This window comes from Mammaliicoccus lentus (assembly GCF_947036595.1).
Classification (GTDB): domain Bacteria; phylum Bacillota; class Bacilli; order Staphylococcales; family Staphylococcaceae; genus Mammaliicoccus; species Mammaliicoccus lentus.
Genome location: NZ_OX344834.1, coordinates 1 through 115,343, shown reverse-complemented (window position 1 = coordinate 115,343; position 115,343 = coordinate 1). Strand labels below are relative to the sequence as shown.

Below are 115,343 nucleotides of genomic sequence, written 5' to 3'. Positions count from 1 at the left end.
GATTAAGTTTTTGTGCAAATAAATAGATCAATATCGTCCCTAAGAAGAATGATGGGATACTCACAGTCAATGAAGTGACTGATCGAATAAAAGTATCTACCCATGTGTGATAGTATTTAGCTGCCACTATTCCTGAAGGAACGGCAACTATAAACACTATAATGATTGTTAATATCGCTATAAATGCAGTTGGAGGCGTATAAAAAATCAATTCATTGATTACTGGCTCTCCTGTTTGGTAACTCGTTCCAAAATTTAATTGTACGATTTGGCCCAGCCACTGAAAGTATTGAACTACAGGAGACTGATCTAATCCTAATCTTGCTTTTGTTTCTTCTATTTGTTCACTTGATACGTTCGCTACATCTAAATGTAAGACTTTATCAATAGGGTCGCCTGGCGTGAATTTCATTAATATAAAAGTGATAGTAGAAAGGACAAATAATACGATGATCATTTGTCCAATTCTAGAAAGTATATTTTTTAATATCATTGTTTGATATCTACCTTATAATCAATAAGATATATGCCTTCAGGCGTAGCTTTTAAGTTTTCTACATCTTTATTCATACCAACAATGTTGTCATTGTATGAAATATAACTGTTTGCTATGTCACCACTTGTAATATCAATGATTTCATTTGTAATACGATTACGCTCATCTCTATCTACCGTTTTATTTAATTCATCGATTAAAGAAGTTACTTTTTTATTGTTATAACCGCCATCATTGATTGCGCCTTCAGGTTTATAAGCTTGATTAAAGAAGTAACCAGTATCACCTCTTGGAATAGTGCCAAAACTATAAAGTGAGGCGTCCCATTGACTTTGATCTTTTAAATAACCTAGAATGTCGTCCACGTTACGTATTGTAATATCAATATTCGCTTTTTTAGCATCTGATTGAATAACTTGTGCTAATTTAGGTAGTTCAGGTCGCCCGTTGTAAGTAGAAACTGTCAGTTTCAATGGATTTTCTTTCGTATATCCTTCTTTTTCCATTAATTTCTTAGCTGCTTCTACATCTTGCTTTTGTACGCTCTTATCTTTAATAAAGTCTAACTTAGTATTGAAAGGTCCAGTAGCTGGTTTTGCATGGCCTTTTGATACGCTATCCGTGATACCTTTACGATCTATCACTTTATCTAACGCTTCACGTACAGGTTTTGTCATTTTATCGCTTGTATGGTTATACAACACTAACCCAGTTCTAAAACCAGATACAGCTGAAACTTTTGTTTTATCATTGTTTTTCAACGATTTTACTTTTTCAACTGGCACATCTGTAATCACATCAGCTTTACCTGAATCTAAGTCACTTGTTCGTACGTTACCATCTTCTTGGTATGTAACATTGATATGATCCAGTTTAGGTTTACCTTGCCAATAATCTTTATTTCGATCTAATTGAATTTTTTGCGATTGTTTATAAGATTTTATTTGATACGGCCCAGTGCCGACAGGTGTTTTATTTATATCACCTTCAGCTTTTGTATCGTAAATTGCTGAGAAAGGACTAGCCAATTCTGATATTAATTCAGGGTAAGCATCTTTCGTCGTAATCGATACTTTTTGACCATCAGCTTTTATATTTTTAATAGGTAGTGATCCTTTTACTAAATCACTTTTTTTCATACTTTCTTCCAAGCTTGCTTTGACTGCTTCTCCAGTCACTTTCTTGCCATTTTGGAATTTAATATCGTCCTTTAATGTTAAATCTAATTGTGTTGATGATGTTTGTTTATAAGATTTAACTAATAATTTCTGAACTTCTCCATCAGCTGTAGCTTTAAATAATGATTCTGCTGCTCCGATTTTAACTGGAACATCTGTTTCATATGGTGCAATTGATGTTGTCTTTAATGGTAACTCTACATCTAATGTCTTTCCTTTAGACTGGCTTCCAGAACCGCCACAACCCGCTAATATAACTGCTGTAGAAGCCAATACCGCGATGAATTTCTTCATGTACATACCTCATTTCAAAATTAATATAAAATTATAATTTATAATCTATTCCTTAATACGTTATTAATCATTTTCCATTCTCTCATACTTTTAGTGATAAATATTCTTATTAATATTAAAGTTCTTAGACATATTTTTCAATCAGAACACTCCACAAAACACCGAAGAGAAAGTAATATAATGACTATTTTAACTTTAAAAATTTATCTTTTCATTTATAAATCTGAAATGACTTCTTTATGTATTTAAACCTTTATATCCCCAATATAAGTAATGATAAATTAAAGAATCTAGAATTTAAAGCATATAATTATTTAAAAAGTAAATTTCTTCTAAATTTTTATTGTTTCCAATGTGTAACTCTTGTAGTTATGCACCTTTACCTTTATTATTGAGTTGTAATAGCACTTATGTGTTAGACTGACAATTATTATGTGGAAAGGTAGTGAAAATCGTGCATTTTACACAACGTGAGCAAGATAAATTAATGCTAGTCATTGCCGCCGATTTAGCACGTAAACGCCAAAAAAGAGGATTAAAATTAAATTATCCTGAAGCAGTAGCAATTATTAGTTTCGAATTGCTAGAAGGCGCAAGAGACGGAAAATCCGTTGCAGAATTAATGAGCTACGGAAGACAAATATTAAGTGAAGATGATGTGATGGAAGGTGTTGCTGACATGATAAAAGACTTAGAAATTGAAGCAACCTTCCCGGACGGTACTAAATTGATTACAGTACATCATCCAATCGTTTAAAGGAGGATTCATGATGAAACCAGGAGAAATTATTGTTAAACGTACAGAAATTGATGTTAACAAAGGCTTAGATGCCACAATAATTACGGTTAAAAATACAGGGGATCGTCCTGTGCAAGTTGGTTCTCATTATCATTTTTATGAAGCAAACCCTGCATTAGACTTCGATCGTAAATTATCATATGGGAAACGTTTAGATATTCCTGCAGGTGCTGCCGTTCGTTTTGAACCAGGAGATGAAAAAGAAATACAATTAGTAGAATATCGTGGTAAACGTCAAATTTATGGCTTCCATGGCAAAGTCAATGGACCTATAGACGAATCTCGTGTATTCAAACCAAAACACGATACAGAAGACACACAAATTATCGACGCTTCTGAATTACCAGAAGAAAATGCTAATAAAGAAAGTGGGTATAACAGATGAGTTTTAAAATGACGCAATCTCAATATACGAGTCTTTATGGTCCAACTGTCGGTGATTCAGTAAGACTCGGTGATACAAATTTATTCGCAAGAGTTGAAAAAGATTATGCCGCTTATGGCGATGAAGCTTCATTTGGTGGAGGTAAGTCAATCAGAGATGGTATGGCTCAAAACCCAAATGTAACAAGAGATGACAAGAAAGTAGCCGATTTAGTTATTACAAACGCCCTTATCCTTGATTATGACAAAGTAATCAAAGGAGACGTGGGGATTAAAAACGGTTATATTATGAAAATTGGAAAAGCCGGTAACCCTGACATTATGGATAATGTCGATATTATTATCGGTGCATCAACGGATGTTATTGCAGCAGAAGGTAAAATTATAACTGCTGGTGCAATTGATACACACGTTCACTTCGTAAACCCCGAGCAGTCTCACGTAGCACTAGAAAGTGGTACTACTACATTAATCGGTGGAGGTGCTGGTCCTTCTGAAGGTTCAAAAGCGACAACTGTAACTGCTGGACCTTGGTATATTCACCGCATGCTTGAAGCAGCAGAATCTATTCCTTTAAACGTTGGGTTCACTGGTAAAGGTCAAGCAGTAAATCATACAGCATTAGTTGAACAAATACATGCTGGTGTAATCGGTCTTAAAGTCCATGAAGACTGGGGTGCAACACCTTCAGCTTTAGATCATTCTTTACGTGTAGCAGATGAATATGATGTTCAAGTTGCGTTACACGCAGATACATTAAATGAAGCTGGCTTTATGGAAGAAACAATGGATGCAGTTAAAGATCGAGTACTACACATGTATCACACTGAAGGTGCTGGTGGTGGTCACGCGCCTGACTTAATCAAATCAGCTGCATTCTCAAACATCTTACCATCATCTACAAACCCAACATTACCATATACACATAACACAATAGACGAGCATTTAGACATGGTTATGATTACTCATCACCTTAATGCTGCTATCCCAGAAGACATTGCTTTTGCTGACTCTCGTATTCGTAAAGAAACAATTGCAGCAGAAGACGTTTTACATGACTTGGGTGTATTCAGTATGGTAAGTTCCGACTCTCAAGCAATGGGTCGTGTCGGCGAAGTTGTTTCTCGTACATGGCAAGTTGCTCACCGCATGAAAGAACAACGCGGTCCTCTAGAAGGAGATAGCGAATATAACGATAATAACCGTATTAAACGTTATATTGCTAAATATACAATTAACCCAGCAATCACACATGGTCTTTCTGAATACGTTGGTTCAATCGATGAAGGTAAACTTGCAGATATCATTATGTGGGAACCTGCATTCTTCGGTGTTAAACCAGATGTCGTGATTAAAGGTGGTATGATTAGTACTGCAATTAACGGTGATGCTAATGGATCTATTCCAACATCTGAACCACTTAAATACCGTAATATGTATGCTCAATTAGGCGGTAACTTGCAAAGTACATCAATCACTTTCGTTTCTTCAATCGCTTATGAAAACGACATCGGTAGAACATTGGGCTTAAAACGTAAATTAAGACCAGTTAAAAATATTAGAAATCTAACTAAAGCAGATATGAAAAATAATAGCGCTACACCTAAATTAGATGTAGATCCGCAAACTTATGAAGTATTTGTTGATGGTGAAAAAATAACAAGCGAACCAGCTACTGAATTACCATTAACACAACGTTACTTCTTATTCTAGGAGGATAAAGTATGATCATCGAAGAAATTAAAGGTAATATCGCAAATCTTTCAGAAGCTGAAAGAAACAAACATGTTGAAAAAGTTTACCTTGAAAATTCTGATTTAGTTAAACGTATTCAACGCGTAACTACAGATCATGGTAATGAAATTGGTATTCGCTTGAAACAACCAATTGATTTACAGTACGGAGATATTTTATATCAAGACGATACAAACATGATTATCGTAGATGTAAATTCAGAAGATTTATTAGTAATCAAGCCACGTACGTTACAAGAAATGGGCGATATTGCGCATCAACTAGGTAATAGACATTTACCTGCACAATTTACAGAGAATGAAATGCTTGTTCAATATGACTATTTAGTAGAGGCTTTACTTAAAGACTTAGGTATTCCTTATAGTCATGAAGACCGTAAAGTCAATCAAGCATTCAGACATATAGGACATTCACATGATTGATCATGCACATTTACGCCTGTTTCAATTTTGTGATTCACAATTTCCAACTGGTGCGTTCAGCCACTCATTTGGACTTGAAACGTATATACAGCGTGACACGGTTCACGATGAAGAAACGTTTAAACAATGGCTTGTGTTGTTTTTAAATGAACAATTAACTTATGCTGACGGCTTAACGATGCGTCTTGTTTATGAGGCGCTTAACGAAAATGATACTGAAAAGATTTTATACTTAGATAAAGTGCTTTTCGTTCAAACTCTGCCTAAAGAAACAAGAGTTGGCTCAAAACAAATGGGCAATCGCATGGTCAAGCTTGCAGCTGAACTATATGATAGTGAATGGATTAAGTGGTACCAAACTCAAAATAAAAATAAAAAAGCAAAATTGCATCCAGCAATTGGCTTTACTATGCTCGGTCACCATTTAGGTGTCGATATAGAAACGATAATAGATTATTACCTATATCAAAACGTATCGAGTTTAACACAAAACGCAGTACGTGCAATTCCTTTAGGACAAACTGCCGGTCAAAGAATTGTCCATGGTATGATTCCTTTCATGAAAGATACTAGAAATCATATTATGACACTAGATGAGTCGCAATTAGGTATCACTGCACCTGGTTTAGAAATTAACCAGATGGAACATGAAAATGTAAATGTAAGAATTTTCATATCTTAGGAGGGTATTATATGACAGAGACAGTTAAAATAGGTATCGGCGGCCCTGTTGGTGCAGGGAAAACGCAACTTATTGAAAAAATAGTAAAACAATTGGCAAAAGACATGAGCATTGGTGTTATTACCAATGATATTTATACAAAAGAAGACGAAAAAATCTTAGTTAACTCAGGTGTATTACCTGCAGACCGTATTATCGGTGTTGAAACTGGTGGTTGTCCACATACAGCGATTCGTGAAGACGCATCTATGAACTTTGCTGCAATCGATGAATTAAAAGAACGTCACGATGACATTGAACTTCTTTTCATCGAATCAGGCGGAGACAATCTAGCTGCAACTTTCAGTCCAGAGCTTGTTGATTTTTCAATTTACATTATCGACGTTGCTCAAGGGGAAAAAATCCCTCGTAAAGGTGGACAAGGCATGATTAAATCAGACTTCTTTGTTATCAACAAAACAGATTTAGCTCCATATGTTGGTGCATCTTTAGACCGCATGGCAGAAGATACAAAAACATTCCGTGGCGATCGTCCATTCGTATTTACTAACCTGAAAACTGATGAAGGCCTAGATAAAGTTCTTGAATGGATAGACAAAGATGTCTTACTTAAAGGTTTAGCTTAATGCCTGATTCAAAACAAAAATGGACTGGTCAATTAGATTTAACCGTTTTTAAAAGCGGTGAAAAATCAGTCGCGCGTGACATCTTTTTTGAAAAAGCTTTAAAAGTCATACGACCAGTCTACTTAAATGGTTCGAATATCCCTACTTTCTATATTGTGAATGTGGGTGGCGGTTATTTAGATGGTGACCGCTATAAGATGGATTTTACTGTAGAAAAAGATGCTAGCGTTATTTTAACGTCACAAGGCGCAACAAAAATCTACAAAACTTTAAACGATCATGTCGAACAATATCAGAACTTTACAGTTAAAGATAATGGTTATATAGAATACGTAGGCGATCCAATTATTGCGTTTGAAAACTCTAAGTTCTTCCAACATAATAAATTCAACTTGAGCGCTAATGCGTCATTATTTTATACAGATATTTTGACGCCAGGTTATTCAAAAGAAGATAAAGACTTCACTTACACTTACATGCACTTATTAAATGAAATTTATGTTGATGATGAACTCGTAACGTTCGATAATATGTTGTTAGATCCGTCTAAAAATAAAGTAGATGGATTAGGATATATGGAAAACTATACACATCTAGGTTCATGCTATTTCATCAATCCCGAAGTAAATCAACACTTCATTGATGATGTATACGAACAAATCAAACACTTCCAACAAGAATATGACTGCCGCTTCGGTATTACTCAAATACCAACACATGGCTTTAGTATTCGTATATTATCGAATAAAACTCAAGTAATCGAACGCATTTTAAATGCAGTACAAAAGTATGTTGTTAATCAAATTTTCGATAGAGATGTCGATTTCTTAAGAAAATATTAATCGAATTTAAAGCACCAATCCGTGAATTAACAATGGATTGGTGCTTTTCTAATTAATAAATGATGATTTACCGAGTGTATACTTCGGGGATTTTATAGTTCATATGTTACAGTAAAAATTAGCTTCCTATAGTGCACGTATATTATTTCCTGGGAAAAGGTGGTTTTAAAATGAATCATTGGGATGATAAATTTGATTCAAATGATTATATTTATGGTAAAGAAGCTAACGCATTTGTTCAAAATATATTTCAAATGCCAAGTACTAAACAAGAAAAAGTCGTTCTCCTAGCTGAAGGTGAAGGCCGTAATGCAATCTACCTTGCTAAGTTAGGTTATGATGTGACAACTTATGATATGTCACAAGTCGGTATTAACAAACAATATAAATTAGCAGAAGAATCTAATGTAGATATAGAAGCAATATATGGTGATATCACACAATCTGATTTAATTCCCCAAGCATCTTTTAATTATAGTATTAACATTTTTGGACACGTACCTAATGAAGGTAAGCAAGGAATGTTTAATAATCTTATTCAACCGTTAGTTACAGGTGGCCATAGTTACTTTGAGTTCTATTCAACTGAACAATTAGCTTATGATACTGGTGGCCCAAAAGATGAATCAATGCTATATGATATTGATGAAATCAAAAACTACTTAGGCCACCTACCTGTAAAAATTCATAAATTAGAAAAAAGTGAAATTGACCGCAATGAAGGTTCTAAACATACAGGCACAGGCTCTATTATTCAAGGGCATCTAGAGAAAATATAATATAAAAAAAGAATCTGGATAAACGTCCAGATTCTTTTTTATAATGTTTTGCTTTAATCATATAATTAAATTATTGCTTCATCTTTCTTACTTAAAAATGTAACAACCAATAACATAATAATTGAAAGTGGTAATCCAACTAAAATTGGATGAATCCCAAACGGATGACCAAGTATTTGCCAAATAACGGCTGACCCAAGTCCACTCCACATCGAAATATTCCCAGCAATTTTTGTAGGTCTTTGCCAGAATAAACCGAAAACAACTGGCGCTAATAAACCTGATACTGACATCGCAGTACCTGTTACCATAAGGTTTACTAACCCAGGAATCATAAGTGATAATATCAAAGAAATAACAGAAACTATTAACACAGATACCTTACTATATAGCAACATTTTCTTTTGACTAGAGATTTTGACATTTGGTTTAATAATGTCGTTAGCAATAGATGAAGCACCTGCAATGAAGAACGAATCTGCACTAGATATAACAGCTGCTAGTAACACCATAATCATAACGACTACTAAAGGAAACGGGAAGACTTCTTGAATCACATGATAATAAACTAATGGTGTCTCGGTTATATCGAGATTCAAACCAAATTTACTGTATACACCGATTAAAACTGTCATTGCGCCTAATATCACCGCAATAATCATTGAAATCCAGTAACCATTTCTCGCAGTTTTTAAATTCTTAGCTGCCCAAATACGTTGCCAAACATCTTGTCTAATAAACTGATAAAAAGCTAATGTTAAAAGATAAATTAAAATTTCATTTGGTGTAATATTAAGAAAATCTAACATATCATTTTGATTCTGGTTAATAGCGTTAGCTTGAACTTCGCTCCAACCACCTGAATAATATATAACCACAAAGAACAACACGATAATACCAACCGTAAGTATCGTACCTTGAATAACATCTTGCCAAATGACAGCTTTCAAACCACCGAGATAAGTTTTGATTGTCAGCAAGACCCAACCTAGAATGATACCAACTGTCATATTTAATCCTAATGTTAAATTTAAAATAGAAGCAATAGCGACAAATTGCATACCTGTCATCGCACAATAAGCAAATAAGAAACTGATAACAGTAGGAATACGTGCAGATTCACCATATCGAAGCGCAGTGTAATCACCTATCGTTACCATGTTATATTTTTCACCTAATAATCTAATACGCTTTAAGAAGAATAATGCAAGAATGATGACGGCACTTATCATCGTAATATGTATCCATTGCTGGCCCATACCTAACGTATATCCATTTTCCATATACCCTAGCAATGTAGCACCACCTACACCTGTACCAACAAATGTTAAAATCAATGGGATGACTGATACAGTTCTACTCGCCATATTATAGTCATCGTATGTTTTTATATTTCGCTTTATGTATAAAGACATGATTAGTAAAAACACAAAATAAATTATGATTATAAAACCTAGAACAAATTGTTCATTGTTATTAAACACTACAATACCACCTCGTAAATATGATGTTTTCACAATAAATTAAGCTTATTGTTATTTTTAACTCAATTGAAATCTTATCACTTAAGTAAGAATTATGAAAGCACCTTTTTATAGTATTGAGTTTACTTTGAATAACCCCCTGTTTCTTCCGGATAAACAACCTCGCCATCATCTTCTATAATTGGCATTGCACCCCATTGTCCGAGTTTATGTGGCACTATTTTTATTCCTTCTTTATCGTTCAATATAATATGTTTAACTTCTGTATCATGTGCCACTAACCAATTGCTTATAATTAAACGATGACATCTTGAAGGATGTTGTTCTGCACATAAAATTGCTACAGTATCATTTTTAGTATCATTAATTAATGATTTAATACCTGTTTTGAAATCGTCTGTTAATGTGTAGTCTGCATAATTATGAAATGATTGGTTTTTCCAACCTTCATTTAAAGTTTCCCCTACTTCTTGAGATGGTTTTCGTCTTCCACCTAATAAATCTATATAATGGTAATTTATATCATGATTTTTCAGCCATTTCTTAAATGACCCTTGATTGTATTGCGGATGTCTTTTGCTATTAGGAAATGCACGAACATCAACAATCATTGTGATATGAGCCTTTTTCAACATCTTTAGAAAAGTATCTAACTCATAATCAAAATGACCTATAGTATATACACACATAAATTTCATCACCTCCATATTTACAGATCTTTTTCATGTGAAACATCTTAGTTCCAAGTGTAGTTACATTTTATACATTGTATCATTTTAACAGTAGCTACTAAATATAAAGAAAGTGAAGAAGTAAATTTCAAGAAATAAAAAAGTCTTTCATTAAATGTTTTAATCTTTAATGAAAGACAATTTTTAAATAAATACTCTGTCGATGTATCACGTTTATAGTCCCATTGAAAATAGAATAATTGCAATGACAACTGCTGCTATTGGAATAAGCACAGTCATAGCACCAAATGCTGGATATGCATCTTTATGTGTTTCTCCAGAAATTGATCTAATTGTTGTAACTGCATAACCACCATGTGGTAGTGAGTCGAGAGTACCTGAAGATAAAGCCACCGTTCTGTGTAATGCGTCTGTATCTACGCCCATATCTATATAATGAGGGGCTAATATAGGTAATGCAATTGTCTGACCACCTGATGATGAACCTGTTAATCCAGCTATAACCATAACTGCGATTGCACCCGTAATTAAAGGTGAGCCATCTAAATGGGTAACAAATTTAATAGCATCGTCAAATGCCGGGGTGATTTTAGCCACGCTTCCAAATCCTACAACAGCAGAAGTATTCCCTAACGCTATTAAAGCGCCCTCTGTCCCTTTTCCAACTGCTTTCCAAAAGTCTTTAAAGTAACTATGATTTAATAACCATGTTGCGATAATCCCACTTGATAAAGATATGATAAGTGCAGATTGTTCTAATTTACTATGTAGTATAAATGAAACAACTAATACTACTAGTAAAGGTATCATACTTATAAATGGATTTGGTAAACGACCTCTCTTTTCAAATTGATCGTTTTCTCTTTCAACAAATACTTCACCTTTTCTCTTAGCTTTTTTAATCATATGCATCAACCATAAATATCCTACAATTAGCATAAACAATGCTGTTATTAAACTAACTCCCCAACCAGCATAAGGACTTGTATGTAAGTAAGGTATAGGAATCCAATTTTGAATTTCAGGAGAACCAGCTGATGTCATTGTGAATGTTGTTGAACCTAATGCTAAAGCGGCAGGAATAAACCTTCTTGGATAATTTGATTCTTTAAACAAACTAACTGCCATGGGATAAACAGCAAAAGCTACAACAAACAAACTTACTCCGCCATACGTCAATACACCACATGCTAGTACGATTGCTAATACTGCTCGTTTCATACCAATTTTACTAATAATCCAATGCGATACACTTTCTGCAGCACCACTATCTTCCATAACTTTCCCAAAAATAGCACCTGTTAAAAACATTAAGTACCATGAAGTTATAAAGCCTGAAAATCCATCCATATATCCTGTAATAAAATCAGTTTCTCCTTTACCAGCAAATTGTGAAAATACAGGTATACCATTTAATAAAGCTACAAATAACGCTGAAATTGGAGCTACGATTAATAAATTCATACCACGCATTACTAGTATTGTTAATAGCGCAAGTCCTCCAACTAATCCTATAATCCCTAACATACCAATGCCCCCTTTGATTAAGCATTAATTATTAATTATTTTTTCCGTATTTTCTCACACGTAATAATGCTTGTTCAGCATGGCCTGCAAAATTCTCAAGCTGGCATAACCTTGCTGCATACTCACCAATCATCGCACTTTGTTCAGGAGACTCAATATGTTGATATGTTACAGTTTTCAAGAATTTACCAACCCATAATCCACCAGTATATTTTGCTGCTTTTTTCGTCGGCAAGGTGTGATTTGTGCCAATAACTTTATCTCCATAAGCAACATTTGTTTCAGGTCCTAAGAATAAGGCGCCATAATTCTTCATATTTTCTAAGAAATAATTAGGATTTTTAGTTAAAACTTCGACATGTTCAAATGCTAATTTATCTGCCTCTTCTACAGCTTCCTCTTCATTTTCAACAATAATAACTTGCCCGTAATTGTTCCAAGATTCTCTTGCAACATCAGCTGTTGGCAAGATTTGAAGTTGTCTTTCAATTTCTTCCATAGCTTCTTTAGCAATTGTTTCTGAAGTAGAAATAATTGCACCTGGCGATGTAGGACCATGTTCCCCTTGCCCTAAAATATCTGTTGCTATCATTTCTGGTTCACTTGTTTCATCAGCAATAACTAATGTCTCAGTTGGACCTGCTAATAAATCAATACCTACTCGACCAAATACTTGTCTTTTAGTTTCAGCCACGAATGCATTACCTGGACCAACAATCATATCTACCGATTCGATACTTTCTGTACCTATTGCCATACTACCCATTGCTTGGATTCCACCTAAAATATATATTTCATCAGCTCCGGCTTTATGCATTGCATACACAGTGGCTTTTGGAACCTCTCCGTTAATAGGAGGTGTACAAGCAATAACTCTTTCTACACCCGCTACTTTAGCTGTTAAAATACTCATATGTGCTGACGCAATCATAGGATAACGTCCACCAGGTATATAACAGCCAACACTATCTACTGGAATATTTTTATGACCTAGAAATACACCTGGCATCACTTCAACATTAATATCTTTCATTGAATCCCTTTGTGCTTCAGCAAATTTTTTAATATTATTTTGTGCAAATTCAATATCATCTTTAACTTGTTGTGGGATTGAGGATACAATATCTTCTATTTGTTTAGAGGACAATTTAAAAGATTCTGGATTCCATTTATCAAACTTAATTGATAAATTTCTTACAGCTTTATCACCTTTCTCTTCTATTTCTTTCAAAGTATTTGAAACAATTTCCTTTGTTTTTTCATCACTTTCTTTTAAATTTTCTTCTGACATTCCTTTTTTAAGATATTTCATATTCTTTTTCCTCCTTTTGCATACGTATTCATTTAAGGATATAAAATAATACTTTCAACATAAAATCGAAAGTATGAATACGTATGCAATTAATATTATTTTCTAGAATAGAGGAAACGCTTACATTTGTCAAGTTTACATTGTTGTCTTTCTTTTTAATAATTTTCCTTTAACATACTGTTCTCTTTCCTCAACTTGATCAGGATTTATAAGTATATTTAATATTCCATCTACCATTTCTTCTATTGGCTGTGACCAAGTTGACAGATTATTGTTTGGCCATGAAGCCATTTTTATATTATCAAAGCCTATAATTTCCACATCTTCAGGCACAGTTAATCCATACGCCTTAATGGCATCTAATGCACCTAATGCTGTTATATCATTTGCACCAAATAAAGCGTCTATCTTTTTTCCTGATTTTAAATATTCATACGTACGATAATATGCTTTTTCATATGTATAATTACCTTGAATAATATCAATTTCCATATTTCTTTGTTCAAAATATGACTTAAAACCTTTCAAACGTTCTTTATTGGTTGATGTATTGGATAAACCAGAAAGAAATACATTATGTTTATGTCCTTTTTGATAAAAATATTCAGCAATACTATGAGCTGCATTCACGTTGTCACATGTAACGGAATAACAATTAGAAGTTTCATCTCTTCTATTAAATAAAAAAACTGGTATTTGAGCTTTCGATAATTTATCTACGAGACCTGATGATAATATAGCATCTGTTACAATAATAGCTTCCACATTATATTCTAAAAATTGGTTGATTTCATCTTGTTGTATTTCTTCATTTTCTGAATTTACAAAAAGGACGGAATAACCTATTTCTTTTAATTTTTTTGTAAATATAGCCAAAGTTTCATGATAAAAAGGGTTCTGTATAGTTTTCATAGCTATACCAACCAGATTAGTCTTATTCATAATTAAGCCTCTAGCTAATGCATTAGGCTTATAATTCAACTCATTAGCTACTTTCATAACTCGTTTTCTCGCTTTTTCCGAGACGCTAGCTCCTGGTGTAAAGACTCTTGAAACAGTTGACTGTGATACATTAGCTAATTTTGCCACTTGAGATGCAGATACTCTTTGCCTACTCATTAAAAATCCCTCCATAGGTCTTATTTCCTTTTATTATACATGACTAGGATATTATAAATATAGAGATATAGAAATATAGCATTGAAATTATGTTTTTATTTCTATAAATATGTATAATTATAGAAATATTTTAGCTTGGATTTTTAATAATTAGAAATTAATTCTTTTAAGAGTTGAAAAAATAATAGTAAAACCAAATAGGTAGTTAACCTGTTTTGACTTTACTATTATTTATCATAATTAACTTGTTTTCTTATTAAATACTAATGGTAATAATATTGCTAATAGAGAGAGGCTTAATATTATAACAGTGATCGGTGAATGGAAGAATGACATATAATTTCCGTTATTTAAAAGTAAATGTCTTCTAAATGATTCTTCCATTAATGGTCCTAATACAATACCAAGAATTAATGAAGGTACTGAAAAATCGAATATTTTCATTAAATATCCAACAACACCAAATATCAACATAATCCATACATTAAATATATTGTTATCTACTGCGAAGGCTCCAAGTAATGAAAGTAGAATGATAAAAGTAGCAATTATTGAATAGGGTAATTTCAATAACAATTCAAATACTTGAATGCCAAATCTACCAACTACAAATGTTAAAACACTTGCAATAAACATGGCGAAAAATACTGAATATAATAGTATTGGTTGATCGGTCAATAGTTGAGGTCCTGGTTGTAATCCATGTAGTATAAGTGCTGCTAGAATCACTGCTGTTGTTGGGCTCCCTGGAATACCTAATATGAGTGTTGGTATCATTGCACCGCCAGCTGCAGCATTATTTGATGATTCTGGTGCTACTAATCCTTCTTCACTTCCTTTGCCAAATTCTTCTTGATTTTTACTCGTACGCATCGCTACACCATAACTTACAAATGAGGCAATTGAACCACCTGTTCCAGGCAAAATACCAATCACAGTTCCAATAATAGAAGATTTTAAAGCTACCCATTTATATGAAAGAAATTCTCTTAATTTATAGGCACCTACTTTAATTTTGGAACTTGCACCGTTGTCCCCATCTTGATTACCTACAATTTGCGTAAAAACTTCACTTAATGCAAATGCACCAATCATAATCGGTATATAGCTGATTCCATTCATTAACTCAATAGAATTAAAAGTAAATCTATCTGTTGCCGTAATCGGATCGACGCCTATTGTAGAAATAAATATCCCCATCAATCCTGATATGATAGCTTTTATCGTGTTTTTAGAACCAATTGAAGAAATAACTGCCATTCCTAAAAATGCTAACGCAAAGTATTCTGAGGAATGCATTTTCAAAGCGAATTGAGAAAGCCATGGTGATAGAAATAGCATGACTAATACTGCGAATATTCCCCCAAATGCTGACGAACTAATTGCTAAACCAAGCGCTTTACCAGCTTGTCCTTTTTGAGCTAACGGATAACCATCAAAAGTGGTCGCAACTGATTCTGGTGTTCCTGGTGTATTAAATAATATAGCTGTTATTGAACCCCCATAAGTTGAACCTACATAAATTGTAACTAATAAAGCTATAGCAGGTACGACATCTAAGAAGTAAGTAAAAGGTAATGCTAATACGATGGCCATAGAGGAACCTATTCCGGGTAAAGCTCCAAGGAATACACCAATTACTAATCCCGCTACAATTAGCAGCAAAGTTAATGGATCTAAAACGCTTAAAAATCCTTCTTTTAATAGTTCTGCATTCATTATTTTCACCTCATTTTAATAAAATATTCTACTTATTTCGTGGAAAATACTAACGCCTCTTGGTAACGGAATATTTAAAACTAATCCAAATAGTAAGGAGAAAACTATAGGAACACATATCGTTAATAAAAGAACTTTAATTTTGTTTCGCTCTCCTAAAGTAATTAAAATTAAAGGTAAAATTAACAAGCATGATACGACAAAGCCTAAAGTGGTCAACACTGCTATAAACACAATTAGTAAAACTGTTAATGCAATTAAACTTAACATCGTTTTTTTGTTTATTTTATTGTTTTCTAATGTTTTATTTGTTTTAAAATATTCCGTAACTTCGCTAATAAGTGATATGAGTATTAACAATATGATGAAACTTAAAATGAATGTTGGAATACTTCCCGACCCAATTACATCTATTCCTCTTAAGTCTTCTATATTCATTGAAATTATTAATAAAAAAATAGATATTATAAGTACCACCACACTAAATATAATGCTGCCCATATTTGTTCCCCCTTATTTCATATCTAGATCTTGAGCTACTTTTTCGAACTTCTTACGTTCTCTGTTCATTTTCTTTTCAAATTCATCGTCTTCTAAATAACCTTCTCCAATGTCTACGAAGTTATCATGTGCGAATTTTTTATACTCTTTTGTGTCATATGCCATTTTTAATTGTTTAGTCAATTTTTCTTTCACTTCTGGTGGTGTGTCTTTTTTCACTACGAATCCTCTCCAAGAACCAATTGTTGACTCAATTCCTTTTTCTTTCGTAGATGGTGTATCCTTTAGTTCGTCTAATTCACTAATACGTTCATCTCCAAATACTACTAGAGGTTTAACACGCTTAGCTTTAACATAATCCACAACATTCACTACTTTATCTACGTAAACGTCTACTTCTCCTCCTAGAGCGGCTGCTTTAACTTCTGAACCTGAAGGATAAGGTATAAATTGCGTTTTTATTCCTGCTTTTTTCGCAAAATCATTTATCGCAAAATCGTCCAATCCAGCAGGACTAATACCCCCAAACGTAATTTTTTCTTTTTTGCCCTTTTCAATTAAGTCTTCATAATTTTTTATGTCACTATTGTTAGAAACTGATAGCACATAAACATCACTTTGAATTTGAGCAAGTGGTTCAAAGTCATCTAAAAATTTAATATCCTTTCCTTTTTCAAGGACATCTCCAATAATATGAGAAGGTGTTACTTCCATAATTGTATAACCGTCATTATCTTGTTTATACGCGTGTAACATACCTGAAAGTCCACCACTCCCATCTTTATTTACAGGTTGATAATTATTTTTAGATTCTTTCGTAATGATTTGAGAGAACTTTCTACCGAATGTATCACTAGCGCTACCTTCACCAAACGGTATAATTACATCAATTGAATGTTCTGGAAAAGAGCTATATTCTGACTCACTTTTAGCTGTTTTTGATGAACAACCATTTAATATTAGAACAACTGATAATAGCGTCATGATTACTATATTTTTCTTCATATTCTTTCACCATCCTTCTCAATTATTGATGTAGGAACAAGTGCATAACCTTCCATAATTCGCCTAGCAGTACGACCAATACTTCCTTTCACAACACTGTAATCGCTTTCATTTTTATCAATAAAAATTTCTACAGGAATAGTGCCACTAGGGTGTCCAATGACGACCATATTATTTTTAGGTTCATTAACTAATAAATTAGGAATGGTATTAGGAATTTTACAGGCTGCTGCCAATGCTATAGAACCACTTACTGCAAAAGCTTTATGCAATTTACCCATTGAAATATATCTTCCTATAATATCAACACTGTCATTTTCAGGATTTGCAACTAATGCTATTTTAGGTAAAGCATCCACTTGTGGATTAACACTTTGTTCAGTTTTAAATATACCTAACTTAATACCAACAGCTATTCTTAGTTCTTCTATTTCATTTAATATTTCCTCATTATTAATAACATCTTCTCCTTCTGGTCCTATTAAATTAAATGCTGATGCATGTACAAAAGCAACAATATTTCCAGTGTCTAATATACTGACATTAAACGTTTTACCACTCTGAGTATACATAGTGTCTATTAAATTACCGGAAGGAAATAGCTTTCCAGTAAATGCGCCATCAGGATCTAAGAAGCTAACATTTATTTTAGCGCCATTTTGAGAAACACCATCAATTTGATAATCACCTCCAGTAATAGGGGTATTTTGCGATACCGGTACTTCAACTTCCATTATTTTATTAGTATTTGTATTTAATATTCTTACTTTAGTGTACGGTTCTTTAACTGTTACCAATCCTTCTTGCACAGCGTATAAACCAACTGCTGAAGCCATATTTCCACAAGTAACATTAAAGTCTATATTATTCTCATATATACTAACTTGGCCAAAAGTATAATATATATCATAATCGTAATTTTCACTTATGCCCACAATTCCTAATTTACTCGTTAAAGAAGTACCGCCTCCAATACCATCAATTTGACCATTTTTTGAGCTTCCGTAAATTTTTAAAATTGCTTCATCTCTCAAATTAGTATCTTTTGGCAAGTCCATATCTTTAATAATAAGACCTTTACTTGTCCCCCCACGCATCAAAACACAAGGGATTCTTACATTGCTTCTGTCCATAAATTAATCCCCTTTCTCAATTATTGAAATATTCAAACAACTTAGTTATAGTATATTCATCAGTTATAAATAAATAAAATATCGCTTTTTTATGAATAACCATAAAATATTTTTATGAAAGGAGTTTTAATAGTGAATAGTACCGATTGGGAAATATTAACTAACTTATTTAAATTTAAAAATATAACTAAGACGAGTAAGTTCCTGAGAATCTCTCAACCTGCTGTTACGTATAGGTTAAACAAATTAGAAGAAGAATTTGGAACAAAAATTATTCATAGAAATAAAAAAGGCGTTATATTTACCGCAGAAGGAGAAATGTTAGTCAATTATTCACAAGATATGATGAAACAAGAACAAAAAATTAAAGGCGATATTCTTAACCAAAGCGAAGAAGTACAAGGTGTACTTCGCCTAAGTTCATCAGTCATTTTCACGAGGTATAAGTTGCCTAGTATTCTATCAGAATTCAGCAAAAAATATCCTTTAGTAAAATTTGATGTAAATACTGGTTGGAGTGAAGAAGTTTTTCATTCTGTACATAATGATAGTTCACAAGTGGGAATTTTAAGAGGTGATTATAATTTTTCATCAATAGAGTTACCACTTATGCATGAAAAATTATATGTCGTTTCAAGTGAAAAAATAGAATTAGAAGACTTACCAGATTTACCAAGAATTTATTATAATACCGACTCTTTATTAAAAAAATTAATCGATGAATGGTGGATTGCAAATTATATTGAACCGCCTAAAATTCCAATAAAAGTAGATAACATGGAAACTTGTAAAGAATTCGTATCAAAAGGTTTAGGATTTGCTATCTTACCCAATATATTATTAGAAGGGGATCAAGAACTATATAAGACTCCGTGTATCAATAGCGAAGGTGATTTATTAACAAGAAAAACTTCTTTAATTCTAAAAAAAGAACAACTCAATAACAAAGTCGTAAAAGCATTCTACGAATTTATATCAAATTGGGAATTTTAAACAAGAAAAAATAAGAGAGTGGAACAGAAATCTAATTTGTATAATAAGATTTCGTTATTCCGCTCCCTTATAAACACTGAAGTTTAATTATTGAGTTTGAACTTCTGGAGCAATATCACAACTACCGCCAGAACCATAATTATTAGCCGTTTTATCACCAGGCTTAACTAACACATACAATGTATATAACGTCACTACTCCAGCTACAACTGTACCGAATGCACCAGCCATCAACGACGCACCAAGCATACCAGTACTTCCAGCCCCTGCAGCTGCAAGGATAGCTACAACAAACGTTACAGTCGCAGCCAAAGCGATAAGGCCACTAATATGAGAAACGATTGCAAGAACCATTGTACGATTTGAATCATGTAAACGTCTTGTCATAACAGTGAATGAAGGTATTATGACTGCCAATCCGAAAAGTCCGCTTAGAAACCCAGCTGAAACCATTCCTAAGAGAGAAGTTATTACAAAGTTGATCCAAAAAGGATGCCAAAAGTCTGGACGATTAGATCTTCCGTTTATGTCTAAAAAACGTACCCAAAAATCTTTGTAACTTTCTATAACTTGATTTTGTGAATTATTCATGAGTTTCCTCCTACCATTTGATAGTAATAGTATACAAAAGTATAACCTTATATAGCAAATGAATTTAAAATTATTCATATTAAGAATAATAGATTTTTATTTTATATATGTAATTTTTTTATTTTACTGAACTTAGAAAAAACAACCGCTATTATACATGTAATTATCCCCGATATAGTATAAATATATTGTATTTCAATATGATCTGTTATATACCCTACTATTAAGATAGAAAATAAAAACGAAACCTGGACAAGTGAATTTTTCAAACCTGTTATTTTAATCATATCTTTTTCATCAATGTTATTAATAATGAAGGTTTCTTGAATTATATCTTTAATTTGTAAAACTGGACCCACTAATAAGACCAAAAATAACGCTATAATATCTATAACATTCACCGAATATAGAATTAACAAAATGCCGTATAGCATCATAAATATTACTATCTTTTTAATTGGTTGATGATTAAATAATTTGCTATATTTCATTACAACAAATGCTCCAAATATAGTGCCAAGGTAATAATTAGCGTTAATGTACCCCCACCAAGTAACATCTTGGCCTAAGTGTTCCTGAACAAATTTTAATGTAACTGACCCTATCCAAATAGAGCCTATTAAAACTTCTAAACATTCTATCACAATCAAATTACGTATCAAAGGCTTCCTGTTCAATAAAGAAAAACTACTCATAATCGTTCTAATAGGGTTTTTACTATTTATTTCTTCTTTTTTATTTTCTATTTTTATATTAATAACAGCTATAAATGCTAATGAAAGCAATACTAAAGATAATACTAGGAGATTATTGTTACCAAGCATCGAAATAATCCAAGCACCTAATATCCACCCAGAAAACAATAATATTTGATCTAAACTTGTAATTATTGATAAACCTTTTGCCATATTTTCTTTATCTAGATTTTCCTTCAATATTCTTGATTTCAAAGGTGTGAAAATACCATTTACAAAAGATAAAAACATAATAAGGGCATAAATTATGATAAGGTTAGCACTATTTTTTATAAATATTAGTAGTAATATTATACTTAATATTTGAAATATAGTATTAAATATCAATAAACTTTTCACTTTAATTCTTTCAGTAATAATAGAAATACTCAAGCCTGAAAGGATTTTGGAGCCAACGCTTATAAACGTTATTAAACTTGAGTAAAACACTGAATTAGTTAGATTATATACATAATAAGTAAGTGCCATAGTGTAGAAAGAAAAAGCTAAATTAGTAGAAAGTTGTGTTATTAAAAGTGAATAAAAACTTAAATTATACTGCATTAGCTATTCTCCTTCTTTTTAATAATACCTTTATGACCTCAATTTTTAGTTCTTACGAAGCTTTTTGACTCTGTTTATTAATAATTGTTTGTATATAAAGTGCCAAAAGTAATTCTGAATATTCGTGGGCAACATCAATTTTAATATAGTGTTTTTCACCGCGCTTTTTTGTATTTTGTTCTTTTGAAAAGTCAAAAACACTTCTATCCGCTTGGAATAATACTGCATCATTATTATTTGTAATAGTAGTTTTAGTGCTCATATATGCATTGTGAAGTGAATACTCATCATCTTCAGAACGAAATGTGTAAGGTAATTGTTGCTTAATACCTTTATCTTTGATGAGCCTTTTCATTTCATAAATACCTACAAAATCATTATTTAAATAAACATTATACTTATATCTAAGCGAAAATGCATTTCGTGGAATAATTTTAATTTCATTTTTATCAGATGACAAATAAGTACTATAAATTGGCATAAAACCAAAAAGACTGATCAGTTTATGCAATTTATTAAAATAAGTTGGAGTATATGTTATATTTCCTTCTCCGTATATAGGAATCACTTGGTTATCAACTATGTATAAAGGAGATTGAAAGAAATATTCATTCTCCTTTAAATTTAATTTACTTTCATCAACTAAGCTATAAGATGAATACTTTTTTTGCAAAAATTTACGAAATAGAAATATTGTCGTGATAACAATTGTAATTCCTAAGAGAAATAGCCACGAACTCCATAATGGTATATTCAATAATTCTTCATTCCCAACAACTACTGAAAAAGTATTTATAACACTGAAGATAAATAAAACTATCCATATCAGCGTTTCACGGAACATTGCCAACAATAAAACCTCTTTCTTTTAAAGTAATACTATAAAAATTTATCATTTTTCCGCTTTAATATAAACAGGCTTTAATTCTCTATATCAACTTTCAACCTCGCTCATGATTAATACATTTTGTTATATATGTTTTATCGTCATGTCCAATGAGTTTTCCTCGGTAGTGTTGTGGCTCATTAATGCCTGTTAGTAGTATAATGTTTTCTTTTTTATTAACTTTATTTATTATTTTCTCTATTGCTTCTTTTCGAGATTTGCCTATAATGAGATTATTTAAATCGTATGTTTTGGGTAAATTTTTAATCATTGTATCGATAATTAAATTTTCATTTTCATATCCAACTTGCTCAGAAGCTAATACTACTTGATCGATATACTTTGGAATGAGTTTCATAGTGGATTCTATTTTATCGTAGCCTCTTAATCCGACTCCTGTAATCATAACTGTAAGTTGTTTATCTATATTTGAAGCGTATCTTAAGGCGTCTTCAATGGATTCTTTAATTGCTAATGGTGTATGCGCGAAATCTAATATGAATTGATAGTCGTTTATTTCAAACGTTTCAAATCGATGTGCTGGGGGTTTCATCGTTTCAACTGCTTTTAATATATCTATAATATTAAAGTTTAATTTGTGTAACGTAAATATGCTAGTCGCTAGATTAATATAGTTATGTGTTCCATTGAATAGGACATCTAATTTATAAACTTCTTTACCAATTGATATATATAGTTTATTATTTTTCAACTCATATTTATAATAGGTATCGTTATTATTAGAAAAATGATATTTGTCATTACATATTTTTAAATATTCTTTAGTATCATAATTCACCATGCTTCTCTTACTTAATTGATCTAGCTTTAGTTTTGATTCTAAATAGTTCTCTATTGTGTGATGATATTCTAGATGTTCAGAACTAAAGTTTGTAAATACAGCTATTTCATTTTCAATAAAATCTACTCTTCTTTGATCTAGAGCGATAGATGTTGCTTCATATACAATATAATCATAATCTCGTTCAGCGAAATACTTTATGATTTCGGCAAATTCAAAGTGCATAGGTGTTGTAGGAGTTGAATGTAAAAATTCTATTTTATTATAGTCATCATCGTAAACGCCTAACGTACCAATGGTAGCTACTTTTACATCCATTTTTGATAATAGCTTACATATCATATGGCTTGTAGTAGTCTTTCCATTAGTACCTGTAACTGCTATAAACTTTAATTGTTCTATATATTTGTCGTAGAATAAGTGGACAAGTTTAATTGCGACTGATTCATAATTATCTATATACACAACATAGACATTCCCTTTAATATCATCCAAACTATTTAATGGCATATTCGTGATGATTAACACTGGGTTTTTCTTAACCGCTTCTATTGCATATTTTTTTGAATGCTTTGATGATTTCAAAATAAAAATTGATGAGTCTTGAATATCTTGATACATAGATGTTACATCTGAACAATCTTTATTAAAATTAACTTTGTAACTATGATCATCAAATATGATATCTCTTTTTATTTTTGATAATACATTTGTAATTTCCATATTTTTCTCCCTTTAATGAATGATTCAGTCTTATCCATGTAAAAGAAAACTATATCCCCATGGGAAATAGTTTCCTCTTAAATCATTAATTGCTAATTATTTTTGTGCACCTGTATCTGGCATTTCTTTTGGCATATCCATTTCAAAATCTGATTTGTTCTGCATTACAATTGCGTTACTTAAACCTTTAGCTGGCATAAACATATGAGCGTATGCTTCTCTTACTTTCATAGTAGATGTTTTATAATCGCCTTTTGTATATGCATCAAATGAAGCTAGTAATTGATCTACGTGCATACCTAAACCGTCAGCTAATTCATTACTTTTCAGTTGATTATCTGTAGCTTTAGATAAGAATGCTCCAAACTCTTTACTGTAATTATCTAAATTGCTTTTCGCTTCTTGTTTAGCATCTTTATCGTTATTTTTAGAAGCTTCTACATAATCTACAAAGTAACCAATGTGTTCAGACCACATTTTTTCAAATTCCATTCCTGCGTCTTTACCATATGCGTCTTCTATTGCTTTTGATAAGTCTTTTGTATTCATTTCTAGCGCTTTTACAGAGGCTTTATAATTTTCAGAACCATCATATCCATTTTGCATTGCATCAGCTGCTAGTGCTGCATGCTCACTCATGAGATAATTTAAATCTGATCTTAAGTCTGCTGCTTTAGTAGTTGCACTTGTATGATGATAGTCTTCTGGGAACTGTTTAGTAATTGCGTCCGATAAGCCTTTACTCACCATATACATATGATGAATGGATTCTCTTTCATATTTATAAGCTTTGTCGTAGTCTCCATTTACCGATGCGTCAAATGCACTAACTAATTGGTTAACATGCATTTGTAAACCGTCTGATAATCCTTTAGCTTCTAATTTTTCATCAGTGGCTGTAGCCATAAATTGTGAGAACGTATCTCTATAATTATCTAAGTTATTCAACGCTTCTTGTCGTCCTTTTTCATCATTGTTGTTTGTAGCATTCACGTAATCTACAAAGTAACCAATATGTTCAGACCACATTTTTTCAAATTCCATTCCTGCGTCTTTACCGTATACATCCCCAATAGCTTTAGATAACTCTTTCGTATTCATGTTTAGTGATTTTACTGATTCATCAAAGTCTTTAGAGCCTTCTGCACCTTTTCTCATTGTATCCGCTGCTAAATACGCGTGTTCACTTAGTAACATGTCTAAATTACTTCTTAACTCAACCGCTTTGCTATCTGTTTTTGTAACCGATTCATGCGATGCGTCGTGTGCTTGTGCTACTTGTGACATACCTGCGCCCGTCCCTAACAATGAAACCGATAATGACATAGCTAATACTTTCTGTGAAATATTCATCAAATCACTCCTTTATTTTTTTGTTCATAAGGTATACGTAACAAATAAAAAAAGAGATCACATTTTTTAATGTAATCTCTAAAAAATTTTTAAACTTTTTCACTCGCCATAATAATATCCCCTTCAGGAGCTTGGTTATTAGGTGAAGGTTCGAGTGTAATCGCTATTTTATCTTGTTTGTCTAATTCAATATCGCTTAGGTCAAAGACAACCATTCCGGAATCTTTGCTAGAAACAAATGTACCTGCACGGTATGGCTTTTCTCCTTTGAGTATCCACACTTGGTATGCTTGATTACCTTTTGTTTCTTGTAAACCGTTTGCTTGTACAACTAATTGCTTTTCATTATTACTCTTTGCTACAAAAGCTTCTCCTTGAACTTTATCTTGTTCGGTAGATTTTAATTTTATAACTTGTGCATCATCTTTATTGATTAATTTATTATCTTTCGGTTTCTTTTCTTTGTCTTGTGTATTAAATTGATAAACATTTCCTATCAAAGATATAAATAAAAGTGCAGCCATACTTACAAATGCTATATTTCTAATTATATTATTTTTTCGTTTTATAGGTTTATGTTTCTTTTCAATAAACGATCCACTTTTTTCTTGGTGTGACGATTCTTCTTCTGTATTGTCTTCATTTAATATATTATTCATTATTCTGCTCTTCATCTCTTTAGGAGGAGTTACACGTTCAACATGATAAGGAAGAGACTCATTTAATATATTTAAATCGTTTAGTTCATCTTGGCATGCTTTACACGTTTTTAGATGTTCTTCGAATTCTTGCTTTTCTTCTTCAGTTAGTCGGCCATTAAAATATTCATATATTTTTTCACATTCCATATTAATTCATCTCTCCCTTCTTATTATTTTTGAATTTATGTTTTAAATGTTGAATGGATAACCTCAGTCTACTTTTGACTGTTCCTAGAGGTATTTCAAGTGTTTTCGATATTTCTTTGTGATTACAACCTTTAAAATAAAATAAATATAGAATTATTTGTTGTTTTTCATCTAATTCATCTATACATTCTTTAATTTGTTCAGATTGTTCTTTCGTTATTAATTCGGATTCTGGTACATTATCAGCTTTTAAATTATCTCTTTCTTCATCATATTCATATGCTGACATTTTGGTTCTTCGAATATAATCAATTGCTAGATTTCTTGAAATTGTAATAAGCCATGTTGACATTTTCCCCTTGCTACTATCAAATCTTGCTTTTTGATTCCAAATTTTCATAAATACATCTTGAAGCACTTCTTCACTTGATTGCTTATCTTGTGTTATTTTATAAATAAAATTATACAATAAAGACTCATAGCGATCGTATAATATTTCTAAACTATTCGCGTCTTTAGCTATAATTTTACCGTACACTTCTACATCCGACTCTTCCATTGTCACACCCCCTGACACTCACCATTATATGAGAGTGAACGTCATATGCAAAATCTCAACCACTTTTTAATTCTGTATACACAACTAATCTATTCGGTGTACTTCCTAATTCGGGGTTATATTCTCCTTCACAAGTGATTAAATTTAAATGTCTATTACTAGAATATCCAAATATTTTTTCTACTGGTGATTTTTTTAATTCATATAATTTTTTATCATATACTTTAAAAATTAACTTCTTATGATTTTTATCTTCTACCTCAATCTCATCGCCCTTTTTCAATTTATGCAGATCCGTAAAGACACCTGGATTTTGCCCATCATTTACATGACCAGCAATAACCGCATTTCCATTATCTCCAACCTTATAACCCTCTTTAAACCACGCAGGTGTATTGATATCTTTAGGTACTTCCATCTCGCCATCAGAATTAACACCAGTATGTTCTAATTTGTTAGAAATATTTAACCTCGGAATACTAATTTTCACAGGCACAATCTCACTGTCATAACTTTCGAACTTTTTAGGTTTTACCTTAGTAGATTTCTCACTCTTTAAGTTGCTATCTTTGTTTTTATTTACATCGCTATCTGTGTCATTAACATTCATACATCCACTTGTAAATATCGCTAAAATAAGTATTATTATTATTTTCTTCAAATCACTCACACCCTTTATAGGGTATACGCATTAATTCTTTTAAGGGATCACATAAACACTAAGTGATTGCGACTTTTTTGTGACAAGTTTTCTCAAAACATTCATATATAATACTTCATGATAATTAAAATTTATAGTCACTATTACTATTTAAATAAGCATAAAATAGTCCTATAATCACTCCTCCACCAATATAGTTACCTATACATGAAGCAATTATATTTATCATCACTGGAATCGTACTTAACTCTTCGCTTTGATATAATAGTCCTCCAGTAAATAATACAGTGTTATAAACTACATGCTCATATGCCATAAAAGCAAAGATTGACACACCAAACATAAGCACAAACATTTTAGCTAAAATATCTTTTATTTGCATTGCGATAACCAATGAAATATTAATAAAGAAGTTTGCAAAAATACCTTTAACTAATATAGCTGTAAAGCCTGCAGTTAATGTTTTATGAGCAATAATATTATCTAGTTGAGTTAGCATTTCTGGAGTCATTACATCCGATAAATAAAACAATACAAAAAATATAAAACCACCTAAAAAGTTTCCTAAAAAGCAAAGAGTAAATATTTTCATAACTCGAATGGGGTTTGTAATGCGATAGTATAAACCAACAGTAAAATACATAAAATTACTGGTAAGAAGCTCAGAGTTAGTAAACAGTATAAGAACTAAAGCAAAACTAAAACAAATGGACGCAATTAAATTAATTAGACCACCAGCAATTTGTCCATCTAATGATGCTCTTATCATTAAAACAAATACAGTAATCAACCCTAAAATAAACCCCGACATAGTAGCTCTTAGTATATATCTTTTTCTATAAAAACTTTGCAAAATATCTTTTGTTTTTATTGTATCCACAACATCGTCTATAAACTGTTTCCCATAAAATACTTTATTATTGCTATTAATATCATTCAACTTTATAACCTCACTTCTTAATATACAAACTAGATTATGATTTAATAATAACTAATTGTGAAGTATTTCACAATATATTTTTTAAATAAAATAACTTATTAAATGTCGTAATACTAGGTTATGCAATCAAATAAAAAAATAAATTCTCCTAATCCATTAATTAGAAATTATTACGGATTAGGAGAATTATTTTGAGCGAGGAATTATATGTTCCAATTCTTTTCTATATATTCACACTTACAATACGCCTGAACGTTGAAAATGCTTTTTCAATATTTGTTTTGCGATAAAGCCTCCTGCTATTGCACCAAGGATACATAAGATGAAAATTACTGGAAGAACTTGATATGTAAATACTGAATCAAATGCTTTGGCATAATCTTCACCATGGTTTTGTTTCATGCTGCTAAAATATTTATCTCTCATAATATAAAATGGTAATAACCCTCCTGTTGTCCAAATTGAAAAGACAACATATCCTGTTATTATCCAAAACCATTGTTTATATTTACCGACATTCATAATTAAGTCACCAATGATTATAAGCGGAATAGCGATGACCATTGATGGCCATGGATGCCCCATGATAGCCATAATCACGTTCACGATAATACCGCAAAGTGATAACACACCGAATTTTTGTGTTTTAGCAACTAATAATAAAACGGGTACCGCTCCAAAAAAAGCGATAAGTACTGGTAAAGCTATCATCATAACAGGTACCGCTCCTGTCATACCTACTATAAATACTATAACGAAATATAATGCTGTAAATAAACCAATGTTAATTAAATCTTGTACGCCAATTTTTTTAGTTTCCAAAATTGTACCTCCTATTTTTACCTTATTTATGTAATCTCAAAAAATTGTTTCAATCTCGGAAGTGTCTCTTCAGTTAATGTATATTGCTCTGCTACTTGGCCATTATCAATCCTTAAAATGTCATCTGCACTTTCAAGAATCAACTCATAATCATGCGTAATTAATAAGACTGTTCTTCCTTTATTGGTTAGCTCTTTCAATGTTTGTGCTACATCTTGCATATGCTTTCCGTCTAAACCACTAGTTGGTTCATCAAATATAAGTATTTCTCGCTCAGTTACTACTCCGCTAGCAATAGCTAATCTTTGTTTTTCGCCACCTGATAATGCTAGTGGATGTCGTTCTCGATCTTTGGCAATATCAAAGGTTGTGAGTTGTGTTTCGATTTCTGCATCACTTAGCGTCTTATTACTAATAAGCAATTCATTTTCAACACTTTCAGCAAACAGCTGACAATTCACATCTTGAAATACCATGTAAACTTTTTCTAAACGTCCTTTATTTTTATATGTTTTATCGTGATGTTTAATTTCACCTTTAAATTTACGCTCAATACCTGATAAACATCTTGCTAATGTAGACTTGCCAGCACCATTACGACCGATAATAGCTGTGATTTGTCCTTCTTTTAAATCTAGACAATCTATATCTAAAGATAATGGTGCTTTACGATGGTAGCGAAACTGAAAATGGCGTAATGAAATATAACTTTGATTGTGCTCTGTTAATGAACGATGTTGTTGCGTTAATTCATTTAAATGTGTCGCACGTAATCCTAGTTGTTGTATTTGTTCATTACACATTACTGAAAATTCATCACTTGAATAGATGTTCTCTATTGTTCCGTTATTAAGTACAACAAAACGGTCAACAATACCCAATAAATAATACAATCGGTGTTCTGCGATGACGACTGTCTTTCCAGCAATCTTCCACTTATCAATCATTTTTCTTAATTTAGAAACCGTTATAAAATCCAAGTTAGATGAAGGCTCATCTAACACTATGAGATCATGCTGACATACAGTCACGCCTATACAAGCAATCAGCTGTTTCTCCCCACCAGAGAGGTTGAAAATATCACGGTCTAATAGCCTTTGAAGGTGAAACGATTCCGTAACATCTTGAATACGTTGTTTAATTTTTGAAGGGGGCATCTCATAATTTTCAGCTTCAAATGCAAGTTCACTTGTCGTGTTTAAACAGAAAAATTGTGACCTTGGGTTTTGAAAGACTGAACCACTATGACGAGCAATATCGTAAATGGTTTCTTCTTGAATATTTTCGCCATTAATAAGTGCTTCACCATCTATCGCACCCTTAAAGAAATGAGGTATTAAGCCATTAAATAAACGTGTGACCGTAGTCTTACCGCAACCTGAAGGGCCTGTTAAACAGACAACTTCACCTTTTTTAATGTTTAAATTAATATCCCGGATACCTTGATCACCATTTTCATAAGTAAATGAAATGTTTTTTAAATGAATCATATGTATAACCTCACAATAGATAATAAAAAATTGTTAAAACGACTGCTAAAACTAGTATAGATACGTCATACCATTTGAGCCTTAACTGTATAATTGCCGTTTTCGGACGTGTAATATTTAACCCTTTGGTTACCGAAGCAATCGTAAGCTCATCAGCAATTTTAATCACACTGTTTAAGACAGGAACCATTCTATACTCTATGTATGTAATCGGCCTATCGAGTGTATTACGCAAAGACATGTTACGCATTCTCATCGCATCATCAATATATGAAGACTCTTCTTTAATAGTAGGCAAAAAGCGAAACATGACAGCAATAGGGATTGTTATTTTGCGTGAACACTTAAGCCTCTCAAGACCTTCGATTAATTCTTCTACTTGCGTCGTGTTTAAAAAATAATACCCCATCACAACAGTTGGCATAAAACGTGTAACAATACCTGCTGGAACAAAAATTAATATATCGTATAACTGACTTTCTCCTCTTATAAGAAAAGCTTCGGCATACCACCCTAAAAATATAATTAAGCAAAACACAGTACCTTTAACAATTTCTTTATTAGCTACAACTAACAAACTAGGAATAAGCAAGATAACTAATCTCGCATAGATACTGTTTCCCGTAATGTTTCCTGTAATCGCAATAAAAGATATAATAATCATTAAAAAAAGTTTGGTACGAGGGTCTACTGTAAAGAAAACTCGTTTTTTGTTCATTTATATCATCACCGCACGTATAAAATATATTGCAATCAGTAGTTAACCCACCCATAAAATCATCCATAATCTAAGAAAAAATAAAAAAATAATTTATACCTTAATAAATCGTAATCATTACGTTTTATATTATCACGATAATTACTAGTAATGTCAAGGCCATTAGTAAATTAATGGTTATCTCCACTTATTTGCTTAAATGAGTATTAGAATTTAAAATTGAATTAAGTATAAGAAATGAATTCAAAAAATTTCTGTTTGAATTCAAATTTTCAATGGAGTGATATAAGTATGAATCGTAATATTGAACAGTTAAAAGACATCATTGATGCTTCTAACAAAATTACATTTTTTACAGGCGCGGGTATATCTGTAGCAAGTGGTATTCCTGACTTTCGTTCTATAGGCGGTTTATACGACGAAATTTCAGAAAAAGGTTACTCACCTGAATATTTATTAAGTGACGATTATTTAAAAAATAATCCAGAGGGTTTTATTAATTTTTGCCATCAGTACTTACTATTTGCTGATAAAAAACCTAATATCGTTCATGATTGGATAGCACAACTTGAAGAAGATGGTCGTTCATTAGGTGTGATAACTCAAAATATTGATGGTCTTCATTCGGATGCTGGTAGTGTAAATACAGACGAACTACACGGTACTTTAAACCTGTTTTATTGTACGCAATGCGACCAACAATATTCGAAAGCTCATGTTATAGATAATGATTTACGACATTGTGAAAATTGTGGCAGCCCAATTAGACCTGACATTGTTCTTTATGGGGAAATGTTAGACCAAGGCACTATATTTAATGCACTTCATAAAATAAAAGAAGCAGAAACGTTAGTCGTCTTAGGTTCTTCACTCGTCGTTCAACCAGCAGCAGGACTTATTTCGAATTTTGAAGGACAAAACCTTATCATTATTAACAAAGAGGCTACCCCTTATGATAGTGACGCCAATTTAGTTATTAATGAAGACATGGTATCAGTCATTAAAAAACTTAAAAATATAGAGTAAATCATATAGTATGATTTATAATTAATATTTCAATACAAAAATTCCTTATCAATAATTGATAAGGAATTTTTTCGTGTATTAGTTCTATAATCTACTATTCATCAGTTCTATATATTAATTTTGAATATTATAAAAAAAGTAATCATATTATATAATTATTACACTTTATTAACTCGAAGGAACAAAGCAATTACAAGTGTTTATTTCACTCTATACCCATGATAAATTTGTATCAGTTATTTTAAGAAAGGGAAGGTTTAAACATAATGAAGAAATTATTAACAAGCTCTATAGCAACTATAGGGATACTAACAATGGGAATATCACAATATGAAGCAGATGCAGCAGAGCAAGATACCGCATCTAATCAAGCTACATCAGGTTATGAAAATGGAGCTTACTATACAATAGATTCTAACGGGAATTTTCATCACACTTTAGATGGAAATTGGAATCAATCAATGTTCGACAATAAAGAATATCAATCTTATGAAATAGATGAAAATGGTGCTTACCATTATTACTACTTTACTAAAGGCGGACAAAACTACGCACCTAGTCAATCACATGACTCGATTGAAAATAATGGTTACAATGTTGAACAATCAAACGTGAATAATGAAGCCTCAAATAATAATGAAACTTCAAACAATAATACAACTTACCAAGACACAAATGTTAATGAAAATACGAATGCAGAATATAAAGCACCTTCAAATGAAACTGTTTCTTCACTAGAAGATACTCAGTCAAATGCAGCTCAGTCAGAAGACACTAATCAAAATTCTGATCAAGCGCAAGTAAATAATAACGAGAATTCAGAGAGTGCAGAAAATGTAACTGAGAGTTCTCAAAAATCTGAAGGCACTGATCAAGCTTCATCAAATTGGTTATCTAAAAATGCTAAACTTCAAGAGTATGGCCAATATCATGGTGGCGGTGCACATTACGGCATAGACTATGACATGGAAGAAAATACACCAGTATACTCACTTGCTGATGGAACAGTTATTCAAAGTGGATGGAGTAACTATGGTGGCGGAAACCAAGTTACAATCCAAGAAAAAGATAGCGATTATTATCAATGGTATATGCATATGAATAAATTAAATGTTGAAAAAGGCGACGAAGTAAAAGCTGGTCAACAAATTGGTGAATCAGGTAGCACTGGTAACTCAACAGCACCTCATTTACACTTCCAACGTATGAAGGGTGGCGTAGGTAACGAATACGCAGTTAATCCAGAATCATATGTTAATGGCAACCAATAAAATATAAATATGAAACTACAAATAAAACTCTTTCAAAGTTATCTACCTTGAAAGAGTTTTTATTTATATTAATATAATTTTATTCGCTACATAATCTTCATTTCTAATTGGTGTATTTGATGTGTAAGCAACGTATTTATTGGAGTTGGTATGCCTAATTCTTCTCCATATGCTGAAATTTGTCCATTAAGATAGTCTATTTCTGTTAATCGACCTTTGTTATAATCTTGATGCATTGATGGATAATGAAGCCCTTGTGTTTCTTTAGGGTAAGCCGCTTCAATTTTATTTAATAGTAATTTACCGTCTAATTCAACATTTCTTGCTCTAGCTACAGACACTATTTCTTCAATCATTGGTATAATCATTTCACGTGAATGTTCATAGCTGCCAAATTCATAAATAGTTTTATCTAATATCGTGCACAGTGGGTTTAACACACTATTCAATGTTGCTTTGGACCATATCGATTTGAAGATATCATCACTTACTCGTGCATTTAAATTTGCATCATTTAGTAACTGAAGTATCGCGTTAGATTGTTTATCGACAATACCGTCTGAACGATGAAAGTCTATATAACCCCCACCTTCTAGCAACAACTGACCGGGACCTCTTAATCCAGCTGTCCACATTACGACAGCAAGATAAACCTGTGACATAGGAACGAATTTTGATAATCTCTCTCCATGACCTAAACCGTTCATCATGCATAATATTGCAGTATCTTTATGGATTGAACCTGCCTCTTTTAAGCGTTGCATCATTTTTTCAGAGTTCATCGCCTTTGTTAAGATGATAATCAGATCAAATGAATCTGATACATCCTTAGACAATACTGCTGGAACATCGACTGTATAAACATCCGTTTCAGTTTTAACCTCAACACCATGTTTGTTAATACGTTGAACATGTTCTTCCCAGTCATCAATTAGTTCCACATCATAACCAGCCTGTTTCAAGGAAACACCGATTCGACCACCCATTGCACCTGCACCAGCTATAGCTATTTTATACATATTGTACACTCCTCATTGCCATTTTAATTATAAACATCCAGAATAAAAGTACTATTCTTAAATGTTATATCAATAAACTATTTTTCTTATATAATATATTTACCCATAAACCACATTTTTTAAAATTAAGAAGAGAATATATTTATAAAGAACATAAACTACAATGAGAGTTGCCCATATAATTTCAATAATTGATATGACATTGACTAAATTCGTAATTGTATCGTTTAAATTGAGATTTTGATTCACATTATAAAGTGATGCTGCAGTTGTCACCCATGGGAACGTCAGTGCTGAAAAGGAGACTTTAAATCCTTCTTTCATGATTTTAGGTAAAAATATTAAAGTAAATAAGAATAACAATTGCGAAAGTACTAAAAATGCCGATACATAAGCAACTGAGTAACTTGAATGATTTAAAATATAACTATTTAAGCAAAGAGCTGCCGGTGCGCTCATAATAATTACCATTGGAAACTGTTCCTGATTATATGTTTGCCATGCTTTAGTAAATAATACATATCCAAGTATTAATATTAAAAATATTGACCCAAGAATGATCGCTATGTTACCTATACTAGTATTGAACTCAGACGATGTTTCACCAATAACGCCTATTCCAACAAACATCACAAACCAACTCGTATTTGGCCAAGACTTATAATTTCTAAATGCGTAAAATCCAATAAATATTACGATAAAACTCATATGTAATAAAATAGATATATACCAAATAACATTTAAAATATATACGTCCACTAAAAATTGAGTTTTAACAATAGACACCAATATCATTAAAGTCATAGGTAGCGCTGGAAGAATAGCAAATGTATTTATATTTTTAAGTTCTTTTAAAAACATAGTTGGATAAACAATCCATTTTAAAGTGACAATTAAAAGTATTGCACAGGAAATAATAAAGAAAGACAAGCCAAATAACGTTAAGTTTAAATTATAAAATAAATTACTTAACGCCATAACACCTAAAGCCAATCCACATATTGCGATTGGGGTTCTTTTCAACCCTGTTTTTAACATGTTCAATACCCTCTCATAGATAAATTCATAAAATTATATTCTACCATATCTTTATATAACTGTTTGCTAACATAGACAAACAAACGCACCTTTTACATCACAGTAAAAGGCGCATTATATTTATATTTTTTATACTATTTAAGATTATATATATTAGCTTCTGCATCTATATTACTATAATATGGTTTAGATTTAATGCGTTCTTTATCACCTATTACATAAAACTCATTTTTAGCTCTTGTTACAGCTACGTTCAATAAATTTGGTTTTTCACATGACCAATTGACCGCTCCGTCTTGATTACTATCTGTACCTATTACAAAATAAACCTTCTTCGCTTCTTTACCTTGGAATGTATGGACAGTGCCAATTGATTTATCGATCCATTTTATAATTTTCTTTCTTTCATCATCTATACTGTTAACCAATCTATTTCTAGCAGAATTTTTAATTTGCCTTTGCACTTCTGTAAATGGAGAAATAACAAAAACACTTGGTTCATATTCGCCTTTCTCTTTTGCTTGTCTCCAATCATTTATAAGCAATTCTATTACTTTATCTCCTTGTTCTTTAACAAATTGTCTTTGAGAAGCATTACCTTTAATATCGTACCATCCAGTTTTGCCTCGGTCTTTGTTTTCAGGTAGTACCATTTTATTATTATAAGCAATTTGATTTGCGATGGTAAACATTGGGTTTAAGCATCTCCTATGTACCCATAGTGGTATACCTATCCAGTTCTTGTTCTCTTCATCATTTCCTACTTCAGGTTTCCAATATCCATATTTATTAGCTAAATCAGCCACTGACTGTACTGAAGACTCTTTTGAAAGTAAATGTTCATGAATATTATATCCTTTTCTAATATTATCTATTAAATTAGACTCCATCGTTACGACAGGTTCTATTTGAATAGGATCTCCTACTGCAACTACTTTTTTAGATCGATATAGTGCGCCTACAGCTGCTTGCGGAATAGCTTGTCCCGCTTCATCTATAAATAAATAATCTATAAAATCTTTAGGAAGTCCTCTATACATGTTTGCAAAACTAGCAAATGTAGTACTTACAACCGGAAAGATGAGATGCATCACATTCCATGCATTCTTTACGCGTTCTGGTGCTGAATCCAAATATGCATTACGATTTTTAAAATCTTGCATAGCATAATAAACTGGGCCATTATTTGCAACTAACAATAATTTTTGGAGTTTCATTGCTTTTAAGAATAATAAGCCACGACGATAATGTAATTCCTTAGAATTCCATAAATTTTCTACTTGGCGTTTACCATAATTATTCTCATCCCAAAAATTAGAGTCTGGGAAGGTCACATCTGATTTTTCTTTATACTTATTAAATTCAGCCAATTTTACATTATAGTCTTTAATTTTTTCTTCATTGAGCTTTAATTTTTTCTCATACCCTTTGATATCATTTTCAAGATTTTTTATATTGTTTTGTAACGTATTACTTTTTGTATGATATGCTTTTTGTTCTTCTAATAACTTTATTTTCTCTTCTTTATATTTATTTTGACTATCATCTTCATTCGCATTAAATATTGATATCATTTTTTCAAATAATCCCTTTTGATTACTTGTTTGAATCATTTCATTAATGGTTTCAATTTGTTCTTTCCTATATTGTAGTTCTTTATTAGTATCCTCTAATTCAGCATTTTTATTAGATAACACTTCATCACTTTCTTTTAATTGCGCATTTATCTTTTCTATATCTACTTTTAAATCTTTTTCTTCCATTAATAATTGTTCATTCTCTTTATATTTACGATATGCTTCGATTGATAATTGTTTTAGTTCTTTTACTTTCTTTAATTCTTCATTAAATTCTTTCTTACATTCTTTCCATTTTACTGCAAGTTGACTGTTAATATCTTTATTTTCGTCTTGAAGTAGTTTTACAAACGGCTTTTGCTTATTATCAGTTTCGGAATCACTATTAAGAATTTGTTGCATAACATTATTAATGTTTTTACTTTTACCAAATACACCTGAAAACAGACCCCAGGCAGGCTCTCCTATCAAGTTAGAAGCAACCGTACCAAAGCTTTTCAACTCATCTACTGCATTTTTATAATCGGCCTCATATTGTGGATTGTCCGTTTTTTTAGGATTGCGAACGACTTCCTCCAGTTTAGGTAAATCTTTAGATATATTCTCTACAGCTCCATTATTGCTTGAAGTAACTACCATTTTAAATTTAGTAAATTCTTCTTTTAATACTTTGATAGTTTTAGAGTCAGTTTCATGTATTTTTACTGATTCAAAAGCATGCCAAGGAACATCTAATTTTGCGAAAGCTTTAGCTCTTTCAACTACTAAATGTGCAAAAATATCCTTTAATAACGTTGTTTTCCCTGTTCCAGGGGGACCATTTACTGAACTAATGTGTTCTTTACTGTTGGTAATACTATTTACAGCTAATTGTTGCATCAAAGATAACTTATGTTCAATTTGGGATGGCCAACGACCGTCAGGTAAATATATTGGGTTTAAAAACTTATCAAAGATAGCTTTATTCTCATGAACTTCAGTTCTCTCTGAATCATCTATGCCTTCTATATAAGCTTTCAATGTCTCATTTGGATCTTTACGCGCTCTTTCTATATCAGTAATAAAGAAACTATTAAAATCAGGGTCTGGTGTGTCACTGTTCTTAACATATTCAATAGCAAAGTAATGTCTATGCATACCAGCATTTTCTGAAACTAGTACAGCAAAATAGTCTTGATAAGCCTCATCTAGTCGAACCAATTTCTTTTCATCAATCGGTTCATCTGCAATGATTTCATTAAACTTCTTTGCAAATTTATCTTTAGAATCATTAAAGCTTTCTTCGATATTAGCACTTTTGTCTTTTCTTATTTCCTTTAGTGCACTCATTATCATAGGGATATGTAGGCTATCTGAAATAACTTTACCCGTTTCATCTGTTTGGAAAGTATAACCATAACATTTAGTTTTATTCAGATTAAAAATTTCCTTGTCATCATCAAATATATTTCTAATTTCTTTATCAATCTCTTTAAACATAAAACAATTTCTATATAAACGGAAAATTCTTTTACCATTCTTTTTATCTTCTTCTGCAATTTTAAATCGTTCATCGTTCCATATATCATAATAACTCGCAAAAGATTGTAGACGCTTTTGCTTTTCACCATTTAGGAAATTGCTTTTTTGCATAGTGCTATCATCGTCATACTTAACCTCGCCAGGATTTAAAGATTCAACAAGTAACCAAGCTGATAAAGTATTATTTACTAAACTGTCCATTTCATCTCATCCTAACTCACTAAAATTCACTCACCTACTATTTTAACAATATTCTGACAAAATTTCACAAAGCTAGAGGAAATAGTTTATAGGATAATCTTAACAATATAAACAACAGTTATTAACTATGTGTTTTAACATTACTCAACCCTAATTTTTCTCGTAATGTGCCTTCGTTATAGTCTGTTTGAACTAAACCTCTTTCTTTTAATATCGGCACGACTTTATTAACGAATAATTCAAATTGTGTAGGGTTTAATGGAGGCATTATATTGAAGCCATCTGCTGCGCCACGTTTAAACCATTCTTCCATTCTATCGGCTACATCTTCGGGTGTTCCCACTATAATATGGTGACCTCTCGCACCGGCTACATGTTTCATTACATCTTCTAATGTTGAATTGTTTCTCTTAGCTGTTTCTTTAATAAGATCAACACGACTTTGTATATTGTTTCCTTTATCGAGTTCAACATCTTTAAATGGCGTATTTAAGTCATAACCACTTAAATCTGTATCACCTAAATAAGAAGATAATAATTCTAATCCCATTTCTGGGTCGATTAAATCTTGTAATTCTTTATAGTTAGCTTGTGCTTCTTCGCGAGTTTCTCCGATAAACGGGAATATACCTGGCATAATAACAACTTCTTGCTCTGGGCCACGCTTTTCTTCAACTTGTCCTCTTAATTTTTGAGCAAAATTAATAGCTGCATCGATATCATTTTGTGCAGTAAATATAACTTCTGCATGCTTTGACGCAAAATCAGTACCCTTTTTAGAAGAACCAGCTTGAACTAGTAAGGGATAACCTTGTGGTGATTGATCAATGTTTAAAGGCCCTTTAACGTTATAAAAATCACCTTCATAATTAATTGGTTCTGGTTGTTGATTCTTTAAAAATTTACCTGCCTTATGGATACTTTGAGAATCTACATCTCGCCAAGAGTTCCATAACTTTTTCGATATTTCTACAAATTCATTCGCTTGATCATACCTTAAATCATGATCAACATTATTTACGCCACTAAAATTTTTAGCAGTATCATTAATACCTGAGGTCACGATATTCCATCCAGCTCTACCATCGCTGTAATGATCTAATGAAGAAAAGATTCTAGATAAGTTAAATGGTTCTGAATATGTAGTGGAACCTGTAATAATAAGGCCAAGATGCTTTGTTTCCATAGCTATTATAGACATTAAAGAAATAGGTTCGAACATTGTAAACATATCTGGGTGTGTTTTCTTATCGACATATAGACTATCCGAAACAAATAGAAAATCAAACTTTGCTTGTTCTAAAGACTTTGCTTGTTCAATCGTTTTCTTTAAATTCATACCACCACGCTCTACTGACTCTGGATGTCTACTACTTGCAACATGATGACCAAAACCAGTTAAAAAATATCCCAATTTCATTCTTTTCATCTTTGACCCTCCATAATTTACTATTCCGATTGATTTAATATGATTTATGTTACCATTGTATTTTTATAGAGTCAATTTACATTTTTAAAATTTAATTATTGAAAAACAAAACAATCCACCAACACTTGTGTTGGCGGATTCTTTAAATTGAATTTTTCTTCATAATTTCATAAAGACTTGACCAATAATTAAATCCTTCTTCAAAATTATAAATATAATCAAATTGAATATCTCCAAATAACCTTCGATTTTCCCTTTGATAAGCTCTTTCATATAACATTTGAGTTTTATTATTTCTAATTTTATTACGTTTTTCAATGTCTTGAATAGCTATAATTTCCTCGAGTGTTTTTACCATTGGTCCTGCATGTGGTAATAAGTTTATATCGTTACCAAATGCTAATATTGGATTTGCTTTCGTTGGTTCATCTATAATCCCTTTCTTTAATGAAAGGGAAACAGTATTTTTTTCTCGGGTAGCAGATGTTATATCTGTAATCAGATTATTAACATTTTCATTATTTGAAAGTTTTCCTAGTAAAAACAAAATTTTATCATTAGACTTTTCAAAAGGAATAATATCAACTTTAGTTGTATCATCTTTAAAGAACCATTGTATAACATGATTACTTGATTCTCCAAAATCATAAGGACAGAATCTCTTTTTTGCTTCTAAGTAATTATCAGATGGACCTTGATTTTTTAAACAATAATCTACTGAAGATACTAGTTCTTCAGTATTTTTCGCTATATGACCTGGTAATTCATCTATAGATAGATTCAACCCTCTAACTGTAGTATATTCTTCAATATCATATATATAATGTATAATCGGTTTACCTGTTGGAATGAAATCAAAAAATACACTAGAATAGTCTGAAATGAGTATATCTACAACACTCATCAAATGATTGGTTGATATATCTCCCGGTGGAATAATAATATTTTCTGGAAAAACAATATCTTTAAGTAATGCTTGCGTAATACTATGACCTCTAAATAAAATGTTTGCCTCAATTTCAGACAATTCTTTCAAATCATGAATGAGTTTATTAATGTCAAATTCATTACTGCCTTTCGTCTCTCCACGCCAAGTTGGTGCATATAAAACAATATCTTTTTCATTATTTATATTCATTCGATTTTTAATATTATTTTTCTGTGTTTCAGTAGCGTTTAAGGTAGTATCAATTCTTGGATAACCTACTTTTGCTACTTCTCCTACATGAATATCACCAATGGAATAAGCTGATTTTAGTTTATCTATCATAAATTGATTAGGTGCAATAACATGTGTTGCTTGTAGCAAATTTCGCGTACTCCCCGCAACACCTAATTTACTTCTATTACTATCTCGTCCAACTGTTTTGTAGAAAATTCCATGTGTAGTTTGCAAATACTTCTGCTCCTTTTTACGAACTACAAAATCTGAGAATGTAGAATTACAAATTAAATATTTAGCTTTAGATATATACTTAAGGTAAGCATCTGAGTTTTTCTTAACGAAAATAATATTACTTTTATCTTTCATATGCTCGGGAATATTATCAAATGAATTGATAACCCAAACATGTGTGAAAGTATTAAATAATTTATTATTATATAGAGAATCAAATATGGCAGCAGGATTTCCTACTATACCAGCGCCGCTCATACTTTCATAAAAAACCATATTACTTTCTATATCATAATACTCATAACTTTCTGCATACCGTACTGAAATTGATTTTAAATGTTTATTATATGCGATATTAGACATGTAACTTGGTTTCCTAAATAATTCTGCTTCTCTATAGGCAGCTAGTGCATCTTCATTTCTACCTATTTTCTCTAATACATATGCTAACTTTCTAAAATTATCAGGTCTATGGGTTTGCTGTCTCAAAATTGCATTATGATAAGCGATAGCAGCAGATTCATAATCTTGTATTTCTTCATAGCATAAAGCTAATTGGTAATGCCATGGTGATCTTACTTTATTAAATTCTAACGCTTTTTCAAAATTTGATATTGCTGTTTCCAATTCTCCTTGTTTTTTTAATAATATACCTATTTTATAATATAATTCTGAATTATCATTTTCGTCTTCTAAACGTATTTGATATGTGTTTATAGCTTGTCCATAATTTTTTGATTTTTCATGTAGATATCCAATTCCCCATTTTTTCACTAATGGGTCTTCCGAGTATTGAACAGCTTTATCATAACTTTGTTTAGCACCTTTAAAACGATTTAATCGATACTCAAGTTGTCCTTTTCTATAGTAATATGCTGATAACATATTTTTTGTAAGCATCGTTTCCTCATTACTTAAAATCAAAGAATAATAATGAATAGCTTTATCATATTCATTTAAATCTTCTAAGTAGTGAATTAATTTAATAATATTATCTACATCATTAGGATAAATTGCCACATATTTTTCTAAATATTCCACTTCAGCTTTATTGTCATTTACTTTATTGAATAATTTTGATAACTCTAATAAAATCAAGCCATTATCACTATCTTTTTCTAGGTCATCCTCTAGCATTTCTATAATAGAATAATATTCCCCTGAATGCTCAAGGCAATGCTTTAGCATTAATTTAGCTTTCTTATCAAAAGGTTCATATGATAAATATTGATTTATATGATGTTTTGCGCTTGTGAAATTTTTATTACCCATCTCTAAGTCAGCTAATTTGATAAGTGCATTTTTATCATTTTTATTTAGTTTCAAATATTTTTTTATTGATTTAATACTTTCTTTTTTTTTATTTAATTTTTCAAATACTGTTGCTCTTACATAGTATAAATTCATAGTATTTTCTATATCATTTTCAATTGCTTTATTTAAATAATGAATAGCTTCTTCCCATTTCTGTAAATCAATAGCTAATTCAGCTAACTTAAAATAATATTTTGCATTCTTTTTTAAAATTGGATGCAATTTTTTTAAATTTTGATAAGCCTCAGAAGTTGTTTGTGTTTTTCTATTTTTATTATACTGAAATAAAGATTTAGGCACATTGTAAATGGCATTCATCTTTTTAATTTTATTGTTTAAGTTACTTTTATTATTTTTAATTGCTTTCACCTCATATTTGTTCAACAACTTTTCCACTCCTAAGTATATTGCTTTTCTAACTATAACTATATAATATATTTATATTCTTAAAATATCAAAAAAATTTTCAAAATAACATTATTTATATTTATTAATTTAATATCAAAAATAATGATAACTATATGTTATATAAAAAAGCAGTAATACCTCAGTTAGAGATAATTACTACTTTTATTCTCAGCATATTTGTATTCAATTAATTTTTTCTTTTAAGACCATCCGATTAATTGAGCGAATACTAATGAAATAATTGAAATTACACCCCATAGAATAAATAATGGGAAGAAGAATCGGATCCATTTTGTATAAGAAACGCCTGCAATTGCTAATGCTGCCATAAAGTAACCACTTGTTGGGTAAAAGACATGTGTAAACCCATCACCAAGTTGGAAGGCTAAGACTGCAGTTTGTCTTGTAATACCTAACATATCTGCTAAAGGCGCCATAATTGGCATTGTCACCAATGCTTGACCACTGCCTGATGAAATGATGAAATTAATTAGTACTTGCACGATATACATACCAACTACTGCAACTGTTGGCGTTGCACCATCTATTACGGAACCTAAACCATGTACAATACTATCCATAATTTTACCGTCTTCAAGTACTACAGCAATTGAACGTGCTAGTCCAACTATAATAGCTCCCATTAACACATCTTTAAATCCATCATTAAATGATTCACAAATTTCACGTGTGTTTAAGCCAGTCACTAGACCAACCACTATACCCATCATGATAAATAGACCTGACATTTCTACCATAAACCATCCTTGAGTAACGACACCATATACGAGAATTATAAAGAATAAAAGCACAACACCAATACCTATTTTTTGACGGCGCGTTGCAACTAATGGCTCATGTTTAGTAATTTCTTTGTACATTTTTCTTTTTTCAGTATCATCTTCATAAACTAAGCTGATTGATGGATCTTTTTTTACTTTTTTAGCATATTTCATAATAAATAGTACTGTCACTAAAAGTACAACTATAAAAATAACTAAACGTAATCCAATACCTGAAAAAGTAGGTATACCAGATAATTTTTGAGCTAAACCAGTATTGATTGGATTCAAGACCCCAACTGTAAAGCCAACTACCGTACCACATAAGGCAATGGAGGTTGCTGTGATAGAATCATAACCTAACGCAATTACTAACGGTATAATGACCGGGATATAGACAAGTGATAGCTCTGCTGTACCTATCAACGTAGCTATAATTGCAAATACGGTTGTTAACACTGGAATGATTAAAATACTTTTATTTATAAATTGACGTGCAAGTTTATCTACCCCTATTTCAATAATGCCTGTACGTCTCAATACCATGAACATACCGCCAATAATTAAAGTGAAGAAGACTATTTCTCCTGCCTCAATTAGGCCACGAGGGATAATCGATATAAAATCAACCAAACCCACAGGTGAAGATGCTATGTAATGGAAAGAATCTGCATCAACCATCTCTCTACCTTCAGGACCTTTAATACGTTTAAATTCACCTGAAGGTATTAAGTATGTAGAAATCGTTGCAATAACACCAAAAATAAATAAAATCACATAGATATGTGGCATACTAAACTTCTTGTTAGAACTCTGTTTCCTGTCTACTTTGTTATTTATCTTTACCAAATTGTTTGACCCCTTTGCTTTACTAAATAAAACACCTTAATATTACCACGTAAAGGTAAGTTTACAATTATGCAAAGTAGACAACTTATAAAAATTTCTTGTAACATATGACAAAAAAACGGAATATTTACTTTTCTTGTTTTTCATTATCCTGTTGGTTAGGTTTTTGAGCGTCTGGGTTCGAATATTTCTCTGGGTTATAATCGACGCCTTTATTATAGTTACCTGATGCATCCCATAGTAAAAACTCATCAATACCATGATCTTTTAATGCTTGGATTTGTGCAGTTACTTGTTCTTTATTGTAATCTATATAACGACCTTCACCTAAGTAAGACGCTGTAAAGTCTTGAAGCCATGGACGTGATTTAACTTTTTCACTGTCTACATCTTTAAGTGCTTCTTTTTCTTTATCTAGATAACTGTCTATCGTTTTATAAGGTTCTGTATCTGGATTTTCTAATCCAAAATCACCAGTACCCCAATGTGATGGATAAACCATAGATGATATAACATCGACGTTTTCAGCTATTTTAGGAAAACTCTGTCCAATACCTGGTGTTTCTTTAACTGTAGCTGCGTAACCAAATACATCTGCGGATGTTTTAACGTTATATGATTTCAAATCTTTACGTGCTGTTTTTAAAAACTCTGTAATTGTATCTACACGTTGTTTGATATTATTTAAATCGCTACCTTTGTATTTACCATTGGAATATTGTAATTCCGCGTCTTTGTTTTCAAACCCTTCTGGGAAACGAACATAATCAAATTGTACTTCTTTAAATCCTGCTTTAGCAGCTTCTTTCGCCACTTCTATATTATAATTCCATACATTATCATCAAACGGATTTATAAAGCTGTCTCCACCTTCATTTTCCCATACATTACCATCAGCCGTTTTAAACGACCAATCAGGTTTTTGATGAGCTAAATTAGAATCTTTAAATGTAACAACACGCGCGATTGGATAGATATCATTCTTTTCCATTTCTTTGATGATTTTTTTAACATCTACACTGTCTACTGTATTACTACTAATTAACTTATTATCACTTTTGAAGTCCATCGTAATATTACCTGAATCATCTTTAACATCGATAACCAATGCATTTAATTCTGTTTCGTTTATAAACTTAATCAATTCATCAAATTGTTCTCCACTTGCTGAATCTGGTGTCACGTAAATACCTTTCACACCATCTTTAGGATAGTCAATATCACTATATGTATTTTTCTCTGATTCATTACTATCTTTCTTATCTTTACTACTAGTTTTCTTTTGTTCACTGCTATTCTTCTTCTCGTTGTCTGAATCAGTATCGTTATTACAAGCTGACATAACCAAGATAACTGCAAGCGCCACTGCTAAAAACTTCCATGATTTCATCATTTTCTCCCCTTATTTCTATATATTGATTTTGAAAAAATTTCTAAACATTATATTATTCCACGCTTCGCATTTTACAGATTTTTACTATTTTAAACAAGGTATATTTTATTCTTTACTTCTTAATGAATTGATAATCAAAAAACTTTACTAAACGAAACAATGATATCTTTGTATGTATCTATTGAATCTATAACTGCATATTCTCCATCCCCGTGCCATGCATCACCGGATGGTCCAAATTCGATTGCTGGTACGTTGTATCTTTCTTTTTCTTTTTTCTTTCTCTCTTTCTTTTCTTAACCCTTGAAAAAGAAAAGAAAATAAGTTAAAATCTTTTTAAAAATAATAAGGAATGAGGTATAAATATGGTAAGAAAGAAAAGAAAATTTTCAAAGGAATTTAAAAGAAAAATGGTGAACTTATACAACTCAGGAAGTTCTCAAAAAGAAATTAGAGAAGAATACGATTTATCTCCTTCAGTACTAGCAAGATGGATTAAAGAATCTCAAGATGACCAGCATAATCAAAGTAATAATTACATAAAGAATTCATCTGGTGAGAACACTTCGCAAGTCATTACATCAAGTACTATAGAAGTAATGAAAAAAGATTTAAAACAGTCATATAGTTTAGCAGAAGAACTTCAGGAACAACTTCAAAAAGAAAAAGATAAAATTAAAAATATAGAAATAACTCTTGAAACGTTAACTTCATACTTAAAATAACGCCTTTCCAATTACGAGTTATCTTGGTATCTATTACCAAAATATTTTAATCAGATTACCTAGTTCTTTTAATATATTTCTGCAAAGAATTAAAAAACTACTTTTAAACGCTAGAAAGGATATTTTCATTACTTATAAACTAAAACATTTTAATTTGAAAGAAAAAAAGCGAAAAATTTCTTCACTTAGATAATGAAGAAGTAGTAACTTTAATTAATCGATATTATAAAGGAGATAATATAAATAATCTAATATCTGAATATAAAATAAAAACGACATCAAGTAGACTTGTCCATTTATTCCCACTAATTTACACTGATTCTAAATGCAAACATTGTAATAACATTATGTTCAGAAAATTAATTGGTCGAACTGTTGATGCTGATCCATATCAAGTTTGCACTAATTGTACCATGTAGAACCTGGCTATTGTAATTGCGAACGTTGTAATACTGTTCGAAAAGAAAAAATGCAAGTAATTGAAGAAATTAAACAAGAAATAATTTCTAATAGTTTATATCCAGATAAAATTCAAGAAAATTGTTTAAATGAATTAGATCGATTTTATTTATCAATACTCATAAGATCTGGTTTAGACGAAAATATAGAACAATCACAGATGAGCTCTTTTTTATTTAACTACATATTGAAAATTGATGATTTAGGATATAGTCATAAGTCTATAATAGATATTTAAATCTGAAAAGATATAAACTTTCTTAAGTATTAGGTTAGCTAACTAACATTTAAAGTTAGTTAGCTTTATTTATTATAAATAATTTTTAAAATCATATAAATAACTTCTAAGTTAACAACCAGCTTCAGCAATAATATTTATTTTTGTTTCTTGTTTCCAGATTTACTTTATATATATTGATGCTATTTTATCACCAATGTACTTTAATATACATATATATATTTGCAATTATGGGTATTTGATGTACAATAAAAGTGAATAATTACACTTGATAATAGCGAATGATAGAGGAGTGGTATTCCCACCTAGCAACTTAAATTGAAAGGGCATTGCATGTGTTTGAACTGGAAAAAACGACAAATAAGTAAAGATAGTACTTGTTCAAGGATTTATGCATTTGAATGTTGACTAAGCAGTTATGGTCAAAGGTACTCAAAAATTAAGGAGTGGTTTATTATGCGTAAAGTAGGAAAGTTACTTTCAGCATCTGTCGTTGTATCAACACTTGTCGTAGGTTCTTCAGCAGCATTTATAACGACAAGTGGTCCAGAAGCTCAAGCAGCAGAGCAAGTTCAAAAATGGGGGCATGGTGAAGGAGCAGCAAGCGGTGCAAGTACACAAGGCGCTTCAGAAGAAATGGCACAAACACCTTGGTATAACTATTACGGTTATACAACATATGATCCTTCGTTTACACAAGATTATAATTTTGTACGTGCATTGAAACATGACAATGTTTCAATTGATAACTATAAAGTAGATCCAAAAGCTTATAAAAATTATGACCATAGTATAAAAGTTTATGATACAACTGTAGATTTTAACGATGATAATGAAGTTATTAAAATTAGCTTTAACACTAAACCAAATACGGTAACTAAAGAAACCTTCAAAAAAGCACATGCTTCTAATGATATGGGAGGAGAAGGTGATTCAGGTATCGGAGATGGTACAATGGTAGATTATAGTACTAATGATGGTTCATATAAGGCTTTCTTTGATGAAAATGATTACTTAACTAAAATAATCATTGGTCAATAGAATGAAATAACAACTATAGGAAGTCGTAATCTTAAAAATGTAGATGACAAAATAGTAAGCACATCACTCTACTGATGAAATTCAGTACACAAAGTGATGTGCTTATTTTATATTATGAATTTGGTTAATGAGGATTATAATTTTTAAAGAGAGGTCTAAAGCGTTTCTCAAGAAATTCAAAAAATACATTTGTTGAAGCAATAGCCTATATAATTTTGATAAAATGCTCTTTAGTTACTATTTTCATTAAATTTATATATAAATCTATATTATCTATAACAATAAATTTAAGTTTTCTTCTAGTTCTTGTGATGTTTTGAAATACCATTTGTACTGGATCATAATGATAATTTCCTCCTTTATAATGAAGGGTTTTATTCCTCATTTCAAAACTGCTGTCTAAAATAATTGCAACATTATCAAATTCCTGACCGATCACTCTGTGTGAGTTCAAATATGGTTTTAAGATTGAATATTTTTCAAATGAAGCACTGTCAAATTTCGAAGTAGTTAAAGGTAGGAATGTCCATGAATTATTCTCCAAATAGTCCATATATTCTTCGATATCACTTTTTATACCTATATTATCAATTTCAATATTTTTATACTCTATATTATTTTTTTTATCATTGTCGAATAATTCTTTTATGAAATAAGCAATCTCTCTATTTGATCTAATTTTTTCAGTCAATCTTTCATGTTTAAGACTTAATATCATTTCTTTTATATAGTCAAGGTTATTAAAGTTCCCTTCTTTTTCACTAAGATATTGTCGAGGGTCTAAACTAAAGATTAATCTAGTATCATTTTCTCGAGCATTGTTTATAATATTTTGGAGTTGATATGGATATAACCTTTGGACCTCATCTAATAATATTACATCTAATTTTGCAAATTCATCATCTCTTATTCCATCTTTAATACTTCTAATTGTCCATCTATCTTCTTGGTTCAGCATATCGTGCCCTTCATTTAAATAACCACAGTGTATAATCATAATATTATTTTTTTGTTTTATCAGCTTTTTGGCTACATCATACAGAACTAAAGATTTTCCTGTTCCAGCCTTACCTTCAATAATATAATTATCGCTTAGACTTATTATGTCATTAACGATTTTTTGTTGATGTTGTGAAAGAATATACTTATGTTCAAGAAATCTCTCAGTATCATTAAACGGTGATATTAAATAATTTGAGGGTTTGAATATATCATCTAAATGAGTAGATTCTATTGTTTTATATTTACCTAGTATTTTAATTACTTCATTGGTATCAATTTGATAAGTTAAATTCTTGTTGCTGTCATATTTATAAAATATATTCTCATTACTTATATATGTTATGATATCTAACTCATGTGAAACAGCTTTTAGATAAAAAAAGCTGTTCCTTTGCTGTTTTAAAACCTTTATTTTATCAGCTTTACTTTTCAGTTCAATATTTAAAATACCTTCTTTAGTATATTTTAACAAATCAAATTCTGGGTTTATTTGCTTAATTCTATAATTTAAATAAAACCCATCAAAATAAGATATCCTGTTATCACATAAATGAAGTTCTTGTACAAGTTTCACTATCCCTTCTTTTTCAACTTCTTTAATATCTTCTAATTGATATCTCTTTTTTATTAATTCTAAAGCATAATCATCATCACAAGTATTTGCCAAAGTTTTTAAATTTATAGTATTCATTTAGCAATTGCACTCCTTGAAAATATTTGTTCAAACTGTTATCAAAAAATCACTTTTATTAAATTAAATATAACTTAGGAATTGTTAATCGTATCTAGCATTTACCAAATTATAAAGAATAATAATTGCAATTATTATTCTTTATGAAAATATTTATTTAAGAGTATGTACTTAGTTTTTATTTTCTATATTTCCAATATCTCTTTTATAAATCCTATTAATTATCTGTTAAATCAAAATACATTTCATAAACTACCTCAATACAAGCGTACCATACTACATAGTTAATCCCATCTTCAAATAATTTTCTTGCATTTTCAAAATGTAAATCCTTATTTTCTTCAAAACCATATATAAAATCTTTAATTACATAAAAAGCTTCTTCATCTACCAGTAATTCTTCAAATGAATAATCTGTTCGTAATTTAATTATTGTATTAATCTCTTCTTTATTCCAACTATAAAATTCATGTATTTTTACATAATTCGTAACGAAATGATCTTCATGAAAATAATCATTCGAATCTATAATACTCTTTAATTTTTTTATATAGTCACCCTCACCATGTGAAATCCATCTAAATATACTTGTTTCAATTTCAGGATAATCTGTTATGTATCTCCTTGACTCTTCATATTTTTCTTTGACTTCTTCATAATCATTTAAAACATTTATATCAGGTTTATAATAATTTTTCACTAATTGACTCTCAAGGTTTTCAATTATTCTTATATAATCAGAGTCAGACTCATCTTCATGATAATCTATAACAGCAAAACTAGGACGATTATCTAAAATTATTATCATATTGTTTTAATAATTCTATTTTTTTTATTTCAAAATCTACTAGCCCATTTCTATAGTTAGTAGTAACATAACCTCCTTCGATGAAATGGTTTTCTACAATTTGTTTAGTTGATATTGGCTTAAAAATTAATTTACTTAGAAATTTGAACATCATAATCCTCGTTTCTCAATTATATATATTTTTTCATTATATTATAAAATTACAAAAAATTAACTAAATCAAATAAAAAAATAATAACTATTATCAAAATTTTAATAAAAAGTGAAAATAGTTATTATTAAAAATTTGCATGAATCAATCTGATAATTGAGATTCTAGCCTTTTCAAGATGTCTTTAATCATATCTCTTTCATCATTTAAATTAAATTCATCGCCAGAAATTTTTTGGCTAATCATTTGAGACACATATAATAAATCATCACTAATGTCTTCGTAATAGCCCTTCCCGTATTCCATTGCCATACTGATACCTCTTTCTATCCAAACCTATAAATATAGTACCCATAATCATTAGATTCTAACAAATTATAATTAAATTTATCAAAATTTTATCTTCTTATTTAAAAAATTGATTACGAATAATAATTATTATCAGTAAATAAATTTAAAACTAAAAAACACATCATATAATATCTAATTATGATGTGTTTTTAATATTTATTTTAAGTTATCTTATGCATCAATAACTGAATAAAATGTTCGAATTCATTTATTACTTCTTCTTTTGTTATTTTTGATTGCATGAATGCCGTTCTATAAAGCCAACCATGTATAAACATGTTAATAAACGATACAAAATCATCTTGTCCCAACTTAACATTATTATGAGCATGTATTTCTCTTAATTTTTCATTAAATACAGAAGCTAATTTATTGTTATATTCTTCAATAACTTTTGTGAAGTTAGAAGGCACAAATGATAATTGAATATAAAATTTCACCAAATAATCAGAATCATATATATACTTTTGAAAAAATGACAGAAGTTCTTCATATAAATTTTCTGACTGTGTATCAATATTTCCAATTAAAGTTAGCCCTTTTTCCATACACTTTTCTAAACATATTCCATAAAGCTCATCTTTACTTTTAATATAATTATATAAACTAGCTTTTTTGACTCCTAAATTATTAGCAATATTATTTAATGATGTTCCATAGTAACCTTTTTCAGAAAAGTTTTTTGCACTTATATGAATAAGTTTCTCCGATGTATTATTCAATCCTATTGCCTCCTTAGTATCATACAAATAACTATACATTAAATATCATAAAAAATCATTCGAAAAAACGTTTACATTTAACACAATAAATTACATCATTGCCTTTTTTCCAAAAAATGATATAATGATTCTTGCTAACTACCGTTCGTTAGGGAGGGATAATTATGGGAATTATATCAGTTTTTTTTATTATGTATCCAATAATAATGTCGATATTTTGGATAATCGGGACTATGTTTTACTTCATTTTTATTGAACGACGTTTAAAACATAAAAATATCAACTATCATCCAACTGAAGGCATTTCATTTATTGTAGCTTGTTATAATGAATCAGAAACTATAGCGGACACAATTAAAAACTTAGATGGATTATCATTTCCACTCAAAGAAATTATAGCGGTTAATGATGGCAGTACTGATCAAACTGAGGTAGAGCTATTACGATTAAAACGCGAATTTAACATCAAATTTATAAATTTAGATGAAAATAAAGGGAAAGCCAACGCATTAAATATCGCTGCTAAGCATGCTCAGTATCCTTATTTGATGTGTGTAGATGCTGATACGATTATTGACGATGATGCTCCTTATTATATGATTGAAAGCTTGATGAAAGACTCTTCAATTGGTGTGGTGACAGGTAACCCACGTATTCGTAATAAATCTACTTTATTGGGGAAAATCCAGACAATTGAATATGCGAGTTTAATAGGAAGTATTAAAAGAGCCCAAACAATTAATGGGTATATTAATACAATATCGGGTGTGTTCTCTTTATTTAATAAGAAAGCGTTAGAGATTAATCATTATTGGGATACAGACATGATTACTGAAGACATAGCTGTTTCATGGAAGTTTCATTTGTCAGGTTACAAAATTATATACGAACCTAGAGCATTGTGTTGGATGCTTGTACCTGAAACTTTTAAAGGGCTCTGGAAACAAAGAGTTAGATGGGCTCAAGGTGGACATGAAGTCATTTTAAGAGATTTTAAGAAAATGCTCAAAGTCCGTAACCTCTCATTATGGATACTATATTTTGAACAAATTCTATCAGTAGCTTGGGTATATGGAATAATCATTTTACTTGGTTATACACTACTTCAATTAAACTTCTTGGATTATTATTTCTACGATTATCAGTTAAATATTTTTCTATTATCTGCTTTCTTACTGACTTTTGTAAATATTATACAATTCACAATTTCATTAATGATTGATAGTAGATATGAACGTAAAAATAATTTCTATGTTGTGTTCTTAAGTTGGTATCCCACATTTTATTGGGTAATTAATGCATTAGTTGTAATTGCTGCTTTTCCAAAAGCATTAAAACGAAAAAAAGGAGAGTTTGCTACATGGTCGAGTCCGGACAGAGGGAATCTAAAAAAATAGATTCAAGATTAAATATTTATCGAGAGTTCATTGTGTTTATGGCTTCTTCCATACTTTGGTTATATTGTATAACTGTTTTATTTGTTATGGTTGGATCTTTATTGCCTTATAACAACCATATTATACAAACCGTAAGATTTATTTTAAATATTGAAAAAAGCGATATCATTACAATTTTCACTTATTTTATTATAGCTTCAATAGTTATAATAATCTATTTGATGTTAAGTTTTTTATTTAATGTTAAGAGAAAGAGAGTATCTCCATATGAAAACTCTTAAACGATTTATGATTATTTTTCTCATATTTTTATTCATAAGCCCACTAGATAATATAGCTCTTGCGAAAAAGAAATCATTAGGTGGTGAGGAAAATGGCTGTCTCGCATTAAATTATCATAGGATACGTGAAGATACATGGATAGATAAATTGTCTCTAATATTTTCAAATAGTAAAGAATTAAAAATTTATAGTATTACTGACACACAATTCGAGTCGCATATAAAATGGTTGAAAGAACATAAGGCAAATTTTATCACTTTAAACGAACTTATCAATTATAAAAAAGAGGGTAAATTCCCTAAAAATTGCGTTTGGATTAACTTTGATGATATGGACGAGAGCATCTATCAAAATGCGTTTCCTATTATGAAAAAACACAATATTCCTGGAACGGGTTTTGTAATAAGCAATGAAGTAGGGTCTCCAGATTTTCATAATATTAGACTTTCTTCTAAAAAGCACTTATTAGAAATGAAAAAAAGCGGTCTATGGGATTTTGCTTCTCATACCCATAATATGCATACGCTAAAAAAAGAGACATCTACTCTTATCCGAACTGCTGAAAAAAGTGATATAAAAAATGATATAAATAAAAGTACAAGTTATATAAAAAAAGAGCTTAATGGTGATATTCGAGCTATAGCATATCCTTATGGTCAAACAAATGATAAAGTAGTAGATCAACTTAAATATGGCACATCTATAAAATATGCATTTACTTTAGAGGAAAAAGCAATACTTCCTGATGATGATAATTATTACATTCCAAGAATTATGGTTAGTGACGACGCTTTTAATAAACTAGTTACACAGTGGAAAGGATTTAATCATGATTAAAAGAAAACGTATTGAATTTATATATTTAAGAACTTTCCTCTGTCTATTGATTGTATTAACGCATGTAATGACAGAGTTTAGTATCACAAATGAACTAGATTCTCGACAGTTTCAAACTCTATATTGGATAAGAATGATAATAATTATTGGCACACCATCATTTATAATACTATCTCAACTATTAACAACTTTAAATTATAATGAAAAGTTAACGCCCGGATATTTGAGAGTAAGATTAAAGTACATTTTAATTCCTTATCTCATAATGGGAGGATTTTATAGTTATTCAGAAAGTCTTAAGTTAAATGATTCATTTTCAAAACACTTTTTAGAAAATGTCGTTCAAGGCAATTGGTACGGATACTTTATTCTTATCATTATCCAGTTCTTTTTATTAAATTGGCTAGTATATAGAATAAATGCAAATATTTTATATTCAAAATGGAGTTTAATCATAGCGTTCAGCCTAAACACACTATATTTGTATAGTTATCAAAATATAGAAGAAGTTACCAAGTTTGTAGATACATATTATCCTCTTAGTTCAGAAACCTTCATAGTTGGTTGGATATTTTACTACATTTTTGGTTCATATGTAGGACACAATTATGATAAAGTACTGAGGTTTGTAAAACAATATATCACCTTGATTATTTTTCTTACAGTAGTAACTTTTATATTATTTGGGATAGTTGGAAAACACGATTATTGGACGGTAAGTAGCATAGATTATCGTATATTATTATATGTATGTTATGTATTTTTACTTCTAATAAACTTTAGTTCTCAATTTGATTCGTTTATGTTTAATTCAGTAAAATTAATAAGTGCATTTTCATTCTTTATCTACTTAATGCACCCTATAATTCTTGAATACATTTTTCAATACACAAGTATTTTCCAAGAAAAAACATTAATTTTCATCCCAATATCATTACTGTTTATAGTAGGATGCTGTTTGGGAATTGGTATATTATTAAGAGAATTTAAAATATTTAAATTTGTAATTGGTAGACAACCATACAATAATTAAAATAACTTAATTACGTTGCTAAACCCTATATGATATAAAATAAAAAACCAAGATGCCTGTCATGAGTTGATAAGCGCCTTGGTTTTTTTATTTAGTTTCTATATTTATGATTCTGTCATTTTAATAATAATTCTACCTGCATCGCCATTTGCTAATTGATCAAAGCCTTTATTTATCTCATTAAGTGAAATGACATCACTGATTAATGGATCAACGTTAAGCCGATTACTTTGATACAAACTAACAAACCTAGGTATATCACGATCAGGAACACAACTTCCAACATATGAACCTTTAATCGTTCTTTCTTCAGCTGCTAAAGTTACTTGAGGAATTGATAATTCTGCTTTAGGATCAGGTAAACCTGTTGTAACTGTTGTTCCACCTCGTTTTGTTATTGCATATGCTACTTGCATTGCTGGCACTACACCTGCTGTTTCAAATACATATTCAGCCCCGCCTGTAATATATTGCTTAACTTCTTCTATTACATTTTCATCGCCTGAATTATATACTGCTGTTGCACCTAATTTTTTAGCAATTTCAAATTTATCTTCATTTATATCTAATGCAATAATTTCATTTGCACCGGCCAGTTTTGCACCAATAATAGCATTTAATCCTATTCCTCCAAGTCCTACTACAGCGACATTACTACCTGGTCTAATCTGCGCTGTATTTATAACAGCCCCTATACCTGTAATAACAGCACAACCAAACACAGCTGCACGTTCATAAGGAATATTTGGATCAATTTTTACTATAGAATTTTCTGATACAACAGCATATTCAGAGAATCCAGAAACGCCTAAATGGTGATGGATGACATCATTATCTTTAGATAAACGAAATCCACCTTCTAACATTTCACCTTTTTCATTTGAAGCAGCACCATTTTCACATAATGCCGGTCGTCCTTCACGACAAGGTATACACTTTCCACAGCTTGGAATAAATGTACAAACAACATGGTCTCCAACTTCAAAATCGGTAACATTTTCACCTAGTTCTATAATCTCTCCTGCCGCTTCATGTCCTAACGCCATAGGCATTGGTCGCGGTCGACTTCCGTTAATCACTGATAAATCAGAATGACATAAACCTGCTGCATGAATTTTAATTAATACTTCATTTTTGTTAGGATTATCAAGGTTTAATGTTTCTATCTTTAAAGGTTCAGCTTTTTCATAAGGACCTTCTACACCCATTTCATATAATACTGCTGCTTTTGTCTTCATTTATATACACACCCTTTTATTCATAATAACCATCAGTAGACTTTCTAAAAGTCTCAAATTGATTACCGTCATGACCAAACCAGATTTCTGCGTTTTTTTCTTTTGCGAGTCGCTTAATATATTCAACTGAGTTTGCCCAACCAATGGAATCATAAATAATTCCAGGTGGCTGCAATTTAGGTTCCATACTTTCTCGTGTATAAATAGCATCAGAAGCTAAGATTAACGTGCCTAGCTCTTCCGTTTCAATTTCAAGACCAATCATTCCCCAAGCATGGCCACTACCAAAATTCAGTACCTTCACGCCATCTACAAGGTTCAAGTGGTCTTGATCACGTGAAATTGTGTGCCAAGTTAAATCACTTTTAATCCAAGCATCAATATCACTCCAAATATATGCACCTTCTTGTTGGTTACGTGCATAGCACTTCATCGCACCACTGAATTCATCATCATGAACAATAACAGTTGCGTTTGTAAAGTATTCTAAACAACCAGCATGATCTAGATGTAAATGTGAAGCAACTACTATATCTACATCTTTAGGGTCAACGCCCAACTGTTCTAGCCTATTAGGTAAATGACACGAGTCATCTGAAAAATACGGAAAAGCTTTCTGTGTCGCATTAATCCAACGACCCTCTTCACCCATTGAATTAGGATTACAAGCAGTATCAAATAAAATTTTAGCATCCGGATGGTCTATAAAAACTGTATAAATCGGAAATTCATGTAGTTCATTTTCTTTATTAGGATTGTCGAGCGTGGCTTGGTTTGAATTAGCTATCATTAGATTTTTGTCCATTTGCATGCGTCCATTATCCAAAACATAGATTTTCATACGTTCTTTTTTTATATTTACCAATACAATCAACCCCTTTAATTATATGTTACTCCCCATTGTAAACCCTTTCACTTTTGGTGTAAAATTATACCCATCGGATTATATTGTTTCTATATTTTGTATAATTATTTGATTTTTGTTATTCATTCAACATGTTATAATGTTATTATTTTCACGAAGATTACATTTTTAATATAAAGGGGTATAAAAATGAAAAAATTAATAATATTAAGCGTATTATTATTGGTATTAAGTGCTTGTAATAATAAAGATTCAAATAATAGTGCAATAGATAAAGTTGAGAAAAAATATGATGCAAATGTAGGTATGTATGCTCTTAATACTCAAAACGGTGAAGAATTATCATTTAATGAAGATAAACGCTTTGCTTACGCGTCTACATTAAAAGCTGTAAGTAGTGCCATGTTACTTGAAAAAGTACCTTCTAATAAATTAGATAAAAAAATTCACATAAGTAAGGACGATATTGTTACATATTCACCTGTGTTAGAAAAATATGTCGACAAAGAGATAACTTTAAAGAAACTTATAGAAGCTAACATGTTATATAGTGATAATACTGCTAATAATAAAGTTATTGACGAGCTAGGCGGTTATAAAAAAGTTAAAAAAAGATTAGTAGACTTAGGTGATACAATGACGTATCCATCAAGAAAAGAACCCGATTTGAATTTATATACACCAAAAGACAAACGAGATACAACCACTCCCTTAGCCTTTGGTAAAACATTGAATAAACTTATAATCGATGGCAATCTTAGTAAATCAAATAAAGATTTCTTAATGAACCTAATGTTAAAAAATAAAAGTGGAGATACGTTAATTAAGGATGGTGCTCCATCCGACTTTAAAGTTATGGATAAAAGCGGTCAGGCAGTTACGTATGGTTCAAGAAATGATGTTGCTTTTATTTATCCAAAAGGACAAGATAAACCTATAATATTAGTTATATTCACTAATAAAAATAATAAAGACGCTAAACCTAACGATAAAATAGTAAGTGAAGTAGCTGGGGAAGTTTTGAAAAATATTAGTGAATAATTTTAGACCTTAGTAGACGACATAATAGAAAGCATGAGTAGATTAATAGTTTAATTGTCATTAACATAAGATGAGAGTTGTACAGAAATCTCATTTTGTTAAAAAGATTTCGTAATCCACCCCGACAAGAATGACTAGGTATGAAAAAAGCTTGATATAAGCACAATTTCATACCAGTCAGCTACTGCCAATATGATGAAACAGGCTGAGACATTTATTTATGTCCCAGCCTGCTTCATCAAATATTGAGAGTTATCAGCAATCAATATTTGTATAATAAGGTCTATTCCTATTAACCGTCAGTAAGGCCATATCATCTTAATGGAATTTATAAGTCATACATGCCATTTAAATAGATAATTTCTCATCGACTTAATTCATATCTAATGCTATGCCTTTTAACACTTTATTTAATTCAATATTGTTCTGTAATTGATTTGATTGAAATATAGCCTGTTGTACATAGGCCATATAAGATTCGCTTTGATGACTATTTCCAATTATCAACAATCTACTTTCAGGCCTAGTAATAGCTACATAATGCAAGAAATTAGCATCCTCTCTCTGAAAGTTAAAGTCCCCAGCATTAATTATGACTTGATTAAATTCTAATCCTTTAGAAGAATGGATAGTTCCGCATGTGTGTTTATAATTACTTTGATTATATGTAGCTATATATTGTTCATCGTTGATTACATCAAAGAGTATATCAATTTCGTGTTCAATTTTTCTTAAATCTTTACTATATCCTAAATAATCGAATAAATTTAAACAATCATCTATAAATTTTTTATTATTTTCAGTAGGATCAATTTGTTTTAATAAATGTTTTATTTTAGAAAAACTAAATGAATCTGGCATGGGAATCTCATCTCTAAAATCGTATTCATTATAACGGGACTGCAAGTGATATTTAGCTAATGCCCTTGTTACCCAAATATGTTCACTTTCTAAATTAGAATAATCTAATGGAGAGCCAGGAATATATTCAAAAGGTACTCTTATTTCATTTAATCGCTCACTCCAGACCTTGGCATTACTGTTACTAAAGTTTAAAAAAGCACAAGATTCACTAAAATCAACCCATCTGCCTATATAATCTACAGCCATATACGCACCAGTATAGGTATATAGAATAATTTCATCTTGAAATTCTATCTCCTCATAGTGCTCTCTAGTGTCCTCCATAAATAAATTCGAATAATTTTGTATAGCGATATTTGACCGAAAATTATGCCACAGTTTGAATTCATTAAAATCATCTCTTAACTTTAAATTATTAAAACCTTCTGGGTATGCTCCTCGCCAACCATATATGGATTGTTTATTATCTCCAACTATAAATAGAGAAATACCTATATGTTCGCAAAGATACATAAACAAATTATGCATATCTTCATCACTATCTTGGTATTCATCAATATATATTCTAAAGTATTTCGATTTAAAATATCTTCTTGCAGCATGAGATTTTTGTAAGATTTCATAAGCTAATTGAAAAGCGAAGTTTTGTTTAACCTCACTATATTTACAAATTAGTGAGGTTTGTTTAATTTTCTCCACACCCTCATTAAAACAGTGAATTTCATTATCTGTTGAAAAGTCAGGATTAATTTCTTTTTTGAAATCTTTACCATAAACATCGTGCATAAAAGGTTGAATTATTTCTAGTCTTATAAAATTATCATTTGTTCCTATAAAGCCTTCTTGTTTACTATTGCCTAGTCTACTAGCAATTTCATTCGCAGCCTTTCTTGTAAAAGTAATAGCTGCAAATGTTCGATGATTACTATTATTTTCTTTATCTTGGTTTATACGTTGTATTGTAGTATAAGTTTTACCCGTTCCTGCACTAGCATTAATCACAATATTTCCCTCACATTGCATTATCTCTTTCCGAACTGTTTTATCTATTGGCCACATAAGTCTACCATCACCTTTAAACATTTAAAATTATCATGATTGTAAATTTCATTTATAGAATCTGTGTTTAACACTTTGCATAATTCAATCATATTAATGAGTTTTGCACTTTGTAAATATTCCACTCCATCTTTCTGAGAATTATTATTTGTCGCTAGGTCTTGAATGGTCTCTGGAATTATCTCAGCAAGATCATATTCTAAATCGACCCTCGATAGATATATTAAATCTTGTTCTAACTCATTAATGTATGAATAGTTATCTACATATATTTCTCTCTTTTTATCTACAGAGTATTGAATATTACTCTCATATTCTACTGGATTTATATCATTAATTTTTTCAATGTTATTTTTATTAACAAGTTTACGACATCTATTCAAGCCTAAGAGATTATATTCTTCCCTACCACTTACTTTTTGTAAATCGTTGTCAGTTTTAACAATCACGGTTATACCTAAATTAGTTAGAATATCAAAGTACTCTTTAAAATTTATCCCGTCTACTTCGAGAATGTATCCACCGTAACTTTCATACCTTTCGCATTTATTGTTTAACACCCTTTCAAATAATATCTTCTCAGAAGGACCTTCTACTAATAGGACTATATCGGCATATATTGCTTCAGCTAATTGTTGATTGAGCTTTTGTTTTAAAGTCATGTATTCTTCTGGAACTTTGTATACAACTGATGCACCTACTACATTAGGATTTTTAAAGAGCTTCACCAAATTAACATTATCCATCTGACTTACCATTAATGAAGAATGAGTGGTCATAAATAAATATTTAAATAATTCATCATTAAAAATTTGATAAGATAACGATATTTGCATTGACCTGTGTAAATGGTTTTCTAACTCTTCTACAAGAAATATATTGATTTTTCTTTCTTCAATTCTTCTATTTTCTAAAGTTAAGAGGGTATATGCTAGAAGTTTTTTTCTTCCATCTCCAGAAGTGGGATAATGACCTGTATTTTCATGTTGTATGTAAGGAGTCAGTTTGTTATGAATATTATTTAGTTCTATTTCTGATTGTATTGAAAGTTTAAAATCCTTTTCTTCTTTAAACCTTCTATATTCATTGGATAGATCTTCTTCGAATTTTTGTATAGTTTCTAATTTACTAACACTCTCATTTAATTTACTAATGTTAGTTTTTAATAATTCTCTTTCTTCATCACTAAAACTAGTGTGATTTTTCAATATCTCTCTAGAATAACGCTTAAACGTATTTTCAAGTTGTATAGATGAATCTATAAAAACTACATTAAAATACCTGTCCAATTCGTAGAAAGTTTGACTGCTTGGGATTTCTTCTAAATTATCTTTATCTTCACCCCAATACATTAGAGGTTCCCCAACTAATGTTTCATGATCATATGTTGAGCGGATTTGAATAAAAACCGAGGTAGCCTGAGTTGTAATAGCCCCTCTCATCATAGAAAATATTTTTCTGTTATCTTCGTCCTCTTCGTTATCACTTATATCGATTTTAAGAGTTATATTAATAGACTGCGAAATATCTCTATTGTAGAAATCAGAATCTACAAACCCATTTTTTCTATAATTTCTATCCAATAAAAAACGTAATGCTGATAAAAAATTACTCTTTCCTATATCGTTAAGACCAAAAATAATATTACGATTTGTTAAATCCAAATCTACGTATTTAAAGTTTCTGAAATTTTCAATAGTTAAATAGTTTAAAATCATAGTTACTTTCCTCTCATTATAAAATTTAAATTCCGTAAATTTTTAAAACTTATTTTATTTAGTATAATTACTTTTATTGTATCATTATAAATAATTATTATCCTGTAAAGTCAGTTAAATATAATTCATTAAGAATGATTAGCGTCCTCAAATTATATAAATCATGATTCTAAACAATGACTGTCTATTGGAAGAGTAGAAAGAAAGGTAAAATCAGTGATTTTACTATAGTTTAAAGTTTTAAAAACCCGTATAATTATCTATGTACAATATTATTGAAACTTCTAGAGTTTTTGGACTATAAGATAATCTACTGTATGCTTATTAGAGTACAAGACATGTATCTTCCTTACTAAAAAACATTTAAGGAAGTCAAAGAATGAGTAAAATTGATTATGCCAGAGTGAGTACAAAAGATTAGGACCTAGATAGTCAAATAGATATACCAAAAGAACATGGATGTGTTCGAATATTTCCAGAGAGAGTCAATGGACAAAAATGTCAACGAACAGAGCCTAATAATTGTTTAGATTACATGCGTGAAGATAACACTTTAGTTTTAACAAAACTAAATGGACTTGGTAGGACAACAAAGCAACTTATAGAACTCTCTCAATACCTTGAAGAACAAGGTATTGATTTAGAAATTATTGATATGAATACCAACACAAAAAATGCTATGAGTAAAATGTTCTTTACGATGATGAGAGCCTTTGCAGAACTCGAAGCCAATCTATTGAGTGAAAGAACAAAAAATGACTAGCTTCTGCTCGTTCAAGAGATAGAATAGGGAGAAGGCTTAAATTTTCTATAGTTATAGAAGAGAGACGGGCATGTCTCTTTATAAAAGTAAGAAGCACATGATAAATGAAATAACCAGAATGACTGGTGTATTGAAAAGTACTATTTTATAATATAGTTAATAGTCAGACCAAAGAAAAGATTGGAGGAAATAATTTTATGGATACAAAACTACAGCAAGAGGTAAATGAAGTTTTAAAAAACTTTCCTGAATATTGGAAAAAAGATATATTATTGAAGAATAAAGTGATTGAAGATATAAGAGCATATAACGAAAAAATAATAGAAGCTCTTTTATCTAATAACTTGGTAAAAGAAACATACGCTCTTCAACTACCCTCGGGATCAGTTTTTAAAACAGAAGATTTTATAAGCATGCTACGTTTCAAAAACTATTGGGATAACAGCTATACAAAATATACAAATGAAATTGGTCTTACCAGCGAAGGCAAATATTTAAAGTACAATACAGATATCGTACTAGACTTCCCACATAAAGATAGCGTACTTGAAGGTGGGATGACAAAAGATGATATTGGAAAAAAAGAGATTTATTATCATAATGTTTTAGCTAAAGAAGAAATAGATACTTTGCTATCTCCTAAAGTTTTAACAAATGCTAAAAAGTATAATAAAAGAGATTCTACTGAAGTATATGATTTTAATGATACTGATAACCTTATACTGAAGGGAAATAATTTATTAGTTTTATCTACTTTGAAGAAAAGATATCAAAACTCAGTAAAAGGGATATTTATAGATCCACCATATTATTTTAACAAGATTAAGAGTAATGATAGTTTTAAATATAATTCTAATTTTAAATTATCTACATGGTTAACTTTTATGAAAAATAGACTTTCAATTTCTAGAGAATTATTATCTGATAAAGGTATCATTGCCGTGGTTATTGGGGTAGATGCCTACGCTCATTTGAAGATTTTAATGGATGATGTTTTTGAAGTGAACAAAGATCCTAAAAGATATATAGGAACGATTACTTGGAGAAAAACAGACAATCAATCAAATATTGGAGATTTTGCAAATGTAATAGATTATATTCTTTTATATCGTAAAGAAAGTAAAACGAAATTAAATTACCTACCATTAACAGAGAAAGCTCAAAAAGAATATAGTTATACTGATACCAATGGCGAAAAATATAGAAGGGCAAATATATTGGACTTAACTAGAGGAAGATATAAGTATGAAGTAATTACTCCAGATGGTGATAAACTTTATGGACCTTGGATGATTGATGAAAAAGAATATAAAGAAATGTACGACAATGATGATATTCATTGGCCAAGTAAAGGAAAACAAATTCCATATGGAAAAATATATCTTAAAAACACAATAGAAAAAGGACAAATTTCGAGTGATTTTTGGGATTCTTCTTATGGCACAAATCAGAGAAGTGCTGATGAAATTAAAACACTATTCGGAAGTAGAGTTTTTGATTATGCTAAACCTGAGAAATTGGTACAAAATATTATATCTCTAATATCAAATGAGAATGATATTGTGCTTGATTATTTTATGGGAACTGCAACTACTCCAGCAGTTGCTATGAAAATGAATCGTCGATTTATAGGGATTGAACAAATGGACTATATAGAAACTATATCTCTCCCACGTCTCCAGCAAGTAATCAATGGAGAACAGGGTGGGATTTCAGAAGAGTTAGGATGGAGTGGTGGAGGAAGTTTTGTATATGCAGAATTATATAATTTAAACGAAAAATACCTTTACGATATTCAATCTTGCAAAGATTCTAATGAGCTAAAGCTTGTCATTAAAAAAATAAAAAACTTAGCATACTTAAATTTTAAGGTTGATTTAGAAAAGGTCACTACAGAACATGAAGACTTTAAATCACTATCTCTAGAGGAACAAAAAGACGTGCTGATTCAAGTGTTGGATATGAACCAACTGTATCTCAATTACTCTGAAATTGAAGACAGTCAGTATGATATTTCTGATTCAGTAAAGACTTTCAACCATTCTTTCTATCAAAAAGAAGGTGATTAAGATGAGTAACGAAATTCTTCATAAAAGAATTGAAGCACAGTTCAACTCCTTGTTTGAAGAGCCACCAGAAGTACCTGCATACGTTCAAGATAACTTGAGCCATCCATTGCGGGAATACCAATCACAAGCATTGAAACAGCTCATTTATACACAAGAACTGGATAGTGCAGATCTTTCTTTCAATCATCTGTTGTTTCATATGGCAACTGGATCAGGAAAGACACTTGTCCTAGCTTCGACCATTCTGTATCTATTTAAGGCACACAGCCAACAGAACTTTATCTTCTTTGTGAATAGTGATGCCATTATTAAAAAGACCTATGATAATCTCACAAATGAAAGTTCCAGTAAGTATTTATTCCGAAAAGAGGGCATTGTGATAGATGGACAGCGAGTTTCCATTCAAGTTGTCGATGTATTTCCGGTATTTCCAGATGCCAATACAATTTACTTGAAGCTAACCACTATTCAAAAACTACATACTGACCTGACAGCCCCAAAAGAAAATATGTTGACTTATGAATCTCTGGAGAATACGCGTCTTGTTCTGTTGGCCGATGAAGCCCATCATATCAATGCATGGACACGCAGGGATAAACGGAAACTTAATACTAAAGAATATGAAGAAAGAACATGGGAGAATACCGTAAACACCCTACTTCAACTAAATCCTGCCAATCGACTATTAGAGTATACAGCAACCATCAACTTGAATCAGGATGTGCTATTCGAAAAGTATAAGGACAAGATTGTCTATCAATATGATCTGAGACGGTTCATGAATGATGGGTGTTCGAAGAATGTGGTATTGTTGCGTTCTGATGAAGCAGATGAGAACAAGATGCTGAATGCCATTCTGTTGAGTGAATACCGTAAATACATTGCTCTAGAGAATAACATCACATTAAAGCCAATCATTCTGTTTAAGTCCAATAAGATTGCGACTTCCCTATCCGCCAATGAACGCCTATTAAACACTGTACAAGGACTGAACGTGGAAAGCCTATCACATATCATCAATCTTGGCCATGCTACCTACAAGCATGAAAACAGTATATGGAGCAAGATGTTCGAGTATTATAAAGATCAATCCCTGCCTGAAGTCATTCGTGACCTACAGTGGGGTTTCACAGAAGAAACTATTCTAAATGCTAATGATAAATCCTTCCTTTCGGAAGATAATGCCCTACTATTGAATACATTGGAGGAGGACAACAATCCAATTCGTGCCATCTTTGCCGTCGCAAAGCTTAATGAAGGCTGGGATGTATTGAACCTGTTCGACATTGTGAGAATCAGTGAAGGAGCCACTTCAACAAAGATGACGACAGACAGTGAAGCCCAACTAATTGGCCGTGGGGCACGGTACTATCCTTTTGAATACCAGGAAGAGCGCTTATATACAAGACGGTTCGATTTAGTACAGACAGATCTCAAAGTCATTGAAAGCCTGCATTATCATACAATTAATGAGAATATCTATATTAAAAATTTGGAAAAATCACTCGAATCTGCGAGCATACAATTAAAAGAAGACGAATACGATCGTGTAGAAGCAAATCTTAAGCCTGCATTTAAAAAGAGCTCCGTGTTCAAAAATGGTAAGATTTATATTAATAAACTAGAGAAAACGACTGCAGATGATTATAGAACACTCTCGCACTATAATGTGACGACAAATTATGAGATACCATTTGAAATCACCATTGAACAGCACTATGGCAAACGTACCAAACAGCCAGGTGTCGGACAAACACATGAAGTGACTTGGTGTGTAGACCGTGTCTATATCCGAAAGGCGCTACAACGAAAGCCTTTCTTTCACTTCAATAATTTCAAAACATATATTCCTGCCATATCGAGCATGAAGGATTTCATTGAAAGTCCCAATTTCCTTGGAGAATTGACATTCTATATCACCATGCCTCTCAGTTTGGAATTACATCGTCTGAGTCCTTTAAGTAAACTTAAAATGGTCGAGAAATATTTTGATTATGTAGAGAAAAAGATGAAAGCAAATTATATGAAAGAACGTGGCACTCCAGTCTTTGAAGGTGTTTCCATGCCTGAACTAATCAATGATTACTATATTGAGTTGAATAAGGTCAATACTAAAGTGTCCAATATGAATGAAGCGATACAAAAAAGAAATATGCGAGACAACGACTGGTATGTTTATGACCAAGCTATTGTCAATGGTTTGGAGAGCTCGTTTATCAATTTTATTAATGATTATGTGGAAGAACTAAAAGAAAAATATCAAGAAGTCTATCTCATCAGAAATGAACGAAAAGTTAAAATTGTTGAAATCAATGGTACACGTGGCTTTATGCCTGATTTTCTTCTCTACCTGCAAGGTGAAGACTACACTTATCAGGTCTTCTTGGAACCTAAAGGTAGCCATTTGCAACTTGAGGATCGTTGGAAAGAAGAATTTTTATTGTCATTAAATCAGGATGAAAGAATAGAAGTTTTATCTGAAAATGAAAAAGTTAAACTTTTAGGTATTAAATTCTATTCTAATGAAAGTGAGCAGAAACAAGATTTCCGTCAAGATTTCAAAAATAAATTATTATAAATTATTTTTGATAAAGGAAGATAACTCAATTTGAGCTTTTTAAAAATTTTAGTACTTAAAAGTGCTAAATTAAAAGAGTGTTCTTTAAATAGATAATCGCCCTCTAATTTCAATATCATGTTATCAATCTATCTATAAAATCTTGCTAAATCTGATATCACGGACTTTCCATTCATAGATGGCATTAGTTCATTTTCAACATACTATTCATTTGTAATGTTTTGTATTTTTTATTAATGTTAGGTCTATAATAACTAAGGAGGCAATTTAATGGTTAGTGAATCTGATATTACTTTTTTAGAAAGGTGTGTCGAGTTAGCGGAACAAGCGCTGAATAAGGGAGATGAACCTTTTGGATCTATTATAGTGAGTTCTGAAGGTGACATTTTATTTGAAGATCATAATCGTGTTAGTGGCGGTGATCATACAAGACATCCTGAATTTGAAATAGCGAGATGGGCTGCAAATCATTTATCTCCTGAAGAACGCAAGTCAGCAACTGTTTATACTTCTGGGGAACACTGCCCGATGTGTGCGGCTGCACATGGTTGGGTAGGTCTTGGTAGAATCGTTTATGCAAGTTCTTCAGAACAATTAGGTAAGTGGTTGAGTGACATGGGAGTTCCACAATCACCAGTAAAAAGTCTACCTATTCAACAAATTATAGAAAATGCTGATGTCGATGGTCCTGTTGATGAATTAGCAGAAAAAGTACATGCATTACATTTAAAGTTACACGAAAAAAATTAATATATTCTTAAATAATTCCCCTCATTATTCGAAAGATGTTGAGGGGATTTTTATATTCAAAAAATCTACGTGTGTGATTAACCCCCTTCATTTGTGATACACTTCCCCATTATTAATTTCTTTACCACCATTAGCCATCCCTTCATTCAGTCTGTGACTGGTCAATATCCTTTTGTGTAAGTTGAAAATTTATGGTAATATCATCATGGATAAAGACGAGATAATAATAGAAAAGAAGGTTTAAATATATTATGAAAGAAAATTTTTGGAGTGAATTACCACGTCCATTTTTTATTTTGGCACCTATGGAAGACGTTACAGATATCGTCTTTCGTCATGTTGTTAGTGAAGCAGCTAGGCCAGATGTATTTTTCACTGAATTTACGAATACTGATAGCTTTTGTCACCCTGAAGGTATAGATAGCGTTCGCGGACGCTTAACATTTAGTGAAGATGAACAGCCTATAGTTGCTCATATATGGGGAGACAAGCCAGAGCATTTCCGAGAAATGAGTATCGGTATGGCAGAGATGGGCTTTAAAGGTATTGATTTAAATATGGGTTGTCCCGTAGCCAATGTTGCAAAAAAAGGTAAAGGTTCTGGATTGATACTTCGACCTGAAACCGCGGCTGAAATTATTCAAGCATCTAAAGCAGGTGGTCTACCGGTAAGTGTAAAAACCCGCCTCGGATATTATGAAATAGATGAGTGGAAAGATTGGTTAAAACACGTCTTCGAACAAGACATTGCAAACTTATCTATCCACCTCCGTACTCGTAAAGAGATGAGTAATGTAGATGCACACTGGGAATTAATCGAAGCAGTCAAAAATTTGCGTGATGAAATCGCACCAAATACATTGCTAACTATTAACGGTGATATTCCAGACAGAAAAACAGGGCTTGAACTTGCAACAAAATATGGCATTGATGGTGTAATGATCGGTAGAGGCATTTTTCATAATCCCTTTGCTTTTGAAAAAGAACCACGCGAACATACGAGTAAAGAACTATTGGACTTGTTAAGATTACATCTAACATTATTCGACAAATATTCTCAAAAAGAAAATCGACAATTCAAAAGTTTACGCAGATTCTTTAAAATCTACGTACGAGGGATTAGAGGTGCAAGTGAACTACGACATCAATTGATGAGTACACAATCAACAGACGAAGTTCGTGCATTACTCGATGACTTTGAAGCGAAAATAGAGGAAGATATAGAATCTTAAAGCACACTGTTTCAAGCAAGAATAAGATTTTTCACCCTACAATTTTAAACTTTATTGTAGTTACGTATTGGCTTTCACTCTTTTATCATTATGAGGAAAATCCAAAGTAAAACTCAAATTAGAAATTTGCCTTAATGACAATAAATATAAGAAAAACAGTAGAAACTCATTATTAAAATTGAATTTCTACTGTTTTTTTATTTCTAAGACAATTATGTCGCAGTCTCCATACTATTAATTTTCATATCACTTATGAAACTCTTCTGCTTATCAGTTAATGATGGATTTTATTTATAATCATTTTAACATTTTTTAAAGATAAGACACAAAGACACTGTTTTCTTTTATTATTCCATAAATCATAAAAATACTCATGTCGATGGTCCTTCCTCTTCAAACATTATCAGAAAATGTACATACTTTACATTTAAAGTTACAAAAAGTTTGATGGTATTAAAAATATTTTGGATATGAATTAAAACAGAACGGATTTCATAACATAGTTCAAATTTATAATTAAATTAATTCGAACTTAATAGCATTATTATTTATCAGATTAATTTTTGGATATTTTTTATCAATTTTAAATCTCCCTATTAACGCTATTTGATATATACTCTCTTCATTTATTTTATCTTTTATATTATGTCTATAGATAGTTGCACGAAACTTCCATTCTCCAAATTTATTTTTTGTATAAAGTGTCAAAATATTAAATTTAAAATTTGTATTATTTTTACTAGTTTTTTCTTCAACTGACAATTTTACTTCTCCATAGAATAAATATAAATCTGATTCGTATGATTTATCAATCCATCCTTGTAATTTCTTTCTTCTAATCGCTTTAAAATCTCTTTGCTTTTTTGTTATATCCGGTACTAAATTAGGATTAGCCAAATCATCATTCGTTTTACTATTGTTCTTATTCTCTATATTTTTATTGACTTTGCTATTAAACAACATATTCATAATTGCATTTAACTTATCTTGAACTTGATTATAATTTAAGTTTTCAATATATTTTATTAATAAATTTTGATGTATATATTCATATTTATAAGTACAATTTGAATAATGATTTGATGATGGGATTTTTTTCAAATGAGCACACCTAGTCGTTGTTTTACTAATATAAGTCAATTCTGCTACTTTACATTCGGGACAGAACATCTGTCCTCTATACTTATTTATATTTCTATAATCTTTTTCAATACAAGCGTTTAAATCTTCAATATCCATTGTTTTATTATCTACTTTATAAAAAAACTCTTCATAAACTTTCGGTTTATTGACCATAAGCACCTTCCTATAGATTATTTAATAAAGTGTCATGAAATTGTTCTTTAAATTCTTTTCTTTTTGCTGAATCATCTGAATAGAAGCATAGACCTAGTAATCTAACATCATCATTTTCGGCAAGCACTTCAATATCATCTCTTTCGTTAAGAGATAACATAAATTGCTCTTTCCATTTATCATTTAATAATAAGTGTTGACCTTTAGGTTCTACAAATACCTGATATGTGTATTCATTATCTTTTAAGTACAATAAGAAATCAGGCATAAAGCCTCTAACACCATTGATTTCTCTGAACTTAATTTTACGTTCATTACGTATTAAATAGACTTCATCATATTTATTTTGTAAATCTCCCATCATATTATTGATTAAATCAATCAAATCACGCTCAAGACCATTTACTATGGCTTTATCATAAATGTACCAATCATGTTGTCCCATGTTTTTAGGTCTCTTCTGATTGTCTAAATCTGTTACATCTCTATTTACATTATTGACTTCAACAACATAATCATCGATTAATTCTGATAGCTTAATACCTTCAAAAATAGGTGTACCTTTAACTTTTAGATAATTATTTTTAATTTTTGTTTCTAATTTACTTAAATAATCATTCAATACAGACAACTTTAGTTTTGGTCTGATATCACTGATATCCATCTCTTTAGGTATCGTTACACTTATTTCTAAATCTCCTAAAAAATCTTTTGACTCTATAAATGTCTGCATACTTGTTATGCTAGGTACATACTCTTTTAAATTAGAATATCTAAAGAATGGATTACTTCTTAAAGCTTTTTGTAGTAATGGCTTATTAAGCTTTAATTTTACTTCTTTACGGTCTTCTGCTATAGCTTTAATACCTTGAGTTAAATTAGACTCACTTACCTTGAATAAATCCTTCTGATATTCCCTAGATGCACTATAATCTTCTAAATTCTTGTAGTCCTCAGCAGTTGTTGGTACTGTTTTGTTAACATATATTTTCCCAAATTTGAAAAGGTCAGTCTTTTTAAATTTATTTTTCACTTTTCCTTCGTGTATCTCGCTGATATCAGCATTTGTCTGAACTTTTGCTTCTGTTAAAGATTGATGTAAATTTTTAATATAAGAAGAATCATTAATCGTATGATAATGTAACGTTTCGATAGCTTTTAAATCACTAATTTCGTTATCAAATCTGCGTTTATAAGATTTTTCTTTTTCATAAATAAATGGATAATACCTCGCCCCACGACCAATGAGTTGAGCTTCTGCATTCGTGGCATTTTTATTGACCTTTTTCTTCTCATCAACTTTGACAATATCAAATAGGTTTAAGACATCCCAACCTTCATTAAGTTTGTAAACCGCAAATATAGCTCTTATAGGATTGTCAGAATCTTCTAGATTATTCAGGAGTTGAGCATTTTTCTCTTTCTCTTTATCGTTGTTAACATTTAATGTAGTTTGTTCATTAAAATCCCATTTCAAGTCATCTAACACTTTTAGTAAATTTGCTTGTTTATAAAAACCAAACACTTTACTCCAAATACTATTTTGACCACTGTAAAATTTATAGCCATCATCAATAATCGTTTCTAATTGCTCATAAGTTAACTGTGCTAAACGATCAAGCATCATTTGATGTATTTCTTGTGAACCTTTAATAGAAGTAGATTGAAACATTATAACTGGCTTAAGAGTTATATGGTTTTTATCAGCTATATATTTTTTATATTCATTCATTAATAAAGCATGTATAATTTTATCTTCATTTTCTTCACTCGCATATAAAAGTGTCACATTTTTTGAATATCCTTGTTGCATAAATTCCTTTAAATCATAACGATAAAGAATTCTATCTTTATACTTTTCAAAAATATCATCTTCTAACTGTACCGTAGCTGTAAATTCTAATAACTTATTCTTATTATTTTGTTTCATAATTCTATCAACGGTTACTTCCCAGTTAGTTTCTTCAATTTGTTCTTTATTTTTTTTACCTTTTTTCTTTGTACTAACATTCAAATGATGAGCTTCATCAGCTAATAAAACAATAGGAAATTGAGCTAGATCTTCATATGTAATATCATTTTCTCTTGGATAATTTAATTTATCATGTAGTGCATTGATCGTTGTTAATTTAAGATAAATTGTATTTTCATCAGGTAGCACAGGATAATTATCTACTACTTGAATATTTACTGCTTTGCCATCAATAACAATACCTTCTGGATTAAATAAATACTTACTAGATGACGTGTTGGTTAAATTGTCATACGTTTTATTGACAATCGCTGTACTGTTAACGAAAAACAAGAAATTTTGATAACCTTTTTCTTTAAATAAATATAATACTGATGCAGCTAACACAAGTGTTTTACCAGAACCTGTCGCCATATTAAACATCAATTTGTTGTATAAATTACCTTCATCTTGTTCCTCAAGATACATTAGTCTTTGAACGGCTTCTTCTTGGTACGGTCTTAGACGATGATTCAAATTATCAATAATATAATTAGGTATATCTGGATATTGTAAAAATAATTGGTTTTCTATACGATCATGTAGCATTTCCGACATTGTTACTCACCTCCGTAAAAGCTATGGTTAAATGCAATCTCATCTTCTGTAAAATTATACGAAGAATCCTCAATATCAGAGTAATTAACGTATAATTGATTATTATCTAATATTCTAATCAAGACTTCTTTTTGTTCATCAATTTCTAATTCACTGAATTCTTTTTTAGTATTTGTAAACTTATCAAAATCTACTTCATAATTAAGAACTCCTTCATTTACTAAAACATCTATTTGATGTTTGAGATTATCTTTATTACTACATTTTATAATACCCTCAACAATTTCTTGATTTTCTTTTGCTAATTCTGTATATACAAAAGAACCTCCGCCTTGCCATTCTATATCTTTTGATATACCACCTTGTTCACCATCAATAACTTTTTGTAAACGTGGAACAGAAACAGTATTAATATAGTCCATTTGTTCAATACCAATATATTGACGATTCATTTTATGAGCAACAGCTTGAGTTGTTCCTGAGCCCATGAAAAAGTCTAATACTAAATCTTTTTCTTTAGTACAATATTCTAATATTAGTTGTAATAAACTTTCATTTTTAGGATTATTAAATTTTTTTTCGCCAAATAAATCACTAAGTTGTTTTGTAGCGGTAGATGTTAATAATGATTCATCCCACCATGTAGTTATTTTCCTTTTTTTATTTTCAGCTTCAATTTTATAATATTTTTTTCCAATTGTATTTTTTCTTTTTATAATTTGTCCTTTTTCATATAACTTATTCATAGTTTCAAAAGAATATCGCCAATAACCTGACACACCTAGAAACTCGTAGTACGGGTTCCCTTTTGCTGCTCCTCCAGGTCCATCTACTGGAATAATTTTATAAAATCCATTTTCATCTTCAAGATTAAATCCTTCTAGTTTATTTTTAATACCTAAACGATGTCTTTGACTATAAAGTTTACGTTCACTTTTTGCAAAAAATAAAATATGATTATGATTTGAGGATATGATTTTATCATTAGAAACTGAAGCCCTTGCTTTATGACAAATATCAGCAATAAAGTTTTCACTTCCAAATATAGAATCGATAAGAACCTTAGCATAGTGTGCTTCATTATCATCTAAACTAACAAATAAAATACCATCATCACTTAAAAGCTCTCTTGCAACTTCCAGTCTGTTTTTCATAAATGTTAACCAAGTAGCTTTATTAAATCTATCATTATACTTAAACTCATCATTTCCAGTATTATATGGTGGATCAATGTAGATCAGTTTCACTTTACCAGTGTATTTCTTTTTTAAACTATGTAACGCAGTTAAGTTATTACCCTTTATAATTAAATTATCCTTATCTGTAATTTCTTTAATATTATGAGTGCCATCTTTATTGTATTTTTTAATTTTCGTGAAAGCTTTAGGTGTCAATAAAGTATCAATTTCTTCTTTTGCAACCACTTCATTATAAAATTTTTCATCATTTCTTAAAATACTATCTTCTTTTGTCATCCCACCTTCAAGTATACAATCTTTAAATGGAAAATCTAATACCACATCAGAATTATAATTCAAATATTTACCTTCCGTCGTTAAACCAATTTTATTAGCATATTTAGTATAGCTATCTTGCCAATAATTTTTATAACGTAACAATGAAATAAACGCTTCTTTATCAAATATTTTATAACCATCTATATCTTGAACATAAGTTTCATTGATAAATTGATTAGATAAAAGTTTAGAAATTAATTTAGTATCGTTATTTTTTAAATCTTCTATTATTAGTTGTTTTGCTAATTTGCCATTTATCCAATATCTTTCGATTCCATTTAGTATCTTATTAATTTCATATAATATGCTTGTACTCATGTTATCTCTCCATACATCGAATTTTAGTATATGTCTTCATGATAATAGACTTTGTAATATAAATACACAGATAATATATTATTTATAAAATCTTTTATGCAAAAATTTAACTAACTGCCATGAAGCAACTGAAAATAACCCCACCTACTTATGATAACTCTCCCCACGCATTATCTTAAATGCTCTATACACTTGCTCCATCAACACGACTTTCATCATTTGGTGTGGGAAGGTCATTTTACTGAACGACAGGGCGTAGTTGCTGCGTTGTAGTACTTTGCTATGTAGCCCGTTTGATCCTCCGATGATAAATGTTATGTGTGAGTTACCTCGTGTCATGAGGTTATCTATTTCTTTGCTTAGATGCTCGCTTGTTAACATCTTACCTTCTATTTCCAAGGTAATAACGTGACTGTCTGCTTTGATTTTAGACATGATTCTGTCCGCTTCTTTTTCTTTCACTATCTCTATATCTTTCTCGCTCATATTATCTGGTGCTTTTTCGTCTGCTACTTCGATTAATTCGGTCTTTGTGTAGGCGCCTAGTCTCTTGTCATATTCGTCTACTGCTTGTTTCCAGTATTTTTCTTTGAGCTTGCCTACTGTAATAATTGTGATTTTCATCTTTATCCACCTTTATACATTGTCTTAAAAGTTATCCACAGGTTATTAACTTATGCACAGTTTCAGTTATCATTATATCAACATTTTAAAATTTTTGTTCTCTTTTTTAAAATTCTGTAAGTTATTTTTATTCATTTAGTTATGATTTATCCACTGTTTTTTATACAATGTGGATAACTTTGTGGGTAAGTACATGGTTTATACACAGTTTGTGGACAGTTGTGTATAACTGTGTGTATTCCTGTGCACAAAATAAAAAGATATCCCCAACCGCTAAATTGGGGATATCTTTTAGTTATAAGTAATATATTGGTGTTGCTTTTTCTTTATCTGTATCACATAACGTGACTTCTTTTTTCGTATCTATATCATGTTCGTTAAGTATTTGACCCACGCTCATTCTCGCTAAGTCTTTCATGTTGTTATCTTGGCTTAAATGAGATAAATATATACGCTTTGTATTACCTGTTATAACATCGCACATTGCATGTGCTGCGTCTTCGTTTGATACGTGTCCCGTATCGCTTAATATACGTTGTTTCGTCTTCCATGGGTATCTTCCCATTCGCAACATATCTACATCATGGTTACTTTCGAATACGAAGGCATCACTGCCATGTATCATACCTTTCATTCTATCTGATACATATCCTGTATCTGTAATCATTGTTAGCTTTTTGTAGTCGTTATTGAATATATAGAACTGCGGGTCTATCGCATCGTGTGACACGCTAAATGATTCGATATCTATACCTGCTAATGTCTTTGTTTCAAATGGTTCGAAGTTGAATTTTTGATCTAGCGGTATGTTTTTATCTTTTGCTTCTATTTTCTGCCATGTCTTCTTATTAGCATAAATAGGTAGTTTATATTTTCTTGCGAGAACGCCTAGCCCTTTAATGTGATCGATATGTTCATGCGTCACTAAGATGCCTTCTAAGTCGCTAATGCTTCTATCTATTTGTTGAAATAAACCTTCTATCTTTTTACCTGTTAATCCAGCATCTACGAGCAGGCTTCCTTTATCTGATTCTATATAAGTGGCATTTCCTGTACTGCCACTTGCGAGTACGCTCATTGCGATCACAAGTGTTCATCTCCTTTAATTACTGCTTTTTAAAACTATGATTCTTCTAATACAGTTGATTCTGGCTTAATAGCGTCAACGTATAGTAAGGTCGTCTTTTCTTTTCCTTCTTCTTTAGATTTCACTTTAACTTCCCAACTTGGAACAAGTACTTGTCCACCTATTTCTTTTACAACACTATAATAGCCTAACCTTACAGATTCTACTGTATCGCCTTTTGTTAAATATGTGTTGTAATATAAGGTTTCTAAAGCTGTCTTTGCATCGACTACTTTTTGTTTACTATTGTTATCACCTGTACCAGGTTTTAACTTATCTAAATATGTTTGGGTAAAGTTCTTAACTTTTCCATTTTCGATGTTAAAGACAATTTCACCTTTACTATTATTCAATATAGGGAGTTCATCATAGTTTTGTTCGTATATGACTTTATTTTTATCTTTATTATTCTCTTTTTGATGATATTCTTTACCTTTATAGGCTTCTTTATTAATTAGAGATTTAAATGTCTGCTCTTTACTGTCTTTTGTTAAATTTTCATCATCTAAATCTTTGCTAATTTTCGTATCTTTTTCAGATAATGTATAAACCCCTTCTAGGTCATTTGAAGTGAACGATTTACTATCAGCTGTGATAGCTTGCATTTCTTTATTTTTATAGCTCGGTAAATTCGGTAAATCAATACCTTCTTTTGTAAAGTTCACATCAGATTGATCATTTGATTCTTGAACAATAGAGTTATTCACTTTATTAAAATAAACAAGAACCAGTCCTATATCAATGAGAATAAATACGATAATGAAGAGTGTTTTGGCATGTTTCCAATCCATTATTTTAACCCTCCATTCTCGTACTGTTTCCATTCGCCATCATATTTTATATACCATTTAGGCGTGAATTCTATTGTATCTTGTAGGTTATCAATATCATCAACTGGTAACGATAAATCATAACCTATAGCAAAATTGGTTACTTTATTAAAATCTATTTCAGCATTTGAGGCTAAATTGAAACGAACTTCTTCTGCTGTTGGTATCTCATCTGATTCTTTCTTAGAAGGTACAGCCACACCAGTTGTAATGAGCCCTCTATTATATTCTGTAATAGTATCTCTACCCCAAGATGCTTCAATTGAAGAAAGATTATCTTCATCAAACACAGGATAGTTATTTAAGAACATTTTATAATTGACATTACCTTGTTTCGGGTCTGTACCAAATAGGCGAAACTCATCTGTAAACCCAGCATGTTCGTTAATAAATTTAAATGAATTAGATATCGATTTAGAAAGGTCTTTTATGTTGTTTTCATCTTCAGATAAATTTGTATAACGGTATGTTTGTTTCTTCTCGTTTACTGTCGCTATACCTGTATTGTTATTATAAGTTGAAACGTGATTATCATTATTACGAGCAATAACCGAATCACCCAAGATTACATCATTTAAATCCGATACCGAAATTTTGTTCGATACATATCTATAAATATTGATGTTATCTGCTGTTTCAGGTGCATATATCTGATTGATTTCATTCGTCGTATTCTGATTTGTAATAATACTTGTGTAAGGCTTAAATTTAGATGCCGCTTCTTTGTTTATTTTATCAAATTCATGACTTTTAATCGTCGTTTGCAGCTTGATTGCTTTTTGTTTGTTTTCACTTAATAAATATACAATCGCTCGATCTGTTGATTTCGTATCTACGAGTATTCTATCAAAATTAATTTTAGGGTAATTGCTCATGCTCAGTCCTAAAACTTGATTTAAATACATTTCACTCGGGACACTGTCCGGGAAGTCTAAAACCGTATATCTTTCTGATAAATCATCTAACTGCACAGCTGATTCACTCGTTAAGATATCTACTTTCTTTACATCTTTATCTAACATAACATCAGTTATCTTCTTGATTTCTTCAACGTTAGACGTCCCTTTCAAATCCGTGCCGTTTCGATTAATAATTCTTAAGGGCATGATAACACTATCTATAGGTTTACTTATTTTAGGTCCAATGGCAGGTGTTTCAGCGTTCATATCGGATTCTAAGTCAGTTAACTCGGGCGTAAAAGTCCATACGCGATATGTCATGAAAACACTGAACAATACGAATATGATGAGTATAACAGATTTAATGACTTCTTTATTACGCATCCCAATCACCAAACTCATCTTCCATTATTTCACATGGTAATGTGATATAAATCGATGTACCTTGGCCTTCTTTACTGTTTGCCCATATTCTACCATTATGGGATTCTACGATTTCCTTAGTAATTGCGAGACCTAAACCAGTACCGCCCATTTTACGTGTTCTTGCTTTATCGACTCTGAAGAATCGATCGAATATTTTATCTACTTTATTAACAGGAATACCAATACCATTATCTTTAATTTGTATTGTCATTCTGTTATATAACGTATTTTGTTTCACATGAAACTCGACACGTTTTTTAGATTCTTGTGAGTATTTAATCGCATTTGTTATGACATTATCAAATACTTGTGTCATCTTATCAGGATCAATTTCTACAAATAGTCCTTTAACTGGTATGTCACGTACAAACGTAACATTTTTACCTTGTGTCATTTCATGACGATTTATAATTTTATTGATAAACATGTTGAAATCAATTAGTTCTGTATTCATTTGTTCGCCTGAATTATCCATTTTAGATAATTGAAGTAAATCGTTTACTAGACGAATCATACGGTCTGTTTCTTCTCTAGTAACATTTAAGAACGTAGGTGCAACTTCTGGATCACGCCAAGCGCCTTCTTCTAGAGCTTCAATATAACTTCTCATAGAAGTTAAAGGTGTACGCAATTCGTGTGAAACATTCGCAACAAATTCACGTCGTTCATTTTCAAGAATATGTTGTTCTGTTACGTCATGTAAGACGGCAATGTAACCATTTATAAACCCAGTATCTTGAATAATTGTACTGAAGTTAACACGTACGATTAGACCTTCCTCTTCGTTAATATCGATAACAAAACTATCATTATTTTCTTGTAAATCATCCAATGAATAGTCTTCATCAATGTTTAAGACATCTAATATATGTTTAGATTCAACTTCTCCACGTTCTAAACCAAGCATCTTAAGCGCCATCTCATTAATAATACGAACACGACCTCGACGGTCAGTAGCTAAAACGCCATCGCTCATATGTGTAATAACTGAGTCTAGTCGACGTTTTTCACTTTCTGTATTCGCTTGTGCTTCTTGTACACGTTTAGATAAGTTATTAAATGAAAGGGCTAGTTCGCCGATTTCATCATTACCGTATATTTTTACGCGCTGTGTATAGTTACCTTTAGACATTTCTAACGTCTGATTACGCATGTCTGATATTGGTTTCGTAATTGTTCGCGCAATAAAGAAACCGAGTACGATTGTGATTAATAATGAAATAGCTGTACCGATAATAAAGATTTGGTTAATGTTATTTAATTGTTCATAAACAGAATCAATATCTGATTCAACATAAATATCCCCTACAACTTTATCGTCATAATGTACGGGCATATTTTTAATCCACACTCTATTTTTATCTGCAGAATCATTTTTCAAGACAATTTTGTCGTTAGCTTTTCCTAATGATAATGCCTTTTGAACAGAGCTATCGTTTACTTTCTGGTTGACGGTATTTTGATTTGTGGCTTTAGATGTCGCGACAATAATTTGGTCTTCATCGATAAATCGAATTTCATCAATTTCTGTGCGATTTGCATAATCATCTAAAATGCCTTGTATTTCTTTTTGGAAATTTCGGTCTGGATCTTCCGAATTGTATGCTTTCTTGATGTTGTAATTAATCTGTTTAACATGCTGTTCGATATTCGTCTTAAAGTTACGCGTCATTTCTTTTTCTAGACTGTTCGTAAAGTATAATCCGATTATTTGCATACCAATAATAATTAATAAAACATATATTACAACAAGTTTAATGTGGAGGGATTGGAATTTTTTTAACCAGTTCATAGCATCATCCTACTCTTGAGTTTGCAGGAAGTAACCCACGCCTCTACGCGTTACAATGTATTCTGGATGTGATGCATCATCTTCAATTTTCTCGCGTAGACGACGTATTGTAACGTCCACAGTTCTTACATCTCCAAAGTAATCATAACCCCATACAGTTTGTAGTAAATGTTCACGTGTCATGACTTGTCCGATATGTTTCGCTAAGTAATGGAATAATTCAAATTCACGGTGCGTTAATTCGATATCTGCGCCACGTTTTTTAATTGAATATGCATCTGGATATACTGTAATATCTTTAATGACTATTTCGTTTGTTTCTTCATCTTCTGTTTGGCTAGGCTGTGAATAATGTCTACGTAAGTTAGCTTTAACACGTGCGATTAATTCTCGTGTTGAAAAAGGTTTCGTTACATAGTCATCAGCACCTAGTTCTAGTCCTAAAACTTTATCTATTTCCGAATCTTTAGCTGTTAACATAATAATAGGCATGTCGAATTTTTTACGTACTTCACGACAAACTTCCATACCATCTCTACCTGGTAACATAATATCTAGTAAGACAATATCTGGTTCTTCTTCATATATTAGGTCTACTGCGTCATTACCGTCATATGCGCAATAAACATCATAACCTTCTTTTTTTAAATTAAATTCTAGTATGTCTGCAATTGGTTTCTCATCATCAACGACTACTATTTTTCTAGCCATAGCACTAACCTCATTTCTTTTTGAAAGTAAGTATCTTCGAGCACAGATTTGTGCATGATATCCTATACTATAATTTAACACTATTTGATGATTAATTCTATTGTTTGCCGTTATTCAATGGTGAATAACATAAAAAATGCTTATCGTTATTACGATAAGCATTAAAAGCGGTCCCGACGGGAATCGAACCCGCGATCTCCTGCGTGACAGGCAGGCATGTTAACCGCTACACCACGGGACCTAATATGTATGAAATTGAAATGGTGACCCCTACGGGACTCGAACCCGTGTTACCGCCGTGAAAGGGCGGTGTCTTAACCGCTTGACCAAGGGGCCTTCATAAGCACAAAATTGATTATAGCATGGTCTTTAAAGAATGACAAGATTTTATTTTAATTTTTTTATATAATATATTTAGGAACATTATAAAGGGATGATGATATGGAAGAAAAGCTCACAATAAAAAAGGGACATCGTAAATTAAGTAAAGGTGAGATTATAAAAAGACTAATTTTTATAACAATCGGCAGTGTCTTAATGGGTATTGGTTTAGAGTTATTTTTAGTGCCAAATAAATTATTAGATGGCGGTATAGTTGGCATAGCTATTATATTAAGTCACTTAACTAATATGAAACTTGGTCTTTTTATATTCTTATTAAATATTCCATTTTTCTTTTTAGGATATAAACAAATAGGTAAGACTTTTACGATATCAACGGTGTATGCAATTACAGTCCTTTCCGTTACAACAGCTTATTTACATCATTTTGAACCTTTTATTAGAGAAACATTTTTGGTTACAATTTTTGGTGGTGCAATTATTGGTTTAGGTGTTGGATTAGTAATTAGATACGGCGGATCATTAGATGGTTCTGAAATCAGTGCCATTCTTATTAGTAGTAAAGCGCCATTTTCAGTTGGAGAAATTGTTATGCTAATCAATTTTTTCATATTCGCTGCAGCAGGATTTGTTTTTAATTGGGAATCAGCGATGTTTTCAGTAGTAGCTTATTTTATTGCCTCTAAAATGATAGACGTTACTGTACAAGGTTTTGACGAATCAAAAGCCATATGGATCATCAGTGATACATATCGAGACATAGGAGAAGCTATAAACGACCGTTTAGGCAGAGGCGTTACATATTTAAACGGTGAAGGAGCTTATACAGGAGAAGATAAAAAAGTATTATTCTGTGTAATAACGAGATTAGAAGAATCTAAGCTAAAAGATATCGTAACAGAAATAGATAATACAGCCTTCTTATCAATCGGGGATGTAAGTGAAGTAAAAGGTGGACGCTTTAAAAAACGTGAAATACACTAATTAATAATGAAAGACAATCCGATATTGATTGTCGTTATTAAAAAAAGAAGCCATACAGCAGGTGTTGTATGGCTCCTTTTTTAAGGGTTCTCAGTTTTAGGTTGTAACGGGCAAGTTGTTGTCTTTTCTTACTAAACGTGTCAATAACGGTAGCCTTATTGCCTTTTCTCGATAGTCTTGTCAATAAGAAGGCAATATGTTGCACGTGGCATTCACTCTCTTATTTACTCAAACAAAAACGCTGAGACAATTAATTTGTCTCAGCGTTTTCGATTTAAAAATTTATTAGTCCCATAAGTTTTCTAATAGGTTTGTTTGGTTTCTATCTGGTCCTACTGAGAAGATAGAGATTTTAACGTTACATAATTCAGAAATACGCTCTAAATAACGACGAGCATTTTTTGGTAATTCTTCTAATGAACGACATCCTGTAATATCTTCTTCCCAACCTGGTAGTTCTTCAAAGATTGGTTTACAACGTTCTAATTCATTTAAGTTTGCTGGGTATTCTGTGATTTCTACACCATCGATTTCGTATGCTGTACAGATCTTAACTGTTTTAAGGCCTGTTAATACGTCGATTGAGTTGATTGATAAATCTGTAATACCACTTACACGACGTGAATGACGTAATACAACTGAGTCAAACCAACCAACACGACGTGGACGTCCTGTAGTTGTTCCGTATTCACGACCTACTTCACGGATATGATGACCATCTTCATCAAATAATTCTGTTGGGAATGGGCCATCTCCTACACGTGATGTGTATGCTTTACATACACCGATTACTTTAGATACGTAAGTTGGTCCAACACCGCCACCAACTGTAACGTTACCTGCAATCGGGTTGCTTGATGTAACAAATGGGTATGTGCCGTGGTCAATGTCTAACATTACACCTTGAGCACCTTCGAATAATACTTTTTCATCATTAACGAAAGCATCGTCTAATAATTTAGCTGTGTCTGTAACATATTGTTTCAAGCGTTGACCTGCTTGGTAATATGTTTCAAAGATTTCATCAAACGTGAAACCTTCAGCGTTAAACATTTTTTCAAATAATTCATTTTTATATTCAAGATTTTGTTTTAAAAGTTTTTCAAATGTTTCTTTATCTAATAAATCAGCCATACGGATACCGATACGTTGTGCTTTATCTACATACGCTGGACCAATACCTTTTTTCGTTGTACCAATTTTATTATCTCCACGTTTTTCTTCTTCTAATTCATCTTGTTTCAAATGATACGGTAAGATAACTTGAGCACGGTTAGAAATTCTTAAATTGTTTGTTGCTACACCGCGTTCATTTAATGCGTCTAATTCTTTCAATAAAGCTACTGGATCTACTACTACACCGTTACCGATAACACTTGATTTTTCTTCATAAAAAATACCTGATGGTACTAAGTGTAATTTATAAGTTTCTCCGTCAAATTTAATTGTGTGACCTGCATTATTACCACCTGAAAAACGCGCAATAACATTTGCATCTTCAGCTAAGAAATCTGTAATTTTACCTTTACCTTCGTCTCCCCATTGCGTCCCAACTACTACGATTGATGACATGTGAGCACCTCCGCTTTTTCTCATTAACCATTAAGTATTCTATCAGTCCTATACTTAAAATGCAAACTAAAAACGAACATTAATTTATGGTGTTAATTTACATTTTGATATTCTAAAATTTTGCATTAAGAAAGCTTTAACCATGGTAGTTACAAGGTTTTATCACGAAAATTATATGCTTCAAAACACAAACGAAACAATAATTAACTGTCATTTCACGAAACAAAAGACGTACATTTATTATGACTTTGTAATAAATGTACGTCTTTTGGGTTAAAAACTTTTTTTATCCGAATTCCATACCGGCATGTTGATAATCTATATCTGTAAATTTGTTATATTGTTTCATGAAGTGCAATTTAACGGTTCCTGTCGGGCCGTTACGTTGTTTTGCGATAATAATTTCTATTTCACCGTTTTCATCTTGTGCACCTGCATCTACCGCTTCACCGTCTTCATCTTCTCCACCACGAGAATAATAGTCATCACGGTATAAGAAAGCCACAATATCCGCATCTTGCTCGATAGAACCTGATTCACGAATGTCACTCATCATCGGTCTTTTATCTTGTCGTTGTTCAACACCACGAGATAACTGACTCAATGCGATAACAGGACATTCTAATTCTCTCGCAATAGCTTTAAGCATACGTGAAATCTCTGATACTTCTTGTTGTCTATTATCAGAACTACGTGAACCACTACCTTGAATCAACTGTAAATAGTCGATTACAATCATGTCTAATCCGTGTTCTTGTTTTAATCTTCTACACTTAGCTCTTATGTCAGTGATACGGATACCTGGTGTATCATCGATGAATATTTTAGTACGTGATAATTTACCAACAGCTACTGTAAACCTACTCCAGTCTTCTTCAGTCATAGAACCAGTACGTAATCTATTAGAGTCTACGTTACCTGTACTACAAATCATACGTGTCGCTAGCTGGTCTGCACCCATCTCTAATGAGAATATACCGACTGAGAATAAGTTCTCGTGAGTAGCAACTTGTTGGGCAATATTTAATGCGAAGGCAGTCTTACCTACAGAAGGTCTCGCAGCAATAATAATTAAATCGTTGCGGTTAAAACCTGCTGTCATCTGATCTAAATCACGATATCCAGTTGGTATCCCCGGGGTTTGACCACTATTTTGATCTAACTGTTCAGCATTATCGAACACAATACCTAAAACATCTTTAATATCTTTGAAACCTTCTGTCCCTCTAGTAGCAGATATCTCTAAAATTCTCTTCTCTGCATCACCTAATAGTGACTCTAAATCAAGCTCTGGATTATACCCATCTTCAGCAATACTATCTGCTACACGAATTAATTGACGCTTAACAGCATGTTTAAACACAATATCTATATAGAAATGAACGTTTCTAGTTGTTGGTACATTGTTTGCTAATTCAGCTAAATAAGCCGGTCCACCAGCTTCTTCTAGCAAAGACTCAGCTGCTAATTCATCCATCAGTGTAACTGAATCAATTTCCTTATTCTGTTCATTTAACATCAACATAGCTCTAAATATATGTTGATGATTAGCTCGATAGAAAGCTTCAGGTATTAATGTTTCACCTGTTGAGTTAATCAGTTCAGGATCAATTAAGATTGCACCGATAACAGATTGTTCAGCCTCTATATTATGAGGCATTTGTCGTGGATTCATCATATTATCCATACCATCCATACTGATTACTCCTTTCCATTTTTAATATTATTTATTATAACGCATTAAAAAAGGTCGGTAAATCAAATACCGACCTATTTTATATAATCTATTATTCTTCTACAACGTGTACTTTTAATGTACCTGAAACTTTATTATGAAGTTTAATTGGTACGTTTGTGTAACCTAAACTGTGAATACCGTTCGGTAAATCCATTTTACGTTTATCAACTTTAATGTCGTGTTGTTTTTGTAAAGCTTGTGTGATTTGTTTTGTACTAACAGAACCGAACAACTTACCGCCTTCACCAGTTTTAGCAGAAATTTCAACTTCTAATGATTTTAATTTATCTGCTAATGCTTTAGCATCATCGATTTCTTGTTGTTTGATTTCTTCTTGTCGTTTGTTTTGTTGTTCTAATTGTTTCATATTTCCTGCTGTCGCTTCTACAGCATAATTATGTTTAATTAAAAAGTTTTGAGCGTAACCTACTGGCACGTCTTTAACTTCTCCTTTTTTACCTTTTCCTTTAACATCTTGTGTGAAAATAACTTTCATTATTCTTCCACTCCTTCTTCATCTGTTTCAACAACCTCAATAAGTTTTTCGATTGCTTCTTCTACTGTTGAATCTTTAATTTGTGTAGCAGCGTTTGATAAATGGCCGCCTCCACCTAGAGCTTCCATTGTTAGTTGTACATTTACTTCTCCTAAAGAACGAGCTGAAATACCAACTGTGTCTTCTGAGCGTTTAGCTACAACATATGAAGCTTCTACACCTTCTAATCCTAATAGTTCATCTGCAGCTTGTGCAACTGTAACAGGATGATAAATTTGTTCTTCATCACCATGTGCAATTGCTACGCCACCACGGAATAGTTTAACTGTCTTAATTAAATCTGAACGCTTAATATAAGTATCTATATCATCTTTCAAGAAGTGCTGGCAAAGAATTGTATCTGCACCATGACTTCTTAAGAAACTCGCAGCATCGAATGTTCTTGAACCGGTTCTTAACGTAAAGTTACGTGTATCTACAATGATACCCGCCAACATAATTGTCGATTCAATTCTTGTTAAACGATGTTCTGTCGGTTGATATTCTAGCAACTCTGTTACAAGTTCTGCTGTAGAACTTGCGTAAGGTTCCATATAGACAAGCAGTGGACTTGAAATAATACTTTCTCCACGTCTATGGTGATCTATGACTACTTTTCTATTTGCTTTATTTAATAAGTTCTCATCTATTACAAGTTCTGGTTTGTGCGTATCAACGACAACCAATGTCGTACGAGATGTCATCTCATGCCATGCTTCTTCTGATGTGATAAACCTTTCTTTCAAGTCTGGTTTCTCATCAATTTCTCTCATAACACGTTGTAATGTATCATCAATATCTGAATCATTTAATACGATATAAGACTCTAAATTATTCATTTTAGCAATACGAGAAACACCAATAGCTGCACCTATCGCATCCATATCTGGTGATTTATGACCCATGATAATGACTTTGTCACCTTCGATTAAGATATCTCTTAACGCATGAGAAATAACACGAGCACGTACTCTTGTACGTTTTTCCATTGGATCAGTCTTACCACCATAGAATCTTACGTTACCGTTAAAGTTCTTGATGGCAACTTGGTCTCCACCTCGACCAAGAGCTAAATCTAAACTTGATTGAGATAGTTCACCAAGTTCTATTAGGTTCTCACTGCCTTCACCAATACCTATACTTAAAGTAAGCGGGTGCCCAATTTCTCTTGTCTTATCTCTCAAATCATCTAACAGATTGAATTTAGATGCTTCAATATCTTCTAAAATACTATTGTTTAACAATCCAATAAATTGATCCGAACTATAACGTTTAACATACAATTCATAACGTGTTGACCAATCATTAATTACATTAGTAATAAGACTATTCACTTCTGAACGTTGTGAGTCATTCATGTTTTGTGTAATTTCGTCATAGTTATCTAAAAATATCGTAGCGATGATAGGTTTTTCATTTTCATATAATTCATATACACGTGAAGTTTCTGTTATATCAAATAAATAAATTGATTTTTCATTTTCAGTGTAAGTGACTTTATATTTGTATGATCCTTCTTCAATTTCTACTTCTTGTGTATTTTCTAATCTTTTTAATATATTTGGAAATATTTCATTTATTGGTTCGTTTAATACATCTCTTTCTAAACGTCTACTAATAAAATTATTAATCCATTCAATATTATAGTTTTTATCGAGTAATATTACGCCAATTGGCAAATCACTCACAGCACTCGTTTTACTTTTGGTAATACGACCCGCTAGACTCCCGATGTATAAATCTAATTTTGCAAAGCTGGTTCTAATAAAGTAAACACTCGCTGCAAATAGGACTACAGTAATAACCGTCGCAATAAACGCCCAAAATATTGAATTTAAAAAACTTAAAACGAGCAGTGCTAAAGCCAAGACCATCATAATAATATAAGGAAATATTAGGGCTTTTTTAACTGATTGACGGTTCATAAACTCACCTCAATTTACTTTTTTATGCGTTGTTTTAAATTAAACCATATGTCCATTAAGCCAAATAAGTATGCAATTGGTTTAAATATAAAAGCAAGAACGAAAATAATTACAGCTACAATTATAGGTAATTTTTTTACTTTTATAAATAAATGGAATAGGGATAATGCTTGGATAAATATAACCCATTCTAACACAAACTGTAAGTTAGTGACTATGCCATACATCACAACATTGTCTTTCGTTACGAATAAACTAACGAGTACTGTGATTACAAAAATGAAAGCGACACTACTTTTAATTTGCCACATAAATAATGGTCTGAATACCGGTGTTGCGATTTTGTACTTTCTCAATATAGGGAAAGTCACGAGTAAATTAACAAGTACTAATAAAAATACCCATAATATAATATACCCAGGAATACTAGCTTGTAATATATCAATTGAAGCTTGAAGAGATTCTTGAATTTCTGTACTGAAATTACCACTCATTTCAAAATAAGACACGATTACATCATAATATTCATTAAAAACATTACTTGTTAGTGGTAGTTTTCCCGTTAATTGCATGATTAACACACCAGCAATTGTTAATACACTCATAAATGCTGTTACTAAATATAATATACGTTCTTTAGATGTACGTTCTATTAATAATTGTCCAATAAATACACTCATAAAAATCATCAGTGTCATGACAGTTAATAAATATACGTTACTAAGTAATACGGTTGCGCATAATGCCACTACAACTGTCACAAAAAACGACGGTTTTGATCGATACCAAAGTATTGTTCCAGGTATTGTAATGAACGGTAGTATTACAAATGCTAAAGGTGGTAAAAAGTTAATAATAACCATACTTAACATTAGTAAAACTATTGAAATAATTGTCGCTTTTATATCGACTTTAAAAGACAAAATTTTCACTTCCCAATCTATTTTAAACATCTTTCTCTATTTTACAGATTTTTATACTTTAAAACAATGTAGGTGACTTTTTTAACGACTTAACGTGCTTTAAATTTATGTAATTTTAAGAAATGATAAACATATGGTGCCCAATCTCCAAAGTTTAATAAAAATCCGTCATGGCCAACATTATCTGGCACGAAGAAATGTCTATGATACTTGAAGAATCGACCGAGTGATTTTACTTGGTCATCTGGATATAATAAGTCATCAGTGAACCCTAGTGTTAATACTTTTGTATCTATTTGTTTTAAGCGTTCTTCAACATCATTTCGTCCTCTAAATATATCGTGGCTATCTAATACATCTAATAAAGTGAGATAACAATCTTTATTGAAGCTATTTTTAAACTTATTACCTTGATATTTTTGATAACTGACAACATCATCTGCTGAGAATCTTGCTTCATAATCTTTACTTGAACGATAAGTTAAAAAGCCTAATTGTCTTGCAATACTTAATCCGTCTTGACCATTCATTTGAATAACTTGTCTTGCAATTTCATTGAAAGCTCTGCTATAAGATGATGTCTTTTCAGTTGCCGCTAAAATAACAGCTTTCTTAACTTCAATTGACCCGTCATATAAAATTTCGAGAGACTGCATGCCACCTAATGAACCACCAATTAGAACATCAATTTTTTCATAACCAAAATGTTTCAAAGCCAATATATTAGCTTTAGTTACATCTCTCATCGTTAATGTATCTGGAAAATGGGGTGTATTTAATTTTGAACTCGACCCAAATGGGCTACCTATAACGTTAAAAGTTATAAATTGATAATCATTTATAGACAGATAACCACCATCGATAATTTCTCTCCACCAACCTGGATGCTCATCATCTCCATACGTTAAATGGTTACCTGTTAATGCATGACAGATAACAACAAGCGGTTGCCCCTTATAACCGACATGCTCATATTGAAGCTTTAAGTTATCAATCACTTCTCCTGATTCTGTTTCAAATCGACCTAATTCTACTGAACCTGTTTCACGAGAAATCATCTTATCTAACCCCCTCTTATATAATAGAAAAACTTCTTACTCGTTAAAGAAGTAAGAAGTTCTCATCATTCTTATTATGCGAGTAGACTCGTTGGTCGTAGCACCGTATCTAAGGTGACCGGTTGCTGAAGTTTCATCGGGCCAAATCCCTCAACTTCTCTGAATAAGCTTTACTATGTAATTAATATTAAGAATACTAGAAAAGCAATGCTCTTTCAATAACTTATACTTTGTTATTAAAAGACAAATCTTACAATAGCCATAATCAACATCCCTGCTAAAACAGATATTGTTAAACTACGCGTGACAAATGCAATAACAACAGTTGGCACTGCAACAAAAACACTTTCTAAGTTAAGTTGATATCCTGTTGATCCTTCTTGATTTAACATGCCTTCTACAATAAGTGCTGTAAATAAACAAACCGGCACAAATTGTAACCATTTAATGATTCCAGCCGGTAATTCAAATCTTGATAATAAAACAAACGGCGCTACTCTTATAACCCATGTTATAATGAAACACCCAGCTGTAATGAGTAGTAAATACATTGATATCGTCATTTATCAAACACCACCCCTGCAATTGAAGCGACTAATGTTGCTAATATAATAGAAAGAAACGTTGGCATAAATAACGTAAATAGCAACATACAAAAAATTGTTAAACATATGAGCCACAAATGATAAATTATTTTATTTTTTTGTATCGTTTCGATTGGAATTAGATTACCTATTAAACCACCTAATATCGAAGTTGTAACCCATAATATATATGCTGAAATGTTAAGCCCGTGCATCCATGTAGCATTTAAAGATTTTTCTTTTGCATACTTTGTAATAGCTACACCAAATGATTCATCAGTTACAAGAGTTCCAATTCCAATATTTGACCACAAACTATTGTTTTTGAAGGCTGGTACTAAAGCTAAACTTTGTAAGAATAAACGAGAATTCACAAAGAATATGGTTAAGAAAATAGCAGATATAGGAGATTGGATAGCTACAAGCGCACAAATGATAAATTGAGCAGCACCTGCATAAACAAAAATGGATAACAATGCAATTTCTAAAATGGATAAACCTGATGACACTCCAACTACTCCGAAAGCTATCGCAACACTAAAATAACCGAGCATTGTTGGTATACAATCTTTAACACCTTGTAAAAACAAGGATTTATGTATGCTTGCAGATTCCTGCACTTATAATACCTCCATTCTCAAGGAGATAGTTTCAAAGGTTAGTCTAACGTTTGTCTAACCTCAGTGTGACTTACCTCTTTTTTGTTTTTAATATGTATTAGTTTTATCATATCAAATTAAGTTTAGCAATATAATTTGACGAAATATTAAGACAATTAATAATCCTTATATAAATAAAAAAAATGGTAGCTCAAAGAGCTACCATTCTTTATTTATATTATTCTCCTAAGCTAAATTCAGCACTTGCTTCGAATTTAACATCTTTACCTATCATTACGCCACCAGTTTCTAATGCTTGGTTAAATGATACGCCATATTTTTCACGATCGATTTTACCATCCACTACAAATCCTGTAACTGTTTCTCCGTTTAATGGGTTTTTACTTACTCCATTAAATTCTAAATCGAATGTTTCTTCATGTGTTGTACCAGCAATTGTTAAATCGCCAGTTACTGAATCTTCACTTATAGATTTAGATTCGAAAGTAATATTTGGATTTTCTTCTGCACTAAAGAAATCAGCTGATTTTAAGTGTGCGTCACGATCAGGGTTATTAGTATTAATTGAATGTGCTTTAATTGTTACTTTAGCTTTTAATGATGATAAATCATTTACGTCACCAGTAACTTCTACATCATAATCATCAAAAGTACCTTTAACTCGAGATACCATTAAGTGTTTTACTGTAAATTCTAAACTACTGTGTACTTTGTCGAAATTGAAATTAGTCATGTGTCATAACTCCCTTTATTTATTTTGTATAATAAGTATACCAGATATAAAAATTATATTCAAGTTAAATCTAAAAAAAGAGTAACCATTAATATGATTACCCTTTTTATACTATTTCACACATTTATAATTCTATTACAGTTTGACCACCCATAAATGGTACTAATACTTCAGGAACAGTAATTGTACCATCTTCATTTTGATAGTTCTCAACAATAGCAGCAAATGTACGTCCTACTGCTAACCCACTACCATTTAAAGTGTGTACAAATTCTGGTTTAGAATCTTTATCACGTTTAAATCTAATATTTGATCTTCTTGCTTGGAAATCTGTCATATTTGAACATGAACTAATTTCTTTATAATCATTGTAGCTTGGTAACCAAACTTCAATATCATATGTTTTTGCGCTTCCAAAGCCGATATCTCCAGTACATAGGTTAACTGTACGATAAGGAAGTTCTAGAGCTTGAAGTACTTTTTCAGCATGGTTAGTTAATTCTTCTAATGCATTGTATGAATCTTCAGGACGCTCGTATCTCACCATTTCTACTTTATTAAATTGGTGTAGACGAATGAGACCTCTTGTATCGCGGCCTGCAGAACCCGCTTCACTTCTAAAACAAGCTGATTGTCCTGTGAATTTGATAGGGAACTGTTCATTTTGAAGCACTTCATCACGATAGAAATTCGTTAAAGGAACTTCTGCTGTTGGAATTGTATAAAGTCCTTCTTTTTCAACTTTAAATAAGTCTTCTTCGAATTTAGGCAGTTGCCCTGTTCCAAACATTGAATCCGCATTTACTAATTGAGGAACCATCATTTCTGTATAACCATGTTGTGTCGTATGCATTGTAACCATAAAGTTCATTAATGCTCTTTCAAGTTGTGCTCCTTTACCAGTTAAGAAGACAAAACGTGCACCTGATACTTTAGCTGCTCTATCAAAATCAGCCATTTTTAAATTTTCTACTAAGTCCCAATGCGCTTTAGATTCAAAATCAAAGGTTCTTGGTTCGCCCCATTTACGTACTTCAACATTATCATCTTCGTCTTTACCGACAGGTGTTTCATCACTAATTAAATTAGGAATTCTTACTAATTTGTAAGTTACATCATCATTTAATTTGTTTAATGATTGATCAATTTCTTTAATTTGATCTCCAACTTGACGCATTTCTAATATAACGTCGTCAGCATTTTCTTTATTGCGTTTCTTTTGAGCAATTTCTCCACTTACTTTATTACGTCGTGATTTAAGTTCTTCTGTTTTTACAATAAGTTCACGGCGTTCTTTATCTAATTCTAATATTTCATCTACTACTGATGGATCGTCGCCTCTTTTAGCGATTTTTTCTTTTACATATTCAGGTTCAGTTCTAATCATTTTAATATCTAACATAATGTTTCCTCCCTATTTTCTATATTGTTTAAGAAAAAAAGCACCACATTCCTTGTTATTACACAAGGGACGTGGTGCTTACGCGTTGCCACCCTATTTAACAGTCTGTAATAGACTGCACTCTAAGTCATATAACGGTTTAAACCGATTGTTCTTCTTAAAAAGGATAGATTCATTTAAGTTTCATGTCTTGTTTGCACCAACCACAAGCTCTCTATACATACCCGCTTAAATTACTTATTCCTAAACAATATAGTTATTAAATTAACCTAAATATACCAAATGGCTATGACCTTTTCAAGGAATAATTAAGATTCGGTAATAAGTCCAGTGTTTTCATAGACTTTTTTACCATCAATAATAACTGTTTGAGCATGGTTTACGCCATAATGATATGGTAAGTATTCATGATTTGGAATATCCCATACAACTATATCAGCTTGATCACCAGCTTCAATTGTACCCGCTTCAGCATCAATTGCTTTTGCAGCATTGACTGTAACAGCATTCCAAATTTCGTTTGGTGTTAATTTTAATTTTAGTGCTGCGATGCTCATTACAAGTTGTAAATTATCGGTTACACAACTACCTGGGTTGAAATCAGTAGCAATAGCAATTGCACCATTATTATCTAGCATACCCCTTGCATCTGCGTATTGGTCTTTTCCTAAGTAGAATGTTGTGCCAGGTAGTAACACAGCGATTGTTTGGCTATTATTTAATGATTGTTTATCTTCTTCACTTGAAGCAACTAAATGATCTGCAGAAATCGCACCTTCATCAATTGCTAAGCCTAGTCCGCCTAATGGGTCAATTTCATCAGCGTGGATTTTAACTTTTAATCCTTTATCTTTAGCTGCTTGCATATAACGTCTTGACTCTTCTACTGTAAATACACCTGTTTCACAGAATATATCAGCAAAATCAGCTTTGTCTTTCACATCATCTAATAAATCAATCATTTCTTGTAAGAAAGTAGCATTATCTTTTGCATCTTTAGGTACTGCATGAGGTCCTAAGAAAGTATGTTTCATTCTAATTGGTGTATTTTCTTCTAAACGATGTGCAACATCAAGTTGCTTTAATTCAGTCTCTTTATCTAAACCGTAACCACTTTTAGCTTCAACTGTTGTAGTTCCAAATTGAATCATTCTAACAATTTCTTTTTTTGATTTATTATATAATTCTTCTTCTGAAGCGTTTCTTGTAGACTCAACTGTACTTAAGATTCCTCCACCTTGTTTAAGTATATCTAAGTAACTTACGCCTTGTTGTTTTAGCGCCATTTCATGTTCTCTAGAGCCACCAAATACTAGATGTGTATGTGCGTCTACTAATCCAGGAGACACGACTTGGTTTGTCGCGTCTATCACTTCTTTCGCTTCATACTCTTCTGTATGTTCTCCTGCATATACGACTTTGCCATCTTTAACGACAACTGTTCCATTGTTAACAATTTTTAAATCATTCAATTCTTTGCCTTTTAGTGGGCCTTCTGTCTTCTTAGGTAAAATTAATTCACCTATGTTTTGAATTAAAATATCATTCATTGTTCTCTGTCTCCTTTAACATTGGAATATCTACGTTTTTATTTTTAGCTGTGTCTATCGCAGTTTCATAACCTGCGTCTGCATGTCTTACTACACCCATACCCGGATCTGTCGTAAGTACTCGTCCTAAACGTCTATCAGCACGTTCACTACCATCTGCTACAACAACCATACCGGCATGTAATGAATAACCCATACCTACGCCACCACCGTGATGAACTGAAATCCATGAGCCACCTGCAGCTGTATTAACAAGAGCATTTAATATTGCCCAGTCACCTACTGCATCAGAACCATCTTTCATTGATTCAGTTTCTCTATTTGGTGAAGCTACAGAACCTGAGTCTAAATGATCTCGTCCGATTACGATTGGTGCAGATATTTCACCATTTCTAACCAACTCGTTTAATGCTAATCCCATTTTTGCACGTTCACCGTAACCTAACCACGCAATTCTTGAAGGTAATCCTTGGAATGCAATTTTTTCACTTGCCATATCTAACCAACGCATTAACTTTTTATCTTCAGGGAACAACTCTCTCATTAATTGATCTGCTCTTTCGATATCTTTAGGGTCCCCACTGAGCGCCGCAAATCTGAATGGTCCTTTACCTTCACAGAATAATGGTCTAATGTAAGCTGGCACGAAGCCTGGGAAGTTGAAGGCATTCTCTAAACCTTCATCGAAAGCAACTTGTCTAATATTATTTCCATAATCAAATGCTATTGCACCTTTTTCTTGAAAAGCTAACATAGCTTCAACATGTTTTTTCATAGATGCAGAAGACAATTTAACATATTCTTTAGGATCATTTTCACGTAATTTATCAGCTTCTTCTAAAGAATAACCTTCTGGTACATAACCATTTAGTGGATCATGTGCTGATGTTTGGTCAGTTACGATATCAATTTTAAATCCTCTATTTAATATTTCGTGATGAACTTCTGCAGCGTTACCTACTAAACCAATAGCTAATGGTTTCCCTGCATTTTTAGCTTCTTCTGCTTTTTCTAATGCTTCGTCTAAAGAATCTGTAATCATATCACAATAGCGCGTTTCAATACGTTTCTCAATTCTTGAAGGGTCTACATCTACACCAATTACAACACCTTCATTCATTGTTACAGCAAGTGGTTGAGCGCCACCCATTCCACCTAATCCAGCAGTTAAAGTAATCGTGCCTTTTAACGTACCTCCAAAGTGTTGGTTAGCCAGCTCTGCAAAGGTTTCAAATGTACCTTGAACAATACCTTGTGAACCAATATATATCCAACTACCTGCAGTCATTTGACCATACATCATGAGACCTTTTTTATCTAATTCATGGAAATGTTCCCAATTTGCCCATTTAGGTACAAGTACTGAGTTAGATAAAAGCACACGAGGCGCTTCTTCATGCGTTTTAAATACTGCAACTGGTTTACCAGATTGAACGAGCATTGTTTCATCGCTTTCTAATCTTCTTAGCGTTTCTACAATTGCATCAAAGCTTTCCCAGTTACGTGCTGCTTTACCAATACCACCATATACAACCAATTTTTCAGGATGTTCTGCTACTTCTGGATCGAGATTATTATAAAGCATTCTCAAAACTGCTTCTTGCTCCCAACCTTTACATTCTATTTCTAAACCTTTTTTCGCTTTAATATTTCTAGACATAATTCATTTCCCCTTTATTAAAAGATTAGTAAACTTAATGGAATTGCTATTAATAATGTAAGTGCGACACGAATAAACCAAATCACCACAAGTTTCCAAATTGGAATTTTAATATCTGTAGCTAAAATACAAGGTATTAAAGCTGAGAAGAATATAATTGCTGAAATACTTGTAATAGCTACTACAAATTTCACTTCTATTGCTGCTTTCACCACTAACAATGATGGTAAGAACATCTCTATGATTGATATCATGGATGCTTTTGCTAATAAAGGCTTATCATCAATAGGAAAAATATAAATAAATGGATAGAAAATATAGCTTAACCAATCAATAATAGGTGTGAAATTAGCTAATATTAATCCTAAAAATCCAATCGATAATATAGATGGTAAGATAGCCATCGTCATCTCTACGCCATCTTTAAGATTAAGGCCTATATTTTTAAATAATGTTAATGATTGATATGATTGTTTCTTTGCTTCATCATAAGCAGCTTTCATATAATTCCCTTTAACTTTAGATTCTTTTTGTCCTTCTTGATTATTGTAATATGCCTCTGATTCTCTAGAAATCGGTGGCAAATGAGCAGAAATTGCTGTTACAACAAATGTGATTATTAATGTACTCCAGAAGAATAAATTCCAGTGACCCATTAAGTCTAACGTTCTCGCTACAATAACCATAAATGTAGCAGATACTGTTGAGAATCCTGTTGCGATTATGACCGCTTCTTTCTTGTTATACATGCCATCTTTATATACTCTGTTTGTGATAAGTAATCCTAAAGAGTAGCTACCTACGAATGATGCTACAGCATCAACAGCAGACTTACCTGGTGTCTTAAATATGGGTCTCATAATCGGTTGCATCAATACTCCAATAAATTCTAGTAATCCATAACCTACTAAAAAGGAAAGTGCAATCGCTCCTACTGGAATTAAAACACTTAGTGGTAACATCAACTTATCAAATAAGAACGGTCCATAATCTTTATCAAATAATAATTTAGGTCCTATCTTAAATACGTACATAATGCCTATCACTGCACCAAGTAGCTTAAAAATAACAAGAACACAATCTGTAAAAGATTTTTTAAAATCCATTCTGATAACAGGTAAAATAGCACCTATTATAATGATAATTAATGCATAATAAGCAGTTAAATCTCCTAACAATGACCGAATACCTAAGTGAATGTGGTCAACAAGTATCGTATTATCTTTACCTATTTGTATAGGAATAAAGAATAAAATAATACCTATAATGCTAAATACATAGAATTTCCACATATCTTTACCTTTGTCTTGAAACTGTTGATTAATCATCACAGCACCCCTTTGTTTCAAAATTCACTATCTTAAATATTCACATACCCTTTCTATATCGTGATGAAAGACTCTATCTTCAGTTATCGAAGGTACAACTTCTCTTAACTCCATATATTTTTCTTTTGTTCTAGGTGAAAGCTTTTCTATCCCTTTAATTTCTACCGCTTGTAGAGCGATGATACATTCTATCGATAATACTCTTCTTACATTTTGGATAATTTGATAAGCATGTCTTGCTCCAATCGTACCCATCGAAACATGATCTTCTTGGTTAGCTGAAGACGGTATTGAATCGACGCTAGCAGGATGTGCTAAAGTCTTATTTTCTGATACAAGCGAAGCGGCAGCATATTGCATAATCATTGCTCCACTTTGTAAACCTGGTTCAGGACTTAAAAATGCTGGTAATCCACCATTTAATTGTGGATTAACTAACCTTTCTAATCGACGTTCAGAAACATTCGCTAATTCTGCAACTCCGATTTTCAAGAAATCCACAGCAAAGGCTATTGGTTGTCCATGGAAGTTTCCACCTGATATAACGAGTGTTTCATCATCTTTATCAAATATTAATGGATTATCGTTTGCAGCATTCATTTCTAATTCTAATTTTTCTTTCACATAATTTAGCACTTGAAAACTTGCTCCATGAATTTGTGGGATACATCTTAATGTATATGCATCTTGCACACGTACTTCCCCTTGACGTGTTGTAAGTTTTGAACCGGCTAACCAATTACGCATTCTTTCAGCCACTTCAATTTGTTCATTAAAGTTTCTTACGATATGCACATGCTCATCATATGCATCCACAATTCCATTTAAAGCTTGATGTGTTAATGAAGCAATCCACTCTGAATTATAAGCAATATTTTCCGCTTCTATATACGCAATAACGCCTTGAGCTGTCATTGCTTGAGTTCCATTTATTAATGCTAAACCTTCTTTAGCTTGTAATGAATGAGGCTCTAATTCCAGTTTGTGCAAGACTGCTTTAGCGTTTAGTGTTTCACCTTTATAATGCACATCGCCTTCCCCAATTAAAGCTAATGCTAGGTGTGATAATGGAGCTAAATCACCTGAAGCTCCTAAAGATCCTTGCTCTGGTATAACCGGTATAATTCTTCTGTTAATAAATTCGACTAACAAGTTTACTAAGTCTTCTGTTACACCTGAGTGGCCTTTTAACATTGTATTTAATCTTAAAATCATCATGATTAATGAAACATTGTCTGGAAAGGCTTTTCCTACGCCACAAGAATGTGAACGAATTAAATTAATTTGTAAGTCATTGTATTTTTCTTGCTCAATCAATACATCACTGAACAATCCAAATCCAGTTGTTATACCGTATACAGTTTCTTTATTATTTATGATTCGTTCAACTGTTTCTCTACTTTTTCTAACATTAATTAAAGCTTCCTCTGAAATAGATATTTGCCTATCTTCTTCTAAAAATGTTTTAATATCTTGAATCGTTAAATCTTTACCTTTTAATATTAAAGTCACAAATAACACTCCTTTGGACACAAAAAAATACAACAAAAATTTATTTGTTGCACCTTTCTCTTATCTAATGTCTAATAGGTGTTCTTATGTCTATATATGATTGATACCTAAACCGATTGTTTCATGTTCTTTTCCTTTAATAGGAGCTCCTATTGTGCCGTATAGACTAACGGCTATCCATTCTCCTTCTTGTTTATCAGAATATGGATATCCTCTCACAACAGAAAATTTTAAACCAACAGTTCTCATAATTTCACCTATAGATAATTCACCTCTCGTAATACCATTTACTGCTTCTAATATTGCATGATACAAAGCGTGTGTTTCTCTATACTGCGTTTCAGATATAAGGTTCTGTCTTCTAGCTGCTGTCTCTATTGAAGAGATAATCTTATTAAGCGACATCGTTCCAATCTTACCAACTATAAATTGCATTTGATCGCAGTCTGGATTCAATTGTTTCGCAGTTTGCTCATCAGTAAGTGTTAATAATGTTGCGTACTTACCAATTGATATTTGTTCAGTCATGTGAAAGCTCCTATCTTATCTAATAACTAATATCTATATTCACATTATATTTTTAGTATACGCTTTCATAATTTTTATGACAATACTTTTTAAGATATCCGTAACACAGTGATTGATTAATACATTAGCTTATTAAAGTTTTTATTTTTAAGTTTAGTAGAATATACTGTTCATTTCATAATTAAAGTGGCATAATAAATCGTACAATTAATTGAAGGTGGGTTAATCATGAAGACAATTTCGTCTGTTACAATTCCAAAAAGAGAGCAGGAATCTCACAAAGGCGATTATGGTAGGATTTTATTAATCGGTGGAAATGCTAATTTAGGTGGCGCTATTATGTTAGCTGCAAGAGCTTGTGTATTTAGTGGAAGTGGTTTAATTACAGTTTCTACACATTCATCAAACTTTGCTGCTTTACATTCACGTTGTCCTGAAGCAATGGTTTCAGATATAACTGACTTGAAAAAACTCTCTAAATTAATAGAGCAATCAGATTGTATTTTGATTGGACCTGGACTCGGCTTAGATTTTAAAGGCAATAATACTTTAACGTTTTTATTCCAAAATATTCAGCCTCACCAAACGTTAATTATTGATGGTGATGCTATTACGATATTGAGTAAATTAAAGCATACTTTACCAGAATGTGAAATTATCTTTACGCCTCATCAAAAAGAATGGGAAAGACTCAGTAATATACCAATCGAAGAACAAACTTATGAGAGAAATAAAGAAGCAGTCAAAGCATTAAATGCTACTGTCGTCTTGAAACAACACGGTACGGAATTATACTTTAAAGATCATGAATATAAATTATCTATAGGTACACCTGCTATGGCAACTGGTGGTATGGGTGATACTTTAGCAGGGATGATAACAAGTTTTGTAGGACAGTTTGATTTAGAAGAAGCGGTTATCAATGCTACTTATATGCATAGCTATATAGGTGAAAAACTTTCTAAAGATATGTACATCGTCCCACCATCTAAACTTATAGATGAAATTCCTTATGCTATGAAATCATTCGAAACAGAATAAAACATATAAAAAATACTCCCTCCTAAAACTTCACTATAATAATAGTGACTATTAGGAGGGAGTATTTTATTTATTATTCTTCGTCGTCTTCATCGTCTTGTTTTTCAATATCTTCGTTTACACGATCCATGAAGTCTTCTCTTAGTTCTTCTTTTTCATTTGTATTCTCTGTTGCTGGTGTATCTAAAGTTTCTTCTAGTACACCTTCAATTGGAGACTCTGCTATTTCATTTTCATCTGGTTCAACTTTTGCAACTGTTGCAACTTGTTGGTTTTCACCTAGACGAATTAATCTAACACCTTGAGCGCTACGACCATTTTGAGAAATATCAGCGACATGTAACCTAATAATGACACCTGAATTTGTGACAATCATTAAGTCTTCGTCACCTGTCACAGTCGTAATACATACTAGACTACCGTTTTTCTCTGTTAAAGTGGCAGTCTTAATACCTTTACCACCTCTGTTAGAAATTCGATATTGGTCAGCAGCAGTACGTTTACCATAACCATTTTCAGTGACGATTAAAATCTCATCTTGTTCTTCTTCGTCGGTAACGTCTAATCCAATTACTTCATCATTTTCTCTTAATGAAATACCTCTAACGCCTGCAGCAGTTCTACCTAATGGGCGTAGTTTCGTTTCATCAAATCGGATTAATGAAGCATGTTTCGTTCCGATAATAATCTCTTTCGTACCATCCGTTAGTCTAACCGCAATCAACTCGTCGTCTTCTTTAAAGTTAATCGCAATCTTACCGTTTTTGTTAATACGAGAGAAATTCGATAGTTTAGAACGTTTTACAGTACCTTTTTTCGTAGCAAATACTAGGAAGTCTTCTTCACTAGATAGATCTTTAACTGCTATCATTGTACTGATTTTTTCATCTTTATCAATTTCTAAAGCATTGACGATTGGTAAGCCTTTAGACTGTCTAGACATTTCAGGAATTTCATAGCCTTTTAGCTTGTAGACACGACCTTTATTCGTAAAGAATAATACATTATCATGTGTACTTAAAGTTACTAACTGGCTAACGAAATCATCTTCGATTGTATTCATTCCTTGTACACCACGTCCACCTCTATTTTGAGAGCGATAAGTGGATACAGGTAATCGTTTAATATAGTTGTTATGACTTAATGAAATAACGATCTGTTCTTCAGGTATTAAGTCTTCATCTTCAATTTGATCAAGACCTGCAGCAGTTATTTCAGTACGTCTTTCATCACCATATTTTTCTTTAATCTCAATGATTTCTTCTCTAATAATTTCTAGTAATTTTTCTTCGTCATTTAAGATTTCTTTAAGTTCTTCGATAAGTTTTAGTAAATCTTGATATTCACTTTCAATCTTACCGCGCTCTAATCCTGTTAATCGACGTAGACGCATATCTAGAATGGCTTGTGCTTGTCGTTCAGATAATTTGAAACGATTTTGCAAGCCTTCCATTGCTTCTGCATCGCTTTGAGATTCACGAATCAATTTAATAATTTCATCAATATGATCTAATGCAATACGTAAACCTTCGAGAATATGCGCTCTATCTTGAGCTTTTTTCAAGTTATATTTCGTACGTCTAGTTACAACTTCTTTTTGGTGTTCTAAATAATGATATATTACAGAACGTAAGCCTAATAGTTTAGGTTTACCGTTAACAAGTGCAATCATGTTTACACCGAATGAAGTTTGTAATGGTGTTTGTTTATATAAGTTATTTAATATAACATTCGCATTAGCATCTTTTCTAACTTCAATAACAATACGAAGACCAACTTTTAAGCTTGTTTCATCTCTTAATTCTGTAATGCCTTCGATTTTTTTATCGCGTGCTAATTCTGCAATTTTTTCAATCAATCTTGCTTTATTTACTTGGTAAGGAACTTCTGTAACAATAATGCGTTCTTTACCGTTTTTCATTACATCAATTTCAGCACGAGCTCTCATTAAAACTGAGCCACGGCCTGTTTCGTAAGCACGTCTTATTCCGCTTCTACCCATAATTAAACCAGCAGTTGGGAAGTCAGGACCTTGAACGATATCCATTAATTCATTTGTTGTAATTTCTGGATTATGACTTAGCGCAAGAACGCCGTCTATTACTTCGTTCAAGTTATGCGGTGGAATATTTGTAGCCATACCAACTGCAATACCTGATGTACCATTCACTAACAAGTTAGGGAATCTAGCTGGTAAGACTACCGGCTCTCTCTCATTACCATCATAGTTATCTTGGAAATCAATTGTATCTTTATTAATATCTCTTAATAATTCACTTGTTATTTTAGCCATACGTGCTTCTGTATAACGCATTGCAGCAGCACCGTCACCGTCCATTGAACCAAAGTTACCTTGACCATCTACTAATGGATAACGATAACTGAAGTCTTGCGCCATACGTACCATTGCTTCATAAATAGATGAGTCACCGTGTGGGTGATATTTACCCATTACGTCACCAACGATACGTGCAGATTTTTTATATGGTTTGTCTGAGGTCATACCTTGATCGTTCATACCATACAATATACGTCTATGAACAGGTTTTAAGCCATCTCTAACATCAGGTAGAGCACGAGATACAATAACACTCATTGCATAATCTAAAAATGACTCTTTCATTTCTCTACTGATGTTACGTTCACTCACTCTTGATTGAGGTGTTTCAGCCATTAATTATATCCTCCTTAAATCGTAAATTGTGCTTTAAATATCTAACGTTGCGTATTCAGCATTTTCTTCAATAAATTGACGACGAAACTCAACAATATCTCCCATAAGCATTTCAAACGTTTCGTCAGCTTCTATCGCATCTGTTAGTGTTACTTGAAGCATTGAACGATTTTCAGGATTCATTGTTGTTTCCCACAATTGATCTGCATTCATTTCTCCAAGACCTTTATAACGTGCTATAGACAGTTTAGGTGTTGAGCTTAACTCTTCTTTTAATTTATCTAATTCTCTATCGTTAAATACGTAATATTTCTTTTTACCTTGTTCTACTTTATATAAAGGTGGTTGTGCAATATAAACATATCCCGCTTCAATTAACGGTCTCATAAATCTATAGAAGAACGTTAATAACAATGTTCTAATATGCGCACCATCTACGTCAGCATCAGTCATGATAACTAATTTATGATATCTAGCTTTACTAATATCAAATTCTCCACCTATACCAGTACCTAGTCCAGTAATCATAGAGCGTATTTCATTATTTCCAAGTATTTTATCAAGACGTGCTTTTTCAACGTTCAAGATTTTACCACGTAAAGGTAAAATAGCTTGTGTTCTAGAGTCACGACCTAATTTAGCAGACCCACCGGCAGAGTCACCCTCAACGATGTATAATTCACATTCATCTGGTTTTTTACTTGAACAGTCTGCAAGTTTACCTGGTAGACTTGAAACTTCTAATGCTGATTTACGTCTTGTTACTTCTCTTGCTTTTTTCGCTGCTAGACGAGCTCTTGACGCCATAATACCTTTATCTACAATGATTCTAGCTACATTTGGATTTTCAAGTAAAAATCTTTCAAATAGCTCTGAGAATAGTTTATCAACAATTTGACGCACTTCAGAGTTACCTAGTTTTGTTTTTGTTTGACCTTCGAATTGTGGGTCACTATGCTTGATAGAAACAACAGCAGTAAGACCTTCTCGTACGTCTTCACCTGAGAGCTTTTCTTCGCCATCTTTAAGAAGTTTATTCTTAGTACCATAACTATTAATCACTCTTGTTAATGCTCGTTTAAATCCATCTTCATGCGTACCACCTTCATAAGTGTGGATGTTGTTAGCATAAGTCAGTAAGTTAGTAGCAAAACCGCTATTATATTGAATTGAGATTTCGACTTCTACATCCTCTTTAGTATCATGAATGTAAATTGGATCATCAAATAAAACTTCTTTTGATTTATTTAATAATTCAACGTAAGATTTAATACCACCTTCGTAGTAATAAGAATCTTCGAGTATATTTTCATCGTCTCTTTCGTCTCTAAGCGAAATTTGTATACCTTTATTTAAAAAGGCTAACTCACGAATACGTTTTTGTAGAATGTCGTATTCGTATTCAGTTGTTTCTGTGAAAATTTCTTCATCTGCTTTAAAGCGAATTGCCGTACCAGTATAATCTGTTTCACCAATAACTTTTAAGTCGAACTGAGGAATACCTCTTTTATATGCTTGATGATATATTTTGTTATTAAGGTGTACGTAAACTTCTAGTTGAGAAGATAGTGCGTTTACGACAGATGAACCCACGCCGTGTAGTCCACCAGATACTTTGTATCCGCCACCGCCAAATTTACCACCAGCATGCAATACTGTTAATATAACTTCAACAGCAGGACGTCCCATTTTCTCTTGAATATCTACTGGAATACCTCTACCGTTATCTGTTACTTTAACCCAGTTATCCTTTTCTATTATAAGTTCTATATGATCAGCATAACCTGCTAAAGCTTCGTCGATACTGTTATCAACGATTTCCCATACAAGATGATGTAAACCTCTTGATGCTGTAGAACCAATATACATACCAGGGCGTTTACGGACTGCCTCTAAGCCTTCTAATACTTGTATCTGATCTGCACCATAACTTACTTCGTTATTTTGTTCTGACACGTATTTCCACCTTCACTTTCATCTACTCAATAATATTGCCTTTAGATACGTTAAATACCTTGGCATCTTTCATGATTTCATGTTCTATACCATCTACGGACGTAGTCGTTACAAAAGTTTGGACCTTTTCTTGGATCGTACTTAATAAATGCGTTTGTCGTTTATCATCAAGTTCACTCAATACATCGTCTAATAATAAAATTGGATATTCACCAACTACTTGATTAATCAATTCTATTTCAGCTAGCTTGATAGATAATGCAGTCGTACGTTGTTGTCCTTGTGAGCCATAAGTTTGAACATTCATATCGTTAACATGAAAACTGATATCATCTCGATGTGGACCATATCTAGCACTTCCACGCTCTATTTCTTTATCCATAGATTCATTTAATAATTTACAAAAAGCATCTTTCAAATCTTGTTGATTATGATGCGTTTCAGCAAGTTTAATATTAGGTTCATATTGAACCTTTAGTTCTTCGTTTTGACTTGTAATTCCTTTGTGAATTACTGCAGCAATCTTCTCTAACTCACTTATAAAATGCGCCCGCTTCAATGTGACGTTTGCAGCTTCTTCTGAAAATTGTTCGTTAAATACTTCAAGCATTGTACGATCTTTCATTTTGCCAATTTGCAATTGTTTAAGGTAATGGTTTTTCTGTTTAAGTAATCTTTGATAATTTGATAAATGACTTAAATAAACCGCAGACATCTGACCGAGTTCCATATCTATAAAACGCCGTCTAATTTGCGGGCTACCTTTAACTATATTCAAATCTTCTGGTGCAAACAGTACCACATTTAAGTGACCAATATATTGCGTTAATCTACTTTGTTCTAGATGATTGACTTTCGCCTTTTTGCCTTTCTTTGTGATGATTAAAGAAATTGGCATTTTTCCATGACGATAACTAAGTTCACCTTCTATTTTACCATACTCTTCCCCAAACTGTATGAGTTCTTTATCATTCGATGTTCTATGGCTTTTTGCTAACGCTAAAGTATAGATTGATTCTAATAAATTTGTCTTACCTTGGGCATTTTCGCCAATCAAAATATTAACATTTGGATTAAATTGAAGTGTACACTTGTTATAATTTCTATAATGGGTTAAATTAAGTTCTCTTAATATCATATCTATTCACTTAGATGATTGATGCGAAATTGACCTTCAGAAGGAATTTCAATTAAGTCACCATCATGTAATTTCTTTCCACGACGTGTCTCACGTTCGCCATTAATCAGTACTTCTTCATCTTGGAGGAACCATTTAGCTTGACCACCCGTTCCAATGACGCCTTCATTTTTTAGGAATTGCCCTAAAGTAATTTCGTCTTCAACTGAGATATCTTGTACCATTATCTTCACTCCAATCTTAATTAGTCATCTCTATATTATACCTTTTTTTCACTAAAAAATCATGTTTTTAGGTACAATTCATTAAATCAAAAATAAATCTATAAAAAATTAAAATATAAAAGAAAAAACAATACGCTAATATTTAAAATAAAAAGGCTATCCACAAAGTCAAAAGACAATGGGACAGCCTTAGTATTATATTGTTTTATCTTTTTTAGTAAAAATTAATATCAAACTAACCAATAAAAATGCAAGTCCTGCTAAAAATGGAATTGTAATAAATCCAAAGACATTTATATATTCAGATGAGCAAGGTACACCTTGGGTACATGGTTTGATTTCTGCAAAGCCAGGTACTTTTTGTTCTAAATAATGCCATGTCGAAATACATAGTCCAATTAAAGAAATTGGTAATGCAATTTTTTTAACAGAATAATCATTTTGAAATGAGCCAATACCTGTAATTAACACCAATGGGTACATGCATATACGTTGATACCAGCATAGCGTACAAGGTATAAAACCACGTATTTCACTGAAATATAAGCTACCTAAAGTTGCAACTAAAGCTATTACCCAGGAAATAAAAAGTCCGTATTGTTGTTTCAAATTGACCACCTAATTTGATTTATTTTTCTTTTCGATAGCTTTATCTATAGCTTCAGAAATTTTGTCATAATCCATTGGATCTGATAATACTTTACCATCAACAACAACTGTCGGTGTTATGTCGACATCATATTTTTTCGTTAAATCTGCATCGCTATTCATTTGTTTGTATGATTCTGAATTACGATCTTTAACTAATTTCATAATTTGTTCTTTTTTATCTTTATCAATATCTAATCCATTGACGGCTTTTTTCACTACAGATTGTGTTAACCATTCATCATCACCCTGCATATCGTGATCGTCAGGTTGTGCTTCAAATAAAGCTCTGTGGTAGTTCCAGTATGCATCAGGTGCAACTTTATTTACAGCATGTGCTGAAGCTGCGCCAAGTTCAGAACCTTCACCATGGAACGGTGCATTAACAAATCTATATTCTACTTCGCCTTTATCAATATAATCTTTTTCAATTTTATCCATAAAATTTGTTTCAAATGCTTTACATGCTGGACATTTGTAATCTCCAAACTCTACAATTTGCACTTTGGCATCACCCTTTTTATGGGTTGGATTATTTTTTGTGTCTTTAGATAAATCTTTAGCTTTAACTGTTCTTTCGAAGAGACTATCTTTTTCTTTGTCATCTCCGCTTCCACCGAACACGACAAGCATAACAATACCCGCAACTATAATTAGAATTGCAATCATAAGAAATATAATATTGCTATTACTATTTTTGTTTGCCATTTTAATCCCTCAATCTCTTTAGTGATAATATAAATTTTATACTATCGCTTACATAAATTCTACACGCTTCTGTAAAAAAACATTAAGGTTTTGTGACAAATGTATAGCACTTTTTATAATGAATTAATTTTTAGTCATGTTTAATGCATTTTTTAAGTTTTTAATAAGTCCTTTATCATAAGTTAATACACTGCCTCTATAAGTTTTTGCAGCGAACATTAATAAAATAATACAAGTCACAATTGAGATAAGAATTCCTAATAATATATGCCACTCTGGCGTAGAGTCAGAAATTGTTCTTAACAACATAACCATCGGAGATAACAATGGTACGAAGCTTGTTATCTTAACAAGCATAGTATCTGGAGTTCCAATACTAAACATAGCAATATAGAAACCAGCTAAAGAAATAAATGTTACTGGCATCATCGATTGTGCTAAATCTTCTATACGGCTCGTTAAAGCCCCTAGAATAGCCGCTAAAGTAATATAGGTAATTACCCCTATAATTAAGAAAACAAGCCCATATACGATGATTCTTGTAGTCTCAGGACCAAATTCAACACCGACTGCATCAAATAAGCCTTTTAAATCAAAAGCAAATATGCTAATTACAATGGCTAAAATAATAAAGAATATTTGTGTAAAAGCTACTGCTATTACAGATAATATTTTAGCTGCGACATGAATAGATGGTTTAACGCTCGTCACAATCATCTCGATAACTCTAGTAGTCTTCTCAGTAGCAATTTCTGTACCGATTTGATTCGCATAATTCAACGTAATGAAAAATGATAAGAATAGGATGATGTAAACGATAACTATATTTAAAGCTTGTACTTCCGGTTTAACATCACTTGATTGTTTTTCGTCATCTTTTGACTTAATTTCTTTAGTTTGTACATCACTTGGCGTATTAAGTGCCTGTAAATCTTTCTCTGATAAATCTAGTTTTTGAGCAGTTAGCGATGACTGCATTTGACTTAATGTTGTTTGTAAAGTCATTTTCTCATTTTCATCAACTGACCCTTTTTCATAAATTGTGCCATTTAATTTTTCATCTTTTATTTCAACTTGAATAAGGCGGTCGTATTTATCATCTTCTACACCTTTTTTTCCTTTTTCCAGTGATACTTTTTCAACTTTTTCTACATCATCATCTTGTTTATATTGTTTTTCTAACCCTTTATAAATCATTTCGTTATCTGTTTGAATTGCAACTGTTTTGGAACTATTATCAAAGAACTCGACAATTTTATCCACATTACTTAATGCAAAGATAAATAGCATAAATAATGCAGTCATAATAATAAATGATTTACTTTTTACTTTTTGTAAGTACGTTAAATTAAATGTAGGCCAAAACTTATTCATGTTGATCACCAACCTTAGCTATAAAGATATCGTTTAGAGATGGCTCAGCAACTTGGAATCGTTTAAGATAACCAAGTTTAATTGCTTGATTATATATTTCTTCAGCGTATCTTTCATCAGTAATTCTGATTTTAACGCCTTTTTTCGTATTCTCAAATGCTTCAATTCCCTCGAAATCTTTTAAGAATGAAAAATCATGATTCCCCTCAATGTATATATCTTTTTTGCCAAAGTCATCTTTCACTTTATCAAGAGAACCAGAAACTACTGATTTCCCTTTGCTCATGATGCATATATAATCACAAAGTTCTTCAACATGTTCCATTCTGTGTGAGCTGAATATAATCGTTGTGCCGCGTTCCTTTAATTCTTTAACAGCTGATTTTAATAATTCAACGTTTACTGGGTCTAAACCACTAAATGGTTCGTCTAATATAAGCAACTCAGGTTTATGTATGATAGCTGCTATAAGTTGTACTTTTTGTTGATTACCTTTAGATAGGGCGTCTATTTTTTTATCTTTATTTTCAAATGCATCAAATCTTTTTAGCCAATAATCAAGTTCTTGATCAATGTCTTTTTTATTCATGCCTTTTAATTCTGCTAAATATCTAATTTCTTCAAATACTTTTAATTTTGGATGCAAGCCTCTTTCTTCTGGTAAATAGCCGATTTTATTAGTCATTTTGTAATCAATCGGTTTATCATTAAATTTCACAACCCCAGTTGTTTTAGGTAGTAAGCCTAAAATCATGCGGAAAGTAGTTGTTTTACCAGCACCATTCCCACCTAAAAAGCCATACATTGTTCCTTTCGGTACTTCTAAACTGACATCTTGCACTGCATTAAAGTCATTAAACTTCTTAGATACATTTTCGATAATTAATGTCATAAGTTTACTCCTTTTTACTAGATTGAATATCCGCTTGTGAGATATTCTCGTCATCTTCAAAGATGAATAATTCATCAATCGTTACGTTAAACACTTGTGAAAGTTTATGTGCCAACACTAAAGTTGGATTGAATTTATAACGTTCAATTGAATTAATTGTTTGTCTCGACACATTGACTAATCGAGATAATTCACTTTGAGTCATTTTTCTTTCAGATCTAAATTCATAAACCCTGTTTTTCAATTAATCACTTCCTGTCAAGTTAACTTTACAATAAATCAATTTTTTTAGCGTGTCAAGTGAACTTGACATCTATTATAAAAAAATGAGGAACCCCTATTAATAAAGGATTCCTCAAGCTATAACTAAATATAATTAATATGTTCTGATTGGTAAAATCAATTGAATAACTGACTCGTCATCTTTTGGTTTAAGTATGAATGGTCTCATTGTTCCAAAGAATTCTACGTGTACATCATCGTTATCAATTGCTTTTAATGCATCCATCATATATTTAGAGTTAAAGGAAATTTTTAAAGATTCCCCTTCAACTTCTTCAGTAGTAACTTCTTCTTTTACAGTACCAATTTCTGGAGATGTAGAAGATAATTCTAATTTGTTAACGTCTGTAGATAGTTTAATAACATTGTTTCCACCTTCACGTGCTAATAGTGATGCACGATCAATTGCATGATAGAATTCGCTATTATTCACACCTAATTTTGTTTCATAATTTTCAGGGAATAATCTTGTTGTATCAGGATAGTTACCTTCTAGTAATCTTGAAATAAAGTTAATGTGTCCAACTTTAAATAACACTTGGTTACTAGCAAAGAATATGTTGATATCTTCTTCTGAATCCGAAACAATCTTGTTCAATTCAGATAATGCTTTACCTGGGATGATAACATTTTTATCTTCTATGTCTTCATCTTCTAGTTTAAGCTTTCTTAATGCAAGTCTGTGTGAATCTGTTGCAGTACAGATAAGTTCTTTGTCTTGTATCAACCAGTTTACACCTGTCAACACTGGACGTGTTTCTGACGTGGACACAGCAAAGTTTGTTTGAGCAATAATATTTTTTAGTACTTTAATTGGTAATTTAATAGCATCATCTTCTGATACTTGTGGTAATAACGGGTATTGATCTGGGTCTAATCCACTAACATTAAATTCAGAATGACCTGAAGTGATTAATGTTTTGAATTGATCATTTGTTGATAGATTTACTGTTTTACCTGGTAATTTCTTAACGATATCAACAAAGAAACGTCCTGGAAGTACTACAGAACCTTTTTCTTCTATGTCTACTATTTTTTCACCATCAATATTTTCTTGAATTGTAATTTCAATTGATATTTCAGAATCTGATCCTGTTAATATAATACCTTTATCTGTTGCATCAATTTTAATTCCTGTAAGTATTGGTAATGTAGTTCTTGGTGAAATGGCTTTTAATGTATCATTCAATTGATTAAGAAAGTAATCTCGTTGAATTGTAAATTTCATAACTTATAAACTCCTTCCAGTCGTTATATATTAATTATATATCTTTTAAATTCGTAGTAATAGTAATAGGGGCTGTGGATTGGTGGATAACCTACTTTAAAATGCGATATAAAAGTTATTCACATGTTGATAAACTGTGTATGGATGTGCACAACTTATCCACATTATCCACGTATTTGTTTTTCTAGTTGTTCTAAATCAGTCTTTAGTTCTGGATTATTTTCTATATCATTTCTAATTTTTTCATGAGCATGAATCACTGTAGTGTGATCTCTTCCTCCGAATTCTTCACCAATTTTAGGTAGTGAGAAATCAGTAAGCTCTCTTGAAAGATACATTGCAATTTGTCTAGGATATGCGATAGATTTAGTACGTTTTTTGGCTGAAAAGTCTTCGATACGCACGTTATACATTTTTCCGACAACTTGTTGAATATCTTGAATCGTAATCTTAGTCGATCTAGGTGTCGAGATGATGTCTTTTAGTGCTTCAGCAACTAAATCAGTATTAATCGGTTTGTTTCTTAATTTAGAATAAGCCAAGACTCTTGTTAAAGCACCTTCTAATTCACGAATGTTCGATTGAATAGAATTCGCTATATAAGTAAGAGCTTCAACTGGTAAATCAAGGTTTTCTTCTTCAATTTTCTTCTGTAAAATTGCCATTCTCGTTTCAAAGTCAGGCGGTGTGATATCTACAATTAAACCCCATTCAAATCGAGTTCTTAAGCGATCTTCTAATGTTGGAATTTCTTTTGGTGGTCTATCACTAGAAATAACAATTTGCTTTTTGTTTTGATGTAAATCATTAAAAGTATGGAAAAATTCTTCTTGTGTTTGTTCTTTCTTTTGAATGAATTGAATATCGTCTATTAATAGTACATCGATATTACGATATTTATCTCTGAAGCTTTCTGTATCATTTTTTCTGATAGATTTGATAAATTCATTTGTGAATTTTTCACTAGATGTATAAAGAACGTTAGCGTTTGGATTTTGTTCTAATACATAGTGACCAATAGCGTGCATTAAATGCGTTTTGCCTAGGCCAACACCACCATATATAAATAGAGGGTTATAGGCGTTTGCAGGTTCCTCAGCTACAGCTAATGAAGCGGCGTGTGGAAATTGATTTCCTGGACCGATAACAAATGTATCAAAAGTGTTATTACTATTTAATTGGCTATTTGTTACTTCTTCATTTTCTTCAATTGTCTTACTTTTTGCAGGTTGTTCAGTAAAATCTTCACTTTCAAGATCGTCTTCTGATATAAATTTAACTTGAACTCTGTCGCCTATGACATTATAGATAAAATCTATGACATGTTCATGATATTTATTGGTTAACCACTCAGCTACAAAAGGACTTTGTGCTACAACTATTGCACGATTACTATCAATTTGATGTAGGTAAGTTCCTTTAAACCAAGTATTATAACCAGCAGAAGCGATTTGATCTTCGGCAATTGCTAATACCTGTTCCCAAATTTCTTCTTTTGAATTCAT

The 115,343-nt window shown here is 31.6% G+C and carries 99 protein-coding genes, 2 tRNA genes, 1 pseudogene, 1 riboswitch and 1 other annotated feature (1 of these 104 running past the window's edge); of the genes and pseudogenes, 26 read left to right on the top strand and 76 right to left on the bottom strand.

Annotation, left to right across the window (positions count from 1 at the left end):
• Both nikB and nikA read right to left on the bottom strand, forming a co-directional pair.
• Positions 1-493 carry the 5' portion of a nickel ABC transporter permease gene (gene nikB, locus ACNMOQ_RS00510; protein ID WP_147640513.1) on the bottom strand. It extends 485 nt beyond the left edge of the window, so the window shows 493 of its 978 coding nt (coding positions 1-493); the start codon lies at positions 491-493; the stop codon falls past the left edge of the window.
• Positions 490-1,968, bottom strand: coding sequence for a nickel ABC transporter substrate-binding protein (gene nikA / locus ACNMOQ_RS00505; RefSeq protein WP_416350067.1), 1,479 nt, complete (start codon positions 1,966-1,968; stop codon positions 490-492). Before nikA ends, nikB begins: the two co-directional genes overlap by 4 nt.
• 454 nt (positions 1,969-2,422) lie before the next feature.
• Between nikA and ACNMOQ_RS00500 the strand changes: the two genes are divergently transcribed.
• The 8 genes from ACNMOQ_RS00500 to ACNMOQ_RS00465 all read left to right on the top strand — a co-directional run bounded on the left by ACNMOQ_RS00500 (position 2,423) and on the right by ACNMOQ_RS00465 (position 8,257).
• Positions 2,423-2,725, top strand: a complete 303-nt coding sequence (locus ACNMOQ_RS00500; RefSeq protein WP_017000431.1) for an urease subunit gamma — start codon at positions 2,423-2,425, stop codon at positions 2,723-2,725.
• A gap of 13 nt (positions 2,726-2,738) precedes the next feature.
• Positions 2,739-3,152, top strand: a complete 414-nt coding sequence (locus ACNMOQ_RS00495) for an urease subunit beta (protein ID WP_017000432.1) — start codon at positions 2,739-2,741, stop codon at positions 3,150-3,152.
• Positions 3,149-4,864, top strand: a complete 1,716-nt coding sequence (gene ureC / locus ACNMOQ_RS00490) for an urease subunit alpha (RefSeq protein ID WP_017000433.1) — start codon at positions 3,149-3,151, stop codon at positions 4,862-4,864. Before ACNMOQ_RS00495 ends, ureC begins: the two co-directional genes overlap by 4 nt.
• An 11-nt stretch (positions 4,865-4,875) precedes the next feature.
• Positions 4,876-5,328, top strand: coding sequence for an urease accessory protein UreE (gene ureE / locus ACNMOQ_RS00485; protein WP_017000434.1), 453 nt, complete (start codon positions 4,876-4,878; stop codon positions 5,326-5,328).
• Positions 5,321-6,010 carry an urease accessory protein UreF gene (locus ACNMOQ_RS00480; RefSeq protein ID WP_147640515.1) on the top strand — a complete coding sequence of 230 codons (690 nt, stop codon included), beginning with the start codon at positions 5,321-5,323 and terminating at the stop codon, positions 6,008-6,010. Before ureE ends, ACNMOQ_RS00480 begins: the two co-directional genes overlap by 8 nt.
• A gap of 11 nt (positions 6,011-6,021) precedes the next feature.
• A complete protein-coding gene (ureG, locus tag ACNMOQ_RS00475) occupies positions 6,022-6,636 on the top strand; it encodes an urease accessory protein UreG (RefSeq protein ID WP_017000436.1) in 615 nt (204 codons plus the stop codon).
• Positions 6,636-7,478, top strand: coding sequence for an urease accessory protein UreD (locus ACNMOQ_RS00470; RefSeq protein ID WP_147640516.1), 843 nt, complete (start codon positions 6,636-6,638; stop codon positions 7,476-7,478). Before ureG ends, ACNMOQ_RS00470 begins: the two co-directional genes overlap by 1 nt.
• A gap of 170 nt (positions 7,479-7,648) precedes the next feature.
• A complete protein-coding gene (locus tag ACNMOQ_RS00465) occupies positions 7,649-8,257 on the top strand; it encodes a methyltransferase domain-containing protein (protein WP_416350066.1) in 609 nt (202 codons plus the stop codon).
• A 65-nt stretch (positions 8,258-8,322) separates the two neighbouring features.
• On the opposite strand, the gene ACNMOQ_RS00460 is transcribed toward ACNMOQ_RS00465, so the two are convergent.
• From ACNMOQ_RS00460 to ACNMOQ_RS00420, 9 genes are all read right to left on the bottom strand, one after another.
• The gene (locus tag ACNMOQ_RS00460) at positions 8,323-9,741 is read right to left on the bottom strand and encodes a sodium:solute symporter family protein (RefSeq protein WP_320420900.1); all 1,419 of its coding nucleotides are present in this window, start codon (positions 9,739-9,741) and stop codon (positions 8,323-8,325) included.
• A gap of 122 nt (positions 9,742-9,863) precedes the next feature.
• Positions 9,864-10,430 carry a DUF488 domain-containing protein gene (locus ACNMOQ_RS00455; RefSeq protein WP_416350065.1) on the bottom strand — a complete coding sequence of 189 codons (567 nt, stop codon included), beginning with the start codon at positions 10,428-10,430 and terminating at the stop codon, positions 9,864-9,866.
• Positions 10,431-10,646: 216 nt separating this feature from the next.
• On the bottom strand, positions 10,647-11,960 hold the full coding sequence (locus tag ACNMOQ_RS00450) for a GntP family permease (protein ID WP_416350064.1): 1,314 nt from the start codon (positions 11,958-11,960) through the stop codon (positions 10,647-10,649).
• Between the two features lie 31 nt (positions 11,961-11,991).
• The gene (hisD, locus tag ACNMOQ_RS00445; RefSeq protein WP_416350063.1) at positions 11,992-13,272 is read right to left on the bottom strand and encodes a histidinol dehydrogenase; all 1,281 of its coding nucleotides are present in this window, start codon (positions 13,270-13,272) and stop codon (positions 11,992-11,994) included.
• Positions 13,273-13,407: 135 nt separating this feature from the next.
• Positions 13,408-14,391, bottom strand: a complete 984-nt coding sequence (locus ACNMOQ_RS00440; protein ID WP_416350062.1) for a LacI family DNA-binding transcriptional regulator — start codon at positions 14,389-14,391, stop codon at positions 13,408-13,410.
• Positions 14,392-14,631: 240 nt separating this feature from the next.
• Entirely contained in the window at positions 14,632-16,110 is a 1,479-nt protein-coding gene (locus ACNMOQ_RS00435; protein WP_416350061.1) for a tripartite tricarboxylate transporter permease, read from the bottom strand.
• Positions 16,111-16,125: 15 nt separating this feature from the next.
• Entirely contained in the window at positions 16,126-16,611 is a 486-nt protein-coding gene (locus ACNMOQ_RS00430) for a tripartite tricarboxylate transporter TctB family protein (protein ID WP_416350060.1), read from the bottom strand.
• 12 nt (positions 16,612-16,623) lie between these two features.
• Positions 16,624-17,616, bottom strand: coding sequence for a Bug family tripartite tricarboxylate transporter substrate binding protein (locus ACNMOQ_RS00425; RefSeq protein WP_216683481.1), 993 nt, complete (start codon positions 17,614-17,616; stop codon positions 16,624-16,626).
• A complete protein-coding gene (locus tag ACNMOQ_RS00420) occupies positions 17,613-18,749 on the bottom strand; it encodes a PrpF domain-containing protein (protein WP_416350059.1) in 1,137 nt (378 codons plus the stop codon). The genes ACNMOQ_RS00425 and ACNMOQ_RS00420 overlap by 4 nt, the downstream gene beginning before the upstream one ends.
• A 132-nt stretch (positions 18,750-18,881) precedes the next feature.
• On the opposite strand from ACNMOQ_RS00420, the gene ACNMOQ_RS00415 reads away from it, so the two are divergent.
• On the top strand, positions 18,882-19,742 hold the full coding sequence (locus ACNMOQ_RS00415; RefSeq protein WP_167751590.1) for a LysR family transcriptional regulator: 861 nt from the start codon (positions 18,882-18,884) through the stop codon (positions 19,740-19,742).
• Positions 19,743-19,829: 87 nt separating this feature from the next.
• Here ACNMOQ_RS00415 and ACNMOQ_RS00410 read toward each other — a convergent pair whose 3' ends face one another.
• The 12 genes from ACNMOQ_RS00410 to ACNMOQ_RS00355 all read right to left on the bottom strand — a co-directional run bounded on the left by ACNMOQ_RS00410 (position 19,830) and on the right by ACNMOQ_RS00355 (position 31,433).
• Entirely contained in the window at positions 19,830-20,333 is a 504-nt protein-coding gene (locus tag ACNMOQ_RS00410; RefSeq protein WP_017000441.1) for a DUF805 domain-containing protein, read from the bottom strand.
• 101 nt (positions 20,334-20,434) lie between these two features.
• The gene (locus ACNMOQ_RS00405; RefSeq protein ID WP_416350058.1) at positions 20,435-21,631 is read right to left on the bottom strand and encodes an MFS transporter; all 1,197 of its coding nucleotides are present in this window, start codon (positions 21,629-21,631) and stop codon (positions 20,435-20,437) included.
• 52 nt (positions 21,632-21,683) lie between these two features.
• Positions 21,684-22,481: a hypothetical protein gene (locus tag ACNMOQ_RS00400; protein ID WP_416350057.1), complete on the bottom strand. Its 798-nt coding sequence runs from the start codon at positions 22,479-22,481 to the stop codon at positions 21,684-21,686.
• 91 nt (positions 22,482-22,572) lie between these two features.
• Complete coding sequence (locus tag ACNMOQ_RS00395; protein WP_325889505.1) at positions 22,573-24,042, bottom strand: Mur ligase family protein; 1,470 nt, start codon at positions 24,040-24,042, stop codon at positions 22,573-22,575.
• A gap of 96 nt (positions 24,043-24,138) precedes the next feature.
• Positions 24,139-25,395 (bottom strand): hypothetical protein, encoded by a 1,257-nt coding sequence (locus tag ACNMOQ_RS00390; protein WP_064205168.1) that lies wholly within the window; start codon positions 25,393-25,395, stop codon positions 24,139-24,141.
• An 89-nt stretch (positions 25,396-25,484) separates the two neighbouring features.
• Entirely contained in the window at positions 25,485-26,243 is a 759-nt protein-coding gene (locus ACNMOQ_RS00385) for an anti-sigma factor (RefSeq protein WP_416350056.1), read from the bottom strand.
• A gap of 1 nt (position 26,244) precedes the next feature.
• Positions 26,245-26,802, bottom strand: a complete 558-nt coding sequence (locus ACNMOQ_RS00380) for an RNA polymerase sigma factor (RefSeq protein WP_147640522.1) — start codon at positions 26,800-26,802, stop codon at positions 26,245-26,247.
• A gap of 55 nt (positions 26,803-26,857) precedes the next feature.
• Positions 26,858-27,412 (bottom strand): class F sortase, encoded by a 555-nt coding sequence (locus ACNMOQ_RS00375; protein ID WP_187114637.1) that lies wholly within the window; start codon positions 27,410-27,412, stop codon positions 26,858-26,860.
• A 175-nt stretch (positions 27,413-27,587) separates the two neighbouring features.
• Complete coding sequence (locus tag ACNMOQ_RS00370) at positions 27,588-28,403, bottom strand: formate/nitrite transporter family protein (RefSeq protein ID WP_064205169.1); 816 nt, start codon at positions 28,401-28,403, stop codon at positions 27,588-27,590.
• Positions 28,404-28,640: 237 nt separating this feature from the next.
• Positions 28,641-29,225, bottom strand: a complete 585-nt coding sequence (locus ACNMOQ_RS00365) for an MptD family putative ECF transporter S component (RefSeq protein WP_416350055.1) — start codon at positions 29,223-29,225, stop codon at positions 28,641-28,643.
• A gap of 26 nt (positions 29,226-29,251) precedes the next feature.
• Complete coding sequence (locus tag ACNMOQ_RS00360; protein WP_416350054.1) at positions 29,252-30,715, bottom strand: ABC transporter ATP-binding protein; 1,464 nt, start codon at positions 30,713-30,715, stop codon at positions 29,252-29,254.
• A gap of 10 nt (positions 30,716-30,725) precedes the next feature.
• The gene (locus ACNMOQ_RS00355; protein ID WP_416350053.1) at positions 30,726-31,433 is read right to left on the bottom strand and encodes an energy-coupling factor transporter transmembrane component T; all 708 of its coding nucleotides are present in this window, start codon (positions 31,431-31,433) and stop codon (positions 30,726-30,728) included.
• Positions 31,434-31,724: 291 nt separating this feature from the next.
• On the opposite strand from ACNMOQ_RS00355, the gene ACNMOQ_RS00350 reads away from it, so the two are divergent.
• Together ACNMOQ_RS00350 and ACNMOQ_RS00345 are read left to right on the top strand one after the other, a co-directional pair.
• Positions 31,725-32,459, top strand: a complete 735-nt coding sequence (locus ACNMOQ_RS00350; RefSeq protein WP_016999823.1) for an NAD-dependent protein deacylase — start codon at positions 31,725-31,727, stop codon at positions 32,457-32,459.
• A gap of 266 nt (positions 32,460-32,725) precedes the next feature.
• On the top strand, positions 32,726-33,730 hold the full coding sequence (locus ACNMOQ_RS00345) for a M23 family metallopeptidase (protein WP_394877714.1): 1,005 nt from the start codon (positions 32,726-32,728) through the stop codon (positions 33,728-33,730).
• An 86-nt stretch (positions 33,731-33,816) separates the two neighbouring features.
• Here the strand turns inward: ACNMOQ_RS00345 and ACNMOQ_RS00340 are convergent, their stop codons facing one another.
• From ACNMOQ_RS00340 to ACNMOQ_RS00310, 7 genes are all read right to left on the bottom strand, one after another.
• A complete protein-coding gene (locus tag ACNMOQ_RS00340; protein ID WP_257504294.1) occupies positions 33,817-34,749 on the bottom strand; it encodes a ketopantoate reductase family protein in 933 nt (310 codons plus the stop codon).
• A gap of 99 nt (positions 34,750-34,848) precedes the next feature.
• Positions 34,849-35,787 carry a TDT family transporter gene (locus ACNMOQ_RS00335; protein ID WP_416350052.1) on the bottom strand — a complete coding sequence of 313 codons (939 nt, stop codon included), beginning with the start codon at positions 35,785-35,787 and terminating at the stop codon, positions 34,849-34,851.
• Between the two features lie 134 nt (positions 35,788-35,921).
• Positions 35,922-39,086, bottom strand: coding sequence for an AAA domain-containing protein (locus tag ACNMOQ_RS00330; RefSeq protein ID WP_416350051.1), 3,165 nt, complete (start codon positions 39,084-39,086; stop codon positions 35,922-35,924).
• A gap of 121 nt (positions 39,087-39,207) precedes the next feature.
• The gene (locus tag ACNMOQ_RS00325; RefSeq protein WP_416350050.1) at positions 39,208-40,515 is read right to left on the bottom strand and encodes an LLM class flavin-dependent oxidoreductase; all 1,308 of its coding nucleotides are present in this window, start codon (positions 40,513-40,515) and stop codon (positions 39,208-39,210) included.
• Positions 40,516-40,657: 142 nt separating this feature from the next.
• Positions 40,658-43,609, bottom strand: a complete 2,952-nt coding sequence (locus ACNMOQ_RS00320; RefSeq protein ID WP_416350049.1) for a CDP-glycerol glycerophosphotransferase family protein — start codon at positions 43,607-43,609, stop codon at positions 40,658-40,660.
• A 224-nt stretch (positions 43,610-43,833) separates the two neighbouring features.
• Entirely contained in the window at positions 43,834-45,207 is a 1,374-nt protein-coding gene (locus ACNMOQ_RS00315; RefSeq protein ID WP_147640593.1) for a YfcC family protein, read from the bottom strand.
• A gap of 184 nt (positions 45,208-45,391) precedes the next feature.
• Positions 45,392-46,654, bottom strand: coding sequence for a putative glycoside hydrolase (locus ACNMOQ_RS00310; protein WP_286313379.1), 1,263 nt, complete (start codon positions 46,652-46,654; stop codon positions 45,392-45,394).
• A gap of 368 nt (positions 46,655-47,022) precedes the next feature.
• On the opposite strand from ACNMOQ_RS00310, the gene ACNMOQ_RS00305 reads away from it, so the two are divergent.
• The 3 genes from ACNMOQ_RS00305 (at position 47,023) to isaB (ending at position 49,120) form a co-directional block, all read left to right on the top strand.
• Positions 47,023-47,382, top strand: coding sequence for a transposase (locus ACNMOQ_RS00305; protein WP_369916994.1), 360 nt, complete (start codon positions 47,023-47,025; stop codon positions 47,380-47,382).
• Positions 47,383-47,851: 469 nt separating this feature from the next.
• Positions 47,852-48,079, top strand: a complete 228-nt coding sequence (locus tag ACNMOQ_RS00300; RefSeq protein WP_286313377.1) for a hypothetical protein — start codon at positions 47,852-47,854, stop codon at positions 48,077-48,079.
• Positions 48,080-48,535: 456 nt separating this feature from the next.
• A complete protein-coding gene (gene isaB / locus ACNMOQ_RS00295; RefSeq protein ID WP_416350048.1) occupies positions 48,536-49,120 on the top strand; it encodes an immunodominant staphylococcal antigen IsaB family protein in 585 nt (194 codons plus the stop codon).
• 205 nt (positions 49,121-49,325) lie between these two features.
• Here the strand turns inward: isaB and ACNMOQ_RS00290 are convergent, their stop codons facing one another.
• The 5 genes from ACNMOQ_RS00290 to ACNMOQ_RS00270 form a co-directional block, all read right to left on the bottom strand.
• Complete coding sequence (locus ACNMOQ_RS00290) at positions 49,326-50,813, bottom strand: ATP-binding protein (RefSeq protein ID WP_218706884.1); 1,488 nt, start codon at positions 50,811-50,813, stop codon at positions 49,326-49,328.
• A 217-nt stretch (positions 50,814-51,030) separates the two neighbouring features.
• Positions 51,031-51,621 (bottom strand): hypothetical protein, encoded by a 591-nt coding sequence (locus ACNMOQ_RS00285; protein WP_416350047.1) that lies wholly within the window; start codon positions 51,619-51,621, stop codon positions 51,031-51,033.
• On the bottom strand, positions 51,602-51,772 hold the full coding sequence (locus tag ACNMOQ_RS00280) for a hypothetical protein (RefSeq protein ID WP_416350046.1): 171 nt from the start codon (positions 51,770-51,772) through the stop codon (positions 51,602-51,604). The genes ACNMOQ_RS00285 and ACNMOQ_RS00280 overlap by 20 nt, the downstream gene beginning before the upstream one ends.
• Before the next feature lie 144 nt (positions 51,773-51,916).
• The gene (locus tag ACNMOQ_RS00275; protein ID WP_416350045.1) at positions 51,917-52,084 is read right to left on the bottom strand and encodes a hypothetical protein; all 168 of its coding nucleotides are present in this window, start codon (positions 52,082-52,084) and stop codon (positions 51,917-51,919) included.
• A gap of 200 nt (positions 52,085-52,284) precedes the next feature.
• Positions 52,285-52,845, bottom strand: coding sequence for a TetR/AcrR family transcriptional regulator (locus ACNMOQ_RS00270; RefSeq protein WP_416350044.1), 561 nt, complete (start codon positions 52,843-52,845; stop codon positions 52,285-52,287).
• Positions 52,846-53,009: 164 nt separating this feature from the next.
• On the opposite strand from ACNMOQ_RS00270, the gene pgaC reads away from it, so the two are divergent.
• The 4 genes from pgaC to ACNMOQ_RS00250 are packed head-to-tail and all read left to right on the top strand — an operon-like array spanning position 53,010 to position 56,394.
• Complete coding sequence (gene pgaC, locus ACNMOQ_RS00265; protein WP_416350043.1) at positions 53,010-54,242, top strand: poly-beta-1,6-N-acetyl-D-glucosamine synthase; 1,233 nt, start codon at positions 53,010-53,012, stop codon at positions 54,240-54,242.
• On the top strand, positions 54,206-54,523 hold the full coding sequence (icaD, locus tag ACNMOQ_RS00260; RefSeq protein WP_416350042.1) for an intracellular adhesion protein IcaD: 318 nt from the start codon (positions 54,206-54,208) through the stop codon (positions 54,521-54,523). The genes pgaC and icaD overlap by 37 nt, the downstream gene beginning before the upstream one ends.
• Entirely contained in the window at positions 54,510-55,361 is an 852-nt protein-coding gene (icaB, locus tag ACNMOQ_RS00255) for an intercellular adhesin biosynthesis polysaccharide N-deacetylase (RefSeq protein ID WP_416350041.1), read from the top strand. The genes icaD and icaB overlap by 14 nt, the downstream gene beginning before the upstream one ends.
• Positions 55,354-56,394, top strand: coding sequence for an acyltransferase family protein (locus ACNMOQ_RS00250; protein ID WP_416350040.1), 1,041 nt, complete (start codon positions 55,354-55,356; stop codon positions 56,392-56,394). Before icaB ends, ACNMOQ_RS00250 begins: the two co-directional genes overlap by 8 nt.
• Before the next feature lie 104 nt (positions 56,395-56,498).
• On the opposite strand, the gene ACNMOQ_RS00245 is transcribed toward ACNMOQ_RS00250, so the two are convergent.
• Positions 56,499-57,632, bottom strand: a complete 1,134-nt coding sequence (locus ACNMOQ_RS00245; protein ID WP_147640547.1) for a zinc-dependent alcohol dehydrogenase family protein — start codon at positions 57,630-57,632, stop codon at positions 56,499-56,501.
• Between the two features lie 16 nt (positions 57,633-57,648).
• The gene (ahlS, locus tag ACNMOQ_RS00240; protein ID WP_064205281.1) at positions 57,649-58,497 is read right to left on the bottom strand and encodes an AhlS family quorum-quenching N-acyl homoserine lactonase; all 849 of its coding nucleotides are present in this window, start codon (positions 58,495-58,497) and stop codon (positions 57,649-57,651) included.
• A 189-nt stretch (positions 58,498-58,686) separates the two neighbouring features.
• On the opposite strand from ahlS, the gene bla reads away from it, so the two are divergent.
• Complete coding sequence (gene bla / locus ACNMOQ_RS00235; protein ID WP_416350039.1) at positions 58,687-59,538, top strand: BlaZ-like penicillin-hydrolyzing class A beta-lactamase; 852 nt, start codon at positions 58,687-58,689, stop codon at positions 59,536-59,538.
• Positions 59,539-59,910: 372 nt separating this feature from the next.
• Here bla and ACNMOQ_RS00230 read toward each other — a convergent pair whose 3' ends face one another.
• Both ACNMOQ_RS00230 and ACNMOQ_RS00225 read right to left on the bottom strand, forming a co-directional pair.
• Positions 59,911-61,425, bottom strand: a complete 1,515-nt coding sequence (locus ACNMOQ_RS00230; RefSeq protein WP_416350389.1) for a UvrD-helicase domain-containing protein — start codon at positions 61,423-61,425, stop codon at positions 59,911-59,913.
• Positions 61,426-61,448: 23 nt separating this feature from the next.
• Positions 61,449-63,179, bottom strand: coding sequence for an ATP-dependent nuclease (locus tag ACNMOQ_RS00225; RefSeq protein ID WP_416350038.1), 1,731 nt, complete (start codon positions 63,177-63,179; stop codon positions 61,449-61,451).
• A 436-nt stretch (positions 63,180-63,615) separates the two neighbouring features.
• Between ACNMOQ_RS00225 and ACNMOQ_RS00220 the strand changes: the two are divergent.
• The 5 genes and pseudogenes from ACNMOQ_RS00220 to ACNMOQ_RS00200 form a co-directional block, all read left to right on the top strand.
• Positions 63,616-63,978, top strand: a pseudogene (locus ACNMOQ_RS00220) (recombinase family protein); the annotation flags it as partial.
• A gap of 161 nt (positions 63,979-64,139) precedes the next feature.
• A complete protein-coding gene (locus ACNMOQ_RS00215; RefSeq protein ID WP_416350037.1) occupies positions 64,140-66,011 on the top strand; it encodes a DNA methyltransferase in 1,872 nt (623 codons plus the stop codon).
• 1 nt (position 66,012) lies between these two features.
• A complete protein-coding gene (locus ACNMOQ_RS00210; RefSeq protein WP_416350036.1) occupies positions 66,013-68,589 on the top strand; it encodes a DEAD/DEAH box helicase family protein in 2,577 nt (858 codons plus the stop codon).
• A gap of 270 nt (positions 68,590-68,859) precedes the next feature.
• Positions 68,860-69,339, top strand: a complete 480-nt coding sequence (locus ACNMOQ_RS00205) for a nucleoside deaminase (protein ID WP_064210959.1) — start codon at positions 68,860-68,862, stop codon at positions 69,337-69,339.
• 251 nt (positions 69,340-69,590) lie between these two features.
• Entirely contained in the window at positions 69,591-70,571 is a 981-nt protein-coding gene (locus ACNMOQ_RS00200) for a tRNA dihydrouridine synthase (RefSeq protein ID WP_064210960.1), read from the top strand.
• 516 nt (positions 70,572-71,087) lie between these two features.
• On the opposite strand, the gene ACNMOQ_RS00195 is transcribed toward ACNMOQ_RS00200, so the two are convergent.
• From ACNMOQ_RS00195 to ACNMOQ_RS00145, 11 genes are all read right to left on the bottom strand, one after another.
• Positions 71,088-71,867, bottom strand: coding sequence for a hypothetical protein (locus ACNMOQ_RS00195; RefSeq protein WP_416350035.1), 780 nt, complete (start codon positions 71,865-71,867; stop codon positions 71,088-71,090).
• 10 nt (positions 71,868-71,877) lie between these two features.
• Positions 71,878-74,436 carry a DEAD/DEAH box helicase family protein gene (locus ACNMOQ_RS00190; protein WP_416350034.1) on the bottom strand — a complete coding sequence of 853 codons (2,559 nt, stop codon included), beginning with the start codon at positions 74,434-74,436 and terminating at the stop codon, positions 71,878-71,880.
• A gap of 2 nt (positions 74,437-74,438) precedes the next feature.
• Positions 74,439-76,271, bottom strand: coding sequence for a DNA methyltransferase (locus ACNMOQ_RS00185; protein WP_416350033.1), 1,833 nt, complete (start codon positions 76,269-76,271; stop codon positions 74,439-74,441).
• Between the two features lie 144 nt (positions 76,272-76,415).
• Positions 76,416-76,895 (bottom strand): 23S rRNA (pseudouridine(1915)-N(3))-methyltransferase RlmH, encoded by a 480-nt coding sequence (rlmH, locus tag ACNMOQ_RS00180; RefSeq protein WP_416350032.1) that lies wholly within the window; start codon positions 76,893-76,895, stop codon positions 76,416-76,418.
• A gap of 295 nt (positions 76,896-77,190) precedes the next feature.
• The gene (locus ACNMOQ_RS00175; RefSeq protein WP_082894573.1) at positions 77,191-77,973 is read right to left on the bottom strand and encodes an MBL fold metallo-hydrolase; all 783 of its coding nucleotides are present in this window, start codon (positions 77,971-77,973) and stop codon (positions 77,191-77,193) included.
• Between the two features lie 44 nt (positions 77,974-78,017).
• Positions 78,018-78,812, bottom strand: a complete 795-nt coding sequence (locus ACNMOQ_RS00170; RefSeq protein ID WP_416350031.1) for a two-component system regulatory protein YycI — start codon at positions 78,810-78,812, stop codon at positions 78,018-78,020.
• Positions 78,812-80,134, bottom strand: coding sequence for a YycH family regulatory protein (locus ACNMOQ_RS00165; RefSeq protein WP_064211014.1), 1,323 nt, complete (start codon positions 80,132-80,134; stop codon positions 78,812-78,814). The genes ACNMOQ_RS00170 and ACNMOQ_RS00165 overlap by 1 nt, the downstream gene beginning before the upstream one ends.
• Entirely contained in the window at positions 80,127-81,968 is a 1,842-nt protein-coding gene (gene walK, locus ACNMOQ_RS00160) for a cell wall metabolism sensor histidine kinase WalK (protein ID WP_064211015.1), read from the bottom strand. The genes ACNMOQ_RS00165 and walK overlap by 8 nt, the downstream gene beginning before the upstream one ends.
• A 9-nt stretch (positions 81,969-81,977) precedes the next feature.
• Positions 81,978-82,679: a response regulator YycF gene (gene yycF / locus ACNMOQ_RS00155; protein WP_064204313.1), complete on the bottom strand. Its 702-nt coding sequence runs from the start codon at positions 82,677-82,679 to the stop codon at positions 81,978-81,980.
• 168 nt (positions 82,680-82,847) lie between these two features.
• Positions 82,848-82,920: transfer RNA gene (locus ACNMOQ_RS00150), tRNA-Asp, on the bottom strand.
• Positions 82,921-82,940: 20 nt separating this feature from the next.
• Positions 82,941-83,015: transfer RNA gene (locus ACNMOQ_RS00145), tRNA-Glu, on the bottom strand.
• 105 nt (positions 83,016-83,120) lie between these two features.
• Between ACNMOQ_RS00145 and ACNMOQ_RS00140 the strand changes: the two genes are divergently transcribed.
• Positions 83,121-84,005, top strand: a complete 885-nt coding sequence (locus ACNMOQ_RS00140; RefSeq protein WP_416350030.1) for a YitT family protein — start codon at positions 83,121-83,123, stop codon at positions 84,003-84,005.
• A gap of 285 nt (positions 84,006-84,290) precedes the next feature.
• Here ACNMOQ_RS00140 and ACNMOQ_RS00135 read toward each other — a convergent pair whose 3' ends face one another.
• The 15 genes from ACNMOQ_RS00135 to hutP form a co-directional block, all read right to left on the bottom strand.
• Positions 84,291-85,577 carry an adenylosuccinate synthase gene (locus ACNMOQ_RS00135; RefSeq protein ID WP_064204311.1) on the bottom strand — a complete coding sequence of 429 codons (1,287 nt, stop codon included), beginning with the start codon at positions 85,575-85,577 and terminating at the stop codon, positions 84,291-84,293.
• 286 nt (positions 85,578-85,863) lie between these two features.
• On the bottom strand, positions 85,864-87,264 hold the full coding sequence (dnaB, locus tag ACNMOQ_RS00130) for a replicative DNA helicase (RefSeq protein WP_026023617.1): 1,401 nt from the start codon (positions 87,262-87,264) through the stop codon (positions 85,864-85,866).
• 100 nt (positions 87,265-87,364) lie between these two features.
• A complete protein-coding gene (rplI, locus tag ACNMOQ_RS00125) occupies positions 87,365-87,811 on the bottom strand; it encodes a 50S ribosomal protein L9 (RefSeq protein WP_064204310.1) in 447 nt (148 codons plus the stop codon).
• Positions 87,811-89,775 (bottom strand): DHH family phosphoesterase, encoded by a 1,965-nt coding sequence (locus ACNMOQ_RS00120; protein WP_016999162.1) that lies wholly within the window; start codon positions 89,773-89,775, stop codon positions 87,811-87,813. Before ACNMOQ_RS00120 ends, rplI begins: the two co-directional genes overlap by 1 nt.
• A 14-nt stretch (positions 89,776-89,789) precedes the next feature.
• Positions 89,790-90,707 (bottom strand): DUF2232 domain-containing protein, encoded by a 918-nt coding sequence (locus ACNMOQ_RS00115; RefSeq protein ID WP_231051118.1) that lies wholly within the window; start codon positions 90,705-90,707, stop codon positions 89,790-89,792.
• 80 nt (positions 90,708-90,787) lie between these two features.
• On the bottom strand, positions 90,788-91,756 hold the full coding sequence (metX, locus tag ACNMOQ_RS00110) for a homoserine O-acetyltransferase MetX (protein ID WP_016999164.1): 969 nt from the start codon (positions 91,754-91,756) through the stop codon (positions 90,788-90,790).
• Between the two features lie 68 nt (positions 91,757-91,824).
• Positions 91,825-91,926, bottom strand: a riboswitch (SAM riboswitch).
• Between the two features lie 66 nt (positions 91,927-91,992).
• A complete protein-coding gene (locus tag ACNMOQ_RS00105) occupies positions 91,993-92,319 on the bottom strand; it encodes an AzlD domain-containing protein (RefSeq protein ID WP_416350029.1) in 327 nt (108 codons plus the stop codon).
• Positions 92,316-92,960: an AzlC family ABC transporter permease gene (locus ACNMOQ_RS00100; protein ID WP_416350028.1), complete on the bottom strand. Its 645-nt coding sequence runs from the start codon at positions 92,958-92,960 to the stop codon at positions 92,316-92,318. Before ACNMOQ_RS00100 ends, ACNMOQ_RS00105 begins: the two co-directional genes overlap by 4 nt.
• Positions 92,961-93,177: 217 nt before the next feature.
• Entirely contained in the window at positions 93,178-93,693 is a 516-nt protein-coding gene (locus ACNMOQ_RS00095) for a YceI family protein (RefSeq protein ID WP_016999167.1), read from the bottom strand.
• A gap of 124 nt (positions 93,694-93,817) precedes the next feature.
• Positions 93,818-95,095, bottom strand: a complete 1,278-nt coding sequence (gene serS / locus ACNMOQ_RS00090; RefSeq protein WP_016999168.1) for a serine--tRNA ligase — start codon at positions 95,093-95,095, stop codon at positions 93,818-93,820.
• A gap of 62 nt (positions 95,096-95,157) precedes the next feature.
• Positions 95,158-95,355, bottom strand: a binding site (T-box leader).
• 48 nt (positions 95,356-95,403) lie between these two features.
• Positions 95,404-96,645 carry an imidazolonepropionase gene (hutI, locus tag ACNMOQ_RS00085; protein WP_016999169.1) on the bottom strand — a complete coding sequence of 414 codons (1,242 nt, stop codon included), beginning with the start codon at positions 96,643-96,645 and terminating at the stop codon, positions 95,404-95,406.
• Positions 96,638-98,305 (bottom strand): urocanate hydratase, encoded by a 1,668-nt coding sequence (gene hutU, locus ACNMOQ_RS00080; RefSeq protein ID WP_064204305.1) that lies wholly within the window; start codon positions 98,303-98,305, stop codon positions 96,638-96,640. The genes hutI and hutU overlap by 8 nt, the downstream gene beginning before the upstream one ends.
• Before the next feature lie 17 nt (positions 98,306-98,322).
• Positions 98,323-99,633, bottom strand: coding sequence for a YjiH family protein (locus tag ACNMOQ_RS00075; RefSeq protein WP_016999171.1), 1,311 nt, complete (start codon positions 99,631-99,633; stop codon positions 98,323-98,325).
• A gap of 27 nt (positions 99,634-99,660) precedes the next feature.
• Positions 99,661-101,145: a histidine ammonia-lyase gene (gene hutH, locus ACNMOQ_RS00070; protein ID WP_416350027.1), complete on the bottom strand. Its 1,485-nt coding sequence runs from the start codon at positions 101,143-101,145 to the stop codon at positions 99,661-99,663.
• Between the two features lie 90 nt (positions 101,146-101,235).
• Positions 101,236-101,673, bottom strand: coding sequence for a hut operon transcriptional regulator HutP (gene hutP, locus ACNMOQ_RS00065; protein WP_016999173.1), 438 nt, complete (start codon positions 101,671-101,673; stop codon positions 101,236-101,238).
• A 228-nt stretch (positions 101,674-101,901) separates the two neighbouring features.
• Here hutP and ACNMOQ_RS00060 point away from each other — a divergent pair, with 228 nt between their 5' ends.
• Positions 101,902-102,714, top strand: coding sequence for an NAD(P)H-hydrate dehydratase (locus ACNMOQ_RS00060; protein ID WP_016999174.1), 813 nt, complete (start codon positions 101,902-101,904; stop codon positions 102,712-102,714).
• A 73-nt stretch (positions 102,715-102,787) separates the two neighbouring features.
• On the opposite strand, the gene gyrA is transcribed toward ACNMOQ_RS00060, so the two are convergent.
• From gyrA to dnaA, 11 genes are all read right to left on the bottom strand, one after another.
• Positions 102,788-105,388 (bottom strand): DNA gyrase subunit A, encoded by a 2,601-nt coding sequence (gene gyrA, locus ACNMOQ_RS00055; protein ID WP_147640564.1) that lies wholly within the window; start codon positions 105,386-105,388, stop codon positions 102,788-102,790.
• A gap of 33 nt (positions 105,389-105,421) precedes the next feature.
• Positions 105,422-107,344 (bottom strand): DNA topoisomerase (ATP-hydrolyzing) subunit B, encoded by a 1,923-nt coding sequence (gene gyrB, locus ACNMOQ_RS00050; RefSeq protein ID WP_064204301.1) that lies wholly within the window; start codon positions 107,342-107,344, stop codon positions 105,422-105,424.
• 22 nt (positions 107,345-107,366) lie between these two features.
• Positions 107,367-108,482, bottom strand: a complete 1,116-nt coding sequence (gene recF, locus ACNMOQ_RS00045) for a DNA replication/repair protein RecF (protein WP_103268576.1) — start codon at positions 108,480-108,482, stop codon at positions 107,367-107,369.
• Between the two features lie 2 nt (positions 108,483-108,484).
• A complete protein-coding gene (yaaA, locus tag ACNMOQ_RS00040) occupies positions 108,485-108,706 on the bottom strand; it encodes a S4 domain-containing protein YaaA (RefSeq protein WP_016999178.1) in 222 nt (73 codons plus the stop codon).
• Positions 108,707-108,901: 195 nt separating this feature from the next.
• Positions 108,902-109,315 (bottom strand): disulfide oxidoreductase, encoded by a 414-nt coding sequence (locus ACNMOQ_RS00035; RefSeq protein ID WP_016999179.1) that lies wholly within the window; start codon positions 109,313-109,315, stop codon positions 108,902-108,904.
• A gap of 9 nt (positions 109,316-109,324) precedes the next feature.
• Positions 109,325-110,062 carry a DsbA family protein gene (locus ACNMOQ_RS00030; protein WP_064204298.1) on the bottom strand — a complete coding sequence of 246 codons (738 nt, stop codon included), beginning with the start codon at positions 110,060-110,062 and terminating at the stop codon, positions 109,325-109,327.
• 123 nt (positions 110,063-110,185) lie between these two features.
• The gene (locus ACNMOQ_RS00025; RefSeq protein WP_416350026.1) at positions 110,186-111,436 is read right to left on the bottom strand and encodes an ABC transporter permease; all 1,251 of its coding nucleotides are present in this window, start codon (positions 111,434-111,436) and stop codon (positions 110,186-110,188) included.
• Complete coding sequence (locus ACNMOQ_RS00020; protein ID WP_416350025.1) at positions 111,429-112,328, bottom strand: ABC transporter ATP-binding protein; 900 nt, start codon at positions 112,326-112,328, stop codon at positions 111,429-111,431. Before ACNMOQ_RS00020 ends, ACNMOQ_RS00025 begins: the two co-directional genes overlap by 8 nt.
• 4 nt (positions 112,329-112,332) lie before the next feature.
• Positions 112,333-112,572, bottom strand: a complete 240-nt coding sequence (locus tag ACNMOQ_RS00015; RefSeq protein WP_016999183.1) for a helix-turn-helix transcriptional regulator — start codon at positions 112,570-112,572, stop codon at positions 112,333-112,335.
• 132 nt (positions 112,573-112,704) lie between these two features.
• Complete coding sequence (gene dnaN, locus ACNMOQ_RS00010) at positions 112,705-113,838, bottom strand: DNA polymerase III subunit beta (protein ID WP_103268571.1); 1,134 nt, start codon at positions 113,836-113,838, stop codon at positions 112,705-112,707.
• Positions 113,839-114,002: 164 nt separating this feature from the next.
• Positions 114,003-115,343, bottom strand: coding sequence for a chromosomal replication initiator protein DnaA (gene dnaA / locus ACNMOQ_RS00005; protein WP_016999185.1), 1,341 nt, complete (start codon positions 115,341-115,343; stop codon positions 114,003-114,005).

Excerpts from the sequence above, each read along its gene's own strand:
- ACNMOQ_RS00060 (WP_016999174.1), top strand. The coding sequence starts at position 101,902 with ATGAAGACAATTTCGTCTGTTACAATTCCAAAAAGAGAGCAGGAATCT.
- ACNMOQ_RS00245 (WP_147640547.1), bottom strand. The coding sequence starts at position 57,632 with ATGAAGACAAAAGCAGCAGTATTATATGAAATGGGTGTAGAAGGTCCT.
- ACNMOQ_RS00290 (WP_218706884.1), bottom strand. The coding sequence starts at position 50,813 with ATGAATACTATAAATTTAAAAACTTTGGCAAATACTTGTGATGATGAT.
- yycF (WP_064204313.1), bottom strand. The coding sequence starts at position 82,679 with ATGGCTAGAAAAATAGTAGTCGTTGATGATGAGAAACCAATTGCAGAC.
- nikA (WP_416350067.1), bottom strand. The coding sequence starts at position 1,968 with ATGAAGAAATTCATCGCGGTATTGGCTTCTACAGCAGTTATATTAGCG.
- ACNMOQ_RS00390 (WP_064205168.1), bottom strand. The coding sequence starts at position 25,395 with ATGAATATTTCACAGAAAGTATTAGCTATGTCATTATCGGTTTCATTG.
- ACNMOQ_RS00140 (WP_416350030.1), top strand. The coding sequence starts at position 83,121 with ATGGAAGAAAAGCTCACAATAAAAAAGGGACATCGTAAATTAAGTAAA.
- ACNMOQ_RS00450 (WP_416350064.1), bottom strand. The coding sequence starts at position 11,960 with ATGTTAGGGATTATAGGATTAGTTGGAGGACTTGCGCTATTAACAATA.
- ACNMOQ_RS00285 (WP_416350047.1), bottom strand. The coding sequence starts at position 51,621 with ATGATAATAATTTTAGATAATCGTCCTAGTTTTGCTGTTATAGATTAT.
- ureG (WP_017000436.1), top strand. The coding sequence starts at position 6,022 with ATGACAGAGACAGTTAAAATAGGTATCGGCGGCCCTGTTGGTGCAGGG.
- ACNMOQ_RS00095 (WP_016999167.1), bottom strand. The coding sequence starts at position 93,693 with ATGACTAATTTCAATTTCGACAAAGTACACAGTAGTTTAGAATTTACA.
- ACNMOQ_RS00280 (WP_416350046.1), bottom strand. The coding sequence starts at position 51,772 with ATGTTCAAATTTCTAAGTAAATTAATTTTTAAGCCAATATCAACTAAA.
- ACNMOQ_RS00355 (WP_416350053.1), bottom strand. The coding sequence starts at position 31,433 with ATGAACAAAAAACGAGTTTTCTTTACAGTAGACCCTCGTACCAAACTT.
- ACNMOQ_RS00430 (WP_416350060.1), bottom strand. The coding sequence starts at position 16,611 with ATGGGCAGCATTATATTTAGTGTGGTGGTACTTATAATATCTATTTTT.
- ACNMOQ_RS00200 (WP_064210960.1), top strand. The coding sequence starts at position 69,591 with ATGAAAGAAAATTTTTGGAGTGAATTACCACGTCCATTTTTTATTTTG.
- ACNMOQ_RS00375 (WP_187114637.1), bottom strand. The coding sequence starts at position 27,412 with ATGAATGTTAATGACACAGATAGCGATGTAAATAAAAACAAAGATAGC.
- ACNMOQ_RS00170 (WP_416350031.1), bottom strand. The coding sequence starts at position 78,812 with ATGGATTGGAAACATGCCAAAACACTCTTCATTATCGTATTTATTCTC.
- ACNMOQ_RS00205 (WP_064210959.1), top strand. The coding sequence starts at position 68,860 with ATGGTTAGTGAATCTGATATTACTTTTTTAGAAAGGTGTGTCGAGTTA.
- ACNMOQ_RS00030 (WP_064204298.1), bottom strand. The coding sequence starts at position 110,062 with ATGGCAAACAAAAATAGTAATAGCAATATTATATTTCTTATGATTGCA.
- ACNMOQ_RS00385 (WP_416350056.1), bottom strand. The coding sequence starts at position 26,243 with ATGGAATGTGAAAAAATATATGAATATTTTAATGGCCGACTAACTGAA.
- ACNMOQ_RS00120 (WP_016999162.1), bottom strand. The coding sequence starts at position 89,775 with ATGAACCGTCAATCAGTTAAAAAAGCCCTAATATTTCCTTATATTATT.
- ACNMOQ_RS00315 (WP_147640593.1), bottom strand. The coding sequence starts at position 45,207 with ATGCCACATATCTATGTGATTTTATTTATTTTTGGTGTTATTGCAACG.
- ACNMOQ_RS00310 (WP_286313379.1), bottom strand. The coding sequence starts at position 46,654 with ATGAAATCATGGAAGTTTTTAGCAGTGGCGCTTGCAGTTATCTTGGTT.
- pgaC (WP_416350043.1), top strand. The coding sequence starts at position 53,010 with ATGGGAATTATATCAGTTTTTTTTATTATGTATCCAATAATAATGTCG.
- dnaN (WP_103268571.1), bottom strand. The coding sequence starts at position 113,838 with ATGAAATTTACAATTCAACGAGATTACTTTCTTAATCAATTGAATGAT.
- ACNMOQ_RS00470 (WP_147640516.1), top strand. The coding sequence starts at position 6,636 with ATGCCTGATTCAAAACAAAAATGGACTGGTCAATTAGATTTAACCGTT.
- rplI (WP_064204310.1), bottom strand. The coding sequence starts at position 87,811 with ATGAAAGTTATTTTCACACAAGATGTTAAAGGAAAAGGTAAAAAAGGA.
- ACNMOQ_RS00405 (WP_416350058.1), bottom strand. The coding sequence starts at position 21,631 with ATGCAGTATAATTTAAGTTTTTATTCACTTTTAATAACACAACTTTCT.
- ACNMOQ_RS00325 (WP_416350050.1), bottom strand. The coding sequence starts at position 40,515 with ATGAAAAGAATGAAATTGGGATATTTTTTAACTGGTTTTGGTCATCAT.
- ACNMOQ_RS00395 (WP_325889505.1), bottom strand. The coding sequence starts at position 24,042 with ATGGAAATTACAAATGTATTATCAAAAATAAAAAGAGATATCATATTT.
- ACNMOQ_RS00215 (WP_416350037.1), top strand. The coding sequence starts at position 64,140 with ATGGATACAAAACTACAGCAAGAGGTAAATGAAGTTTTAAAAAACTTT.
- ACNMOQ_RS00195 (WP_416350035.1), bottom strand. The coding sequence starts at position 71,867 with ATGGTCAATAAACCGAAAGTTTATGAAGAGTTTTTTTATAAAGTAGAT.
- ACNMOQ_RS00250 (WP_416350040.1), top strand. The coding sequence starts at position 55,354 with ATGATTAAAAGAAAACGTATTGAATTTATATATTTAAGAACTTTCCTC.
- hutP (WP_016999173.1), bottom strand. The coding sequence starts at position 101,673 with ATGACTGAACAAATATCAATTGGTAAGTACGCAACATTATTAACACTT.
- ACNMOQ_RS00135 (WP_064204311.1), bottom strand. The coding sequence starts at position 85,577 with ATGTCATCAATCGTAGTAGTTGGGACGCAATGGGGAGACGAAGGTAAA.
- rlmH (WP_416350032.1), bottom strand. The coding sequence starts at position 76,895 with ATGAAAATCACAATTATTACAGTAGGCAAGCTCAAAGAAAAATACTGG.
- ACNMOQ_RS00230 (WP_416350389.1), bottom strand. The coding sequence starts at position 61,425 with ATGCAATGTGAGGGAAATATTGTGATTAATGCTAGTGCAGGAACGGGT.
- recF (WP_103268576.1), bottom strand. The coding sequence starts at position 108,482 with ATGATATTAAGAGAACTTAATTTAACCCATTATAGAAATTATAACAAG.
- ACNMOQ_RS00345 (WP_394877714.1), top strand. The coding sequence starts at position 32,726 with ATGAAGAAATTATTAACAAGCTCTATAGCAACTATAGGGATACTAACA.
- ACNMOQ_RS00165 (WP_064211014.1), bottom strand. The coding sequence starts at position 80,134 with ATGCGTAATAAAGAAGTCATTAAATCTGTTATACTCATCATATTCGTA.
- ACNMOQ_RS00495 (WP_017000432.1), top strand. The coding sequence starts at position 2,739 with ATGAAACCAGGAGAAATTATTGTTAAACGTACAGAAATTGATGTTAAC.
- ACNMOQ_RS00480 (WP_147640515.1), top strand. The coding sequence starts at position 5,321 with ATGATTGATCATGCACATTTACGCCTGTTTCAATTTTGTGATTCACAA.
- serS (WP_016999168.1), bottom strand. The coding sequence starts at position 95,095 with ATGTTAGATATTAAAATGATTAGAACTGAACCTGAATATGTAAAAGAA.
- ACNMOQ_RS00300 (WP_286313377.1), top strand. The coding sequence starts at position 47,852 with ATGCAAGTAATTGAAGAAATTAAACAAGAAATAATTTCTAATAGTTTA.
- icaB (WP_416350041.1), top strand. The coding sequence starts at position 54,510 with ATGAAAACTCTTAAACGATTTATGATTATTTTTCTCATATTTTTATTC.
- icaD (WP_416350042.1), top strand. The coding sequence starts at position 54,206 with ATGGTCGAGTCCGGACAGAGGGAATCTAAAAAAATAGATTCAAGATTA.
- dnaA (WP_016999185.1), bottom strand. The coding sequence starts at position 115,343 with ATGAATTCAAAAGAAGAAATTTGGGAACAGGTATTAGCAATTGCCGAA.
- ACNMOQ_RS00335 (WP_416350052.1), bottom strand. The coding sequence starts at position 35,787 with ATGTTAAAAACAGGGTTGAAAAGAACCCCAATCGCAATATGTGGATTG.
- dnaB (WP_026023617.1), bottom strand. The coding sequence starts at position 87,264 with ATGGATAATATGATGAATCCACGACAAATGCCTCATAATATAGAGGCT.
- hisD (WP_416350063.1), bottom strand. The coding sequence starts at position 13,272 with ATGAAATATCTTAAAAAAGGAATGTCAGAAGAAAATTTAAAAGAAAGT.
- ACNMOQ_RS00210 (WP_416350036.1), top strand. The coding sequence starts at position 66,013 with ATGAGTAACGAAATTCTTCATAAAAGAATTGAAGCACAGTTCAACTCC.
- walK (WP_064211015.1), bottom strand. The coding sequence starts at position 81,968 with ATGAACTGGTTAAAAAAATTCCAATCCCTCCACATTAAACTTGTTGTA.
- hutU (WP_064204305.1), bottom strand. The coding sequence starts at position 98,305 with ATGTCTAGAAATATTAAAGCGAAAAAAGGTTTAGAAATAGAATGTAAA.
- ACNMOQ_RS00455 (WP_416350065.1), bottom strand. The coding sequence starts at position 10,430 with ATGTGTGTATATACTATAGGTCATTTTGATTATGAGTTAGATACTTTT.
- ACNMOQ_RS00340 (WP_257504294.1), bottom strand. The coding sequence starts at position 34,749 with ATGTATAAAATAGCTATAGCTGGTGCAGGTGCAATGGGTGGTCGAATC.
- ACNMOQ_RS00380 (WP_147640522.1), bottom strand. The coding sequence starts at position 26,802 with ATGGAAGAGTCGGATGTAGAAGTGTACGGTAAAATTATAGCTAAAGAC.
- ACNMOQ_RS00350 (WP_016999823.1), top strand. The coding sequence starts at position 31,725 with ATGAATCGTAATATTGAACAGTTAAAAGACATCATTGATGCTTCTAAC.
- ACNMOQ_RS00190 (WP_416350034.1), bottom strand. The coding sequence starts at position 74,436 with ATGTCGGAAATGCTACATGATCGTATAGAAAACCAATTATTTTTACAA.
- isaB (WP_416350048.1), top strand. The coding sequence starts at position 48,536 with ATGCGTAAAGTAGGAAAGTTACTTTCAGCATCTGTCGTTGTATCAACA.
- ACNMOQ_RS00305 (WP_369916994.1), top strand. The coding sequence starts at position 47,023 with ATGGTAAGAAAGAAAAGAAAATTTTCAAAGGAATTTAAAAGAAAAATG.
- ACNMOQ_RS00420 (WP_416350059.1), bottom strand. The coding sequence starts at position 18,749 with ATGGACAGAAGCAATGTAAGAATCCCTTGTGTTTTGATGCGTGGGGGG.
- ACNMOQ_RS00360 (WP_416350054.1), bottom strand. The coding sequence starts at position 30,715 with ATGATTCATTTAAAAAACATTTCATTTACTTATGAAAATGGTGATCAA.
- ACNMOQ_RS00020 (WP_416350025.1), bottom strand. The coding sequence starts at position 112,328 with ATGACATTAATTATCGAAAATGTATCTAAGAAGTTTAATGACTTTAAT.
- ACNMOQ_RS00175 (WP_082894573.1), bottom strand. The coding sequence starts at position 77,973 with ATGAGCGTACTCGCAAGTGGCAGTACAGGAAATGCCACTTATATAGAA.
- ACNMOQ_RS00075 (WP_016999171.1), bottom strand. The coding sequence starts at position 99,633 with ATGATTAATCAACAGTTTCAAGACAAAGGTAAAGATATGTGGAAATTC.
- metX (WP_016999164.1), bottom strand. The coding sequence starts at position 91,756 with ATGATTTCTCGTGAAACAGGTTCAGTAGAATTAGGTCGATTTGAAACA.
- ACNMOQ_RS00225 (WP_416350038.1), bottom strand. The coding sequence starts at position 63,179 with ATGATTTTAAACTATTTAACTATTGAAAATTTCAGAAACTTTAAATAC.
- yaaA (WP_016999178.1), bottom strand. The coding sequence starts at position 108,706 with ATGGTACAAGATATCTCAGTTGAAGACGAAATTACTTTAGGGCAATTC.
- ACNMOQ_RS00105 (WP_416350029.1), bottom strand. The coding sequence starts at position 92,319 with ATGACGATATCAATGTATTTACTACTCATTACAGCTGGGTGTTTCATT.
- ACNMOQ_RS00025 (WP_416350026.1), bottom strand. The coding sequence starts at position 111,436 with ATGAATAAGTTTTGGCCTACATTTAATTTAACGTACTTACAAAAAGTA.
- ACNMOQ_RS00275 (WP_416350045.1), bottom strand. The coding sequence starts at position 52,084 with ATGGCAATGGAATACGGGAAGGGCTATTACGAAGACATTAGTGATGAT.
- ACNMOQ_RS00185 (WP_416350033.1), bottom strand. The coding sequence starts at position 76,271 with ATGAGTACAAGCATATTATATGAAATTAATAAGATACTAAATGGAATC.
- hutI (WP_016999169.1), bottom strand. The coding sequence starts at position 96,645 with ATGAATGATATTTTAATTCAAAACATAGGTGAATTAATTTTACCTAAG.
- bla (WP_416350039.1), top strand. The coding sequence starts at position 58,687 with ATGAAAAAATTAATAATATTAAGCGTATTATTATTGGTATTAAGTGCT.
- ureC (WP_017000433.1), top strand. The coding sequence starts at position 3,149 with ATGAGTTTTAAAATGACGCAATCTCAATATACGAGTCTTTATGGTCCA.
- ACNMOQ_RS00435 (WP_416350061.1), bottom strand. The coding sequence starts at position 16,110 with ATGAATGCAGAACTATTAAAAGAAGGATTTTTAAGCGTTTTAGATCCA.
- gyrA (WP_147640564.1), bottom strand. The coding sequence starts at position 105,388 with ATGGCTGAAACACCTCAATCAAGAGTGAGTGAACGTAACATCAGTAGA.
- ureE (WP_017000434.1), top strand. The coding sequence starts at position 4,876 with ATGATCATCGAAGAAATTAAAGGTAATATCGCAAATCTTTCAGAAGCT.
- ACNMOQ_RS00410 (WP_017000441.1), bottom strand. The coding sequence starts at position 20,333 with ATGAATAATTCACAAAATCAAGTTATAGAAAGTTACAAAGATTTTTGG.
- ACNMOQ_RS00330 (WP_416350051.1), bottom strand. The coding sequence starts at position 39,086 with ATGGACAGTTTAGTAAATAATACTTTATCAGCTTGGTTACTTGTTGAA.
- ACNMOQ_RS00425 (WP_216683481.1), bottom strand. The coding sequence starts at position 17,616 with ATGAAGAAAAATATAGTAATCATGACGCTATTATCAGTTGTTCTAATA.
- ACNMOQ_RS00440 (WP_416350062.1), bottom strand. The coding sequence starts at position 14,391 with ATGAGTAGGCAAAGAGTATCTGCATCTCAAGTGGCAAAATTAGCTAAT.
- ACNMOQ_RS00465 (WP_416350066.1), top strand. The coding sequence starts at position 7,649 with ATGAATCATTGGGATGATAAATTTGATTCAAATGATTATATTTATGGT.